We start from the raw sequence: 115,343 nt of genomic DNA, 5'->3' as shown, positions 1-115,343 counted from the left end.
CTGCAAGCGCCAAAGCTTCCAAGGTCTGGTGCTGAAACACGTCACGCGGTTCGATCAAGTATCCGGCGCGCCGGGCGCGGCTCACCATCTGGAGCGAGATGATGGAATCGCCGCCGAGTTCGAAGAAATTGTCGGTGAGGCCCACGGCCGGCCGGCCGAGCAGCTCGGCCCAGATCGCCGCAAAAGCCATCTCTGCAGGCGTGCGTGGCGCCTGATGATCCGCACGGCCATAGGCCATGTCGGGCGCCGGCAGCGCTTGGCGATCAACCTTGCCGCTCGGCATCAAGGGCAGCCGCTCCAGCACGGCAATTCTCGGCGGCACCATGTAATCCGGCAAGACGGCCGACAGCGCGGTCCGTAAGCCTGCCTCCGTCAATTCGCCGCTGCCACTGACATAGCCGACGAGCTGACGGCCCGTGCCGACATCGCGCGCCACCACGACGGCGGAGCGAACGCCGGGCTGCTCGAGCAGCCGCGCCTCGATCTCGCCGAGCTCGATGCGGAAGCCGCGGATCTTGATCTGGTGATCCGCGCGTCCGACATAGTCGATCGCGCCATCGGCGCGCCAGCGCGCCAGGTCTCCCGACCGATAGAGCCGCTCGCCTTTCTCCCCGAAGGGATCGGGAATGAAGCGCTCCGCCGTCAGCTTCTCGCGCCGCCAATAGCCCCGCGCCAAACCGGCCCCGCCGATGAACAACTCGCCGGTCGCGCCTGCCGGAACCATGTTCAGATCGACGTCGAGGATGCGGATCGTCACGCCGGGAATGGGTCGTCCGATCGGCACGCGCGTCCCATCCTCGTCGCGACAGGTCCAATAGGTGGCGTTGATGAGCGCCTCGGTCGGTCCGTAGCGATTGTCGAACCGCACATCGGGGAACGCCGCACGCACACGCGTCATGAGATCGACCGACAGCGCCTCGCCGCCAGCAAACAGGCGCTTGAGCGAGGTGCAGCGCGCCGCGCCGGGCTCGGTCACGAAATGCTCGAGCATCTGCGGCACGAAGTGCAGCGTCGTCACGTCATGGGCGATGACGGCGTCCACCAGGAGTCGCGGCTCGCGGTGCGCGCCTGGAGCCGCGATCGCCAGCCGCGCGCCGGTTGCGAGCGGCCACAATATCTCCCAGACCGAGACGTCGAAGCTGAACGGGGTCTTGTGCAGCAAGGTCTCGCCCGGATAGAGACGATACTCCGCCTGCATCCAGCCGAGCCGGGCCGCGAGTGCGCGATGCGAGCAGGCGACGCCCTTGGGTACGCCGGTCGAGCCGGACGTGTACATCACATAAGCCAGGCTGTCCGGATGAAGCGCCGGGTCGGGATTGCCGGCATGGGCTTCGATCCGAGCTTCACCCTCGCCGTCGATTGTCCAGGCCTCGACGTCCGCATCCGTGATCACAGATGCCAGATGCGGAAGCAGCCGTTCCTGGGTCAGCACCAGCGCTGTTCCGCTATCACGCAGCATGTGGAGCAGGCGCTCGGAGGGATAGTCGGGATCGAGTGGCAGATAGGCGGCGCCGGCCTTCAGCACGGCCAGGACGCCGACGATCAGCTCAACGCTGCGCTCGAGCGCCAAGCCGACCAGCCGGTCGCGACCGATCCCGTGCTCCCGCAGCCGCCATGCCAGGCTATTGGCACGCGCGTTCAGCTCGCCATAGCTGATCTGCCTTTCACCGAAGATCAACGCGATCGACGATGGCGAAGCCGCGGCCCGGGCTTCAATCTGCGTGACGATGCTGTCGCCAAACTTCGGTGCCCGCTCGGCGCTGCCGCCCCAGCCAAGCACTATCTGTTTCTCGTCGGTATCGAGGCTGTCCAGCGCGCCCAGCGGCCGCGAGGCGTCCGCCACGACCCTGGCGAGCAGCTGCGACAGCGAGGCTTGCAGATATCTGATATGATCGTCGTCGAAGCGGCTGCGATCGTAGCGAAAGCCCAGATTGATGCCGTCGGGCTTGGCGAAGACCGCCACCGTTAGCGCATAATTGGTAATCGAGACCTGCTCGACCCGGCCGAACCGGCGTCCGCTTTCGCTCTCACCCCGCAGCGCCTGATCGATCGGATAGTTCTCGAACACGAGGATGTTGTCGAACAGCGCGCGACCGGAGCGGCCGGCAAGACGCTGAATTTCGTAAAGCGGCATCCAGCCGTGATCGCGCATATCCGTGTTGCGCGCCTGGAGATCGCGCAGCCACGCTCCGATCTCGGTTTGCGGGCTTGCCTGATCGACGACGGGCAACGTGTTGATGAACAGGCCGACCATCTCCTCGGCCCCGCTTACTTCGGCCGGTCGGCCGGAGACCGTCGCACCGAAGCAGACCGCGCGCTGGCCGGTGTGACGACGCAGCAGCTGCGCCCAGGCGCCTTGCACCAGCGTGTTCAGCGTGACGCGCTCGCGCCGCGCAAAAGCTTGCAGGCTTGCCGTCAGGTCCGCGGTGAGAAGCTGGTCCAGCGAGCCATGGCCGGAAGCACCGCGGGCTGCAGGTCCTCCCACCGTGTCCGCTAGGAAGCTGGGCTCGTCCAATTCGGCCAAGGCCGATCGCCAGAACGAGGCCGACGCCTCGCGGTCCTGCCTTTGCAGCCATGCGATGTAGTCGCGATAGCGGCCCTTCACTGCTGGCAAGCGTGCGCCGCGTTCGTGCTGCAGGATCTCGGCCATCAGATGCGCGGCGCTCCAGCCGTCGAGCAGGATATGGTGGTGGGTCCAGATCAGCCAGTGGCGCGCGTCGTCGAGCCGGATCAGCCGGACCCGCTGCAATGGCGCCTGAGACAGATCGAATGCCCTGGTACGTTCGGCTTGCGCAATACCCGCGAGCGCAACCCGCAGCTCCTCCTCTTCCATGGCGGCCGCCCGCGAGCGCCAGTCTTCTTCATCGAATGGCAAAGGCGCAGAGCGATAGACCACCTGCTGCGCGGCCCCCGACAGCTCGCGCCACGCAAATCCGGTTCGCAACACGGCGTGGCGCGAACTGATCTCGTGCCAGGCTGCGCGCAGCCTGCCGGCCTCGAGACCACGGATCTCCAGGCCGATCTGGTTGACGTAATTGCCGCTCGCGCCATCACGCAGGGCATGGAACAGCATGCCCTGCTGCATGGGCGACAGCGGATAGATGTCCTCGATCTCGCGGCAGTCGATCGTCGCGACCAGCGCGTCGAGATCAGCCTGCTTGAGGTTCGACAAGGCGAAGTCCGACGGCGTGATGCCGCGGGCGCCGCCCGTGCAATGCGCGACGAGTTCGCGCAGGGCCGCCGCGTAATGCTCGGCGAGACGTTCGATCGTTGCGCGCCGGTAACGCCTGCGGCCATAGCTGAACGACAGGCGCAACTGTCCTTCGCCGACCTGACCGTTGATGCTGACCCAGCGGCCAAGCGGCGCGCTTTCGCTGCGCATCGGCCCCGAACTCTCGGACGCGAGGCGAAACGGGGCACTCTCTCCCATGCTGGAATCGAACTGGCCGAGATAGTTGAAGACGATGCGCGGCTCGGGACGTGCCGCCAGGGCGCTCCGCTGCGCCTCGGTGCCGAGATGAAGCAGGACGCCGTACCCCAAGCCGCGGTTGGGAACGGCCCGAAGCTCCTCCTTGACGGATTTGATCAGCGAGGCATCGTCCCCGGGGCCACCGGGCAGCCGCACCGGATAAGCAGTGGTGAACCAGCCGATGGTGCGGGACACGTCCGCACCGTCAAAGACGTCCTCGCGGCCATGGCCTTCGAGCTCGACGACGACGTTCTCGATCCCGCCCCAGCGCGACGCGGCTCGCGCAAGTGCCGCCAGCAGGAGATCATTGACCTGGGTGCGGTAAGCGGTCGGGGCTTCCTTCAGCAGCCGCGTGGTCAATCCGGCGTCGAACGCCAGCAGGACTTCCTCGCCGTCTGCAACCCGGTCGACCCCGCCATGATCGTCATCGCAGGGAAACGCTGCATGCGATCCTCGCTCCAGCCAATAGTCGAGCTCGGCTGCCAGCTCGTCGGCCGCAGCATAGGCCTGCAATCGCGCGCCCCAGGATGCATAAGAGTCGCTCCTCGCCAGCGCGACTGAAGTTGCGCCCCGGCGGAGCTGATCGTACGCCGCCGCAAAGTCTTCGAGCAGCACCCGCCATGACACGCCATCAACGACGAGATGATGCACCACCACTAGAAGACGCTGGCTACCGTCCGCAAGATCCATACCGACCACACGCAGCAGCGGGCCGGCCAGCGACAGGCTGGTCTGGGCTTGTGAGGCGGCCTTCGTGACTGCGGCGGCATCCTGGAGGTCACCACGAATCCACAGCAGCTCGGATGTTGGCGACGTAGCACCGTAGGTCGCGCGCCAACCGCCGTCGATCTCCTCGAAGCGCAGGCGCAGGGCCGCATGATGCGCGACGAGAGCGGCAAGCGTGAGCTCGACGAGCTTCCAGTCGAGCCGCGACTTCGGCAACAACAGGACGGCCTGATTCCAGTGATGACGGTCCCCTGCATCCTCACCGAGCAACCGCAACTGGATCGGCAGCAGCAGGTGCTCGCGGCCGTCGAGATCGAGCTCAACGGCGACGATCTCCGCTTTGTCTTCACTCCGCGCCACGCGCGCCAGATCCTGCAAGGTCTGATGCCGGAAGACGTCACGCGGCTCGATCAGCAGGCCCGCCTGGCGCGCGCGACCGACCAGCTGCAGCGAGATGATCGAATCACCGCCGAGCTCGAAGAAATTGTCAGTGGCGCCGATGGCGGGCTGGCCGAGCAGCTCGGCCCAGATCGCAGCGAGCACCGTCTCGGCTGCGGAGCGCGGCGCGACATGCGCGGTGGTTGCAGCCGGCATCTCAGGCGCCGGCAGGGCTTCGCGATCGACCTTGCCGTGCGCCGTGAGCGGCAGCTGCTCCAGCCGCATGATGCGGGCCGGCACCATGTAGTCGGGCAGCTCATCCGAGAGCGCCGCGCGCATCGCCGCTTCGTCGAACGGCCCATCGCCGGCGACATAGCCGACCAACTGACGGCTGACGCCGGCTTCACGGGCAACGACCACGGCCGACCGCACGCCGGCCTGCCGCATCAGCCATGCCTCGATCTCGCCGAGCTCGATCCGGAAGCCGCGGATCTTCACCTGATGATCGGACCGGCCCACATACTCGATGACGCCATCGGCACGCCAGCGTGCCAGATCGCCGGTGCGATACAGACGCGCGCCCGGTGCGCCAAACGGATCAGGGACGAAGCGCTCCGCCGTCAGCTCCGCGTGCTGCCAGTAACCGCGCGCCAGCCCCTCGCCGCCGATGAACAGTTCCCCGGTCACGCCGACCGGAACGATGTTGAGATCATTGTCCAGGATGTAGGCCGAGCGGCGGCCCACCGGGCGACCGATCGGGGCATAGTTGCCGTCGATCTCCTCGCTCGCATCGACCTTCCAGACCAGCGGCGTGACCACGGTTTCGGTCGGCCCGTAGCCGTTGATCAATGCCCGCGGCTTGAGCGCGCGCTTGACCTTGTCGAATCCGGCCTTGGGCATCGCCTCGCCGCCGAACGAGTACAGCTCGACTGGCGGCGGATCGCCACGCCACATCGCGAAATCGGCGAGCTGTTGCAGGTAGGCGGGTGGGAACCCGGCATTGGTGACGCGCTGCCGGCGCAGAACCTCGATGGTCTGTTCGGCCGACCACAGGTCGGCATCCCGCATCACAAGCGCGGCGCCGCAGGTCAGTGCGGTCCAGAGCCGCTCATGGGCGCCATCGAAGGTGAAGGACAGGAAGTGCAGCTCGCGCGAGTGCCGATCCATGTCGTAGAGCCCGGCCGTCACCTCGCAGTGCATGGCGAACGGACCGTGTTCGACGGCGACGCCCTTGGGGATGCCGGTGGAGCCGGAGGTGTAGATCACATAGGCAAGGCTGGTTGGCACCACCGCGATCTCCGGATCGCTTTCGCTCTCCTTGGCGAGATCGATCGCGCCGAGCGGAACGACCTCGATGTCAGCCGGCGGCGGCGTCAACGCCGAACCATCCACGTCGACCAGCACGACACGCGCGCCGGCATTGCGGAGGATGCCGACCTGTCGTCTGGCCGGATGCTCGGGATCGAGCGGCAGATAGGCTGCACCCGTCTTCAAGATGGCGAGCAACGCTGCGACGAGGTCGGGCGAACGCCGTGCCGAGACGCCAACGAGATCGTCGCGACCGACGCCGAGACGGATCAGGCGGTGCGCGAGGCGATTGGCGCGACGGTTGAGCTCGGCATAAGTGATTTCATCGTCGCCGAAGACCAGTGCCGGCGCGTCGGGTGTTTCGGCGGCCAGCCGTGCAACCGTCCGATGCACCGGTGTGAACGATGAGCTTGCCGTTTCGTCGTCGACGCGATTCCATTGCCGCAACTGCCCCAGTTCCTGTTCGGACAGCAACGCCACATCGGCGATCCCTTGCGCGTCGTCGGCGACCATGGCCTTCAGGATCGTGGTCCAATGCGCGGCAAGACGCTCGATCGTCGCCGCCTCGAACAGCGCCGTCGCATAGGTGAAGATGGCGCGGATCTCGCCCGACGGACCCTCGTCTGTATCGAGCGCGAGGTCGAACTTGACGGTATCGACCTCTGTATCGATCGTCTCGATCTGGAGACCGGTCCGATCCGGTGGACTAGCCGACGCCCGACGACGCTGGTGATTGTAGAGGACCTGGAACAGCGGATTCTGACTCAGGCTGCGCGTGGGCTGAAGGATCTCGAGCAGACGTTCGAACGGAAGGTCCTGGTTTTCCTGTGCCTCGACAGTGGCAGCATGGACCACCGCAATGAAGTCCGCGATTGCCGCGCGGCCGTCGATCTGCGTGCGAAGCACCTGGGTATTGACGAACAGACCGATCACGCCCCGCGCTTCGTCGCGATGCCTGTTGGCGACGGGCACGCCGATGCTGATGTCGGACTGGCCGGTGTAGCGATGGAGCAGCAGCTTGAAGCTCGCCAGCAGGACGGCGAACAGGGTCGTGCGATGCCGCCGCGCGAGCGCGCGCAAGCCCTCGGCTAGCGCCGGGTCGAGCGGGATGCGATGTGCCGATCCCGCCAGATCCGGGATCGCCGTGCGCGGCCGGTCGATCGGCAGCTGGAGCACGGCCGGATCGGCGAGACGCCTGGTCCAGTAGCCGACCTGCCGTTCGCCATCGACCGCGCTCATCCAGAGCCGCTGCCATTCGGCGTAGTCGGCATAGTCAATATCCGACTCCGGCAGCGCCGGTGCTTCACCGCATGCGAATGCCGCGTACAGCTTCCAGAACTCGTCGACCAGCACGCCCATCGACCAACCGTCGGCCACGATATGATGCAGGCTGACGACGAGGAAGTGATCGCGCTCGTCGAGCGTCAGCAGCGCCGCGCGCATGAGCGGGCCGGCCTCGAGATCGAACGGCAGCGAGACCTGCTGCCGCGCCAGCTCGCGCGCCTGCCGTTCGCGGTCGTCGCCATCGAGGGCCAGGTGCCGCAATGCTGCCGGCTGCGGAACCTGGATGACTTGTTCGGCCTGCTCCCCTTCCTGCCGAAAGACGGTGCGAAGCGCGCTGTGGCGGGCCACGAGCATATCGAACGCCTGTTGCAATGCGCGTGGTTGCAGCTGGCCGCGCACGCGTACCGTCGCCGATATGTTGTAGGCGGCGCTGGACGGATCCATCCGCCACAGGAACCAGAGGCGCGCTTGCGCAAAGGACAGCGGCGCCCGCTTTCGCTCCTGGCGCACGATGGGCAGCATGGCGAGGTTGACGCCCTTCGCCGCGAGCTGCGACAGGAACGCGTGCTGCTTGCCGGAATCGAGCCGCATCAGGCGCCGTGAAATGTCGCGCAGCTGCTGCTTTTGCGTGGTTGCCGTGTCACTCATCGGACAGTTCGACTTCCTTCAACATGTCGAGCATCGCTACGATGTCGTCGCTTCGCTTGTCGGTCTCGCTCTCCAGGCCCAGCGCAGCAGCCATGGTTTCAACGGTTGTCAATTCAAACAGACGATTGAGCGGCAGGTCGTGGCCGAGATCGCGCTTGATGCGGCTGACGAGCTGGACCGCGATCAAGGAATCGCCGCCGAGCTCGAAGAAATTGTCGGTGACGCCGATATTGGGCTGGCGCAGCAGATCGGCCCAGATCGCAGCCAATGCGGCTTCCGCCGGCGTGCGCGGCGCCACATGCTGGGCGGACGCCACAAGCTGATCCGGCGCCGGCAATGCCTTGCGGTCGATCTTGCCGTTCGGCGTCAGCGGCAGGCGCTCCAGCACCACGATCCGTGCCGGGACCATGTAGTCGGGCAGCGCCGAGGACAGCGCTGTTTTGAGCGCCGCGCCATCCAGCGCCTCGCCGCTGACATAGCCGACCAGCTGACGGCCGGCGCCGGCCTCGCGCGCCACCACCACGGCCGCGCGAACGCCCGGCTGTGCCTGCAGCCGCGCCTCGATCTCGCCGAGCTCGATACGGAAGCCGCGGATCTTCACCTGGTAATCGGCCCGGCCGACATAATCGAGCACACCGTCGGACCGCCACCGCGCCACATCGCCGGTGCGGTACAGTCGCGCCCCCGGCGGACCGAAGGGATCGGGGATGAAGCGCTCCGCCGTCAGGCCGCCGCGCCGCCAATAGCCGCGCGCGAGCCCGCTCCCACCGATATAGAGCTCGCCGGCGACGCCGATCGGCGCGAGGTTGAGGTCACCGTCGAGAACATACAGCGTGGTGTTGCCGATCGGGCGGCCCAGCAGCGGACGATCGTCCATCGCATCGAGCCGATGGCGCGCCGACCACACCGTGGTCTCGGTCGGGCCGTACAGGTTCCAGACCTCGCCGGCTTGGGCCACCAGCCGCCGGGCCAGATCCGGCGGCAGCGCCTCGCCGCCGCACAGCACCCGGCAGCTCGCCGGCAGCGCAGGACCGTCGTGATCGAGCAGCATGCGCCAGGTCGATGGCGTGGCCTGGATCACGGACACGCCATGCTGCTTCACGATCGCCTTGAGCTTGGCAGGATCATGCGCGGCCGCGCGATCCGCCAGCACGACGCAGGCGCCGATCGTCAGCGGCAGCCACAGCTCCAGCACTGCGATGTCAAAGGACAGCGAGGTCAGCCCCAGCACGCGGTCGCCGGCCGTCACGCCGGGCTGCTCCGCCATGGTCGCGAGGAAATTGGTCACGGCGTCATGGCGGACCATCACGCCCTTGGGCAGACCGGTCGAGCCCGAAGTGTAGATCACATAGGCAAGGCTCTCGCCGTGAACGGCGACATCGAGATTGCCTGCATCGCCGCCCTCGCCGTCCTGTCCATCGACTAGCCAGGCCTCCGCGCCGGTCTCCGCCAGTATGCCTGCGAACTGATCGTGCAATCTCTCTTGCGTCAGCACCAGCGCCGCGCCGCTGTCGCGCAGCATGTGCGCCAGCCGCTCCGGCGGGTAGTCCGGATCGAGCGGCAGATAGGCCCCGCCCGCCTTCAGCACCGCCAACAGCGCGACCAGCATCTCGACGCCGCGGTCGAGCGCCAGCCCGACCACGACGTCGGTCCCGACGCCGTGATCCCGCAATCGCCGCGCCAGCCGGTTGGCGCGTGCATTCAGCGCGGCATAGCTCAGCTCCGCCTCGCCGAACACCAACGCAATCGCTTGCGGCGACTTCCGGACCTGTGCTTCAAATTGCTCGATCAACGCCTCTCGCCGATCATGCGCCTGCGTCCAATTCCACGTCTCCAGCAACAGTTGGCGCTCGTCGGGGGGCAAAATGTCGAGCTGCCGGACCGGCGCACGCGGCGCATGGTCCAGCGCATCGGCCAATTGGTCGAGCGCTTGCTGCATCAAGGCGCAGATGCGATCAGCCGAGAACGGATCGACGATCTGAGCGGTCAGACCAAGCGCTCGACCATAATCCTCGACGGCCAGCATCAGCGGATAATTGGTGCGCTCCTCGCCACCGAGCCATTCGATGCCGGAGTGTTCTCTGTTGGCAGCCAGATCCGCCGGCATTGCATTGTGCCGATAGTTCAGTATCGCGCTGAACAGAGGCGCGGGTGCCGTGACGCCGCTGCATCGCTGTGCGAGCGCCAGCGAGGCGTGCTCGTGTGCTATCAGCTCGGTCAGCCGACGATGCGCATCACGAACGCCGTCCTCGACCGCCGTGTCGTCGAGATCGAGCCGCAGCGGCAAGGTGTTGATGAACAGGCCCATGGTGCGATCACCGCCGGCGCCAGCCTGCATGCGACCGAACAAAACAGTCCCGAACACCACGTGCTCGCGCCCACTGGTTCGCGCTATCACCTGGCCCCAGGCGAGGTGGCAAAGGCTGGCGAGGCTGACGCCCAACCGCCGCGCCTGCGCACGAAGCCTTGCGTTCAAGCTCTCGGGCAGCATCAGCCGGGCTTCGGCCATGCCGGCACCGTCGCCGTGCACTCGGTCCAGACCAAACGGCGTGGTCGGCTCGTCGATGTCGGCGAGCATGCCGCGAAAAAAACGCTCATGCTCCGCGGTCGCCGCCGATCCGCGCGTCTGTGCCACCAGATTCCGGAACGGATAAGGCGGCGGCAATTCGTGACTCCGCCCGGACAGGATCTTACCGACCTCCTCGTGCATCACTTCGAGCGTGGAGTGGTCGCCGATCAAATGATGCAGCAGAACAAGGAGCAGCCAGCGCTTTCCGCCGGGATCGGCCGCGACTGCAAATCGCAGCAGCGGCGGCCGCCCAAGATCGATCCGATGCAAACGCGGATCGAATCGTCGAGCCAGCTGCTCATCCGCCGGACCTTCGCCATCCAGCACGACCTCGCTGACGACCAAGGGCGCCTGTCGCCAGACCACCTGAGCCGGCGTGGACAGTCCGCTCCACACGACGGACGTTCGCAGAATGTCGTGACGGGCGACCACCTGCCGGACCGCGTCGAGATAGCGATCGAGCAGGTCGCGGTCGGAAAAAGCCATCCGGCCAACCAGCAGATAGGGATCGCCTTCCTTCGACAGCAGGTGATGGAAGAGGATGCCATCCTGAAGTGGCGAGAGGCCGTAGACGTCCTGGATGTTGGCGACGCCGCCGGGAACGTCGGCCACGATGCTGTCGATGTCGGATTGCGTTAGCGTGATCAGCGGCAACAATTCCGGTGTGATCGCCGTCGTCTGCTGGGTGATCCGATTGACCGGAACGTCGGCTTCTACGCCGCCATCGAGGCTGGCGGCAAAGTCCGCCAGCACCGGCTTCGCGAACAGCATGCGCGCATCCACCCTCAGCGCATGCCGCTGCAATCGTTCCAGCATGCGCACTGCGAGTAGCGAGTGGCCGCCGAGCTCGAAGAAGTGGTCACTGCGTCCGATCCGATCGACGCCCAAGAGCTCGGCCCAGATATTTGCGACAATCTGCTCGACCTCGCCTCGCGGCGGTTCGAAACGGCGCCGCGCATATGCATCGTTCTCCGGCGCCGGCAGCGCCTTGCGGTCGACCTTGCCATTCGGCGTGAGCGGGAGTGCATCGAGACTTACGAACGCTGACGGCACCATGTAGTCCGGCAGACACGCACGCAGGTAATCGCGCAACGCGCTGGCAAGCTCTCCGCCATCGCGCCTTACGCCCCCCCTAGCGGCCACATAGGCGACCAGCCGCATATCGCCGCCATGATTGCGCTGCACCAGCACGATTGAATCGGCAACGTCGGCGTGCTCGTTGAGCCGAAACTCGATCTCGCCGAGCTCGACGCGAAAGCCCCGGATCTTGACCTGGTGGTCGTTGCGGCCGAGAAACGCAATATTGCCGTCCGGGAGATAGCGGCCGAGATCGCCGGTGCGGTACATGCGTGCATCGGCATCGCCGCAGAAGGGATCGCGCTCGAAGCGTTCCGCCGTCAGATCGGCGCGATTGAGATAACCGCGCGCGACACCGACCCCTCCGATATGGATTTCACCGACCGCGCCGAGCGGAACGGGCGTACCGAACCGGTCCAGGAGATAGATTCGCGCATTCGGCAGCGGTCGACCGATCGGAGCGGCGGCGCCGTCAAAACCCTGATGCCGCAACCAGCTCGTGGCGCAGACCGTTGCCTCCGTCGGCCCGTAACCGTTGAAGACGGCGATGTCAGCAGGCACTTCCTTGACCAGCTCGGCCCTGGGCAATTCACCGGCAAGAACGAGGACCCGCAACGAGGCGAGCCGATCCAGATCGGTCCGCCCGTGCAGCATCGCCGGCGGCAGGGTCGCATGCGTGATCGCGTTGTCCGCGAGATAGCCGAACAATGCCGCGGTGTCCTGATGCTCGCGCGTGCCGGCCAGAAACAGCGCGGCGCCCGAGCACAGCGCCATGACGATTTCCCAGATGCTGGCATCGAAGCTGAGTGAGGCAAACTGAACGACGCGGCTGCTCGAATTGACGTTGAACAACGCCCGCTGCGCCAACGCCAGATTCACCAGGCCACGGTGCTCGACCATCACCCCCTTCGGCCGACCGGTCGAGCCGGACGTGTAGATGATGTAGGCGAGGCTTCGCGCAGTCAGTCCTTCGAGAAGATCACTCGGATCCGACGTCGCCTGCCCCGCGTCTGCGTCGGGGTCGACCATCTCGCAGGTCCCATCTGGAATGATCGCGCGTCCTGTGCCGTCTGCGATCAGCAGGCGCGGCCTGGCATCGTCGATAATCTGACGTAGCCGCTCCGCAGGATAAGCGGGATCGAGCGGCAGATAGGCACCGCCCGCCTTCAGCACGGCCAGCAGGCTCACCACCATTGCGATGCCCCGCGGCAGGCAGATCGCAACGGGCTGATCCGGCACCACTCCCAAGGTGATCAAGTGCCGCGCAAGCCTGTTCGCTCGCGCATCGAGCTCGCTATAGCTCAGACGAACGTCCTCGTACGCCAGCGCAATGGCGTCCGGCGCCCTTCTCACCTGCTCCGCAAATAGATCGTGAATGCAGCTTTCGGAGGGAAACGGCGTGGCCGTCTCGTTCCACGCGTCGAGAACGCGCCTGCGCTCATCGACACCAATGATATCGATCCGGTCGACCACCTGGTTCGCATCGGAGATCATGGCCCGCAGCACGGTCAACAGATAGCCCCGATAGCGCGTGATCGTCGCTTCGTCGAACAGCGACGTCGCATAATTCAGGGAGCCGACAATGCGCCCGTCCATCTCGCCGAGATTGAGCTCGAGATCGAACTTGACCTGTTGCAGCGGAATATCAGCGACCTCGGCCTTGAGGCCGAGCAACTCGAGGGGTCCCATGTCGCTGCTTTGCCAGGCGAACGCGACCTGGAAGACCGGCGTCTGCGCCGGCCGTCGCAGCGGTTGAACGATCTCGACGACCTGCTCGAACGGCAGATCCTGATGATCCTGCGCCGCGAGCGCCGCCGCGCGCACGCGACGGAGTAGCTCGGTGACGCTCGGCTCGGCCGCGAGATTGACGCGGAGAGCGAGCATGTTGACGAAGAAGCCGATCAGGCCCTCGATCTCGGGCCTGTTTCGGTTGGCGGTCGGCGTCCCGATCACGACCTCCGTCTGACCGGAGAGTCTCGACAGCACGACTGCCCAGGCTGCCAGCACCGTCATGAAGGTGCTGGCGCCATGCGACTGGCTCAGTCGGCGGATGCCGGACGCCAGCTCCGCATCGATCTCGATCGGCAGGGACGCGCCGGCGAGCGACCTGATTGGCGGCCGCGGCCGGTCCGTCGGCAATTCGAGCACAGCCGGAGCGTCCGCGAGTGCTTCTCGCCAATAGTCGACCTGCCGCTGCAAGCGTTCGCCCGACAGCCATTGTCGCTGCCAGGCGGCATAGTCTGGATACTGAATTGCCAATGGCGGCAGAGGATCGTCCTTGCCTGCGGCAAAAGCCGGGTAGAGAGCACCGAGTTCGCGCACCAGAACGCCGATCGACCAGCCATCGGACACAATGTGATGCTGGGTGAGCAGGAAGAGATGGTCGCGCTCTGCCGTCCGGATCAGCCGGCCGCGGATCAACGGTCCTGCGGCGAGATCGAACGGCGTCGCGGCCTCCTCGCGGCAGAGGCGCGCCAGCTCCTGCTCGCGATCGTCCCGGCTACTGAGATCATGTTCGAGCAGCGGCACACGTTCATCCATCGGCAGCAGCACCACGCGGGGCTGTTCGTCCACCATGCGAAAGACGCTGCGCAGCGATTCGTGGCGCGCGAACACACGGTCGATGCTGCGACGCAAGGCTTCGAGATCGAGCTCGCCCGAAAGCCGCAATGCGCCGCGAATGTGATAGCTGGAATTCGCACCATCGAGCTGCGCCAACATCCAGAGCCGCTGCTGCGCAAAGGACATCTCCAATGATCCGCCCCGGGCCACCACCGGAATGGCGCTAGCGCCACTCCTGTCGGCACTCCGGCCACGATCCCTGGCCAGCGCGACGAGCTTTCTCATCTGCTGGGGATCCAGATCGCGTAAGCTCGGCTTTGCCGTGTCAGCCATGCTCACTGCTCCGTTCCCACCAGTTCCTGAAGCTCTTCGGCATCGAATTCTTGCTCGATGAGCCTGATCGACACGACCCGGGCAAATGACGCAAGATCGGGATGAGCGAACAGGTCCGAGACCGCGATCGACACGCCGACCTCCTGTGACACCCGGCTCAGAACCCGCACGGCGAGCAGGGAATGTCCGCCGAGCTCGAAGAAGTGATCGTTGCGTCCGACCTGATCGACGTCGAGCAGCTCCGCCCAGATCCCGGCCAGCGCAAGCTCGATCTCGTCTTCGGGTGCCTCGTAGGTGCGACGCGCCAATGCATCCTCGCCCGGCGCTGGCAGAGCCCGCCGATCGATCTTCCCGTTGGGGGTGAGCGGCAGCTGCCCCAGCACCGTCACCGACGACGGCACCATGTAGTCCGGCAGAACGGCGGACAGCGCCTCGCGCAAGGCGCGGCCGTCGAGCGACGGCTCGCCGCTCGCATAGGCGAACAATTGGCGCCCGGTCCTGCCCTCCCCCGTCACCACGGCCGCCGCACGCACGCCGCGCTGCTCGAGCAGGCGCGATTCGATCTCTCCGAGCTCGATGCGGAAGCCGCGGATCTTCACCTGCTGGTCTGCACGGCCGACATACTCGATCACGCCGTCATCGCGCCAGCGCGCGAGATCGCCAGTGCGATAGAGGCGCGTGCCATCGTCGCTGAACGGATCGGGGACGAACCGCTCCGCGGTCAGTGCAGCCCGGTTCAGATAGCCGCGGGCCTGGCCAACACCACCGATGAACAGCTCGCCGGTGACACCGACGGGAACGATATTGAGGTCGGAATCGAGGATGTGCGCCGACCTCGCACCGACGGGCCGTCCGATCGGTGCGGGCTGGTGGGGTGTCAGCGCGGCGGCGTCGACGATCCACACCGTCGGCGCGATCACTGTCTCGGTCGGGCCGTAGGCGTTGACCAGAAGATCGATATCAGCAGCTTCTCGAAATGCCCTGACCCCGGTATCGGACCAGGCTTCGCCGCCGACGATACAGGCCCTGATCGCCAGCCTGCGCCCGCCCCGCCGCAATGCCGCGCTCAATTGATCCGCATAGGCCGGCGGCAGGAAGATCGAGGTCACCGCATTGCGGGTCATCTCGCTGACGAGATCGTCAATCAGAAGACCGGGCTTCGAAGGCAGGACGAGCGAACCACCCGTCATCAGCGGCACCAGCCATCGCTCGTGGGCGATGTCGAAATTGATCGATGCCGTCTGGAACTCGCGGTCACGCGAGGTCATGCGGTACAGCCGGCCGATGGCTTCGCAATGCATCGCCAGCGGCCCGCGCGCAACCGCCACGCCTTTCGGCGCGCCGGTCGACCCGGACGTGTAGATGACATAGGCCAGGCTGTCCGGATGGATTTCGATGTCGAGGTTCCCGCCGTCCTCGTCGGCGCGCGGCGATGGCTCCTCGATGCAGAGCGCCTCGACCCCGGCTTCGCGCAGCACCGGTGCAAGCGGCTCGAGCAGCGCGCCTTGCGTCAGGACCAGCGCCGCGCCGCCGTCACGCAGCATGTAGGCAAGCCGCTCTGACGGATAATCCGGATCGAGCGGCAGATAGGCGCCGCCGGCCTTCAAAACCGCAAGCAGCGCGATGATCATGTCCGGGCTTCGGCTCAAGGCAATGCCGACCAGCCGATCCGGACCGACGTTCCAGAGGCGAAGGCGTCGTGCGAGCGCGTTCGCACGCGCGTTCAACTCGCCATAGGAGATGCGCTGGTCGCCGCAGACGATGGCAATGGCAGATCGCGCCTGCGCGGCCTGCGCTTCGATATGCATCACGACGTCGGCGCAGGATGATGCGGAGGTCAGCCGCGCTGCGACACTCCATTCGAGAGCTCGTCGCGCGTCCCGCTCGACTGCCGCAGAGAGATCACCGAGCGCACGTTCCGCATTCGCCGCGATCCGTTCCAGCAGGCCGTGGAGAATGTCGCGAAGGCGCAGGATCGCTGCCTCGTCGAACCGGCACCGGTCATAGTTGAACTCAATTTTCAGCCGATCGCCTGCAGCGAACACCGCGACCGCCAGCGCATAGTTCGTCGGCGTCACATGCGCCACACGTCCCAGCCGCGGACCACCTTCCCCGCCTCGCAGCACCCCCTCGTCGATCGGATAGTTTTCGAACACCAGGATGCTGTCGAACAGCGGCTGCCCGGCATGGCCGGCGAGCCGCTGAATGTCGTAGAGCGGCGTCCAACCATGCTCACGCAGCGCCAAATTCTGTTCCTGCAACTGGCGCAGCCAATCGCCCACGGCGGCTTGTGGGCTGGTCGCGTCGACGATGGGAAGCGTGTTGATGAAGAGGCCCACCATCTCCTCCGCGCCGGGCAATTCGGCCGGACGGCCCGATATCGTCACGCCGAAAGAGACCGCGGACTGCCCCGAATGACGCCGCAGCAGCTGCGCCCATGCCCCTTGTATGAGCGTATTGAGCGTCACCCGTTCGCGCTTTGCGAAGGACTTCAGCCGCTCGGTCAACGCCGCGTCCACCGCAAGCCCGACGCTAGCATGGCCTTCGGCCAGGGATGTTTTGGGGGACGCCAGTGTGTTCGCGAGCAATGTGGGCGTTTCGAGCCCTGCCAAAGCCTCGCGCCAGAACGTCTCGGCGCTTTCGCGATCACGGCCCTGCAACCACGCGATGTAGTCGCGATAGCCGCCCTGCACGGCCGGCAGCGGGTGACCGCTCGCCTGCTGCAACACCTCCGCCACTAGCCGGGCCGAGCTCCAACCATCGACGAAGATGTGATGATGGGTCCAGATCAGCCAGTGCCTGTCGTCATCGAGCCGGATCAGACGGATACGCTGAAGCGGCGGCTGCGAAATGTCGAAGCCCATCGCGCGCTCACGCCGGGATATCTCGGTTAGCGCGGCTTGCAGGTCCGCAGGCGCGCTGTCGCGCCAATCCTCCTCGATGAACGGCACCGTCACTTGGCGATGCACCATCTGCTGCGCTGCGCCCGACAGGTTCTGCCAGACAAACCCGGTCCGCAGGGCCGCATGCCGGTCGCTGACCATCTGCCACGCGGCTTTCAGCCTGCCAGCATCGACGCCGAACAGCTCGAGCCCGACCTGATTCACATAGGCGTCGAGGGCACCATCGCGCAGCGCATGAAACAGCATACCCTGCTGCATCGGCGAGAGCGGATAGATGTCCTCAATGCCGCGAATATCCAGGTTCGCAGCCAACCGATCGAGGTCGGCTTGAGCGAGCCCAGACAGCGGGACATCCGATGGCGTGAGGCCGAACGCTCCATTGCAGCAATGGGCGATCAGTTCGCGCAGTGCGTCTTTGTAATGTGCGGCGAGCCGCTCGACCGTCGCGTGCCGGTAACGCTTGCGTCCGTATCCGAGAGACAATTCCAGTCGGCCCTCACGCACGAGGCCTGTAATGTTCAGCCAGCCGCGCATGGGCGCTGTGGCGCTACGCGAAGGACCTGCGCTCTCCGCTGCGAAGGAGAAGCGCTGGTTGGTTCCTATGTTGGCGTCGAAGCGGCCTAGATAATTGAAGACGATCTGCGGCTCCGCCAATTGCGCCAGAGCATGGCGTTGCTGCTCGGAGCCGAGATGGCGCAGCACGCCATAGCCGATCCCGCGGTTCGGAATCGCGCGAAGCGTCTCCTTCACCGCCTTGATCAGCGACGCCTCGTCGCCTGCATCTTTCAGCCGGACCGGGAAGGCCGTCGTGAACCAGCCGACGGTGCGGGACACATCCGCATCCGGGAAGATCTCCTCGCGGCCATGGCCTTCGAGCTCCACGGTGATCTCGTCGTGCTGGCTCCAGCGCGACACCGCGCGCACGAGACCGGCGAGCAGGAGATCGTTGACCTGGGTCCGATAGGCAGCCGGCGCTTGTTCGAGGAGCTGTGACGTCAGGTCGGCATCCAACACCAAGGACACCTCGCCGCCATCACCGACGCGATCGACATCGCCATGGTCGTCGTCGCATGGCAGGCGCGCGCCGGCGCCACAATCCAGCCAATACGGCAATTCGGCCGCGATCTCCGCCGTTCCCGCATAGGCATGCAGCCGCTCGCTCCATGAGGCAAAGGAGTCGCTCTTCGGCGGCAGCGCGACGGGACTGCCACGCTGCAGCTGGTCATAGGCCAACGCCAGGTCTTCCAGCAGGATACGCCAGGACACGCCATCGACGACGAGATGATGGATCGCAAGCAGCAAGCGTTGGCTACCGTCCGCCAGGTCCATGCCGACCGCGCGCAGCAGCGGTCCCGAAGACAGTGAGAGGCTTTCCTGCGCGGCACCGGCGAGCACCGTGACCTCCGTCGCGCCGCCGACGCCCGCATAAAGCCATAACAGTTCGGCTGACCCCGGCGCCGGCCCCTGCTCCGCCCGCCAGGCGCCATCCACCTGCCTGAACCGCAGGCGCAACGCATCGTGATGGTCCGAGATGGCCGCAAGCGCGCGCCGCAGCGTCTCCCAATCCACCTGCATACGGGGCAGCAGCAGAACCGCCTGGTTCCAGTGATCCCGGTTGGCAATGTCCTCGGCGAAGAAGCGCGTCTGAATCGGCATCAGATAGGGCATGCCAGATGCGGTGTCACCGCCGACTGACGTCCTTGCCGCCGGTCTCTCCTTCTTGGTCGTCCCCGCCGATATCACGGCGACCGTCGCCAACCCGGCAATCGTCTGCTGGCTGAAGATCTGCTTCGGAGTCAGCCGGATGCCGCGCTTGCGCAAGCGGGCGATGATCTGCAGGCTCAGAATCGAATCGCCGCCGAGTTCGAAGAAATTGTCATTGCGGCCGACGCGCTCGCGAACGAGCACCTCGCACCAGACCGCCGCGATCGCAATTTCAATATCCCCCGCAGGCGCGGCATAGCCAGCCGACGCCCCCTCTTCGGGCGGTTCGGGCAAGGCGCGACGATCGACCTTTCCATTGGGCGTCAGCGGCAATTGCGCCAACATGACGATGTGTGACGGAACCATATAGTCCGGCACGATTGCAGCCAGCTGTTGCTTGATCGCATCGGCCTGTGGAGCGGCGCCGCTCTCAGCCACGCAATAGGCGATCAGCTCCTGGCGCTCACTTGCACCGATTGGCCGTGAAACGACCACCGCGTCACCGATTCCCTGCAGCGCCTTGATGACGCGCGCGACCTCGCCCAACTCGATGCGATAGCCGCGCAACTTGATCTGGTCATCAGAACGACCCAGGAATATCAGCCGACCCTCGCGGTCGCAGCGGACACGATCCCCGGTTCGGTAGAGGCGCTCGCCCGCGGCGCCGAACGGATCCGGCACGAAGCGCTCCGCGGTCAGGCCCGCCGCGCCGCGATAGCCCCGCGCCAAACCGGCTCCGCCGACATAGAGCTCGCCAACCACGCCGATCGGCACCTCGTTCAAGGCGTCGTCGAGGACATGGACGCGCAGATTGGCAAGAGGCAGACCGATTGGAACCGTACCGTCCCCGCGGCCTGCCGCGCACTCATGCGTCACCGCACCGACGGTCGTTTCCGTGGGCCCGTAATGATTCAGGATTCGGCATTCCGGCCGCAAGCGCCGGACGTCGTCCAGCAGCGCGCCATCGGACGCCTCGCCGCCCAAGACGAGCGCGTCGCGGGGGAGCAGATCGGCCGAGTGCGAGGCCTGAAGCAGCCCTCGCAGATGGCTCGGCACGATCTTGAGAATGTCGACCTCGCCCTCGCGCATCACTTGCGCAAACGCATCCGCATCGAACACGGCCTCCGGTGACAGCAGATGCAACGTGCCGCCGGATGCGAGCGCACCGAACAGGACAGTGTGGCCGAGGTCGGCCGCCACCGTCGAAACCATCGCCATGCTCGCCGACGGGCGCGGCTTCAGGCGCTGCAACAGGGCTTGCACGTAATTGGCCAAGGCCCCGTGCGAGACGCTGACGCCCTTAGGCGCGCCGGTCGATCCGGAGGTATAGATGACGTAAGCGGTCTGCGTTGGATGAATGGTCGTGTCGAGCGGCAGGCTCGACACCTCGGCGCGCACCGCTTCCGCCTCCGCGTCGAGCACCAGGCAGCCCAGCTCGCGCGCATCCGCCAATTTGTCGCCCGCCGCAAGCATGATGTCGATGCCGCCGTCGGTCAGGATACGGCGGACGCGCTCCAACGGCCATTTCGGATCGAGCGGGACATAAGAGCCGCCCGCCTTCAGCACACCGAGCAAGGCGACGACAAAGGCCGGAGAGCGCTCGATCCACAGCGCAACCGGTGTCTCGCGTGCCACGCCCTTGGCGATGAGGGCGTGCGCGATACGGTTTGACCGCTGCTCGAGCGCCGCAAAGGTCAATTGCCCCCGGCCGCATCGAATGGCGATAGCGGTCTGTCGATCCGCGGTCGCCGCGCGATGAAGGCTCACCACATCGGCGAAGCCGAACGCCGCAGCCTCACGAGGCACGGTCTGCTGGTGTCCGTCGTCGATGACGAAGTCCGATATCCGCCGCTCGGCATTGTCGGCAATCTGGCGCAGCATCGAACCGAATTGCGTCGCCAATCGCGCGATAGTCGGACGATCGAACAGATCGGTAGCGTAGTTGAACGTGACCTTCATGCCGACGCCATCGATGACGTCGAGGGCGACATCGAAATGCGAACCAGCGAGATCGACAATGTCGATGTCGGCAGCGAGCCCCTCGACGCCGGAGAAACCGCCCGGCGCCGTCATGTAGTTGAACTTCGCCTGGAACAGGGGATTGTGCCCACCGCTGCGTTCGGGCTTGAGGCCGTCGACCAGCATTTCGAACGGAAGATCCTGGTGCGTCAGCGCCTCGACCACCGACTCCCTGACCTGACGCAACAGGCTGGTGAAGCTCGATTCGGCGGTCATCTCGGCCCGCAGCACCAGCGTGTTGACGAAACATCCGATCAGTCGTTCGAGCTGCGTATGCCGACGCCCGGCGACCGGCACGCCGACACGCAAATCACTCTGCCCGGTGTAGCGATGGAGCAGCGCGTAATATGCGCCGAGCAGCAGCATGAAGACGCTGACGCGCTGCTTGCCGGCGATCCCCCGGAGCCGGGACGCGAGCGCGCCGTCGATGGCCAGTGCGATCGTGGCGCCGGCATGGCTCTGGATCGTCGGGCGCGGCCGATCATGCGGCAGCGCCAGCACCGGGTGAACATCGCCAAGCTTGGCGCGCCAATAGGCGAGCTGCCGATCGCCCTCGCCGCCCGCAAGCCAGCTTCGCTGCCAGGCTGCGAAATCAGCATACTGAATTGCCGGAACCGGCGGCACGCCTGCGCCTTGACCGGTACCGCCTCGATAGAGAGCGGCCAGCTCTTCGAGCAACACATCAAGCGACCTGCCATCGACGATGATGTGATGGGCCAGCAGCAGCAATTCATACGCATCGTCCGCGAATTGAAGCAGCACGGCGCGCAACAATGGCCCGTTCACGAGATCGAACGGCTTGCCGAGCTCGGATCGCCTGACCGTCTCCGCGCGCTCGGAGCGCTCCCGCACAGAATAGGCGCGGAGATCCTCGTGCCGGACGCCGACGCTCATGACATCGTGGATGAGCTGCGTTCCGCGGCCGTCTCTGGCGATGAACGTGGTGCGCAATATCTCGTGACGACGGACGATCTCGCCGAAAGCACGCGAAAGCACTGTACGGTCGAGCCGTCCCTTCAGACCGATTGTGCTCGCAACGGTATAGGCTGTCCCAGCAGGGTCCATGTTCCAGAGGAACCAGAGCCGCTCCTGCGCGTGCGACAGCATCGCGCGATCGGCCGCGACGGCCCATGGGATCGGCGGGAGCGCCCGGCCAGCACCGGTGCCCGCCAAAACATCGATCCGGCCAGCGAAGGCCGCAAGCGCCGGCGCGTCGAAGAAGGTGCGCAGCTCCACTTCCACGTCCAGGCGGTCGCGGATCGCCGCGGCGACTTGGCCAGCCGCGATCGAGTTTCCGCCCAGCACAAAGAAATCGTCCTCGCGATGCACCGCCGCGACGCCAAGTGCGTCGCACCAGATCGAGGCGACGGCGCGCTCGGTATCAGTCGCCGGCACCGTCAGGGATGCAGTGCCGCGGCGACGGCCTCTCTCGAACACCGCGAAGCTGTCGAGCGTGTTGTCGGCGAGACGCGTTGCGCAGGCCGACCGCTGCAGCTTGCCGCTCGTGGTCAACGGCATCGCTTGCGGGTTCAGCAGAACGATCACGGCCGGATACTCATGCGCCTGCTGGAGGACGGCTTCGCCGATCGCATGTGCGAGCGCTTCCGGATTGCTACGCTTGAGCACGGCGCGGCTGAACTCTGCCGCCACTCCGATGGCCTCACGCCCGTCGACCTCGACGGGAAAGGCGGCAACCCGTCCGCTGCGGACGGATTCGACCTCGGCTTCGACCGCCTGCTCAACATCCGTCGGATAGACGTTCTGCCCGCGAACGATCAAGAGGTCCTTGAGACGACCGGCCACCACGAGTGCGCCGTCGCGAAGGAAGCCGATGTCGCCGGTCCGCAGCCAACGCGCGCCATCCCGCTCGACGAAGGCTTGATGCGTGGCCTCGACATTGTTCCAGTAGCCGAGCGCGACACTGGGACCGGCGACCCAGATCTCGCCCACCTCATTCGCCTCGGCCACCGCCGATTCGTCGACACGCATGATGCGCACGGCGTGACCAGCAGCAGTTCGACCACATGCCACGAGGTCCGTGCCTTCGCTGGCGCTCGCGATGCGGCCGGCGGCGAGTTCCGCAGTATCGAGCGTGTAGCTGACGGTCTCGGCGGTGATGTCGCCGGCCGTGACCAGCAGCGTCGCCTCCGCAAGGCCATAGCAGGCCGTCAACGCCCGCCGATTGAAGCCGGCGCGCGCAAACCGGTCGCCAAATTTCTCGAAGGTGGTCCGGCGGACGAACTCCGAGCCCGAGAACGCAAACCTCCACCGGCTGAGGTCGAGCCGACGGATGGTCTCTTCCGAGATGCGGTCGGTACAGAGTGAGTACGCGAAGTCGGGGCCACCGCTCAACGTGCCGCCGTGACGGTCGATGGCCTCGAGCCAGCGCCGTGGCCGCTCCAGGAAGTTCCGCGGCGACATCAGGACGCCGGTAAAGCCCGTGAACAGCGGGTTCAGAAGTCCGCCGATCAGTCCCATGTCGTGATAGAGCGGCAGCCAGCTGACAAAGACGTCGTCCGGCGTTCCGCCACAAACCGCTTCGATGGCATGCTCGTTGGCCGCCAGATTGCCGTGAGAGACGCAAACGCCCTTCGGCTGCGAGGTCGAGCCGGATGTGTACTGGAGGAACGCGATCCCGTCGGCGGCAGGCCTCGTCTCGCACCAGTCCGCCGCGAGATCGGGCGAAATCGTGTCCACCGCAACGATCTCCACGTCGGCGAGCTCGGGCAATGCCGCCTCGATGAGACCGCGCAGCCCCGTCTCCACCAGGATGAAGCGAGGCGCGGCATCCCGCAGGATACCGTTGAGTCGTCCCGCATAGCGCTCGGGGCCGCCCTCAGGCGGATACGCCGGCACGGCGATCACGCCCGAATACAGGCAGGCATAGAATGCGACGGCATAGTTGATCCCGCTCGGAAGCAGAATCACCGCCCGTTCGCCTGCCCCGCCCATCTGTTGCAACCACGCCGCAAGTGCCCTGATCCGAGCGTCGAGCGCGGCGAACGTCAGCTCGTCGGCAACGTCGTCGCCTTCGAGGAACCGCAAAGCCACCTTCTCCGGTCGCAAGGCAGCGTGCTCTCGCAAGCGTTCGACGAGGTTGGATCTGTCCATGTCTCGAATTCCTGTCCGGCCGCGCGCCGGAAATCCCCACCGCCCAAATAAGACGTGCCGCCGATCACCCTTGCCGATCACCCCTGCCGATGAGCTTCAGCCATGGCGACGATCACCTTGCGCGGCCCCTTGAATGGGGCACGCGCGTGCGCCGTGAGCATGTTGTCGAGCATCACGACGTCGCCGGCCTGCCAGGGAAAGCTGATCTTGTGCCTCTCCAGAACGGTCCGGACCGTTGACAGCGTCTCATCCTCGATCGTCGAACCGTCGCCATAGAAGACGTTGCGCGGCAGATCGGCTTCGTCCTCGACCACGTCGAGCAGACTCTCGCGCACCTCCGGCTCGAGATTGGAGACGTGGAACAAATGCGCCTGGTTGAACCAGACCCAGTCACCGGTGATCGGGTGCTGCGCCGTGCCCTGACAGATCTGGCGCGTGCGGAGCTCGCCGTCTTCCTTCCACTCGCATTCGATGTCGTGGCGAGCGCAGTAAGCCTCCACCTCCGATCTGGAGTCGGTGCCGAACACCTGCTGCCAGTCGACGTCGAGCCCGTTGCCGTAGTTCCGCACATACATCACGCCCTTGTCGGCAAACCGCCCGCGAATGGCCGGCGGCATGTCGCGATAGATGGCGCGGCTGTCGGCGATCGGCGTCTCGCCGCCTTCCAGCGCCGGCTGCATGCAGTAGAACCAGATCTTCATCGGCCAATCGCGGGTATAGGCCTGCTCGTTATGCAGCGGGATATGCTGGTGCGGCGGATACTCCGTGGACGTGTAGACGCCCGAGGTCACCTGCGAACGCGGCGTCGACCCGAACTCGTAGGTCAGCAGCGGATGACCGAAATCGGCCGCGAAGGCTCGAAACGCATCGGGACCATCGAGCGAGAAATCGCGAAACACGATGCCGCCGCTGTCGGTCAGGTACCGGTCGATCGTCGTGCGCAGCACGGGAAGGGCTTCGCCGAGCGGCTGCCCGGCCTCACCTGCCCTAAGCAGCATGGGAAGAGTCTTGCCGTCAATGAGTGGCTGGACGGAGAACGCGCTCATGATCCTCGCTCCGATGCGAAGCAATCGATCGCCCCGATTGCCGGACCAGCGCCCAGCCGATCCGGTCGATCAGCTCGGCCTGCTCTGTGTGAATGAAGAAGTGATGCCCCGGCAGGATGTCGAGCGTGAATGACGCCGAGGTCTCCTGCCGCCAGGCCTCGAGCGCTTCGCGGCCGGTCTCGTCGTCCGCTCCGCCAAAAACGTGTACAGGGCACGGCAATCGACGCCGCGGCCGGTAGGCATAGGCCCCGCACATCAGAAAGTCGGCGCGGAGCACCGGCAGCGCGGACCGCATCAGCTCTGCATTCGACAGCGCGTCGTCGGGCGTGCCCTGAAGATTGCGCAGCTCCTGCATCAGCGCTTCGTCGCTCAGGGGATGGCGCCACTTGTTGCCGTCTCGAACCGCCGGCGCTTCCGCACCCGAGGCGAAGAGAATGGCCGGCGCAGGCACTCCGCGATCGAGCAGGCCATGCGCGAGCTCGAACGCGACCACGGCGCCGAGGCTGTGCCCGAACAACGCGTAGGGCCCGTCGAGCTGCGCGGCGAGCTCGCCAGCGAGCTGCGCTGCCAGCACGCGCGGATCGGTCGCCAGCGGCTCGTCCATGCGCGCGCCGCGCCCGGGCCATTCCACTGGCCGAACGTCGATCCACGACGGCAGCAGCCTGCGCCACCGCGCATAGAACATGGCACTTCCGCCGGAATAGGGCAGACAAAGAAGCCGCATCGGACGACCGAACCCCGCTGGCTACGCCGACTGCGGAGGCGCCGCATCGTCCATGAATTTGCGCAAGCTGAGCGGGCGCATGTCGGTCCACACCTGTTCGATGTGGTCGAGACATTCCTTCTTGCTGCCGGACTTGCCCACCGCCTTCCAGCCGGCCGGAATCTCTTTGAACGTCGGCCAGATGGAATATTGCTCTTCGTGATTGACGACGACGGTGAAGGTGACGTCGTCTCTGTCGAACACCATCATGGCGCGATCCCCTCTTCGGAAAGCGAAAGCAGAGACGTTTGACTAGGTCAGAAGGAGACGAGGGTCAAAGCAATATCGACGCGCCTTTTTGTAAGACCTCAAAACTGGCGACGGGCGGATATAATGCAACCTCCGCGCTTGCGCGCCAATACGCGGGAGAATATTGGGATTTCAGGAGGCGTCGCAGATTGCTGCAATTCTAACTGCGCAAGGCGGAACTTTTCCGAGCTACATGAGCGCCGGCTTTGTTGCGGGCGGCGTTCATTATGCCGTCATCGACGGCACTGAAAGGCTCATGCCAAGGCAATGCCGCCGCGGACAACCGCGGCGGCATGACTCCGGCTTCTGGGAAAGCCGCCTAAAAGTTGAAGGTGGTAGACACCAGATAGGTCCGCGGCGCGCCGAGCGTGATGACGCCGCTATAAGCCGAAGCCCAATAGGCCTTATTGGTGACGTTCTCGACGGCGGCGCGGACTACGATCGGTTTGCCGTTCCATGGCGAGGCGAAGGTATACCGGGCGCCGAGATCGACGCGTGTCCACTCAGGTATCGTGAGCGTGTTTGTTACGTTGACGTATTGCGAAGCGGTGTAGATGACTCTTCCGGTGAACGTCAGTCCATGAACAAACGGAGTATCCCACTCGGCTCCGATATTGGCGGTGACCGCGGGAACTCCGATCGCTTTTTTGCCGTCGTTAGTGCCGTTCTCTGTCCTTTCCTGCACACCATCGATAAAGGCAACGCCGCCGAGCAGCCTGATGTCTGGCGTGATCTCACCGAACACATTGATCTCCGCACCACGGTTGCGCTGCCTGCCACTGAGTTCCCGGGTAGGGAAAGGCAGGCCCGGCACTGTGATGATGCTGGGTTGTGTGATGTCGAACAGACTCAGTGTCGTGGTGAATCGGCCGGCATCGAACTTCACTCCGGTCTCGACCTGAGTGGTCTTGCTGGGCGGAAACACGGCGCCAGCGTTTTGGAATAGGCCAGTAACGACCACCGGTGTCTGGAGCCCCTCGATATAGTTTGCGTAGAGCGAGATATTCTCAACCGGCTTGACGACAACCGCATAAGCCGGGGTCCATAAAGTCGTCTCTTGATAGGGCCTGCTCGGATTTGCCGCCGTCGGGATGAAATTTGTCACCCTGCTCCCAGCGGTTTGTTGACGAACACCGACGGTCACCTGAAGGCGTTTGTCAAACATCGACAGGGTATCGGAAACACCGACGCTTTCGATGTTCACGTTGGTATTTAGTCTCAGTGTCGGTACATTTAAGTTCGGACGAGCGACGTTTGTCGGTGGAGTGTAAAGATTCCAGGCAATTAATCCTGCCGAACTCAGAACGCTCTGATCATAGGTTCGATCATTGATCGAATAGTTCGCGTTTAGAGCATGATTGACCGGACCGGTATCGACCACCGCCCGGACGCCCGCTTCTCCTGCAAAGGTCTCGAACGTCTCATGCCCAAGCCCCGGACGCCCCACCAAAGCGCCGGCGGCGCTGGTAATATTGGGCGAAGGATAGGTATAATCGATCTTGCTGTCGTGATAACCAAAAGCGGCATATGCAGTTATCCAGTCAGTAACATCCACTTCGCCTCTTACGGTCGTGAAGAAGTCCTTCGGCTTATAGTAAGCCCAAGGCACCTGGAAATTCGTCCCTGCCTTTGGCGGCGAAGGAATGGAGGTGAGGCCTGGGCCAATCCCGAAGAAGCGTAGTGGAGGAGTCAAATTATCGGCTTGATAACCGACATCGACTGCCACGCGTGCTCTCTCGCCCCGGTAGTCGAGTCCGATCACTGCATTGCCGAATTCATCCGTCTGGCGGTCCCACGGGGTACTTCCGTTCGAATAAGTGCTATTGACCCGAACGCCCCACTCCTTGTGCTCGCCGTAGCGACGGCTGACGTCCATATTGGCGCCAAACTGCGATCTCGATACGTAGGTGCCCGTAATCTGCGTAATGTCGATGTCGGCAGCATGCTTGGTGATGAGATTGATACTGCCGCCAACTGCACCGCCGCTCGCAACGCCGGTGCCCCCCGTCGTCATCCCATTGAGCACGGCGCTCGGGCCTTTCAGAACTTCGACGCGTTCGACGAAATTCGCGCCGCTAGAGTAGTAGGGAGCGATTCCATAGAGGCCGTTCAGCCCATAGTCGCCGCTGTCATAGTAAAAGCCGCGTATGAACACACTGTCGGCGCCACCACCTGCCGCCTGGACGACACGAACCGAGGGATCATTCGCCAAGACATCGCGGATCGTTCTCGCTTGTTGGTTCTGAATCAACTCAGCCGTATAGCTCGTCTGGTTGAACGGCGTGTTCATCACACCGCGATTGCCGAGCAGACCGAGACTCCCGCCGGTTGCGACCTGGCCGCCTGCGTAGGCGGGCGGCACCGTACCGACCGTCCCGGTCGAGGGCACCACATAGGGAACGGGTGCAGCCTGGCGCGGAGCTGCCGCTGCGACGGATCTTTGTCCTCGGGAGGCGCGCGTCGACTGTGATCTCTGGACCGGCTGACGAACTCTCGGCTTGGGAGCATCCACGGTCACGGGCGGCAGATTGGACTGCGCAACCGCATGCTGAAGGTCACCCGAAGATTCCATCGACAGCGCGAGATAACTCACCGCGCCCAACGATAGCGTACGCACGATTTTCCTGGCCGAAAGTTCACGCGTCATTCCTGCGCCCCAATTCCACTTGCAAGCACGTCCCCGTCGCTTCCTAACATACGACGGCGCTGCGAGAAGGAATTGGGACCTAGAAATCATCTAAGGTTGCACGACAAACCGTCGTGGTCGGAGAGCGATTTCCTGTTTCGAATCTCACCGCACAAATTCGAATGCCTCTAGATTTAAATCGTTCTAATCGTCGATCCAACGTGTGACATGCAGGCGGTACGCTGTCACTCCGTCCGGAATTCTCGATTTAGCCAAGCAGGTTGCGTATAGTGCGTATGAATATTCTTGCACCAACTTCTATCAACTGATCCGGAAAGTCGTAGTTCGGCTCATGCAACCCGGGATGCTCTTTGCCGGCTCCCAGGAAAAACATCGCCGACTTCGAACGGGAGCCAAAACGTCCGAAGTCCTCGGAGCCACGCAGTGGAAGGCCCTTCGCCGAATGTCGCACCCCCTCTGCGTCCAGCGCGCTTCTAAGATGGGCAACAGCATCGACGTCGTTTGCGCAATGATTGAAGACGTCGCGATAAGCGATTTCCGTGCTCAGCCCCTCACCGGCCGTCACGCGTCGAACCAAGTCTTCCGCCTCCAGGCGGAGCCGTTCCATCATCACGTCGGTGCATGTTCTCAGTGTCACCCACAACTCGCCGAAGCCCGGCGCGATACCGAACGCAGGCTCCCCAAGTCTTGCGTGGGTGACCGTCAGCATCGAGAAGTCGTCGTCCAGCTCCGTACCGTGCCCAAGCGCGGGAATCTCCAACAAAAGCCTGGCGAGCGCGTCTTTCGGGGAGATACCGAGCTCCGGATTCGACGCGTGCGTGGTTCGTCCCGATAATCTGATCCGCATTCCTTGCGAGGCGCAATTCACCAAGCCCTCGGCAAGGGAGACCTGTCCAAAACCGAGCCCAGGAAGGTTATGCAGCGCGAAGACAAAGTCGGGCCGCACCTGCTCAAACTTCGCGTCAGCCAGAACGGCGGCCGCACCGGACCCGTCCTCCTCGGCCGGCTGAAACAGGAGCGCTACGCGACCTCGGCTTGGACGTTGCTGGCTCAGATTTTGCGCTACGGCCGCCAGAATGGCCATATGACCATCATGACCGCAGAGATGGGCTTTTCCTGGTACCAGTGATCGATGCTTGAGTTCTGATTTTTCCTGGATCGGCAGTGCATCCAGTTCGGCCCGAAGCATGACCGTCGGGCCAGACTCACGTCCATCATAGATTCCAAACACGCCGTGACCACCGAGGCCCGAAACGATCCTGTCGGCACCCGCCGCCTGAAGACGGGCCCGCACGGCTTCCGCGGTTTTTGCCTCTTGCCCCGACAGTTCCGGCACGGCGTGAAGATGGCGTCGCCATGCCACCAATTCATTCAGATCGTTCTCGGTCAGGAACATTGGGCTTCTTTCTCACTCATGACCGGCGGCGAAACACCTGTTGTGGTCGCTGCACTGCTCTCCGATTCGATTTCATGATCGAGCGGGGACCGGCCGCCTGATGTCCGCTTCGGGTCAATAGCGGTCTACGCCACGACAGCTCAGAAGGTCAGCTACGTGCCAAGAGCAGAAGTCAGATCATTCTGACAAACTCGTTACTCTCAACTCTCTGGGACTACTGTTGAAGAAGTAGTCGCCGAGCGATCTTGAGCGCAGCGCGGCTGTCCTACAGCCCAAAGCCTCGGCCAATCTCCCGCACAAGCTTGAGCGCGGCGTCGGTATTTCGGCCGTAAAAGAGCGCCTGATCGACCTGCGAAAGAATGGTCAGCCCAAACAGCGCGATTGCGATGCCTCTAAACATGGTTGTGGACCGGGTTGAACGATGCAGCGAAAGTTCAAAAACGGCCCCAGCCGCAGGTTGGGAGAAACAGCCGGGGCCGACATTCCCATTCCATGTGCCGCAATCAGCGGTAATCGGCACGCTGCCAGCAAGCCAGAAGAAAGCTAATGAAGTGTTTCGAAGGACCCGACTTCGGATGAAAGTGCTTTGGACACCCGGGCTTCGCAGGGCGGCCGGAGCCCGCCGGTACCTAATCCGGACATGAAAGCGCGGCGGCGTCATGCCGAGCGCCAAGGTAGACATCGAACTGAAATTCGGTGCCTTGGCTTTACCCCCGACCTCGCCTAGCATCGTCAAAGGCGTCTCACTGGGATCAAACAAATGCCGTTCCCTGCTGTGCTGCATAGCCGTTACCTGCTTCACTGGAGTCCTCGTTTTCCATTCCTCTGAAGCGAATGCCGTCTTTTGGCGCGGCATCACCGCGCCAACGAACATCGACATTCATGGATGGCCGATCATCAAAGAGCCCCCGCCCAGCTCATGCCAGTGGATCCGCGTGAGCGGTGGCTACTGGGTCCGACAGTGCGTTTATTAGACGTTGCCGAGCTGGGGCGTCACGCAGGATCAGTGAGGCGAAACGTTTTCGCAGCACAGACTCGGTAGCGCAAGCGACGAATGAGGCTCGTTCGTTGTGAGCAGGATGAAACGATCGGAAATGATAGAACGTCGAAAGCTTGAGCGCATTGAAGTTGACGAGGTCGCCTACATCTTCGGCGACGGTGCGAGCTTACGCTGCCGCGTGATCAACATGTCGGATCAAGGCGCAGCAATTGAACTTCCGTCGAGGTCTTACGTGAACCCCACGTTCAAGCTGATGCTCGACAAGGATCGCAGCGTTCGAAGTTGCCGACTGGTCTGGTCGAGCGACAATCTTATCGGGGTGAAGTTCGAATTCTAGTAGGGCTGGCTTCAGCTCGACCTGCCTTTCCAAGACTGTGGGAAAAGTTAGGAACCCGGGCCTCAACTAAGCAGCCTGACAACAGGTTGTTCGGCTACGCGTCCAGTCTGTCCGAGATGGCATTTTGATGCTGCGCAAAGCTCCGTCGGGCCAGCCTGACCGAGGCAAGAAAGAAGTGGCCGGAGATGAAGAGCTTCGCTGGCACGGAGGGGGACCACCTGATGCAATTAAACTCAGGACTTGTCGTGCGCGTACTTCTCCAAAAGCAGCCGATTATATTCATCTCTCACGGCTCTTCGTGAAACATGCCTTTTTCGGTCTTTGGCAATCTTCAGAAGATCAGGATCTGTCGGTGCCCGTGATTTCCGCCTAAATCTCGCAAAGATTCGGGTAGAAGGCGCCGACATCCTTCCAAACAGCCGGTCGAACCATCCCATTGTGTCCTCCCGGACAGACCGCGCTAAAAGACTACCACCATGAATTTGGGGGTCAAAGGGACAGTACTACTGCATCTTTTTGAGAAGGTTGCCGCCACACGGCCGGCGCGATGCAGTTCGAATGTCGGTAAGGGCCGCAATAGAGTTTTCGAAGACCTTGTGCCGGTTGGCCATCTAGGCCGGCACAGGTATAAGTTTCTTTTCTGGCATTGCCGTTCTGACTTTTCACCCTGGCATTTTTCGGAAGCTGTCATGGCAGCGCGTGAACATTGGCAGATGGATGGCAGCGCCCCTGAGGCCTATGAGCGCTATCTCGTCCCCGCCATCACGTCGATTTGGGCCAAGGATCTGCTAGACCGTACCAGACCGACAAAGGGTGAAAGCGTACTCGATGTCGCCTGCGGAACCGGCGTCGTGGCGCGGCTGTTGGATGAGCGGGGGCACGTCGGGAGGTTGGTTGGCATAGACCTCAACACGGCGATGTTGACTGTGGCTCGGACGAAATCGACCAAGGTCGAGTGGATCGAAGGGAGTGCGCTGAACTTGCCATTCGAGGCGCATAGTTTCGATGTCGTGCTCTGCCAACTCGGACTGCAATTCTTCCCTGATCGACCGCTGGCTCTCAGAGAGATGGCCCGGGTTCTCAAGCCGCGAGGTCGCGTCGGGCTCAGCGTTTACAGCGCCATCGAGCAAACGCCAGTCGCGCACGCTTTCGTGCAGGCACTCGACAGTTTTCTCGGAGCTCAGTCCTCACGGACGAAGCGCTCCGAGCATCTTTCCTGCGCTGCCGAGGACCTCGGCGACTGGGTGCGGCAGGCTGGCTTTGATGATGTCAATGTTGCGACCGTATCCAAGCAAATTAGCTTTCCCTCGGCGCTGGATTACGTCCGCTTCCAACTCACGGCGACCCCGATGGCTGCACTCTTGAAGGACCACGATGGTCCCGGGCGTGAACGCAAGATTGCCGCCATCGCACACGACGCCGCTACTCGCCTCGATCCCGCTATGCTGGCAAACGGCCGGCTCACATTCCCGCAGCAATCTTTCGTAGTGACGGCTCGCTCCACTGAGGTCGGCTGGGGGTCAATAGCGCCGGTTTCGGGTACCATGTGACCGACATCCTCGACCAGATGGAGCCGGGCAAACGCCACGTGCCGCGCCGCGACTGATCGGTCGATGACCGGGTAAACCTTCATGCCGGATTCTAACGGGATACAGGAGGCCCTGATACTGAAGCTGCAACAGCGCTGCCCCTGGAATAAGAAGCGCTTTCCTCAGCGGCCGCCCTCAACTGCTTGGGCCGGAGAGCCAACACCCGTCCAAATGCGCGCGCGCCAGACGGTCGCTGCGCGGGCGTGAGGTGCATTTTCGTCCATCCTGACGGCTTGCAGTTATCGTCCCAGGAGAGCCGTGAGCTCTCGAGGCGGCTTGATGCTCCAGAACGAATATGCCGCCAGTTCTTTCGAATGCTCGGCGAACATATCGACCCGTCTGCTTGTAAACTCCGTGATGACGCCGAAAAATTCAGTTGGTGACCTGATCGTCGCAAGTCTCAGGCCGAATTCAAAAGCAAATTGCGCGTTGGCCCCGGCTATCTCAAGAAGCTTCGTTTGATACGCCTGCATGTCTGCCGTCGCTGGAGCAAAGCCTTTCGTTGGATCGCTATCCGTCATTCTCTGACTGAGGTCGTCTACTAAGGCATCGGCCCGACGCTCAATGACAGAAACCTCGTGTTTAGGATCATCATGAGGCTCAGGAGGCGGTTCGATCGAGTCTGCCCCAGCAGAGTGAAGTAAATTCTCTTTCGGGCTTCTAACAATGGCCTGCTTGTTCCGTTGGGCCCGCGCTGCCATTTTCGGATTGCGGGCGCGTTTTGGCGCTGCCGCTGGTTTGCGTTTGCTCATCTGACGCTCCAAGAAAATGGGGGTGCGACCACAACGGTCATTCCTGAAAGGACAACAGGCTTGGTGACGTGGGGTTCCAAGTCCGTGCTGTTGGTCCCGCATGAACTGAGATCAATCGCACGTTCTACGATGTCGACCATGATTTTAGGTAGCAACTCCAACCAACAAACGCTTAACTGGGCGACCCTCCTTGAATGCTTTAGCCGCCGCCGCGCCCGCGCTGGCGGATAGAAACCGGCTTCGGCGACGCCAAATTGATCCGGAAACTCGGCGATGTGCTCGAGGACGACGTGAGCGCCGTGTGAAGCCAGACTACCCACCGAGCGGATGTTCGAGGAAGAAGCGCAGCATTTCCCTGGTCGCATCCGGCCCTTGCGGATCAGTGTAGGATCCGGCGGGGCTGCCGCCTGACCACGCGTGTCCGGCGCCATTGATGTTCCAGTGTTCGGAAATCGCCCGACCGGCCCCGTCGATCAGGACGGTGCGAGTATAGGCATGGCCGTGGGGAACGCGTCCGCGAAGCACCTTCGTCGTCGGGCTTGTTGCCCTGGCAGACTGCTCGATAATCTGATCGCCATTCTTTGGATTCACCGTTGTGTCGCGATCGCCATGGAAAACGATGGTCGGCACAGAAGTGTCCGCAATTGCCTTGGAGCCGCCCCCCTGCCGCATGGCGACGAACGCGGAGGGAAGATCGCTCGCGGCTCCGCACGCAAGGCCCGAATGAATACCGACGGCCGCATACAGGTCGCTATACGTTGCGCCCATGATGGCGGCGGCGGCCCCGCCGGCCGACAGCCCCGCGACGTATACGCGCTTCGGATCGATCACATGGTCCCGCATGATCTGGCGGGTAATGCCGGCGATTATCGAGGGCTCGCCCCCGCCGCGGCGCTGGTCGCTCGTGCGAAACCAGTTCCAGCACTTCGACTGGTTGGCTCCGCTCGGCTGCTCAGGATAGGCCACGAAGCAATTCTGCTCTTCCGCCAGGAAGTTCATCCGGGTGCCGGCCGCGAAATCGTCCGGCGACTGGGTGCAGCCGTGAAGCATGACGATCAGGGGAAGCCGTTGTCCCTGATAGCGGCTTGGGATGAACAGCTTATAGGTCCGGCTTCCCGCGGCGTTACTGAACTTACCGGCGATAAACCGCGTGCCCTCGGGCACGATGTCCGATGGGGACAGAGGAGCGCGTGCGATCGGACTTCGCAGGCGGAGCCCGGAAACATCCCGCATGCCGTCGAGCAGCAAGGAGCGTCTGCGTCCCTGACCAGAGCGGGCCGGCGCAATCTGCGGAGCTCTCCGCTCCTCGACAATGTCGGCGGTGGCGTCGATGGTAAGCGGATCGAGCCGCGGGAGCTGATCCTGAGGGGCGCTGCGGGACTCCGATCTTGGAGCGCTGCCGCCCTGGAGCATGCGCTGCAACAGCGCGGTGGCTTCGACCAGTTGGCCGGCACGCGTGAGGCGGGTTGCTTCGCGAACTATGTCTTGATTCAGCATCATTCACCTCATTCTCTCGGCGAGAGCGGCCTTGACCGCGGGAGTGGCGTGAAGCGCCCCCAGCACCGAGACCGACGCGATTGTGGCGCGAGCCAACTCCGGGGTGACGTCCTGGGCGATGGTGGCCAAGCCCAAAACATTGATCTGCAGCATCTCGCCGGCGCGCCGCGCCGCTTCGAGATCCTCGCGAGTGTAGTTGCGGAGCCCGAGGTCCAGGTTCTTCCGGGCCGTGGACTGTCTGACCACCTCTATGTGTCGCTCGAGCTGGTTGCGGATTGCTGTCCGGATGAAATCAGTCCGGTTCGAATAGAACCCTTCCTGCACCATGAGATCGACATGACCGAGGTCGACATAGCCAAGGTTGATCGTGATCTTTTCTGTGTCGGGGACCTTGGGTCGCAGTTCGTGAACGTTAGCGGGCATAGCGGAACATCCATTCACCATCCGACTGGATGATGTCTGGATGTTATCTGGATGCTCGCGGGCACCTTTCAAGGGGAGCCATTCAAATGATCCTGGACGAGCATCTCGCGTGGGTGGGCCGTCTCACGTCGAGAGCGGTCGCCGCCTCGTGAAGGCCAGACAAATTCCTGGCGAAACTAGCTCCACGCGGCGTTGCGGGACGTCTCTGGCTTCTTCTTGCGGCTAGGAGGCTTTCGAATGGGGTCCGCTTGTCCTCTTTATGTCCTTCTCGGAAGTCGCCGGTATAGGCGGTTATTCTCACGTGAATGAAGCCTCCATGGCAGGGCTCCCTGGACGCGGCCAACAATTTCAAATTAGGACAGCGGTGCGCCTTTGGTCGGATACACGGCCTAACCTTTCCCATGCAGGCGGGTATGTTCGGCGGGCGCGACAGGGCCTTTGTTATTCGCGGTGAACTAACAAAGGAGATCACCGCTTGGCATATCAGAGTGCACGATGAGGTGCACACCGCCGCGGGTGATGACTAAGATGCAGGTCCGATCCTTAGTGGACCGTGTTTCTCTGCCGACAGCGCCGAGTCCTCGCGTGCGTGCCGATTGCAGCACTGACACTTCGCGAAACATCTCGCGGTGCACTTACGGAACAACATTACATCTGGGAAATCGCGGAACGAATCGACTTATCAGTCTTTCTCTGACCTCGGGAGGTGCCCATGACTTCTCAGGCCATAGAAGGCGCATGTGCGTTCGCTTGGCGGAACTACTTGCTGCTCAATAGTGGCATCAGTGAAGACGATAACAGGCGTTCCGCCCTCTTTCGCTACATCACCAATCTTCGCGATACCGGCGAATATGATTTCGACCTCTTGCAAATAGCAGCGGTCGCTTACCTGAAAAAGCTGGACGAACTGCATGACGATCGACGCGCTAGACTCGCGGCAGATCAGGCTTTGGCCGAACGGTCAGCATCACGTGGTGCACAACCTGGCACCTAGCTTTGGGGTTAATCACCGGAGAAGGAGCAAGCCATGGCAGACAACACCACTAACTCAGACCGTCTCGCACGCGACGCCCAAAAGCGCACAACCGCAGCGACAGAAATCGGTATGATTGCCTTGAAGCCAATTATGCACTTTCAGGTCTCAATGCTGAGAATGTGGGCCGACAGCATCGAAAGGTTTGCGGGCAATTACGAAAAGGGGTTCGAAGAAACCGCCACCGCAGTCGAGAAGCAGTCCGACAAGGATCGCGCCGCATAGATCAACGCAATCGTTCGGTGGAGTCGGAGTTAGGTCAAAGGCTGCCCCTGGGAGCTCGCATCACCGTGGTCGGCTCACCTACCGGAAGCGACGACCCGGCGCTCTGAGCCATGGTCGGGCCGTGAAGCTGCGTTGCTGAAGGACGCGCGGCCGCTCCGCGAGTTGTCGCGTCACACCAGGCTTGACTTGCCCCGGCTCAGCACCTCGCCCGCGCCCTTGTCGCCGACGATCTTGCCCTGCTCGTACACCACCCGCCCCCGCGCGATCGTCGTGACGGGCCAGCCGGTAACGTCAAAACCCTCCCACGGCGTATAGTCCGCCCCGTGGTGCAGGTCGGCTTGTTGAATCTTCTTGGTCAGCTTCGGATCCCACAGCACGACATCCGCGTCAAAGCCGACGCCGATCGAGCCCTTGCGTGGATAGAGGCCGTAGATTCGCGCATGGTTGGTCGCGGTCAGCTCGACGAATTTTTGCAGGCTGATACGTCCTTTCGAGACGCCCTCCGAGAACAGGATCGGCAGCCGCGTCTCGACGCCGGGGATGCCGTTCGGCACCCAGCGGAACGAAGTGCGTGCATTCGGCGTCAGCTTGCCCTTGGGATCGTCATAGCGGAACGGGCAATGATCGGATGAGAAAGTCTGGAACACGCCCGTCGTGATGCCCTCCCAGATCGCCTGCTGGCTCTCGGCATCGCGCGGCGGCGGCGAGCAGACATATTTCGCGCCCGTGATGTCCATGTTGAGGCCCTTCATGTCATCGGCCGTCAGCGTGATGTATTGCGGACAGGTCTCCGCATGAACCGGCAGTCCGCGCTGCTGCGCCCAGCGCACCTGCTCCATCGCCTCGCGCCCGGAGACGTGGACGATCATGATGGGAACGCCGATCACCTCGGCATGGCTGATGGCGCGGTGCGTCGCCTCGCGCTCGACCGCCTGCGGTCGCGAGGTGCCGTGATAATAGGGCGCGATGTGGCCTTCGCGCTCCAGTCTGTTGGTAAGGAAGCGGATCGCGTCGTAGCCCTCGCAATGGACCATGACCAGCGCCTCCTCGCGGCGCGCCACCTCGAACACCTCGAGCAGCTGCTTGTCGCTGAGCACGAGGTCGTCATAGGTCATGAACACCTTGAACGAGGTGTAGCCGTCCTTGACCAGGGCCGGCAGTTCCTGCCCGAGCACGACCGCGGTCGGGTCGGAGATGATGAGATGAAACGCCGTGTCGATGTAGCACTCGCCCTCGGCGAGCTTGCGGTAGCTCTCGACGCAGGTGCGGAGCGAAGTCCCCTTCTCCTGGAGCGCGAAGGGTAGCACCATGGTGTTACCGCCAGCGGCGGCCGCGCGCGTTGCCGAGGCAAAATCGTCGGCCATCACCACATCGGGGCCCGAGGGTTGCGAGATGTGAACGTGGCTGTCGATCCCGCCCGGCAGCGCGAGCAGGCCGGTCGCGTCGATCTCGCGGGCCGCGCCCTCGATGCGATCGGCAATGCCGACGATACGGCCGTCGCGAATGCCGATATCGGCGCGAAACTCGTCGCTGGCGGTCACGATGGTGCCGCCGCGAATGGCGAGATCGAGCTGTGTCACAGGAGTCTCCATCACTTGATGACCGCTGATGTCTTGAATATTCGGCCCCACCCTGCAAGAGCCCTGATGTCGCCGCCGGCAAGCTCAAGGGTCCGCCACAGCGTTACCGCGACCGAGTCGAGCACGGCGATGTCCAGCTCCCGCTCCAGCGTGGCCGCCAGCGCCGCGCCGTCGAGATTGGTGCAAAGGATGACGATCGCGTCGGCCCCCTCCGCCGCCACGGCGCGGATCATGCCGGCGATCGTCGCAGGCGCGACCTCGCCGAAGGAAAAATTGTCGCGCAGGCCGAGATGCCGCTCGGCATGCGGGGGGATGCCCTCCTCCGCCCAGACATCGCCGATCCGCCGCTGCACATCATCCGTATAGGGCGAGACGAGACCAACGCGCCTGGCGCCAAGTGCGCGGCCGGCCTCGATGCAGGCGAGCGTCGAGGTCGTCGCGGGCACGCCAGTGCGTTCCGTAATCGCCTCGCAAAGGCTCCTGTCCCTGCCGATGCCAAGCCAGCTCGCGGAGGTGCCGTTCCAGGCGATGGCATCGACCTTGGCGTCCGCCAGTAGATCCGCCGCGGGCAGCATAACCGAGGCGTCGAACTGACTCAACGCGGCCGCGTCGAGTGCAATCTCCGTCACGCGGAAGCGCGAAAAATGCGCAGTAACGTCCGGAGCGCCGGCCAGCATGGCGCTGGTGACGGGCTCGAGCACCGAATTGGAGGACGGCGTGATCATGCCGAGACGCTTGCGCATGCCGAGATCTTACGACGCCTGCGCCAGGCGCGTCGACTCCTCGCGGATCAGCGACAGGATGCGGCGCTTGGCGTCGTTGAACTCGGGGCTGGTGATATCGCGCGGGCGCGGCAGGTCGAAGTTCACAGCCTCGCGAATCCGGCCCGGACGCTTCGTCATCACCACGATCTTGTTGCCGAGCACCAGCGCCTCGTCGACGCTGTGGGTGACAAAGACGATAGTGCAGCGACGCTTCTGCCAGATCGCCACCAGCTCTTCCTGCATCTCCAGCTTGGTCTGGGCGTCCAGCGCCGCGAACGGCTCGTCCATCAGGATGACGCTCGGGTTCATCAGCAGGGCGCGCGCGATGCCGACACGCTGGTTCATGCCGCCGGACATCTCGGACGGATGATGATGCTCGAAACCGCGGAGGCCGACGAGATCGATGAACTCCATCGCACGGTGGTGCCGTTCGGCCTTGGCGACGCCCTTGAGCTTGAGATGGAAGGCGATGTTGTCGATCGCCGTCAGCCACGGCATCAGGGTCGGCTGCTGGAATACCACGCCGCGGTCCGAGCCGGGTTGCTCCACTTGCTTGCCGCCGACCAGTGTCCGCCCTGACGTTGCCTGCTCGAAGCCGGCGATGATGTTCAGGAGGGTCGACTTGCCGCAGCCGGACGGGCCAAGCAGGCAGACGAAATCATTGGTTTCGATGTCGAGATTGATGTTGTCCAGCGTCAGCAGGTCGCGGCCGCGCCGCTTGTCGGAGAACACCTTGACGATGTTGCGAAGCTCGATTGCCGCCATCAGCCAGCCCTGCCCTGCACCGTGGTCGTCTGCTGCCAGCGCAGCGTGCGCGCCATGATCGCCTTGAGGCCGAGGTCGGAGAGATAGCCGAGCAGCCCGATCGAGATCATGGCAGCCAACACGATGTCGTAGCGCAGGAAGTAATAGGAATCCCACAAGACGTAGCCGAGGCCGCTCTTCACCGCGACCATCTCCGCGGTGACCGTCAGCATCCAGGCCGACCCGACCGCGATGCGTAGCCCTGCGAAGATCGAAGGCAGCGCGGCCGGCAGCACGATGTCGGTCAGCATCTGCCGTCCGTTGGCGCCCATCATCGCGCCTGCGCGGACCAGATTATGGTCCACGGTCTTCACCCCGTGAATGCTGTTCATCAGCACCGGAAAGAAGGCGCCGAGAAAGACCAGGAAGATCGCCGGCTTGTCGGCAATACCGAACCAGATGATGGCGAGCGGAATCCAGGACACCGGCGGAATCGGACGCAGCATCTGCAGCGTCGGCTCAAGCGTCTTCTCGAACAGGCGCGACCAGCCGATCGCGACCCCGGCGAGGATTCCGAGCAGGCTTGCCAGCGCAAAGCCGCCGAAGACGCGAAGAGCGCTGGCGAGCGCGTCGCGCAGCCAGTGGCCGGAATAGGTCTGCGTGGTCTCGTCGAAGCCGAACACCCAGTCGCCGAGCGCATGCAGCACCGCACTCGGCGCCGGCAACAGCGCGGGCGGAAGAATGCCGCTCCGGGCAAACGCCTCCCAGCCCGCAATCAGCAGCGCGGGGACGACCAGGCGCTCGAGCCCCTGGAACGCCCGCGTCAGCCGGAACGCTGGCCTCGCCGGCGAGACGTCAGTAACCGAGGTCATTCTTGGCCTTTCCCGTGGCCTTTTCCAGAAACGAATAGTCCATGTTCTTCTCCGCTTCCGCGGCGACGTCCTTCGAGATGTATTTGAGATCACGCATCATCGCTGCGATCGCGAGCGTCTGCGAGCGATGGATCGCGGGATCTGGCGATGCATTCTTCAGCGCTTCGGTCGCCACGTTCTTGTCGAGGCCGGTGAGCTTGTTGATGACCTCGATCCACGGCGCCTTGTCGGCGATCAGCTTGTTGTCGAGCTCGACCACGGCGGTGACGACGCCCTGCACGCCGGCGCGCTGGCTCGCGATCACGTCCGAGCGTGTCACGATCAGATTGGTCAGATTGCCGGCAGCCTGGTCGTAGGGCAGCACAAAATGCTTGCCGGCACCGGCAAGACGGATCTGCGAGGCGAACGGCTCGACCGAGCAGATCATGTCGACCTCGCCGCGCTGCAAGGCGGCGAGATGATCGGACGGGTTGGGGATGTTGATGAACTGGATGTCCTTGTTGGGATCGACGCCCTGCTTCAGGAACGCGCCGCGCATGTGGATGTCCTGCGCGTTGCCACGGGACGCCGCGACCTTCAGCGGCTGGCTGTCGTTTTTCGCCTTGGCGACCGTCGCTTTGAACGTGGCCCAATCGTCGGGCGGAAGATTCAGCTTCGCCGAGGAGAGGCATTCCGAGCCGCCATTGATCTGGCCGGACACGGCGACGACATCAAAACCTTTGTCGAGCGCAGTGATGTAGTGGAGGTAAGTGACCTGCGCGACATCGATGCTCTTCGAGATCAGCGCCGTCAGCACGTCATTGCCCGAGTTGAACCCGGTGGCCTCGACCTCGACGCCCTTCGCAATGCCCGGAATCAGCGACATCGGCAGGCAGTGCGCGCATTTGGCATAGCCGAGCTTGATCTTCGGGGCTTGCGCGATGGCGAAATCGCCTCCGCCGAACATCGCCGCCATCACCACGAGGCCCAGTCGCAAACTCGTCCGCATCGCTTACTCCGTTTTGAAGGCGCGAGATCCCGCGCGTCTTGCTGAGATCATCGGTCGGCCTTCGCCGCAGCGCAATCCGGTTTTTGCATGCTGCATACAATTTGCGCGGTATGCCATTGTTTTCAGCGAGATGCGTCGATATTTTGAGCAAGTCAAAGGGCCAAAAACGGCTAGGATGAACTGAAGCAACGAGGCGCGCGTGCAGCAGAAGTCGGAAACCCCGAAGGGCCGAAAGTCGCCCAAACTCAAAAGGATGGGCCTGCACGAGCGCGCCGCCGCGCGGATGCGGACGATGATCATTCGCGGCGAGCTGCCGCCGGGATCGCAGACCCAGGAGACAAAGCTGTCGAAGGAGCTTGGCGTATCGCGCACGCCGCTGCGCGAGGCGATGAAGGTGCTCGCCGCCGAAGGATTGATCGAGCTCCGCCCCAACCGCAGTCCGCGCATCGCCGACATCGCGATCGAGGGCATCTCGGAATTGTTCGAGGCCCTCGCCGGCATCGAGCGGCTGGCCGCGGAGCTTGCAGCGGAGCGCGCCACCGAGCGCGACCTCGCACGCCTGCGCACGCTTCAGACCCGCATGGAGGACCATCACCGCAACGGCAAGCTCGACGAGTATTTTGCCATCAATGGCGAGATCCACAACGCCATCGTCCGCATGGCCCGCAATACGCCGCTGCGCGAGGCGCACGAGACGCTGATCTCCCGCGCCGAACGCGCGCGTTACCTCGCGCTCGGCGCCGACCGGCGCTGGAGCAATTCGGTCGACGAGCACGCCGGCATCCTCGCCGCCCTCGAGGCGCGCGACAGCGAGGCCGCGGGACGCCTGCTCGGCGCCCATGTCCGCCAGACCGGCACCGCGCTGCTCGAGACGCTCGCCCTCTCGAAGCCCAAGCTGACCGCGGCATGACCATGAAGCTGCTGCTGCTCAACCCGAACACCAGCACCGCCGTCACCCAGTTGATGACGGAAGTCGGCCAACGCGCCGCCGCGTCCGGCACCGAGCTGGTCCCCTGCACCGCCTCGCGCGGCGTGCCCTATATCTCCACGCGCACCGAAGCGCAGATCGGTGGCGCCATCGCGCTGGAGATGCTGGCCGAGCAGCACGGGAAGGTCGATGCGGCGATCATCGCAGCCTTCGGCGATCCCGGCCTGTTCGCCGCGCGCGAGACGTTCGATATTCCCATGGTCGGCATGGCCGAGGCGGCCATGCTGACCGCCTGCATGGCCGGACGCCGCTTCGCCATCGTCACCTTCGCCCAGGCGCTTGGGCCCTGGTACGAAGAATGCGTCCGCGACCACGGGCTGCGCGAGCGCTGCGCCGGCATCCGGATGCTCGATACGCCATTCAAGGCGATCTCCGATGTCGGCACCGAGAAGGAGGATCTGCTCGTTGAGCTCGCCCAACGTGCCGTCATCGAGGACGGGGCCGATGTCCTGATCTTTGCGGGCGCACCGCTTTCGGGGCTGGCCGAGCGCGTCGCCGACAGGATCCCTGTCCCCGTCGTCGATCAGGTCGTCGCCGCCGTGAAACAGGCCGAAGCGCTGGTGGCACTACGGCTGCGCAAGGCAAAAGCGGGCACGTTCCGACGGCCCGCCGCCAAGCCCACCATTGGTCTTGCCGACGCGCTCGCCGCCCGGCTCGAGCATCGCGATTGCTGATCAGAGAGGCGGCCGGCGATGCGAAAAACCCAGTTCGTTCTCGATCATACGGCCGAAGGCAAACAAGCGGGATTCGCTTCCCGGCGGCGCGATGATCTGGATACCGAACGGCAGCTCATTGACGTTGCGGCGCGCCGGCAAGGTCAGGACCGGAAAACCGACCAGCGACACGATGAAGGTGACGGCGAGATAGTCGATCGGCGTTTCCAACTGCATGCCGTCGATGGACATGACGTCACTGATCTCGTTCGGCCAAGGGAAGACGGAAGCGGCCGGCGCGACCAGGAAATCGGCACGGCCGAACAATGCGCGAAAGCTGCGATAGATGGCCGTGCGGCGGCGCTCTGCGTGGAGATAGTCATCCGCGGACAGGTTTGCGCCGGCCTCGATATTCCAGATCACCGTCGGCGTGAGCTCGGCACGCCGGGTCCTCAGCAACTCGCCATAGCTGCTCGCGATATGCGCGGCGCGCAAAGTGCGAAAGGTCTCGATCGCCCCGCCGCAATCGGGCGAGGCCTCCGCCACATCGACAACCCGCGCGAGCGCCTTGCAAGCTTCGCCGAAGCGCGCACGAACATCGGGCGCAACCGGCGCGACACCGAAATCGGGCGTGACTGCGATCCGCGGACGGCCGGCAAGCGGCCGATCATCACTGACGACGCCAGCAGAGAGCGGATCGCAAGCATCAGGTCCCGCACAGACCGACAACGCCAGTTCGAGATCGTCGACGCCGCGGGCGAGAAAGCCATGGCTGGCCAGCATGTCCCAGCCGAGCGGCCGGCCCGGCGAGGGGATGCGGCCGGGCGTCGGCCGGATCGAAGCGACATCGCAAAAGCTCGCGGGCGTGCGCACCGAGCCGCCGAAATCGGTGCCATGGGCCAGCGGCACCATGCCGGCCGCGACCGCGACGGCAGAGCCGCCGGACGATCCACCGGAGGTGAGCGCGGGATCGAACGGATTGCGCGTCGGCCCGCACAATTTATTGGTGCAGACCGCACCGAAGCCGAATTCCGGCGTGTTGGTCTTGCCCAGAATGATCGCGCCGGCGCGCCGCAGCCGCGCCACCACGAGATCGTCCTCGGCCGGGACGTGGTCGCGAAACAGCACCGATCCGTAAGTTGTCGCAAGCCCCGCGGTGTCGGTGAGGTCCTTGATCGCTACAGGCACGCCATGCAGCGGCCCGATCAACGCGGGTGCGGCATCGCAGATTTGCGCGGCGCGGCGAGCGCCCTCGGCATCCACGGTCACGAACGCCGCCAATTGCGGATCGTGTTCCTCGATCCGCCCGAGATGCGCCTCGACCGCCTCACACGAGGACAGGTCGCCCTTCGCAATGGCGCGCGCAAGGTTTGCAGCGGTGAGGTCGCAGATCGATGGCTTGGGTGTCATCGCACCACCATGCCAAACCTCGCATCGAAAGGCGAGCGCGGCGGGCACGAGACTTGCTTTCTCCTCCGGGGCAACGGGAGGCAACACCATGGTTGAAGCGCAAGGCGGACGTTCGCTCGTCGTCGACGCCGTCACCCACCGGTACCCGAGTGGCGCGCTCGCAGTCGAGAACATCAATCTCGACATCAAGGGTGGCGAGATCATCGCGCTGCTTGGACCCTCCGGCTGCGGCAAGACAACGCTCTTGCGCATCATCGCCGGCTTCATCGCGCAAAGCCAGGGACGTATCATCATCGGCGACGACATCGTCGATGCGCTGCCGCCGAACAGGCGCGCAGTCGGCATCGTGTTCCAGAACTACGCGCTGTTTCCGCACCTGTCGATCAGCGAGAACGTCGGATACGGCCTCGCCGCCCGCGGCATCGACAAGGCGACGCGCCAGCGCGAGGCGCAGCGCCTGCTCGAGCTGGTGCAATTGCCGGCGATGGCCGAGCGGCTGCCGCGCCAGCTCTCCGGCGGCCAGCAGCAGCGCGTCGCGCTCGCCCGCGCGCTCGCGATCAAGCCCTCGATCCTGCTGCTCGACGAGCCCTTTGCGGCGCTGGACAAGAATCTGCGGCTCGACATGCAGATCGAAATCAAGCGGCTGCAACGCGTCTCCGGCATCACCACGCTGATCGTGACCCACGACCAGGAGGAGGCGCTGTCGATGGCCGACCGCGTCGCCGTGCTCAGCCACGGCAAGCTCGAGCAATTCGGGACGCCGTCCGACATCTATGACCGACCGCAGACGCTGTTCGTGAACACCTTCGTCGGCTCGACCAACCGCATGCCCGGTGTCGTGGTCTCGGCCGATCGCACCGCTGCAAAGGTGCGGCTCGATGCCGGCGCCGAGATTATCGCACGGCCGGCGGCGGCCAGCCTCGCGGAGGGCGGCCGCGTCACCGTCTGCATCCGGCCCGAGCATCTGCAATTCGTCGCCGACGAGACCGGCTTTGCCGGCGTCGTCGGCATGTCGCTGCCACTGGGGGCCACCGTCGTGCACGAGATCACGACCGCCGACGGCTCCGGCGTCAAGATTTCCCAGGCGCGCATCGGTGCAACGCACGCACTGGAGAGCGGCGCTGCGGTGCGCCTCGCCCCGCTCGCCCCATCGCTCGCCAACGCCTTTCCCGCAACGCTTTAGATCCAGTCCAGAGGGAGTTCGACCATGATCATGAACCGCCGAAGCCTGATGACCACCGCACTGACACTCGGCGCCATGAAGGCGTTTCCGGGATTGAGTTTTGCCCAGGCTCGTCCGCTGGTGTTTGCGACCTTCACCGGAAGCTGGGAGGAAGCGCACAAGGCCGTGCTGGTGCCGGCCTTCCGGAAAGCGAACGCCGATGCGGCGATCGTGCTCGACCCCATGCTCTCGGTCGACCAGATCGCGAAGGTCAATGCCGCCAAGGCCAACCCACCGATCGACGTCATGCTGCATGATCCCGGTCCTGCGCTCGTCGCGATCGGCCAGGATCTGGTCGAGCCCTACCCGGTCGAAAAGAGCGTCTATTACAAGGACCTGATCAGCGAGGCGCAGGAGCAGACGGGCCCTGCCCCGTTCTTCCAGGTCGTCGGTCTCACCTACAATCCCGAAGCGATCAAGACCCCGCCGACCTCCTGGGCCGACCTCTGGAAGCCCGAGTTCAAGGGCCGCGTCGGCATCACCAACCTGAACTCGACGCTCGGCACCGGCTGGCTGGTCGAGATCGCCAAGATGCGCGGCGGCTCGGAGGCCAATGTCGATCCCGCCTTCAAGGCGCTGGAAGAGCTGAAGCCCAATCTAGCCGCGGTCGCCGCCAATCCCGGCGCGCTCGCGACCCTGTTCCAGCAAGGCCAGATCGACATCTCGCCCGGCAATTTCAACGCCATCCAGATCCTGAAAGCGCGCGGCGTGCCGGTCGAGTTCGTGGCGCCGAAGGAAGGCGCCATCGCCTTCAAGACCACTATCCACATCGTCAAGAACTCGCCGAACCGCGAGCTCGCCTTCAAGCTGATCGAGGCCGCGCTGACGGCTGAGGTGCAGACCACGCTGATGAAGCCGCCCTATCTGATCGTGCCGACCAATTCCAAGGTCGCGATGAGCGGCGAGATCGCGCGCGTGCTCGCCAAGGACACCGCCGAGCTGAAGCAGAAATTCGTATTCCAGGACTGGAAGAAGATCAACGAGCAGCGCTCGGCCTGGATCGAACGTTTCAATCGCGAGATCAAGATCTAAAGCATGATGAGATTAGATTCGACTGCCGTAACGAGGGAGGTGTGCTCCCTCCCCCGCTTGCGGGGAAGGGCTGGGGAGAGGGTATCTCCGCAATCGAGAACCCCCAAGAGGAGAGAACCCTCACCCGGCGCGTTGCGCCGACCTCTCCCGCAAGCGGGAGAGGTGCACCGAGTCCGCGGCCGATTGATTCAACTTAAGACCATTTCATCCTAGAACATTCGAGGAATGGCGATGGGCGCGGCGCCTGCATCACGCGACGTGACGTCTTACGGGATGGGATTGGCGGCGCCTCTGGCGCTGTTCTTCCTGATCTTCTTCGTGGCGCCGCTGCTTCAGCTGCTCTGGCTCTCGCTGCACAACGACGCGGCCGGGCTCCATTGGGGGCTCGGCCAATACCTGCACTTTCTCACCGATCCCTTCAGCCTCAGTGTGCTCGGCTCGACGCTGCTGCTGGGGGCCGAGGTGACGGCCGTCTGCCTCGTGCTCGGCTTTCCCATCGCCTGGCTCTACCAGCGGGTCGGACCAAAGCTCCAGACCATCATCATCCTGATCGTGCTGCTGCCGCTGCTCACCAGCGTCGTGGTGCGTACCTTCGCCTGGATCGTCATCCTGGGCCGGCAGGGCATCATCAACGCGACACTGCAATCCCTTGGGATCATCGATACGCCCCTGAAGCTGCTCTACACCCAGTTCGGCGTCGTGATCGCGCTGGCGCAAGTGCAGATGCCGCTGATGACATTGCCGCTGATCACCGCGCTCGGTAGGATCGACCCCAATCTCGACGATGCCTCCTGCTCGCTCGGCGCCGGAAGCTGGCGCACGTTCTTCCGGATCGTGCTGCCGCTGTCGCTGCCCGGCGTCATCGCCGGCTGCACGCTGACCTATGCCGCCGCGATCACGGCCTTCATCACCCAATCGCTGATCGGCGGTGGGCAGATGCTGTTCATGCCGATGTATCTCTATCAACAGGCCTCCACGTTGCAGAACTGGCCGTTTGCATCGGCGATCTCGATCATTTTCCTGCTCGCCGTGCTCGCGGTCGTCTCCGTCTTCACCACGCTCGGCCGCCTGTCGCGCGGCTATGGAGGCGCGTGATGGCTGGCCGCAAGCGCACGCTGGAATCGTTCAGTTTCGAACTGGTGATGACGGTGATCGCGCTGATCGCTCTGGTCATCATCATTTCGCCCTCGCTCGTGGTCCTTATCGTCTCCTTCACCAGCGGGTTCTCGCTGCGCTTCCCGCCGCCCGGCTATTCGCTACGCTGGTACGCCGAGCTCTGGGATGCCTGGCAGTTGCATTTCGCGGCGAAGAACAGCCTCATCGTCGCGCTTTGGGCAACCGGCCTGTCCGTCGTGCTCGGCGTTGCCGCCGCGCTGGCGATCTCGCGCTCGCCGACGCTGTCGGCGCGGCTGCTCGATTCCTTGTTCATGTCGCCGCTGGTGCTGCCGGCGCTGGCTTTTGGTTTGGCCGCGCTGATGCTGTTCTCGCTGGTCGGCCTGCCGGTCTCGCCGCTGACGCTCGTGATCGGCCACACGGTGGTCTGCGTGCCCTATGTCGTGCGCAACACGGTCGCCGCGCTCGCCCAGCTGGAGCCGACCCTGCTGGAGAGCTCGGCGGTGCTTGGCGCCAGCCGCCTCTACACCTTCCGGCGCATCGTGCTGCCGCTGATCCGGCCGGGCATCATCGCCGGCGCCTTCATCGCCTTCATGTCGTCCTTCGACAACGTGCCGGTCTCGCTGTTTCTGCGCGATGCCGCGACCGACATGCTGCCGATCCGGATGTGGCAGGACCTCGAAGGCAAGCTCGACGTCACAATCGCAGCGCTGTCGGGCGTGCTGATCATCGCGACGGTCGCGCTGGTTGCGGTCATGGAACGCGTCACGGGCCTGTCGCGGCGGCTGACCAATTGATCAGGCGCCGCGGAACAGCGAATAACCCCATCGCGTGAATTTCAGCGGCAGATGAAAATGCTCGTCAACGTTCTCGATGCGAAAGCGGAACGGCGTCACGGTCAGGAAGCCGTCGCTGCCGCCGAAGAACTCGCCGAGATGAAACCTCACCTCGTACTCGCCTGCCGTCACGCCCGCGCCTTGCGCGACGGCATGATCGAGCACGCCGTTGGCGCCGAGCCTCCCGTCGGCGATGCGCGCGGAGTCCGGATCGATCCGCCATATCTCGACGCGCAGCCCCTTTGCCGGGCGCCCGCTCGCCACATCGACCGCGTGAATGGAAATGCCGCCTGCCACGTTGTTCCTCCCATGAGCAAGCCGCCATGGTAGACGGAAACGCGGCCGTTCGGCCAGCACCCGCATTGCTGCCGGCCCTTGGCGCGATGACCTTGCTGCAGGCCCTCGTTGCGCTTGCCTTGTTCGCGCCTGGCGTGGTCGCGCCGCGCGCCCATATCGAGGTCTGGCAGCTCTCGATGTTCTCCTGCGCTGTGTTCGCCGTCGGCATCCCGGCCTCGTTCTGGGGCGGCGGCTTCATCGCGCGGGCCGGCTCGCTGCGGATCGCGAGCCTGTGCGCGGCGGCCATCGTCGTCGCCATGGCGCTGGCCGCGCTTGGATCGACCGCCGCCCTGCTGGCCGCAGGCATCTGCCTCGGCCTTGCGATGGGGCCAGAGACACCGGCAAGCGCGGCGCTGCTGGCGCGGCTCGTGACCGCCGAGCGGCGCACCTTCGTGTTCTCGGTGCGCCAGACCGGCAACCAGATTGGCGCCGTCTGCGGCTCGCTGGCCCTGCCCGCGATCGCCATCGCGTTCGGGCCAGCCTGGTGCTATGCGGTGGTGGGCCTCTGCGCGCTGCTGGCGATCGTTCTGTTTGAATGGTTGCGACCGGCCTACGCCGTCAAGCTCGTCCCGCCCCCGAAGCTCGATCTCCGCGCGCGGCTGGCGCTGATGACGGCGGACCGGCGCATCGCGATGCTGGCGCTGGCCTCGATGCCGTTCAGCGCGATGCAGGTGTCGCTCAACACGGTGTTCGTCACGCTTGGCACCCGCGAGCTCGGCCTCAGCCATATCGAGGCCGGGATGGCGCTCGCCTGCGCGCAAGCCGGCGGCCTCGTCGGTCGGCTCGGCTGGGGATTTGTGGCGATGCGGCTCGATGCCTCGCGGACGGTGCTCATCGTCATCGGTGTCGGCATGGCCTTCTGCGCCGCGCTGCTCGGCCTCGACGGCGGATCGCTCAGTCGCAGCTGGCAGTTCGCGATTGCGGCGCTGTTCGGCTTGACCGCCTCGGGCTGGAACGGCGTCTTCATTGCCGAGATCGCCCGCCTCGCTCCGCAAGACCGGATCGGCGAAACCACCGGCGCGGTGCTGACGGCGTCGTATGCCGGCCTATTGGCGGCGCCGGCGCTGGTGTCGATCCTGGATGGTGTGGCCGGCCTCGGCGCGGCATTCTTTGCCTTGGCGTGCCTTGCCCTCTGCGGCACGGTGGCGCTGTTCTGGGGAGGCCGTGACAATGCCGGCGTATAGTGCCCGCGAGATCGCGGCCGATGTCGCAGCCGGGCGGACCAGCGCCGTCGAAGCCGCACAGGCCGCGCTCGCCCGCATCGAGGCAGCCAAGGCGTTGAACGCAGTGGTCACGATCGATCCCCCGCGCACATTGGCCGACGCGGCGGCGGTCGACGCGCGTCTGCACGCCGGCGAGACGATGCCGCTGGCCGGCGTGCCCATCGTCGTCAAGGACAACATCTGGGCCCGCGGCTGGCGCGTGACGCAGGGCTCACGCCTGTTCGCCGATTTCATCGCACCGCGCGACGCCATCGCGATCGAGCGCCTGCGCAAGGCCGGAGCGGTCGTCGTCGGTATCGGCGCAACATCCGAGTTCGCCTGCAAGGGCGTCACGACCTCGCAGCTTTACGGGCCCACACGCCATCCGCGCGATCCAACGCTGACGCCCGGCGGCTCATCCGGCGGTCCGGCCGTCGCCGTCGCGGCCGGGCTCGTACCGCTTGCGATCGGCACCGATGCGGGCGGCTCCAGCCGCAGGCCGCCCGCCCATGTCGGCGTCGCCGGCTTCAAGCCGTCTTATGGCGCGATCCCCTATGGGCCCGGCTTCGCCGAACCGTTCTTCGGCCTCTCCGTGATCGCGCCGATCGCCACTGAGGTTGCCGATGTCGCGCTGGCGTTCGAGGCCATGGCCGTTGCCGATCCGCGCGATCCGGACTCCGCGCACATCGCGCAAGATGCCGATGATATCGCCGGCTTGCGCATCGCGTTCTCGCCGCGCCTCGGACTCGATGTCGCGGTCGACGATGTCGTCGCGAACGGACTGGTTTCGGCCGTTGAACGCATCTCCGCCGGAGGCTTGCAGATCATGCAACGCGACCCGGTCTGGCCGGCGGGTGCGACGGAAGAGACCATCATGCCGCTCCAGCATGCGGGCCTTGCCGCCCTCTATGGCGACGCCTTCCGCAGGGACCCAACTGTCTTCGATCCCGATATCGCCAAGCAGATCGAGCGCGGCCTGTCCTGGTCGGGCGCCGAAATCGCCCTCGCGCTCGGCGCGAGCGCCGCGATCGCCAGCGCGTTTGCGGCATTCTTCAGCGAGGTCGATCTGTTGCTGGCGCCAACCGTTCCATGCGTCGCGTGGCCACTGACACGGCTCGGCCCGGACATGATTGGCGGGAAGCCAGCGAGCCCGCGGTCGCACGCGGTGTTCACGCCCTTCGTCAATCACGCTCGCCTGCCGGCGATTTCGATTCCGTGCGGGTCGGATCGGAGCGGATGTCCGTTCGGCCTCCAGATCATTGCCGCACGCGGACAGGACCGCACCCTGCTTGGAGCAGCGCAGCAGATCGAGGCCCTGCTGCGAACATAGATCCTGTGGCCGGATGCTTCTTCAGAAAGTCTGCTCCGGTTAGCTGGTTAGCTGGGGTGAGCCGGATTCACGATCTCGGTTATCCGCGTATCGTCAACTTCAATAGCTCGTCCCGCGACGCGCATTGGCCTCAGTTCAGGCTGCGCGTCAGCAGCTGCAGCACGATTGCAAACAATTCGCTCTGCGAGGAGATGCCGAGCCGCTGATAGGCGCGCTTGCGATAGGTCAGCGTCGAATGCAGGCTGATGCCGAGCGCCTGCGAGATCGCTTCCGAGCCGAAGCCCGCGAGGATGCGCCGGCAGACCTCCTGCTCGCGCGGCGTTAGGCCGGCGAGCGGCGCGCGGGTCGCAAACAATGCGGCGAGAGACTGCTCGGGCGCCGCCTTCTCCTGAAAATGGCGGGCGACGCTCGCGCCGATCGCCGGTGCGATCGCCTGAAGCCGTTCGCGCTGCGGAGCAGCGAAGCGGCCCTGGGCTGCGATGCGATAGAAGTTGACGTAGAAGCAGGTGTCGCCGGCCCAGATCGCGGTGGCGCATTTGTCGACGATGCCGGAATCGTGGAAGAAGATCTTTCGGTAGCGCGTCCCGTACATGCGCGGCGCGAACGCGGGCAACATAATCGGTCCACCGCCCTCGCCTGCGAACAGCGCATCGCGATTGGGGTCGGATTCGTGGAACTGGCCGGCATAGGCGGCGCCGAGATCGCCGCCGATCGGAATGTTGCCGGCGTCGAGCAGGCAGTGTGCGGCACCCGCGCGATTCAGCGCGAACACCATGCAATGGCCGACACCGGCGTGGCGGCGCAGCGTGTCGATCAGGATGTCCGGGAAGTCGGGGCGACCGATGGCGAGCACTGCGGCCGTAACATCGCCCGCCACTGGAGTTGAGGCCGCGTGGGGCCGCATGGGTATCCTCCGCAAGTCTCTTTTTGCGGAGGATACCAGCAAGGTGAGTTGGCGGAAAGTCGGCGAGATTGGCGTATGCCGCGCCATGGGTCCCGGCTCTGCGCAGCAACGCTACGCGTTGCGGCGCGTCCGGGACACGTGCCTCACGATGGATCGTGCCCCGGACGCAGCGCAGCACCTTAGTGATGCGCTGCTGAGCCGGGGCCCATGCCGGATGCAGAGCTCCCTACCCCGCCGCCGCCTTCACTGGGGCCACATTGATGGCGAGCTTGCCGTAGCGGTCGGTGAAGGCCTGGGTGTCGATCTCTTCCAGCTCGATCTCACCGCTCATCACGCCTCGTTTCCATTCGGCCTGCGCCGGATCGTTCTGGAACTCCGGCATCACCTCGCGGCCGAACAGCTCGAGCGATTCGCAGATATGCTCATGGCTGTTCTTGCCGGCCTGGTTGAGCAGGATGACCTGGTCGATGTGCGAGGACTGGAAGCGTTTCAGTTTCCTGCGGATCGTCTCCGGCGAGCCGATCAGGCCGCCGCGCAACGCCGCCTCCTGCGCCTCGGGATTGTCGCGCTTCCACTTGTTGTACTCGTCCCACATGTTGACGGTGTAGGGCGCGGGACGCTGGCGGTTCTGCGCGGCGCCGTAGAAGCGCAGCGCGAACTGGAAGAAGGTGGCACCGTCGGCACGCGCCCGCGCCTCCTCGTCGGTCTTGGCGCACATGAAGAACGAGACCAACGCCATGTTCGGGTTGATCTCGTAGTCGGCGAGCTTGTGCAGCCGCTTGGTCATGGCGTTGTAATAGGCGTGCACCCAGGCGTGCGCGGCGTCGGCGCTGACGAACTGAAAGCCGAGCGCGCCAAAGCCGTGGCGGCCGGCGCGCTCGATGGTCGGCAGCTGCGAGCAGGCCATCCACAGCGGCGGATGCGGCTTCTGCACCGGCTTGGGCACGACGTTGCGCAGGGGGATGTCGAAATACTTGCCGTGATGCTCCCTGCCAGCGTCCTTGAACATCGGAAAGATCGCGGCAACCGCCTCCTCGAACACCTCCTTCTTGGTCTCCATGTCGCGGCCGAACGGCGTCAGCTCGGTGATGGACGCACTCTCGCCCATGCCGAACTCGCAGCGGCCGTTCGAGAGCAGATCAAGCACGGCCACGCGCTCGGCGATGCGCGCCGGATGGTTGGTGGTGAGCTGGAGGATGCCGTGGCCGAGCCGGATGTTCCTGGTGCGCTGGCTCGCCGCGGCGAGGAAGGATTCCGGCGAGGGCGAGTGGGAATATTCCTCGAGGAAGTGATGCTCGACCACCCAGGCGTGGTCGTAGCCGAGCCTGTCGGCGAGCTCCATCTGCGTCAGCGCGTCCTGATAAAGCCTGAGCTCGTCACCGGCCACCCAGGGCCGCGGCAATTGCAGCTCGTAGAAGATGCCGAACTTCATGGCGTCGCTCTCCCGCTACTGTCTTGTTGTTGCGGGCATTGTATTGAGCGAGGCGATCCTGTCCACCACGCCGTCAATTCCACGGCGTGGAAGAACAGGGATCGCGAGCCGGAGCGCGGCCTCAGATCACGTGCAGATGCTCGGTGCCGCACTTGCGCTGGCCGAGCAGAGCCGCGAGCGCCGCGATCGCATCCTGGTGCGGCTCCGGCGTTGCCGCGACCGTCCTGAAGTATTCGCCGCAGAAATCGGTCCAGGCCTCGATGTTGCTGCGGGGAACGCCGATCACGAGGCTCCTGCCGGACTCGATGCAATGGGCAATCAGGTCGCGCAGGCCGCCGCCTTCCGCCTCGGCTTTGCCGAACTTGTTGAGAAAGACGATCTCGGCGTCGGCGAGCTGGGCTTCGACCAATTGCGCCGCTTCGAGCAGGCGCGGCGTGGAGAGACGGCAGGAGGTCGCGCCCGCGCCGAGATCCTCCGAGATCGAGATCGACCGGCCGGTGGCGAGCTCGTGCAGAACCATGTCGCAGCGTGTGCGTCCCGGCTGGGGCACGTCCTCCTGGATCAGGCCGGCCAGGCTCTTGCCCGAGCGGCGAAGCTCGGCGACGAGACCGGCGACCCACCGGTTCACGGCGGGGCCCGAGTCATAGACCAGGGCAACGCTGAGCGCGGCGGAAGGCCTTGCCGCGCCGTCCGCGGTGTCGCGGGATTGCTGAAGCATGTCCATCACCTCGCCGCCTTCGCCTTGGCGACGTCGGCATCCTGCAGGAAGTCGATCATCCGCTGCATGGGGCTGACCTCGTCGATATGGTCGAGCATGTCGCGATATCCCTCCTGTGCCTTGGGCGGCAGCTTATGCGCGATGCCCTGATGGCAATCGATGCAGGTCTTGCCTTGCGCGAACGCGGTCTGGTGCAGCTTGGAGGCGCGCGGCTCCTGCACCGCATATTCCATGTGGTCGAACTTGTGGCAGTTGCGGCACTCGCGCGAGTCGGTGGTCTTCATGGCGCGCCAGACGTTCTTGGCGAGGTCGATACGGTGCGCGTTGAACTTGTCAGGCGTGTCGATGGTGCCGAGGATCTTGTGCAGCACCTCGTTCGAGGCCTGGATCTTGCGGACCACCTTGTGGCTCCACTCCTTCGGCACGTGGCAGTCAGGGCAGCTGGCGCGGACACCGGTACGGTTGGAATAGTGAACCGTGTTGCGATATTCGAAATAGACGTTCTCCTTCATCTCGTGGCAGGAGATGCAGAACTGCTCGTTGTTCGTCATCTCCATCGCCCAGTTGAAGCCGCCCCAGAACAAGACGCCGCCGGCGAATGCGACGATGACGATCAGCCCCCAGGCATAGCGCGCGGTCGGCGAGAAGAACCACCGCCACAATCGTTTCAGGAGGCCCGGCCGCGCGGCTGCGACGGCGGCAGAAGTGCTGGTGTCCTGCATGTCAGCCTCACTTCGCCTGCGTCGCGTTCTTGAAGATGTTGCCGACCAGCGGCTTCGCATCGGCCTGCGGTACGTGGCATTGCTGGCAGAAATAGCGCGTGCCGGCGACCTTATCGAGCCGCACGCCCTGGCGGTCGACGTAATGCGTCTCGGAGATCTTCGGCGCATTCACGCGCGTGTTGCCGGGCCAGTCGTGGCAGCCCATGCACGCGTTGTTCTCCGTGGTGATCTGGTAGCCGTCGACCTTGTGAGGGATCAGCGGCGGCTGCTGGCGATAGGCGCGCTCGAAGCCGCTCGCCGGCACCGACTGCTTGGTCACCTCGGGCGGCGGCGACATCTCGGTCAACGGAGCTTCGCGCAGCGCCTTGTGCTGCCTGGCCTCCTGTGCGAGCGGCCCCGGCGCCGCGAACGGAATGACAAGCGCGACGGTCACGGCCGCCGCCGCAATCAACGGGATCAGTCGAACAAACGTCATGAGAGGTCCCTTTCAAGGACGGTCGGCTGGGAAGAGACGACACGTGCCACTGGCGATGGCGCGGTCATGGAGGGGTCAGGACGCACCGCATTGCGGCCGCGCAGACCGAGATGGAAGACCTGCTTGGAGCAGACGTCGATACAGGCACCGCAGACCGTGCAGTCGCCCGCGGTGATCACAGGCGTGGCGCCGCTCCGCTCCCCCCTCAGCGCGGGGCTGATGACGTGCGGCTCCGGACAGACTGCGAAGCAGTCCATGCAGTCGTTGCAGGCGGCCCGGTTGTCGGCGGTGACGCGAAGCAGCGCGACCCTGCCGATCTGGCCGTAGAACGCGCCGACCGGACAGAGATGACCGCACCAGCCGTGCCTGGCGACCAGGAGGTCGAACACGAAGATCGCCGCGGTGCTGCCGGCGCCGAACCAGAGGCCGAACACCAGCGCGCGATGCAGCGCCGTCACCGGGTTGATCAGCTCCCAGGCGATCGACCCTGACAGCACTGATGCCGCGAGCACCGCGCCGACGAAATAGAGCCTGAGCTCCGGGCGGATCTTGGCAGTGAAGGTGATGTTAAGCCGCCGCCGCAGCCAGGCGGCAAGATCGGCCGCCGGATTGACGGGGCAGACCCACGAGCAATAGGTCCGGCCGCCGAACAGGAGATAGGCGGCGAGCACGATGGCCGCGCCGATCACCGACAGACCCTCGGGCCAATGGCGCGCCGCGAGCGACTGCAGGAGGACGAAAGGATCGGTCAGCGGCAGCGTGCCGAGGGTCATGGACGAAGCCAGCGTGCCCTTGGCGATCCAGATGCCCAGAAGCGGCCCCGACAGGAACAGCGCGAGGAAGAGCAGCTGGCTGGTCCGGCGCAGCACCAGAAACCGCGAGGCGGCCCAAAGCCCCTTCTGCGCCCGCGCTTCGACATAGGGCCTGACGTTCGCCGTCATGGCGCGCCTCCCTCGGGTCTGCGCACCGGCAGCTTGAGCGGCGCATCGATCAGGGCTCCGCCGGCCTTGCTCTTCTCTTCCCAGCCGCGCTTGTAATGTTCGTCCTGCTTCAGCGCCGCGACCTCGATCGGCAGCACCTTGATCGCGGACTCGGTCAGCACGCAGGACTTCTCGCACTTGCCGCAACCGGTGCAGTACTCGGCGTGGACGACGGGCTCAAAGATCGCATGCTTGGTCGTGCGCGTATTGTGCGAGACCTCGAGCGTGATCGCCTTGTCGATGACCGGACAGACCCGATAGCAGACGTCGCAGCGCAGCCCCTGCAGATTGAGGCAGGTCTCGCGGCTGGTGATCACCGCGACGCCCATCTTGGCCTTGGCGATGTCGGTCAGCGCATGCTGGAGGGCACCGGTCGGGCAGGCCTTGACGCAGGGAATGGTGTCGCACATCTCGCAGGGAACATTGCGCGCCTGAAAGAACGGCGTGCCCAGAGCGGGGCCGTCGGCCCAATCCGCAAGCTTCAATGTGTCGTAGGGGCAGTCGCGGACGCAAAGGCCGCAACGGACGCAGGCCGCCAGGAAATCCTTCTCGGGCAGCGCGCCCGGAGGCCGCAGCGCCTGCGCGGGCTTGGCCCGCGAGGACACGCCGAACGCAGTCAGCATCGTTGCGGCGACGGCTGCGCCGCCGCCGAAACGCGTCATATCCTGCAGCGCCTTGCGGCGGCGCGGATCGCGCGGGATGCCTGAACTGGAATCCGACATGGCTCGTCCATCGAGGGGTTTAGGCCGACGTCACGCGGCAGGCGCACTTCTTGAAGTCGGTCTCCTTCGAGATCGGACAGGTCGCATCGAGCGTGAGCTGGTTGGCGAGCTGGCTTTCGTCGAAGAACGGGAAGTAGACGAGGCCGCGCGGCGGCTTGTTGCGGCCCTTGGTCTCGACCCGCGTCACCACCTCGCCGCGGCGGGTCTGGATCTTCACCGGCTGTCCGCGCAGCAGCTTGCGCTCGGCGGCGTCATCCGGATGCATAAACAGCGTCGCGGCCGGCACGGCGCGGTGCAGCTCGGGCACGCGGCGCGTCATCGAGCCGGAATGCCAGTGCTCCAGCACGCGGCCGGTGCACAGCCACAGATCGAACTCCTTGTCGGGCGTTTCGGCCGCCGGCTCGAACGGACAGAAGATGATGCGCGCCTTCTTGTCCGGCTTGCCGTAGAACGACACGCCTTCGCCCGGCTTGACGTAGGGATCATAGCCCTCGCGGAAGCGCCAGAGCGTCTCCTTGTTGTTGACGACCGGCCAGCGCAGGCCGCGCGCCTGGTGATATTGCTCGAAGTCCGCCAGGTCGTGGCCGCGGCCGAACTTCGCATATTCCTCGAACAGGCCCTTCTGCACGTAGAAGCCGAACGCCGCGCTCTCGGAATTGTCGAAGCCCTTCTGGCATTCGGTGATCGCAAACTTGTTCACCTCGCCGTTGGCATAGAGCACGTCGAACAGGGTCTTGCCGCGCAGCTCGGGCTTCTTGGCAATCAACTCCTCCGGCCAGACCTCCTCGATCTTGAAGTGCTTGGCGAACTCCATCAGCTGCCAGAGGTCCGAGCGCGCCTCGCCGGGCGCCTTGACCTGCTGCCGCCAGAACTGGGTACGCCGCTCGGCATTGCCATAGGCGCCCTCCTTCTCCATCCACATCGCCGTCGGCAGGATGAGGTCCGCGGCCAGCGTCGTCACGGTCGGATAGGGATCGGAGACGACGACGAAGGCAGCCGGATTGCGATAACCGGGATAGCCCTCCTCGTTCATGTTCGGAGCCGTCTGCATGTTGTTGTTGCACTGGACCCAATAGGCGTTCAGCTTGCCGTCCTTCAGCATCCGGTTCTGCATCACCGCATGGTAGCCGACGTTGCCGGGGATGGTGCCTTCGGGCACCTGCCACAGCTTCTCGGTCGCTTCGCGATGCTTCGGGTTGGTGACGACCATGTCGGCCGGCAGGCGATGGGAGAACGTGCCGACCTCGCGGGCGGTGCCGCAGGCTGAGGGTTGGCCGGTCAGCGAGAACGGGCCGTTGCCCGGCTCGGAGATCTTACCCGTCAAGAGGTGCACGTTGTAGATCATGTTGTTGACCCACGTGCCGCGTGCGTGCTGGTTGAAGCCCATCGTCCAGTAGGAGATGATCTTCTTCTTGGGATCGGCGTAGAGCCTGGCGAGCCGCTCGAGATTCTCCTTCGGCACGCCGGATGCCTTGTGGGCGTATTCGAGCGTGTAGGGCTCGAGCAGCTTCTTGTATTCCTCGAAGCCGATCTTGTCCTTGAAGCCGGCCGGATCGAGCGCGCCGTCCTTGCCGGCCTTGTGCGAGGCGTTGACCGCCTTCACCTCGAGCGCATGCGTCGGCCGCAAGCCGTAGCCGATGTCGGTCACGGTCGAGGCGAACTCGACGTGCTTCTCGACGAAGTCCTTGTTCATCGCGCCGGAATTGACGATGTAGTTCTGGATGTAGTTGAGGATCGCCATATCGCTCTGCGGCGTGAATACCAGCGGATTGTCGGCGAGCTCGAACGAGCGGTGCTCGAAGGTGGAGAGCACGTGGACTTCGCAGCCCTCATGCGTCAGGCGGCGGTCGGTGAGGCGCGACCACAGGATCGGATGCATCTCCGCCATGTTCGAGCCCCACAGCACGAACGCGTCGGTCTGCTCGATGTCGTCGTAGCAGCCCATCGGCTCGTCGATGCCGAAGGTGCGCATGAAGCCCGCGACCGCCGATGCCATGCAGTGACGCGCGTTCGGATCGAGGTTGTTGCTGCGGAAGCCGGCCTTGAAGAGCTTGGCGGCGGCGTAGCCTTCCCAGATGGTCCACTGTCCTGAGCCGAACATGCCGACGGTCGACGGCCCGCCCGCCTTCAGCGCCGCCTTCCATTTCTCGGCCATGAGCTTGAAGGCATCGTCCCAGGAAATCGGCGCGAACTCGCCGTTCTTGTCGAACTTGCCGTTCTTCATGCGCAGCATCGGCTGGGTCAGCCGGTCCTCGCCGTACATGATCTTGGACAGGAAATAGCCCTTGATGCAATTGAGGCCGCGATTGACCGGCGCATCGGGGTCGCCCTGCGTCGCCACGACCTTGCCGTTCTTGGTGCCGACGATCACGCCGCAACCGGTGCCGCAGAAGCGACACACGCCCTTGTCCCAGCGGATGCCGTCGGTCTTGCCCGCCTGCGCGCTCGCCGCTTCCGGCAGCGTCACGCCGATGGTCGAGGCGGCAGCAACCGCCGCAGCCGCCTTCAGCGCGTCGCGGCGCGTCGCCGTGGCTTCATTCCCGTTCGTCAGTTTCGTAACCATCGTCGGTCTCTCCGGCTCAACGAATCTCAGATTGCGGAAGCGCGCGCATGCGCGCCGGAATTCTGGCAGACGCCGCCGCAGCACGCGGCCGGCTCGGTCTCGGCGGCGCTCTCGTCGTCGTGCGTATCGAATGCGTGAAAGATCAGCGAGGCGCTGACGACGCCGGGCAGGCGATGCATGGCGGCGATCTGGTCGATCGCCAGCGAGGCCGACGTATCGATGACGGTCAGCGCAAGCCTGTTGCCGCCGGACGCGGCCTCCAGCTCGACGCCGGGCAGCGCCAGGATCCGCTCGGTCAGATCGCGCTCCGCATCCGGTGCGAGATAGACGGCAACGCCGCAGATATTGGTGGCTTCAGCCATTGTGCACGACCAGGTTTGCAAGTTCGGATACGAGCGCGATGCGGTCCCGCTGCGCGAGCGCGATGGCTTCGACCGGGCAGACCGGGATGCAATCGCCGCAGCCGGTGCAGGCCGCAGCATCGATCACGGCGCCCAGCTTCTCGCGCGCGAGAATGCGGATGGCGGAATGCTCACAGGCTTCGACGCAACGGCGACAGACCACACCATGCCGTTCGACGCAGGCGCTGGTGCTGGAGACGGTCGCCACCTGTTCGGGACGCGTCTCTTCCAGACGCGGCGCATGCGCGTCGCGGCCGGATGCGAAAGGCAGAACGGCAGAAAATAGTGAGCGTCGTGACATTGGCCTCGGCATATCCGAATCCCCGCGGCAGAGCCGTGTTCAGGAATTGTCCAGGAGAATGCGCCCCATCGGGCACATCTCGGTCGACGCCATTGTCACCGCTTCGGACCATAGGTTCCGGCGGTCCAGATCGCATTGCGCTAGATCAAGCAGCCAGGCGGTCACCCGCAAGCGACGATTAACCCGCGCGGCCGTCGTGGCGTGAAATGCGCCAATCGACCAAGGCGTTCACCCGGCCTTCACGTTTGAGCCGACGAAGCCGGCTCACGCGGGTGAGAAATCAGCCGACAGGAGGGGTTGGCGGCCTCGATCTCCGGTGCCGCATCCGCCTTGAATGGACGGGTTGAATGGTTACTTTGGAGGGCTGCGAATCGCCGCGCGTCGCCCTTTCTCAAGACAACAATGCCAACTTTCACTCCGCATCAGGACGCCGCGCTCAAAGCCGTCGGCGACTGGCTCAAAGCAAAACCCGGCCGTAGCGGCACGCCGCAGGTATTCCGCCTGTTCGGCTTCGCCGGGACCGGCAAGACGACGCTGGCCCGGCACATCGCCGACGGCGTCGACGGCGATGTGAAGTTCGCCGCCTTTACCGGCAAGGCCGCCCTCGTCATGCGCAACAAGGGTTGCGACGACGCTTCCACCATCCACTCGCTGATCTACCGCGCCCGCGAATCCGGCGAGGAGCAGCCGAGCTTCGAATTGTGGGACGACGCGCCCGCCTCGAAGGCGAAGCTGATCGTGATCGACGAATGCTCGATGGTCGACGCCGAATTGGGGCGCGACCTGATGTCGTTCGACTGCCCGCTGCTGGTGCTGGGCGATCCCGCGCAGCTGCCGCCGATCCAGGGCGGCGGCTTCTTCACCAACACCTCACCGGATGCAATGCTGACCGAGGTGCACCGCCAGGCGCAGGACGATCCGATCGTGCGGATGTCGATGGACGTGCGCGAAGGCCGCGAGCTCGACATCGGCCGCTATGGCGAGAGCGAGGTGGTCTCGCGCAAGGAGCTCGACCCCGACAGGGTCATGGGCGCCGACCAGGTCCTGGTCGGCCGCAACAACACCCGCCGCGCCTACAACATGCGGGTGCGGCAGCGCCAGAACATCGAGGACGTCTTTCCGGTCGCCGGCGACAAGCTGGTGTGCCTGCGCAACAACCGCAAGAAGGGCCTGTTCAACGGCGGCCTGTGGCGGGTGAAGTCGCGCAACACCTCGCGCTCGAAGTCGCGCATTCTCTCGATGCGGCTGTCGCCGGACGAGGATTTCGGCCACAAGGTGACGAAGGTCTCAGTGCGCGCCGATTGCTTCGAGGGCGGCGTCGAGCAGATCGCCTGGGAGCAGCGCAAGCCCTACGACGAGTTCGACTACGGCTATGTGCTCACCGTGCACAAGTCGCAGGGCTCGCAATGGGACGACGTCGTGCTGTTCGACGAGAGCTTTGCGTTTCAGGAGAGCCGCGCCAGGTGGCTGTACACTGGAATCACGCGGGCGGCGAAGCGGCTGAGTATCGTTGTTTAGAGTTCGCTCCCGTAGGCGGGAAAAGGCGCAACGCGCCGTGCCCACGCTGTCTCTCTGCAAGCAAAGGATCGTGGGCACGCTTCGCTTTGCCCGCCCTGCAGCACTGAGCATCGTGGTGTGAGGCCGTGGTCCACACTGCCCGGATGCATTCACCAAGCGCTAGGCTTTGAGATGTATCACCACGCTGTCGGCAGGAGGACACGCATGGCTGAACGTTTGGGAAGACCCGATTACCTCGATCCGCGCGATGATACCTTCGGCGCGAGCCGTCGCGGGTTTCTGAAGTCGGCAGGCATCGCGGCCGGCACGTTCGCCGCATCGATCGCGGCACCGAGACTTGCGCACTCCGCTCCGCCGCGTGCCGCGCATGCGCGGCCGGACAAGCCGGTACGGGTCTCGAAGCAACGCCTCAACGCGCTGGCGGCGCAGTTCTATGCCGTGTTCAACGAACACGACGTCCTGCCCAAAGACTTCTCCGGGAAGCATGAAGCGCGCTACGACGTCGAGCTGCGGCGTATCACCACCATGACGCGCGTGCCCGAGACGGGAGAGCGCGTGAAGGTCAGCGCGCTCGTTGCGCTCCCCGTCGGCGCGCGCGGGGCATTGCCGGTGTTGTCCTGGCAACACGGCACGATCCTGTCGTTCGATCAGGTTCCTTCGAACCTGCTGCGACTTGGCGACGAAGGCTACCAGCTTCGCGACAACATTGATTCGCTGGAGACGCTGTTCAACATCCAGCGCTTCGCCGGCAACGGCTATGCCGTCATCGCCGCCGACTACATCGGCAAGGGCCCGCTTCGCAACGGTCGTGGCGAGGCCTATGCGGTGAAAGGCGCCACGGTGCAATGCTGCCTCGACGTGCTCGATGCCGGCCTCCTCGAGTTGAAGACGCTCGGCCTTCGCCAATCCGCGCTGTTTCTGAACGGCTGGTCGCAAGGCGCGCTGAACACGCAATGGCTCAAGCAGGAGATGCAACGGCGCGGCATCAAGGTGACGGCAAGTGCGACCCAGAGCCCGTTCAACAATCTCGCCGAGAGCTTCCATTATTGGGTCAACCCGACCTCCTATATTCCGTCCACCGAGACGTCCTACCCGATGCCGCCGGCCTGGATCACGCCCTGCCTGGTCGTGCTGCTCGGAAGCTATCGCCAGTATTACGGGCTGAGCGATCTGTTCAAGACCGCCATCAAGCCGCAACACCAGGCGTTCGCGGAGACATACTGGGCCGACTACAGCCTGGCAGGCGACACCGCCAAGACTGTTCCGCCGGCTGCAGACCTCCTGGTGGACGGGTTTTTCGACCGTTTCACCCAGGACACCAACAGCAGGTTGCTGCGCCAGCTCGGTCGCAACGGCGCGACTTTCTGGGACTACGATTCCCCGATCCGGTTCTATTACGGATTGGCCGACGAGGCGCTGCATCCGCGACTGGTCAAGCCGGCGATTGCCGCGGGTGGACGTTTCGCGGCCGGCGTACCGGTTGCCGGTGCAAGCCATCGCGTCACGTTTCTGGCAAGCCTCTATGGCGACGGCACCGTCCTGAACGGGCAATCGACCGCATTGGACTGGTTCAACTCGCTGATGTGAAAGCGCACGGCAACGCCGGCCTTCACTTGCCCGCGACGAAATAGAAGTCTTCCCGTCCCGGCGGCGAGCCGTAGGTGAACGGCTGCTGCCCGTGCTTGGTCGCGGCCCAGACGTCGTCGCGGATGATGTCGAACAGTTTTCTGATCTCGACGCGGGGCTGCTTGATCTCGCGGGCGAGAGCGGTGGCGAACGGGCTGTTGGGGCTGCCGTCGCCGTCCATCGCGGTCTCGCCGTGCTTGGCGGCGTAAACCACCATGAAGCCGGCGCCGGGCTCGATGTTGGAAAAGCCCTTGTCGACCAGCTTCAGCGACAGCGTGCGCTGCATGGTCGGCGCGAATGGATTGTCGCGGCAGGCATCCAGGACCACGAGACGCATTTTTCGCGCGGCACCGACCGCGGCGATGACCTGCTCGAGGGCGACCGCCTGCGTCTCGGCGTCCTTGTCGGCGGCGAGCTTGGCATCGACGGGAACGAGATAGTTCACCCCGCCGATCTCGAAGCCGTGGCCGGCGTAATAGACCACGGCCCAGTCGGCCTTCTCCGCTTCCTCCGCGAAGGCCGTCAACGCGTCAAAGAACTTGTCGCGGGTAAGGTCGTTGACGGAGATCACGGACTGGAAGCCGACCTCGCGCAGCACGCTCGCGATCAGCTTGGAATCGCGCGGCGGATTGGGCAAGGCATGGACGTTCTTGTAGGCGCCGTTGCCGATCACCAGCGCCACGCGGCGGCCGGTGGGTGCGCTCCCTGGCGACTGCGGCATGAGCGCGGCGAGCCGCTCCTGCGCGATGGCACGGGCGCGCGCGACCTCGGTGTCGTCGAACTTCGTCAGCGAATAGGCCGCGGCGCGATAATCGGCGCGGGCTTGCGCCAGATCCTTCCGGCGCTCGTAGATCTGGCCGCGGCCGGAATGGGCGCGGACGTTGTTCGGGTTGATCTGGATCGCCGTGTTGTAGTCCTTCAGGGCGGCGTCGAAGTCGCCCTTTATCATGCTGACGTCGGCGCGATTGTTGATCGCGAACACGTTCTTCGGCTGTTTCTCGATCAGGCGGTTGCAATCGGCAAAGGCCTGGTCGAATTGTCTCATCATGCCGTAAGTGATGCAGCGGTTGCCGGCGATCTGCGGTGCGGCCGGATCGATCTTCTCGGCCTCCGCAAATCGGCGAGCGCACCGTCGAAATCCTTCAGCAGCGTGCGCGCGCGGGCACGATTGGTCCAGGCAAGCAGGAATTTCGGCGTGTACTTGATCGACAGGGTGAAATCGTCGATCGCGCTTTGCAGCGCGCCGCGGCGGGCGTGAATGACGCCCCGGTTGTTGTAGGGAACGCCATAGGCCGGGCGCTTCTGGAGCGCGAGGTTGTAGTCCGCCATGGCGAGGTCTTCCTGGCCCTTGCGCTCATAGGCGAGGCCGCGCAGGTTGAGGGCAACGACGTAGTCAGGATCCAGATCGATCGCGATCGACAGGGTCTCGATCGCGTGGTCGTAATCCCGCTTGTTGATCAGCGTGCTGCCGCGCACGGAGAGCGCGATCGCCTTGTCCTTGCCGCCGAGTTGGTCGGCCTTCAGCAGATTGTCGCAGGCGCTCGCGCGGGCCTGGGCTTCGGCCTGGCGGTCACGGCAGATGGCGAGGTCGTCGGCTTGCGGGTCGGCCGCCGCGCTCGACGCGCCTGCGGCCAGGATGACGAGGGTCAGGGAAACGACGCGCAACATGTTGTCAGGCCTGCTCCAGCCAGCAAGTTCTTCGTGAGTCGATGATCGATCGCCCGGGTTCATCTAGCGCGGAGTTCCGGGTCTCGCCAAGGCGCGCGCTCGCCGGGCCGTCCCGTGCGGCTCATTTCACGGACTCGTGTCCGTCGCGTCGTAACAATCGGCGGCAGCGTCCGTACCTCGGATGATGCGAAAAGGCCGCCGGACAACTGTTCGTCCGGCCCTGAACGCCCTAGACTGTCAGACCTTGCGAAAGAGGACACGCCATGCGCCGACCTACCCTCGCTTCCCTGCTCGCCGCAACCGCCGCCCTGACGCTGGCCTTTGCCATGCCGTCCCGGGCAGCGGAGAATGCGGTCGTGATCCCGGCTCCCGCCATGGATGTAGCGCCCGCGAGCGGGATCCAGACCGCCGTCGTCGCCGGCGGCTGCTTCTGGGGCGTGCAAGGCGTCTTCCAGCACACCGCCGGCGTCATCAACGCGGTCTCCGGCTATGCTGGCGGCACCAAGGCGACAGCTGACTACCAGACCGTCTCGAGCGGCCGGACCAGCCACGCCGAGTCCGTCGAGATCAAGTACGACCCGAAGAAGATCTCCTACGGCAAGCTCCTCCAGATCTACTTCTCGGTGGTGCACGACCCGACCCAGCTCAACCGCCAGGGCCCCGATGTCGGCCCGCAATATCGCTCGGCGATCTTCACCATCTCGGACGAGCAGAAGAAGGTGGCGGAGGCCTATATCGCCCAGCTCAACAGCGCCAAGGTGTTCAGCAAGCCAATCGTGACCAAGGTCGGCGCGCTGGAGGCGTTCTACCCGGCGGAGGCCTACCACCAGGACTATCTGACCCTGCACCCGAACCAGCCCTATATCGCCTATAACGACCTGCCCAAGGTCGAGAACCTGAAAAAGCTGTTCGCGGATAATTACATTGAAAAGCCGACGCTGGTGAGTGCCAGCAAGGCCACCAACTGATCGCAAGATCATCTCAAGAACGGGAGACCCATGCCCGACACCAAGACGAAAACCACCGACGACAAGGTCATCAAGAGCGAAGAGCAGTGGCGGCGCGAATTGTCGCCGATGCAGTATGCAGTGTTGCGTGAGAAGGCGACCGAGCGTCCCTTCTCGGGCGAATATGAGCACGACCACCGCGCCGGCACTTATGTCTGCGCCGGCTGCGGCAACGTGCTGTTCTCGTCGGACGCCAAGTTTGATTCCGGCTGCGGCTGGCCGAGCTTCACCCAGCCCGCGGTCGAGAGCCATATCGACGAGGAGCGGGACGTCAGCCACGGCATGATCCGCACCGAGGTGCTCTGCTCCAAATGCAGCGGTCATCTCGGCCACGTCTTCCTCGACGGCCCCGGGCCGACCGGCTTGCGCTATTGCATCAATTCCGCGGCGCTGAAGCTGAAGCCCAAATAATCGTCCTGTGCGGTCGAGTTCCTTCATGGAACCCGACCGCACGATGTGCTTTTCTTCTTTGGCGGTGCGGCCGATCATCGCATTTGGCGGCAGCGAGGGAGGAAGCCATGCTCGGGACCATTCTGATCGTCCTGGTGATCATTTATCTGCTCGGGGGCCTGTCCGGCCGCCTGGGCGGTTACGGCTATGGCCTCGGCCATTCCGGCATGGGGATCGGCGGCGTCGTGCTGGTGGTGCTGGTCGTCCTGCTGCTTCTGGGCAAGCTGTAAACCATTCAACATGTTGAAATTATTATACTTATTGCAGCTGCGGGGCTGCCATGCGCGGATTCATCATCTCTCATCGCAGGGGTCGCATTTTTGTCAGATCGGCTTATATTAGGGAGCGAAAATGGCATGTGCGGCGGGCCCGCTCGATTGCGGCCCCTGCCCTCCCAAACCCCACGCGCTTAAAGCCCCAGAGAAGATCACGAGGTCTTTGACCATGCGTCCATTGCGTCCGTTCAACTTCAACACCTCCGCCGAACTCTTCCCCGCCGCGATCCGGAAGAAGAAGCGTGCGGGCTTCACCTATCGCCGGTTCGGCACCGCGGCCGAAGCCGTGCAGTTCGCGATGGAGCAGTTGCCGACGGATTCGCTGAATGGCGCCTATCTCCAGGTCGAGGAAGCGCGCTTCGACCAGAACGGCATCCGCTCGCTCTATGAGAGCGAGGCCTTCCCGCTGCCCCGCCGTCCCAAGCCGGCGCCGGCCGCCGAGACCGACGCCGACGCGGCGTAAGTTTTCGCTGAGCCTTACGATGTGCGCGGAAAGCGCGATGACCGAAAGGTCGTCGCGCTTTTTGCGTTCCGGGCCTTCCGTCTTCTCCCTCGCCCCGCTTGCGGGGATAGGCAAAGGAAGAAGCGCGCTTACATCCGCGGCTGCTTGTCGAGCCAGCGGCGGAGCAGCCGCACATTGCGCATGTTGGCGCGGAACATGACGTCGAAAGCGTCGCCCGCGAACGGCACCAAGCCGACGACGCCGTCGAGCGCGACATTGCCGAGCATGCGCGCGGTGACGTACCAGGGCGCGCCTAGCGCGCGGGCCTCGCGCACCAGCCACAGCGAGATCGCCGTGGTGATGATGTCGCCGACCACGGGGATCAGACCGATCAGCCCGTCGATACCGTAGCGGATGTTGGTGCCGGGCAGGATGAAAGCGATGTCGAGCAGCTTTGCGATCGCCTCCAGTCGCGCGATCCGCTGCTCCCGCGTCAGGTTGCCGAACGGGCTCCCCGAGAACGGATTGTCCTTGCCAAACTCGACGCGGAACTCGCGAAACCCCTGCTCCAGCGTTTCGGGGCGGATTTCGCGGCCGTCCTGGTCGATGATCGGCCCGCGGGCCTCGGTGCCCGAAAAGGGCGCGCGCGAGCCGCTCCCCGAACGGGGCCTGCGCGGAGCGAGAATATCGTCGTCGGACATTGTCATGGTCTCGAGGGAACGCGCCGGCACGGCGGAAGTTCTGCGCCGCGCCCGAACGTCGCGCACTCAGGTCGGCGCCGCCACAGCCTGCGGCTCCTTGACGTATCTATGCACGAGCCAGGACGAAATCACCGCCGGCACGAAGCCGACGAGGCCGTACAGGATGAATTGCACCGCGCCGGAATCCGGCCCGCGCGAGCTGTAGGTGAGCGAGGCCAGCACGAAGGCGCACAGGCCGACCAGCAGCATCCGCAAGCCCGGGCCGACCCGCCTGATGTGGACCAGGATGTCGTCGACCGCACCGATCATCAGCGCGGGCAGCAAGCCGAACAGATAGCTGTATTGCAGGGTCTTGAAGAACACCGCGAACAGCTTGCCGACCTCGCCGAGACTGGTCTGGGCCCAATAGCCGGACTGATAGGTCGTCGTCAGCAGCAGCAGAAACCCGCCAACGAACGGGCCAACCAGCGCAAACACCAGATAGCGTTTCATCAAACACCCTCACACTTCCCGGCGGTTATAGCAGCGCCGCGGGAACCTTGAATAGCGGGGCGGGCTCCGCCTTTGGGGGAACAAGTGAGAGGGCGACGAGTTCAGACAGAACCTGAATGATCCCTGGCAGCTTGGAGTCGCCGATGGCCCGCAAATTTCTCCTGGCGACAATCGCGCTGGCGGCCCTGACCGGCCTGCAGGACGCACCCGCTCTTGCGCAAGGCCATATGGGCACGCCGCAGGAGCAGCAGGCCTGCTCGCGGGACGCATCGCGGTTCTGTCGCAAGGACCTCGGCAACGACGGCGCGGTGCAGAGCTGCCTGCAAGCCAACCGGGCCAAGCTGTCGAAGCCGTGCAGCAAGGTATTTCAGAGCCACGGCATGTGACGATCGGGGATCGTTCCCGCAGATGGAGAGTGAAGTCATGTTGCACGAGGAAGAACTCTCAATCCTGCGGGACATCAGCCAATCCGTTGCCTTCGCCGACGACCGGCAAGGCAAGATGGGCCAATTGATCGCCGACGGCTACGTGATGAAGGACGGTGACCTGTTCGAGCTCACCGCCAAAGGCGTCACCGCCGTCGAGGAACACGCCGCCGCGCTTGGCGCGAGCGATGTGGAACAAGCGAGCGCCGATCGGCTGATCTGATCGCACGCGACGTGACTCGCGTGCAACAATTGCGAATTCCTTTGCGCCGACCATTGCAGGCTCGCGACAATGGCGCATACTTCGCTCGGGCGGCGCAGCACTTTTCGATTCGGACAATCAAGAAATCGAGCGACCACATCCGGGCCAAATTCCCGGCGTGAAGGCTGTGACATGCGGCAGATCAAGTCGCGTGCGGCGCCCCAAGAACCAAGTGGCTCAAGCCTAAGGATTCGGGGATCCATTCTGCATGACACGCTATCAGACCATCGCTTCGCTGCTCAAGACCACCGCTTCGCTGTTGGCCGTCGCAACCGCAGCCATCGCACTCCAGACCTCGCCCGGCATCGCCTTCTCGTCCGAAGCACAGCAGATGTGCACCGGCGATGCGATGCGGCTGTGCTCCAGTGAAATCCCCGACATTCCGCGGGTCAGGGCCTGTATGGTCCGGAACAAGGCGCAGGTCAGCCCGGGCTGCCGTGCCGTGATGGACCGCGAGGCGGTTGCCTCGCGCAAGCGGGAAGCGGCGGCGCAGTAATCATCCATCCAGGATGTCATTCCGGGGCGGTGCGCAGCACCGAACGCGGAACCCATTTGCCGACATCACCCGCTGCACGATGGATTTCCGGGCTCGCGCTCCGCGCGCCCCGGAATGACGAAGGACTATAGAAAGCCTGCTAATCGCCCCACTGCGCGAAGGCGTCGTTGAAGGCGCGCTCGCCGGGGGCGCCCTTCTCGATGGCGATGATGGCGCGGCGCTGGTTGGCGTAGACCAGCGGCACGTCGAACCACGAACGCTCCTTCAGGAGCTGGACGTTGCGGGAGCGGTCGGCATCGACGTTGGACAGGCCGACCAGGAAGAAGCCGTCGGTGACCTTGACCGCCAGCCCTGCGAGCGGCGTGCCGCGCGCCTGCTCGTTCGACTTCATCAGGATGCCCGGCACGTTGGAGACGCTGCCGCCCGGAAAATCCGGCGGCAGGATGAAGGTCAGCTCCGCCGTGTGGCTCGCCGGCAGCGAGGAGTCGGTGTTGCGGCGGAACGACATCGTCATCTTGAACTTGCGGTCGGGAATCTCGATGTCGGCTCGCACGGCGACGTCGGCCTTCTGGTTGCCGGAGGCCTTGATCGGCTCCAGCCGCCACACCACCGAGCCGACATATTGCTTGCCCTTCGGATCGGACGGATCCTCGTCATAGAGCACGACCTTCTGCGCCACCGGCGCGACCGGCTGGTCGCTCGCCGAGGGCTGGCCGACGCGATCGGGTATCTTCGGCTTGGTCTGCGGCTGCGAGGCAGTGTTCGGCGTCTCCACCACCTGGGTCGGCGAGGACTTGAACAGATTGGTCGCGATCTGGAGCAGCGGCTTGCCCCAGAGGATGCCGGCACCGACCAGGATCAGGACGATGCCGACGGCGATCGCGCTCTTGAACGGGAAGGCCGAGCCGGTGCGGACGCGCTTCTTGGCCTCGCGCTCGGGCGCGATGCGCGGACGCGGCGAAGGCGGCTGCGGCGCGTAGCGCTCGGCCTCCTCGATCGACTCGTCGTAGGAGTAGGGCGCGTCCTGCTCGCCGGCGCGGTTTTCCAGGCTGGGCTCGAGCCGGTCGAATTCCGGCGAGGGCGAGGGCACGTTGGCGTAGGTGCGGCGCGCGGCGCGGCTGGCCTGCGCGGCCGCACCGCCGAGATCATTGGCATCGGCCGTGATGTCGCGGAAGCCGCGCACGCCCGGTGCCGGCGGCAGCGACGGTGGTCCGAGATCTGGCTGACGGCGGGCGCCGGCGCGATCGCGTCCAGCCGCCGGCGGCTCCGGCGGCGGCGCGGCCGGTCCGGCTTGGCGCGGGGCGTCGAAACGGGGAGCGCGCGGCGGGCGCTGGGCATCGCCCTGGTCGTCGAGGTTGACGGACGGACGGTCGGCCCGCGGCGGCGGCGGAGCCGGACGCGTCCGCGGCGGAGCCGGCGAGGCCGCAGCCGCGTTGCCTTCAGCGGCTCTGGTGCTGGCGCGGCGAAAGGCATCCCCGCTGCCGCCGCTGCGCCCGCCGCCACCGGGGCGCGAGGCCTCGCGGGCACGCTGGGCCGCCTCCGATTCGACCTTGCGGACGGCCTCTTCCAGCGACAACCTTTCGCGGGTGATCTCGGATTCGGAGAGCGGCGGCTGCACGCTGCGCAGCTGCGCGATCAGGGCCGTGCGCGCCCGCTCATAGAGCGCGCGACGGCTTTCGCCGGGAGCGTTGGGGTCCAGGGCGGCAATAGCGCGGGCGATCAGCGGATAGTAATCAGCCATTTCTACTCAATTATACGCGCGTCCTGGTAAGAGATCGTTAAGCCTCAAACGGGTTTTGCACGAGGATAGTATCTTCGCGTTCGGGGCTGGTGGAAAGCAGTGCGACCGGACACCCCACCAATTCCTCGATCCGCCGGACGTATTTGATGGCCTGGGCCGGCAGGTCGGCCCAGGACCGCGCACTCGCGGTCGGCTCCTTCCAGCCCTCGATGGTCTCATAGATCGGCTCGACCCGGGCCTGGGCGCCCTCGCCGGCCGGGAAATGGTCGATCTCCTTGCCGTCGAGCCTGTAGCCGGTGCAGACCTCGATCGTGTCGAAGCCGTCGAGGATGTCGAGCTTGGTCAGCGCGAGGCCGTTGATGCCGCAGGTCCGGACCGCCTGACGGACCAGCACGGCGTCGAACCAGCCGCAGCGGCGCGGACGGCCGGTATTGGTGCCGAACTCGCGGCCACGCTCGCCGATCTTGCGGCCGGTCTCGTTGTCCTGCTCCGTCGGGAACGGGCCCTGGCCGACGCGGGTCGTATAGGCCTTGCACAGGCCGAGCACGTAGCCGACCGCGCCCGGCCCGACGCCGGCACCGGTCGCGGCCTGCGCCGCCACCGTGTTGGACGAGGTGACGTACGGGTAGGTGCCGTGGTCGACGTCGAGCAGCGCGCCTTGCGCGCCCTCGAACAGCATGCGCTTGCCTTCGCGGCGCTTGATGTCGAGCAGCCGCCACACCGTCTCGGCGTAGGGCAGCAATTGCGGCGCCAGCGCGCTCAATTCCTTCAGGATCTGCTTGCCGTCGAACTCCGGCAGATTGAGGCCACGGCGGAGCGCATTGTGGTGGGCCAGCAGCCGGTCGATCTTGTGCGGGAGCGTGTCGAGGTCGGCGAGGTCCATCAGACGGATGGCGCGGCGGCCGACCTTGTCCTCATAGGCCGGGCCGATGCCGCGGCGGGTGGTGCCGATCGCGGTCGCCGCATTGGCGGATTCGCGGTGCGCGTCGAGCTCGCGGTGCAGCGGCAGGATCAGCGTGACGTTCTCGGCCACCCGCAGATTGTCCGGAGAGACCGCGACGCCTTGCGAGCGGAGCTTGGTGACCTCGTCGAGGAAGGCGGCGGGGTCGAACACCACGCCATTGCCGATCACCGACAGCTTGCCCTCGCGCAGCACGCCCGAGGGCAAGAGCGCGAGCTTGTAGGTCTTGCCGTTGATGACCAGCGTGTGGCCGGCGTTATGGCCGCCCTGGAAGCGAACGACGATGTCCGCCTGCTCAGACAACCAGTCGACGATCTTGCCCTTCCCTTCGTCGCCCCACTGGGCGCCGACGACGACAACATTGGCCATTCGCGGGTAATCCTTCGAAGATTTTAGATGCGCCAGCCAAGCTGACGGCCGGGAGCCGCTCGCACGCAAGGCAGCCAACCGGATAAAGGAAGCAGCCGCTCTAGGCAAGCAAGAACGAGGCTTTTTCGGGGCTCAAGAGACACTTTAAGCCTTTGATATCCCCGGAAAATCCAGACACCTTCCAGGGCTGCTCGGCAAGCTTCGACCAAAGCGTGAGACCGATCTCGGCCGCTGCATGGTCGCGATGCGTCCGCCCCCTGTTGATGCAGCCCCGATTTCCGTGTCTTTGGACAGCGCCGGGCGATCAGCCGGCCCGGATCCCGCCGGGCCGGGCCCCGGTGCATGACGCGGGGGCCCTACCCATCACAATGTCCGCCACCGGTCAGAGCACGAGCGCGGAAAGATCCGGTCACAGCTGGATCGCCAACCAGCCTTACCTGCTGCTCAGCATTACCGCGCTGTGCTGGGCCGGCAATGCCATCGTCGGACGGCTCGCCGCCGGCCACATCCCGCCGGTCACGCTGTCGTTCCTGCGCTGGTTCTTCGCCTTCCTGCTGGTGCTGCCCTTCGCCTGGAAGCATCTTGCCCAGGACTGGCCGGCGATCCGCGGCAAGCTCGGCCTGATGGTCACACTCTCGATCACCGGCATCGGCGCCTTCAACACCCTGCAATATTGGGCGCTGGAGCATACCCAGGCCCTCAACACGCTGCTGCTGCAGTCAGCCGCGCCGCTGCTCGTGGCGCTGTGGTCGCTGGCCATCCTCGGCATCCGGCTCACCGCGGCGCAGGCCTTCGGTGTGCTGCTGTCGATGTGCGGCGTCCTGACCATCCTGCTGCATGGCGATTTCACCACGCTGTCGAACATCGACTTCAACAAGGGCGACCTGATCTTCCTCCTCGCGCTCCTGATCTTCGCGCTCTATTCGGTGCTGACGCTGAAGCGGCCGCCGATGCACGGCCTCTCGTTCCTCGCCTTCACCTTCGGCTGCGGCGCCGCCTGTCTCATTCCGCTGGAGATCTGGGAACTGTCCGCACGCCCGGTCATGAAGCTCGACGGGCCGAACCTGCTGACCCTGTTCTACGTCGCGGTGTTCCCCTCGACGCTCGCCTATCTCTGCTTCAATCGCGGCGTGCGCCTGATCGGCGCCAACCGTGCCGCGCCGTTCTTCCACGTCGTGCCGGTGTTCGGCTCGATCATGGCGTTAGTCTTCCTCGGTGAGCATCCGCAAGCGTTCCACTTCATCGGATTTGCGCTGGTGCTGTCGGGCGTGTTCGTGGCGTCACGGAAGCAGGCGAGCTAATTTCTTCCCTTTCCCCTTGTGGGAGAGGGGAAGGCGCGTGCCGCGCGACGGACAGTCCTACTTCACCTTGAACTTGCTGTAGGCCTCGCTTGTCGCGATGATGACGTGCTCGGCGCAGCCGTTGAGGCGGTGCGGATCGGCCTCGCGCTCGTAGGCCTCCGACGTCATCATGTCCAGGAAAGCCGCAACGGTCGGATAATAGACCAGCGCGACGAAATCCCAGTCGTTGCCGGCGTGCGGTCCGAGTGCGATCGCCTTGGCCTCGCCCGTCCAGAGCAAGGTGCCGCCGCGCGCCTTGATCATCGGCACCGTGATAGCGCTGTAGCGCAAATAAGCGTCCCAGCCGGATCCGTCGCCGTCGCGCGAGCGCACGTGGAAACTCATCAGGTTCAGCATCACCACCGGCGCCTGTGGATCGAGCCGCTCCAGGCCCTCGATGTTCAACATATTAACCGCCAATGGCACCTCCCCGGATCATGGTTGCATTGTAGCATTGCGGCCCTGTGACTTGTGCCACGACGCCGATCCGGCGCAAGCTCGTATGCAAACCAATGACGATCGCTTCGCCCGCGCCAAAGGTCTCCAATCCGGCCAGTTGGCTCAACAACCAGCCTTATCTGCTGCTCAGCCTGAGCTCGCTGTTCTGGGCCGGCAACATCGTGCTCGCGCGTCATGTCGGGGCGCATGTGCCGCCGCTGACGGTAACCACGATCCGCTGGTTCGGCGTGTTCCTGATCCTGCTGCCGTTCGCCTGGCCGCATCTGAAGCGGGACTGGCCTGCGTTGCGGAGCAGCCTGCCCTTGATGCTGTTCCTGTCGCTGGTCGGCTTTGCCTTCAACAACGCGATCTCGTACTGGGCGATGCAGTACACGGAGGCGCTGAACGCGCTGCTGATCCAATCGGCGGGTCCGCTGTTCGTGGCGCTGTGGTCGCTGGTGCTGTTCGGCGTGCGGCTGACGGGTGCGCAATTCGCCGGCATCGCGATTTCGCTCGTCGGCGTACTGATCATCATCCTGCGCGGCGATCTCGCTGCGCTGGCCGGCATCAGCTTCAACAGGGGCGACATCATGTTCGCCTCGTCGCTGGTGGCGTTCGGGCTCTATTCCGCCTTCATCCCGCGCCGGCCAAAGATCCATCAGCTGTCCTTCCTCTCCTTCACCACCTGCTGCGGCGCGACGATGCTGCTGCCGACGGCGATCTGGGAGGCGGCCAGCGGCCGCGTCCTGCAATTCGACGGGATCACGCTGGCGACGCTGGGCTACATCCTGATCTTTCCGTCGACGCTGGCCTATCTGTTCTTCAACCGCGGCGTGGCGCTGATCGGGCCGAACCGCGCCGCGCCGTTCTTCCATCTGGTGCCGGTATTCGGCTCGGCGATGGCGATCCTGCTGCTCGGCGAAAAGCTGCAGCCGTTCCACCTGATCGGCTACGCCCTGGTGCTCGCCGGCGTCGTGATCGCCTCGCGGCAAGGTTCGGCCGGCAAGTAATTCCGCGTGACGGACGTGAGCGCTCTCGCGTCCCGGGCAAGCGAAGCGCAGACCCGGGACCCAGTTCGCCGCAGCATGGGCCCCGGCTCTGCAGCGCATCACTTCGTGCTGCGCAGCGTCCGGGGCATGAGACAAACTCTCGCCTTCCGATTTCAACGTAGAGACGCTAGGTTCCCCGCCAACCAAAAAGAGGGAACGTCTCAAGATGATTTCAGGGCTGATTCGAAACTTGCGTGCCGTGGCTACGGCCGCATTGTGCTTCGCCGCCGCATCCTCGGCCCAGGCCGACAATTATCCGAGCCGCAACATCACGCTGGTGCTGCCGTTCGCGGCCGGCAGCGGCACGGACACCACCACACGGCTGATCTCGCAGCATCTGTCGCAGGCGCTCGGCGTCGGCATCGTGATCGAGAACAAGGCGGGCGCCAACGGCATGCTCGCCGCAACCTATGTCGCGAAGGCCGCCCCCGACGGCTACACGCTGCTGGTGACCACCAACACCACGCATTCCGCCAATCCCTATCTGCTCAAGAGCCTCACTTACGATCCGGTCAAGGACTTCACGCCGATCGCGCGCACCGGCGATTTGCCGTTCATGCTGGTGGTCAATCCGGAGGTGCCGGCCAAGACCGTCGCCGAGCTCGTCGCCTACGGCAAGGCCAATCCGGGCAAGCTGAGCTACGCCTCGGGATCGTCCTCGGCGATCGTCTCGGGTGCGACCTTTGCGCACAATGCCGGGCTCGACCTCCTGCACGTGCCCTACAAGAGCTCGCCGCCGGCGCTCAACGACGTCATGGGCGGGCGCGTCTCGATGATGTTCGTCGACATCCTGACCGGCCTGCCGCACGTCAACGGCAACGCGCTGCGCGCGCTCGCCGTCACCACCAAGGACCGCTCGCCGCTGGTGCCGCATCTGCCCTCGATGCAGGAGGCCGGCGTGCCCGACTTCGACATCTCGTCCTGGCAGGGCTATTTCGGCCCGGCCGGCCTGCCCAAGGAGATCGTGGCGCGGCTCAACGCGGAAATCAGGAAGATCATCGAGAATCCGGAGATCAAGGCCAAGCTCGCCACGCTCGGCATGGACGCCTTCTCGGGCACGCCGGAGCAGCTCGGGACGTTCGTGAAGGATCAGCTCGTGCTGTGGGACAAGCTGATCACGAACGCGAAGATCGAGAAGCAGTAGGTCGGTCTCGTAGGGTGGGCAAAGCGAAGCGTGCCCACCATTTCCCGCGACTAAAAAATGAGGTGGGCACGACGCTTCGCGTCTTTGCCCACCCTACGAATTCAGAGCAAGAAATTTACGCCGCGCGCACCTTGGCGAGGAAGCCGTCCACCGCGCTGCGCAGGGCGCCGGACTGGGTGTCCAGCTCGCGGGCATTGGTGAGCACGTCGCCTGCCGCCGTGCCGGTCGCTTCCGCGGCCGAGGTGACGCTGCCGATATGAGCGTTGATCTCGCTCGATCCGGCCGCGACCGACTGGATGTTGCGGGCGATCTCGCGAGTGGCCTCGCCCTGCTGCTCGATCGAGGCGGAAATGCCCGCGGTGATCTCGCTCATCTCCGCGATCGTCTGCGTGATGCCGCCGATCGCCGCAACCGCATCGCTGGTCGAGGTCTGCATCGCCGCAACCTGGGCCGAGATTTCCTCGGTGGCCTTGGCGGTCTGGTTGGCGAGCGCCTTGACCTCGGAGGCGACCACGGCGAAGCCGCGGCCGGACTCGCCGGCGCGTGCCGCCTCGATGGTGGCGTTGAGCGCGAGCAGGTTGGTCTGCGCCGCGATCGAGTGAATGAGCTTGACCACCTCGCCGATCTTCTCGGCGCCGGTGGAGAGCTCCTGCACCGTGGCGTTGGTGCGCTCGGCGTCGCTGACGGCGCGGCTCGCAACCTCGGTCGAGCGCGTCACCTGGCGCGAGATCTCCGCAACCGAGCTCGACAGCTCTTCGGCGGCGGCCGCGACCGTGCCGACATTGCCGGAGGCCTTTTGCGAGGCGGCGCCGACCGTTGCCGCACGCGAGGAGGCGTCGCTGGCGGTCGCGGTCATCGACTGCGCCGTCGTCTGCATGCCGGCCGCAGCCGAGGAGACCGAGCGGACGATGCCGTTGACGCTGCGTTCGAAGTCGTTGGCGATCTCTTCCATCGCGCTGCGACGTTCCGCAGCGGCGCGCTCCTGGGCATCGGCCTCGGTCTTCTCAAGGGCACGGATGCGAACCGCGTTGTCCTTGAAGATCTGCACGGTCGAGGCCATCGCGCCGACCTCGTCGCCGCGGCCTACGCCCGGAATGTCGCCCTCGAGCTTGCCGTCGGCGAGGTCCTTCATGCGGGCGCCGAGCAGTGTCAGCGGGCGGCTGATGCCGCGACCGATCAGCCAGGCGACGCCGCCGGCAACGATGACGATGCCGAGCATTGCAATGCCGAGCATCCAGTAGACCGGCCCCATCTTGGCATCGATGTCGTCGAGATAGGCGCCGGTGCCGAGATACATGTCGAGACCGGGCACCGCGACCGCGTAACCGATCTTGCGGATCGGCTTCTCCTGACCGGGCTTCATATATTCATAATGCAGCAGGATCGACCCGTTGGCCTTGACGCCGTCCATCAGCTCGAGGGACAGCTTGCGGCCGTTGGTCATGACGTCCATGCGGTTCGCGCCGATCACCTTCGGATCGGGTGCGAGCTGGGTGATGCCGTCGTATGAGGTGCCGAACAGGTAGCCGGCGCCGTTGTCATAGGTCATCGCGTTGCCGTAGCGCCGGAGCTCGGCCATCGCCGCGTCCTTCGTCATCTCGCCGGCGTCGACACGCTTCTTGAGCGCGGCAGCGTAGTTGCGCGCCATCTCCACGATCGCCTTGGCTTGGTCGATGCGTGCGGTCACCATCTCCTGCTTCATCAGGTAGCCGGCGAGGACGCCGGAGATGCAGAGACCCAACAGCGTGACGCCGACGAGAATGCCGAGCTTCGGGGCGATCTTCAGATTGCTCAATTTCACGGGATGGCTCCGGCAATAAAGGATACGGGCACGCGACGAGATCGCTCGAAATCGAATCAAGCTTTAGGGGGAAGCCCTTAGCAAGTTACTTACGGAGCTCCGTAGAAGCCCGGACCGAACGTCGAAAACTGGCAACATACCTCACCTCAACAACCTGGAATTGTACGCGCAAGCTGCGATTTCGCGTAAAAGACGCAAAGGCTCGCCACGAAGGCGGGTCGCAACAAGAAACCAAATCGGGAGCAGGACATGCCGAAATACAGGGTGGTGACGCCGAAGGGTGCGAGCTTCACCGTCGCGGGCAGCGATTATTCCTTTGAGCGGGAGGCGCTCGATCCGATCGATGCCGAGATCGTCGAGGCGCCCGCCGACGAGGCCGGGTTCATCGCCGCCGCGAAGAATGCCGACGCGATCTATGCCAAGCGAATTCCCATCACCAAGTCGATCATCGACGCGCTGGACAATTGCAAGGTCATCACGCTCGGCTCGGTCGGCGTCGACAGCGTCGACGTCAAGGCCGCCACCGCCCGTGGAATCCCGGTGACCAACATTCCCGACACCTTCATCGAGGAGGTCGCCGACCACGCCATGATGCTGCTGCTAGCCGGCTTCCGCCGCCTGGTCGAGCAGGACCGCATGGTGCGCGACGGCCGCTGGGCCGAAGGCCGGCCGGCGTTGCTCAAGATCCCGCGCCTGATGGGCCAGACGCTCGGCTTCGTCTCGTTCGGGCGCGTCGCGCGTGCAGTCGCGAGGCGCGCGGCACCGTTCGGCCTGCGCATGATGGCCTACGATCCCTTCATCCAGGAAACGCTGATGTACGACCACGGCGTGATCCCCGCCACGTTGAACGAGGTGCTGTCGCAATCCGACTTCGTCTCGATGCATGCTCCGGCACGGCCCGAGGTGCATCACATGCTGACCGAGAAGCACTTCCGGCAGATGAAGAAAGGCTCGATCTTCATCAACACCGGGCGCGGCGCCACGGTGGACGAGGAGAGCCTGATCAAGGCGCTGCAGGAGGGCTGGATCGCGCACGCCGCGCTCGACGTGCTGGAGAAGGAACCGCCCTCGCACAACAATCCCCTGCTCGGCATGGAGAACGTGACCCTGACCGCCCACGTCGCCTCGGCCTCGGCACGGTTTGACGAGGCGCGCAAGCGCCGGGTGGGCTACGAATTGTCACTGGTGCTGCAGGGCATGTGGCCGGTAAGCTGTGTCAATCCGTCGGTGCTGCAGAACACCGCGCTCCGTCGCTGGCAGCCCGTCAGCATGGACCGGGGACCGAACAGCTAGGCGGGCGGCGTAGAACGCGCCGAGGCCGAAACGACCCTTCACCGGCGGTCAACGCCGGGAAGGGAAAACATATAGGGAGGTACTGATGAGGAACGACATCACCCGTCGTGATGCCTTGGCGCTGGGCCTATCCGCTGCAACCTTCGCCGCCACTGGTGCTGCAGCGCAAACATCCACTATCAAGGCTGCCGACGTTCCGGCACCCAAGCGCGAGATCGAGAAGGGCGCATCCTTGCGCATGCTGCGCCCGGTGCGTTTCGTCCAGGCCGACGAGGATGTGTTCCGCGCCAATGCGGCGAAGTTCACCAAGGAGACCGGCGTCGAGGTCAAGGTCGACTTCGTCGGCTGGGAGGACATCAACCAGCAGACCGCGGTGACGTCGAATTCCGGCGCCGGCCCCGACATCATCATCGGCTTCTCTGATGCCCCCCACATCTACATCGACAAGCTGATCGAGCTGACCGACGTCGCCGACTATCTCGGCAAGCGCTATGGCGGCTGGCTGCCGCTGGCGCAGCGCTACGGCAAGAAGAACAAGAGCGACGCCTGGATTGGCTTGCCGTTCGGCGCCACCGCGGGGCCCCTGATCTACCGCAAGTCGATCCTGCAGTCGGTCGGCTTCGACAAGGTACCGGAGGACCATGCTGGAATCGTCGATCTTTGCCAGAAGCTGCACAAGGCCGGCAAGCCGGCCGGCTTCGCGCTCGGCAACGCCAAGGGCGACGGCAACGGCTTCGCAAACTGGGCGCTATGGTCACACAACGGCGCCCTGCTCGACGAGGAAGGCAACGTCGTCATCAACAGCAAGGAGACCATTGCGGCGCTGAACTGGGTCAAGCAGCTCTACCCGACCTTCATCGCCGGCACGACGTCATGGAACGACGTCAGCAACAATCGGGCCTATTCCTCGCAGGAGATCTCGCTGACGGCCAATGGCGTTTCGCTGTACTTCTCGCTGAAGAACGATCCGGCGACCAAGGCGATCGCCGACGACAGCGAGCATCAGCTGCTGCCGAAGGGCGTGGCCAAGGTCTCCCCGATGGCGGGCCTGACGCTGAACGCGATGGTATTCAAGCACAGCCAGTACCCCAACGCGGCGAAGGCCTTCCTGCAATTCATGCTGGAGAACGATCAGTACGAGCCCTGGCTCAATGCCAATTCCGGCTATTGGTCGCAGCCGCTCGCCGCCTATGCCGACGCAGCCGTCTGGAAAGGCGACCCCAAGGTCTCGATCTTCAAGGACACGATGAAGAGCACATATTATGACGGCTACAAGGGCCCGATCTCCACGGCGACGGGTGCAGTCAGTGCCGACTACGTGCTGATTCAGATGTTCTCGGCGGTTGCGACCGGCGCGGCCACCCCGGAGGTCGCGGCCGCGGAAGCCGAACAGCGCTGCAAGCGGTACTTTCGGCGGCAGAAGTAGCGGCCGCCATTGCGCGCGAAGCGAAGCAATCCAGTCCGTCCCCGCGGCTACAGCCTGGATTGCTTCGTCGCTACAGCGCAAAATTGCTACGCAATTTCGTCGCGAGCTCCTCGCAATGACGGTAGCGTAACTTACACAGACGGGACAACGACCTGATGTCCGTGACGACGCTTTCCTCCTCCGCCCTGGCGCAGCGGCAGCCGAACTGGCTGGTCCGGCTGTTCGACTACAAGCCGTTCCTGATCGTGATGTGCCTTGCCCCCGCGATCGGGCTGCTCACGGTGTTCCTGACCTATCCGCTCGGCCTCGGCATCTGGCTCGCCTTCACCGACACCACGATCGGCCGACGCGGTGACTATGTCGGCCTCGAAAACTTCCAGTATCTGCTCACCGATCCGCTGTGGTGGAATGCCGTGTTCTACAGCGTGGTCTACACGGGGATCGCGACGTTCGGGAAGTTCGCACTCGGCTTCTGGCTCGCGCTGCTGCTCAACAACCATTTTCCGTTCAAGAGCCTCTTGCGCGCGATCATCCTGCTGCCATGGATCGTGCCGACGGTGCTGTCGGCGCTGGCGTTCTGGTGGATCTACGATCCGCAATTCTCGATCATCTCCTACCTGCTCGTTGACGTGCTGCACTGGCGGTCGAGCAATATCGACTTCCTCGGCTCGCCCTGGCCGGCCCGCTTCTCGCTGATCGCCGCCAACATCTGGCGCGGCATTCCCTTCGTCGCGATCTCGCTGCTGGCGGGGCTGCAGACCATTTCGCCTTCGCTCTACGAGGCCGCGATGCTCGACGGGGCCAGCGCCTGGCAGCGCTTCCGCTACATCACCTTCCCGATGATGATGCCGATCCTCGCCATCGTCATGACCTTCTCGATCATCTTCACCTTCACCGACTTCCAGCTGGTCTACGCCATCACCCGCGGCGGGCCCGGCAACTCGACGCATCTGCTGGCGACGCTGGCCTTCCAGCGCGGCATCGCCGGCGGCGAGCTCGGCGAAGGTGCGGCGATCGCGGTGTCGATGATCCCGTTCCTGGTGTTCGCGACGCTGTTCTCCTATTTCGGCCTGGCGCGCCGCAAATGGCAGCAGGGAGAGGACAATGATTGATACCGTCGCGCAAACCGGCGTCGCTGACGCCAAAGCCGCGCCCGACACCATGGCGTGGGATTCCGGCCTGCGGCGGCTGATGATGATCTATTTGCCGCTCGGCTGCTTCGTGCTGATCCTGCTGTTCCCGTTCTACTGGATGGCGATCACCTCGTTCAAGCCGAACGCGGAACTGATGAACTACAAGGCGCACAATCCGTTCTGGATCTCCTCGCCGACGCTCGCCCACATCAAGCATCTTTTGTTCGACACCGCCTATCCGCGCTGGTTGACGACGACGATGCTGGTCGCGATCGGCTCGACCACGCTGTCCTTGATCGCATCGACGCTCGCCGCCTATGCCATCGAACGACTGCGCTTCCGCGGCAGCCCCTATGTCGGGCTCGGGATCTATCTCGCTTATCTGGTGCCGCCGTCGATCCTGTTCATTCCGCTCGCCACCGTCGTGGTGCAATTCGGCCTGTTCGACAGTCCTCTTGCGCTGATCCTGGTCTATCCGACCTTCCTGGTGCCGTTCTGCACCTGGCTCCTGATCGGCTATTTCAAATCGATCCCCTACGAGCTCGAGGAATGCGCGCTGGTCGATGGCGCGACGCGGCTACAGATCCTGCGCCGGATCACGCTGCCGCTCGCGGTGCCCGGGCTTATCTCGGCCGGCATCTTCTCCTTCACGCTGTCCTGGAACGAGTTCATCTATGCGCTCGCCTTCATCCAGAGCGGCGCCAACAAGACCGTGCCCGTCGCGATCCTGACCGAGCTCGTCACCGGCGACGTCTATCAGTGGGGCGCACTGATGGCGGGATCGCTGCTCGGCTCGCTGCCGGTTGCGGTATTCTACTCGCTGTTCGTGGATTACTACGTCTCGTCGCTGACCGGCGCGGTGAAGGAGTAGATCGCGCCTGCGGCGTTTGGCCCGGCTTCACAAAACTGCAACGTGCCGTCCGCATAAGGCGTGCGTCCGCCAACAGGAGACGCACATGCGCGCGACTTTTCTCAGCACCGTCGCAACGATCGTTCTCACCGCGAGCACAGCGCTCGCGCAGAGCGAAGGTGAATTCCCGGCCAAGCTCGCCGGCCACGTGGTGATGCCGGCCGAGTCGTTCATCGACGCGCCGGCTGACGCCCCCGCCGATCTCAAGACCCCTGGCAAATATACCACCGGCAAGCGGGTCGACGCGCTTGGTACCGTGATGGGCAAGTCCTACGAGCGTCCCACCGGCGTGTCGCTGCCGTTCAAGGGCCAGCCGCTCCAGGGGCATTCGGGCATCAAGACCATGGCCGACGGCAGCTTCTGGGTCATCACCGACAACGGCATGGGCGCGCGCGCCAACTCGCCGGACTCGATGCTGTATCTGAATCGTTACAAGATGGATTGGGCCAGCGGCAAGATCGAGCGACAGGAGACCATCTTCCTGCACGATCCCGACAAGAAGGTGCCCTTCCGCATCGTGCATGAGGATAGCCAGAAGCGCTATCTCACCGGCTCCGATTTCGACACCGAAGGCTTCCAGATCGTCGGCGACACCTTCTGGATCGGCGACGAGTTCGGCCCCTATATCCTGAAGGCTGACAAGTCGGGCAAGATACTCGGCGTGTTCGACACGGTTGCCGACGGCAAGCCGGTGCGCTCGCCGGACAATTGGGCCGTCGCGACGCCGGGTGCGCCGGGCGCGACCTACACCAACGTCAACCTCCGCCGCTCCAAGGGCTATGAGGGCTTCGCCTCGTCGAAAGACGGCAAGTTCCTCTATGGCCTGCTCGAGGGACCGCTGTGGGATGCCGAGAAGAAGGACTGGGAGAAGGTCGACGGCAAGGAAGCCGCCCGCATTCTCGAATTCGACGTCGCCGCGGAGAAGTTCACCGGTCGCTCCTGGCAGTATGTGTTCGAGCAGAACGGCAACGCCATCGGCGACTTCAACATGATCGATCAGGCCTCCGGCCTCATCATCGAGCGCGACAACGGCGAAGGCACCGCCGACAAGGCCTGCCCGCAAGGCACCCGCGGCGAGAACTGCTTCCCCGACCTCGCCAAGTTCAAGCGCGTCTACAAGATCGAGCTCTCCGACGCCAATGTCGGCAAGCCCGTGCGCAAGATCGGCTATATCGACCTGATGAAGATCAAGGATCCCGACAAGAAGGCGCGGAAGCCGCTCAACGACGGCGTTTACACCTTCCCGTTCTTCACCATCGAGAACGTCGATCGCGTCGACGACAGCCACATCATCGTCGGCAACGACAACAACCTGCCGTTCTCCTCCAGCCGCGATCCCAACAAAGCCGACGACAACGAGTTCATGCTGCTCGAAGTCGCGGATTTCCTGAAGGCGAAGTAGGACGAGTTCTCTCCTCTCCCTCTCCCCACCTGCGGGGAGAGGGTTGGGCCTCATCCCCGTCATTGCGAGCGCAGCGAAGCAATCCAGGATCTTTCCGCGGAGACAGTCTGGATTGCTTCGCTGCGCTCGCAATGACGGGGACAGAACTTCAGTCCTACACTCTCAATGAGGTCGCGGAGACAACCCCTCGCACCCTTTACACGTCAGACCGTGAATGGGTGTGAGCGAGCATCCTCACCTCACCGTAAACTCCACCGGAATCGTAAAGCTCATCGAGCCGGACTTGATCTCGTCCGGCACCGGCGGAAACGGCGAGGCCTGGCGGACCATCGCCGTGGCCTGGGTGTCGAAGGCAGCGACGCCGGATGAGCCGGCAAGGCGGCTGGACGTGACCTGCCCGCTGCGGCTGACGGTGAAGCTCAGCCTGGCGACGCCGCGCTGGCCTCCGCCGCCGGCAGGATAGGAGTGAAAGCGCATCAGATGGGCGCGGACTCGTTGATTGTAGGATGCGATCACGGAGGCCAGCGCGCCGGCGCTCTGGACCGACGCCATCGGCGCCTCGCGCTCGGCGCGCGGGGCTGCGCTGGTGCGCGGCGCGGGCGTCGCCTCCGACGGCTTCCTGGCTTCGCGGCGAACCACCTTGGGCTTTGCGGGTGCGGGTTTTTCGTGCGGTACGATCTTCACAGGCTCCGGCCTGGCCGGCGTCGGCTCCAACTTCTGCTCCGGAGGGGCCACGACATCAGGCTTGTCCTGCGGCGGCGTCGGCGCGATGGTCTCCTCGACGGCCTGCTGCTGCACTGGCTCCGGCGGCGAGGCGTCGGCTTCCTGCATCACCGGCCCCGGTGCGACGTCATCCTGCGTCGATTGCGGCGCCGAGGTCAGCGGCGCCATATCGACCATGATCGCCGGCAGGCTGACGCCCTGCTCCGGTTGCGACCTCTGCCAATTCATCGCAAGCAGCGCGGCAGCCACATGCAACATCACGATCGCTGCCGCCGAGAGGCTCCAGCGCGCCGTTTCATGCTCGCCGAGCGGCTCGTGCAGGGCAAAGGCGTTGGCGGCCATCAGCTGCGTCCGTCGAGGCCGACCAGCGCGACCTTGAGATAGCCGGCATTGCGCAAGGCGTTCATCACCTCCATCAGGTCGCCATAGGAGACGGCCTTGTCGGCGCGCAGATAGATGCGCTCGTCCTTGCGGCCTTTGGTGGCGGCATCGAGCGAGGTGCTGAGCGCCTCGCGGGCGACGACATCTTCGCCGACCGCAACGGACAGGTCCGGCTTGACGGTGACGAAGACCGGCTTGTCCGGCCGCGGCGCCGGCTCGGCCGCGGTGGCCGGCAGATCGACCCCGATGTCGACGGTGGCAAGCGGAGCGGCCACCATGAAGATGATGAGGAGCACCAGCATCACGTCGATGAACGGCGTGACGTTGATTTCATGGGTAACGTCGAGATCGTCAAGGTCGCCGCGCTTGCGCGGCGATCCGGAGTGCGTACCGAGCTTCGCGGCCATGGCTCTACTCCGCCGCCCGCGTCAACCGGAATTCCCTTTGGTCGCGTTGGCGGCTGACCAGCAGCATGAGCTGAGCCGAGGCGTCGCCGAGCAGGGCCCGGTAATTGGCGACGCCGCGGACGAGATGATTGTAGATCACGACCGCCGGGATCGCCGCGACGAGGCCGAGCGCGGTGGCGAGCAGCGCCTCCGCGATGCCAGGCGCGACCACTGCGAGGCTGGTGGTGTGGCTCTCGGAAATGCCGATGAAGGAGTTCATGATACCCCAGACCGTGCCGAACAGGCCGACGAAGGGCGCGACGGCACCGATGGTTGCGAGCACGCCGGTGCCGCGCGCGATCTGCCGTGACATCGCCGCCTCGACCCGTTCGAGCCGCAGCGCGACACGTTCCTGAAGGCCGTCGTCGAGCACGCCGCCGGAGAGCTCGGCCTCCCTGGCGCAGGACTGGATCAGCTGGACGACGGCGTCGTTCGCGTCACCGGCACGTGCGGATGCCTCGGCCAGGGTCAGATTGCCTTCGAGCGCGCGCGTCCGCTGCAGCGCGAGCGCGCCCTTGCGGCGCAGCTCGATAATCTTGGCGAGCCACACCGTCCAGGTCACCAGCGAGGCGACGGCGAGCCCGACCATCACCGTCTTCACCACCACGTCGGCGCCGAGGAACATGCCCCACGGCGACAGGTTGCGCGGCAACAAGGCCTGGTCGATCGCGAGGGCCGGTGTCGGCGCGAGCGCCAGCGCGACGGTTAGGATCACGTGCCGAAGCCCAAAATTGCTCTGCATCCCGGTCTCCCGACAGGTTGAAGCGAACTAGCGCGCTGGTGCGATTCGGTCCGCAAGCTGGCGGAACCGCGCCAGTTGATCCGCCCGCAGCGCCCTTGTCTCGTCGCGGCCGACGAATACCTTGAACATGATGCCGCCGTCGGCGTTCACGAACGCGACGAAGGCCGAGGTCTTGCCCATGAACGGTCGCTCGACGAAGGCAATTGCCGCGCAACGCTCGTGGCGGAGATGGCCGTGCAGGCCCTTCGGCTGCATCAGGTTGAAATAGCCGCGACCGATCTCACCGGCAGGAATGGCGCCGGTGAATTCGAAGATCGCATCATCCGTGTGCACGATCAGCGTGACCTCGCCCCACGCCGCGATGTCGTGCATGACGGCGGCAAAGTGCTCGCCGCCACCGATGCGCACCATGGATGACGGCAGCGCCTCGACCACCGCGCGCGGGGGGACGTTGCGCTCACGCGCCACGTCCTCGATCACCGCGCCGGGATTGTCGGCCATATAGGCCCTGAGATCGGCGAGACCCGTGCTCAACATGTCCGGCTCCTCTGGTGCGCCACTGCCTCAGGCCGCCGCTGCCTTGCGCTCACTCTGGATCACCTCGAAGCCCTCGAACTTGGGGTGACCGAGATACAGGCTCTCGCCGGTCCTGTTGTCGGCACGGGCATGGGCGCGGCGGAATTCCTCGGAGCGCGTCCAGGCCTCGAACGCGGCCTTGTCGACCCAGCTGGTGTGCGACGAATAGAGCGTGTGGTCCTCGGCCTCCGGTCCCTTCAACAGATGAAACTCGACGAAGCCCGGCATGCTGCCGAGATAGGATTCGCGCGTAGCCCAGACGGTCTCGAACGCGGTCTCCGCGCCCTTCTTCACCTGGAAACGATTCATAGCGATGAACATGAAAGTCTCTCCTTCTGATCAAAACGAAACGCACCGAGGCCGCGCTGGAGCATCAGCGCGGCCCGACGGATGTTTGTGGTGTTGCGACGCGCCGTCCCTTACGCACCTCCAAAGTGGATCTTCATGCCGGCCTTGTAGACCCTGCCCGGTCCCGGGCTCGACCACAGCACGTCGTTCTGCGTGGTGCCGTCGGTCGAGCTGCCGGGAATGGCGTAAGGCCGGTAATACTGGTTCAGGAGATTGTCGATCGAGGCCGTGAACACGATGTCCCTGGTCGCATTGTAGGTCAGGTACAGGTTGACCAGTTCGTAGCCGGTTGCAGGCAGATAGCCGGCGGGGACGTCGTTGTTGGCCCCGAATGAGGCCCACTGCGCCGACAGGATCAGGGTGCGATCGAGCAGGCGGACACCGCCGGTCGTGACGACCTTGCGCGGGGTGATGGTTGCAAGCCCGATATTGGTGGCGACGTTCTTGCCGTGGATGTAATGACCGGCGACGCCGATGAACCAATTGCCGGCATCGTACATCGTCTCCGCCTCGAAGCCCTGGATACGGGCGTTGGCGATGTTCTGGTACTGATAGTACTGGCTGAACGAGCCGAACCCGGTCGGCACCGGCGTCGAGGCGACGAGGTCGATGTAGTCGCTGACATCGTTGCGGAACAGATTGATCTTGCCGCGGAATGAGTCATTGGCGCTGAAGATGTTGTCGTATTTCAGGTTGATGCCGACTTCCTTGTTCCTGCCGACCTCAGGACGCAGGTTCGCGTTGGGCAGGAAGCAGAACAGGCCGGCGGTGCCGCCTGGACAGGGGAAGAGAGCCGGCCCGCCGCCGGTCGCGTGCGCGCCCGAGATCACCGTCTCGGTGATCGACGGCGCGCGATAGCCTTCGGCATAGCTGACATAGGGCTGGAAGCCCGGGACCGGCGTGACGCCGAGGGTGATCTTCGGCGAGAAGCGGTCGCCGCCGGCATGCGTCTTGCCGGAATCGAGGTCATAGCGGTCATAGCGGATCGCGCTCACCGCCTCGAACCAGGTGCTGTAGTTCTGCTTCAGCTGAAGGAAACCGCCCGACACGGTGCGGATGCCGCTCGGCGTCGTGATGTTGGAATTGCCGCGGCTGTCGGTCGTGATCACGTCGTCCTGGAAGGCGTCGATACCCCAGGTGACGGCGTTGCGCCAATCGCCCACGTTGAAGCGCGTGGTGTTGTTGACGTCGATGCCGTAGGTATTGAGGACATAGCCGCGCTGGTCGCCGACGCAGCCCGAGACGTTGTTGCCGAACCCGCCGTTGCAATAGGCCGACGGCATCGTGCCGTAATGGTAGGTCTTGGTCTGGTCGTTATCGGTGCGATTGCCATAGACCGACATGTGCCAGTCGAACAGATTGTCGCTCGGGAGCGAATAATTCCAGGTCACGGTGCCGGTGTAGTTCTTGGTATCGGACGCATAGACCGACGAGCCGCGATTCAGGGCAATCAGCGCTGGGGTGGTGGTCGGACCGCGATTGAACTGGCCGATATCGTATTGGTAATCTTGGAAGACGGCGCCGAACTTGACCTCGTGACCGAGCGCGGGACGCACGGTGAGCTTCATCAACCCGCTCTCGACCTGATTGCCGGTGTTGCCGATCTCGGTGCCGTTGCCGTCCTTGTAGTTGCCTTGCGTGCGATAGACCGCGCCGCCGAAGATATCGACGTCGGGTGTGGCGCGGACGCCGCCGAACACCGAGCCGAGACCGCGATTGTTGTTGGACCCGTAAGAGCCGGAGAGATCGACGCCCCAGCGCTCGCCGGGACGCAGCACGTCATTGATGTCCTTGGTGCGGAACGAGACCAGGCCGCCGATCGCGCCGGAGCCGTAGATGTTGGCGGTCGGCCCGCGTACGACATCGACGCCGCCGATCAATTCAGGGTCGAGGAAGAAGGAGCCGTTGGCATTGTGGCCGGTGCGCTGGTAGTTCTGCCGGGCGCCATCGACGACGACAGCGACGCGGCCGAAATCCTGCAGGCCGCGGATGTTGATGACCGTTGCGGGATCGTCGCCGCGCTCCTGGAACGACACGCCAGGTACCGCATAGAAGATGCCCGACAGCCGGTTCGGCTGGATCCCCTGGATCTGGTCGAGCGAAATCGAGCTGACCGGCGCGAGCGCATCGATCGCGCGCTCCTTGGTCTTGGTTGCAGCGACCGTAATGGTGTCCAGCACCTGCACCGGCGCCGTGCTGCCGGCCTGGGCGCGAGCGTTCAGGATTTCAGGCGTTGCCTGCTGCGCGACTTGCGGCTTTGACGGCTTGCGTTTGGCCTGTTTCGGCCGTTCCGTGGACGCGTTTTCGGCCTGCGGCGATGCAGTCTGCGCGAGACCGCTCTCCGTCATCACTGCCGCAAATGAAACCACCGACGCGCCCAAAATCAGGGCGCGCGAATACCTAGCCCCGTCAGCCATATCAGCCCCAGCCTGCACTTCACTTCAAAATTTGGAATCTTCTGGCTGGCGTGCGTTCGCAACGCGAACGGCTGGCTGGCTGACTTCTCAGGTCGCGCGGGCAAGTTCCCCGCCGCCATAATTGGTTACGTGGCAACACCCTGACGGTCAATGACATCAGGTTGCAGTTTATATCGATTGTAAATTGCAGCCGTTGGAATGCGCTCGGTGCCGCCTATACAAACAAGCAGCACTCCAAGGTTTCGAAGGCGCATCACACTTCACATGTCAGCAACGTCCGCAGACAACGACGGCGACGCGGCGGGGGCAGCAGGAAGCTCTTCTGCGACAACGAGAACCCTGACCATGCGGGGCGGCCAGATCGACAGCCGCGAGCTGTTCGCGGCCGCCCGCGAGATCATCATTGCGCATGGCGAAGACAGCTATCGGCTTCGGCTGACCTCGCAGAACAAGCTGATCCTGACGAAGTAATCCGCAATGGTATTTTGCCGCACCATCGCCAGCCTCCTGCTCTCCAGCGGAATCGCGCTCACGCCGGCCGCGCACGCCGCCGGCATCACCGTACATGACGCGCGCAATCGCGAGATCGCCGTGACCGATTCCGCGCGCACGGTCTCGATCGGCGGCGCCATCACCGAGATCCTCTATGCGCTCGGGCTCGAGAGCCGGCTGGTCGGCGTCGACACCACCAGCCTTTATCCGGCGGCGGCGCTGCAGGACAAACCCAATGTCGGCTACATGCGCCAGATCTCCGCCGAGGGCGTGCTGGGCCTCAATCCGACCCTGATCCTGGCGATCCAGGGCTCGGGTCCGCGCGAGACCATGGACATCCTGGAAACCGCGAAAGTGCCGTTGGTGCTGGTGCCCGACACCTTCACCGAGGCCGGCCTGATCGAGAAGATCAAGCTGGTCGGTCACGCCATGGGCGTCGACGCGCGCGCCGCGTGCCTGAGCGCCGCGGTCAGCGCCGATTTTGCGCAGCTCCGCGCCCTGCGTGCCAAGGTGACCAGGCCGGTGCGCGTGATGTTCGTGATGTCGCTGCAGAACGGGAGAGCGCTGGTAGCCGGCCGCAAGACTGCGGCCGAGGAGATCATCCAGCTCGCCGGCGCCGCCAATGCCATCGACGATTTCGACGGCTACAAGATCATCGGCGACGAGGCGATCGCGGTGGCAAGACCCGACGTCGCGCTGTCGATCGAACGCGGCAAGGACCCGGTCCAGGCCGAGGCGATCTATGCCCATCCCGGGTTTGCGCTGACGCCGGTCGCAGCCAACAAGAGTTTCATCGCCATGGACGGGCTCTATTTGCTCGGCTTCGGACCCCGGACGGCGGCAGCGGCCCGCGATCTTTCCACAAGACTCTATCCAGCGTTGGCCGAACGGGGCGACGGATTCACGTCGGCGCTGTCGGCGGCGAATTGCCGGCAATGAGCGTGGCAGTCGAGACTGGAGCGCGCAGCCCGGAACGACACGCCGGCGCGAGGCGGCCGTCTGCATCATTAGCGATCCTGCTCCTGATCGCGGTGCTCGCGGTCACCGCGATCGTCGCGCTGACGCTCGGCGCCGCCGGCATCCCCCTCTCCCGCCTGCCTGCCGCACTCGGACTGTCAGGCGAAAGCACGGCGATGACCGCCCGCGACCAGCTCGTGCTATGGACGATCCGCGTCCCCCGGATCGCGGCGGCCGCGATGATCGGCGGCCTGCTCGCCGCGGCCGGCGCGATCATGCAAGGACTGTTTCGTAACCCGCTCGCCGATCCTGCGCTGGTCGGCGTCTCCAGTGGCGGCGCGCTCGCAGCCGCAAGCGCGATCGTCTTCACCGATTCGCGCTTTGGCGAGACGCTGCGCTTCCTTCAGGCCGAGCTGCTGCCGCTCGCTGCATTCGCGGGATCCTTGGCCACGACCGCAATCCTCTACGGCATCTCGAGCCGTTCGGGGCGCACCTCGATCGCGATTTTCCTGCTCGCCGGCGTCGCCATCACCGCCATCGCCAATGCCGGCATCGGGCTTCTGGTCTTCGTCGCCGACGATCGCCAGCTCCGCGACATCACGTTCTGGATGCTGGGCTCGATAAGCGGCGTGACTTGGACCAAAGCCGCCGTGCTCGCACCGATCCTCGTCATCGGGCTCGGCGCCTGCACCTTCATCGCGCGCGGCCTCGATCTCCTGGTGCTCGGCGAGGCCGACGCTTTTCACGGCGGGGTCGATGTCGAGCGTCTGAAGCGGATCTCGATCGTCATGGTCTCCGCCATGACCGGCGTCGCCGTGTCGATCAGCGGCGTCATCGGCTTCGTCGGCATCGTCGTGCCGCATCTGCTCCGCCTCGTCATCGGACCCGCGCATCGGCTGCTGCTGCCGGCCTCGGTGCTGCTCGGCGCGATCCTGATGGTCGGCGCCGACACCCTGGCGCGCACGATCGTTGCGCCGGCGGAGATGCCGATCGGCATCCTGACCGCGGCGGTCGGCGCGCCGGTCTTCCTCTTCATCCTGCTGCGGCAGCGCGGGCTCGCCTCGCTATGAGTGCCGTGATCGAGGCGCGATCCCTCAGCAAGCGCGCCGGCCGCGCGACGCTGCTCGATGGCGTCGGCCTGACGGTTGCGGCCGGCGAGATGGTCGCCGTCATCGGTCCGAACGGCGCAGGCAAATCGACCTTGCTGCGGCTGCTCTCCGGCGATCTGCGGCCGAGCGCAGGCGAGGTGCGCCTGAAGCAGCGCGACATCGGCAGCTTCACGCCGCGCGAGCTCGCCGCCCGCCGCGCGATGCTGTCCCAGCACATCAGCGTCTCCTTTCCCTTCACCGTCGCGGAGATCGTGCGGATGGGCGTGAACGATCGCAGCGCGCGTGACGCGGGCCCGCTCGTCGATGCCGCCCTCGAGGAGGTCGGCCTTGCGCATTTCCGCGAACGGCAATTGCCGACCCTGTCAGGCGGCGAGCAGCAGCGCGCCCATTTCGCCCGCGTGCTGGTGCAGCTCGCCTGCGGCGAAGCCGAGCAGGGCCCGGGGCTTCTGCTGCTGGACGAGCCGACCTCGAGCCTCGATCTGCGTCACCAGATCGACCTCGTCGAAGCGGCGCGCCGCCGCGCCGGCAGCGGCACGGCGGTGATCGCGATCCTGCACGACCTCAACCTGGCCATCCGCTTTGCCGACCGGCTGATCGTGCTGGCTGGCGGCAAGCTTGCCGCAGACGGCTCGCGCGCAGACATCGTCACGCGCGAGATCATCCGTGACATTTTCGAGATCGAGGCCGTGGTTCATCGGGATGACGACGGCGTGCCGTACGTGCTGCCGCAGTCGATGCGCGCGCCGCCGACACCGCGGTGAAGGTGTCCTCCCTCGCCCCGCTTGCGGGGGGCTGGAGTGAGGGGGAGCCTCCGCGGGGACGGTGAGAGTTGGACTCGCGGAGAGTCCCCCTCACCCGGATTGCATCTTCGATGCAATCCGACCTCTCCCCGCAAGCGGGGCGAGGTGGAAGGCGCAACCTACCCCGCCGGCACGATCACCATGCTCTTGTCCTTCGGCCAGCGGATGCGCCAGGCGAAGTTGATGTCGCGGACTTCGCCGGGCTTGGCGTCGAACGACCATTCCAGCACGCCGCGCTTGTCGCGGATGTTGCTCGCGGTCGGCGTCGTGGTCGACGGCAGCATCTCGACGACGATGTCCTCGCTCTCGCTGACCGGCAACTGATCCTCGATGGCAACGCGAAGCGGGAAATCATGACCGTTGCGGATGGTGGTCTTGAACGCACGCTCGTCGGTCTTGGACGTCGTGACCAGCAGGCCGGCCGAACCTTCATTGCGCTTGAGCACGGCGCGCTCGATCCTGACCTTATCGTCGGCGCCGAAGCCGAGCCGGACAATGTCGTCCTTGGCCGACGCCGAGATCTTGCCGCGACCGACAAAGACGCCGTCGCGATAGATCGCGACCTTGCCAGGCAGCAGGGCCGTGTCGTCGGTCTGCTTGAAGCTGGCTTCGAGGAAGGCGGTCGGGTCCAGCACCGGCGCGGCACGGACGGCGAGTTCGGCGGGCACCGTCATGGCCGCGATGCGCATGCTCTTGGCTCCTTCCGCGGCGCCGAGGCTGACGCGGCCGGGAATCTTGAACGTCGCCTGGAAGCCGCCGATCTCGGCCACCGCCTGCTGCTCGTCGGCGCGCTCGGTCGCCTCTGCGACCTTGGACATGGGCTCGAACTGCGCCGAACGCTGGCGGGCGGTCGGCGCAGGCCGCGCCAGGTCCGAGGCGGTGCCGAGCGCCAGCGGCTTGGGCGGCTGCGGATATTGCGCCACCAGCGAGCCGAGCTCCGGCGCACTGCCGCCACGCCCGATACGCACCGTGGAGACACCGAGCGCGACATTCGACCAGTCCTCGCCGGTCGACTGCGTGATCTCGGCGCGACGAACGAGTTCGAGCTGCGGCTTGCGATCCTTGGCGCCGGTGTCCAGCCGGGCGTCGTAGAGCGGCACCCAGCGTGCGTTGCGCACGGCGTAAGTCACCCGCAGCGTCGCCTTGGTCGCGGCGGCCGAGGCGACGTCGATTCGCACCTCCAGCTTGCTCGGCGGCTTGGCCGAGCGCTCGGCCTCGAGCTGCGCGATCTGGCGGTCGATCTCACGCTGCTTTCGCGTGGCGTCGCGGATCGTCGTGTCGGCGGTCGCGGTCTCCTCGGCGACCGCGGCAAAGGCCGCGCGCCATTCGGTGATCGGCCGGGCCTCGCCCTTGTCGCCGAGGCCGGCGGGCGAGGCTTCGGCAAAGCGCTGGGCAAAGCTGCGCCTTGCGTTTGCCGAGTCGATCGCACCTTGCAGGTCGGCGCGCTGATCCTTCAGCGCTTCGATGCGCTTGTCGAGCTCGGACAGGTTGACGGGCGGCGTGGCCCGCGGCGGCCGGGCATCGATCGTGCCGATGGTGAGCTTGGCGCCCGCCTCGCCTTCGACACGAAGGGAGGACGGATCGAGCGAGAGCGGAAAATCCCTGGCGACCAGTGTCGAATCGCCGGAGGCGAGGTCCAGCGCGATGATGCGGGTGACGGTGGCGCCATCGGGATAGACCGTCACGGTGTCGATCGCCGAATTGGCATCCAATTCGGCGGCCCATGACGGCACCGCGAGGACCGTGGTCACCAGGACCAGGCTCGTGGTTGCCAGACATTTTGCGGTGATGCGCATGAAATTCCTCCCTGCCGATATCGACGCGTCACCAGCCGGACGCGCGAAAGATGCCTTGCCAAGATGATTGGACGCGGCAGGGAAGGAACCGGTTCGATTGGGGTTTCCGTTGGGCACCGCTGCGGCGGCACCAAGGCTGCGGAACGTATGGCAATCCCGCGGGTCTTAAGCCTGGGTCGGCGAGCCCTGGCCGAAGATGCGTCGGAGCAGATCGGTCACGTTCTTGGCCCCGGCCTTCTTCAGGATGCCGGCGCGGTAACCTTCGACCGTCCGCGCACTCAGATGCATGCGGCGGGCGATCTCCTTGTTGGTCAGGCCGGCGGCGAGGTGCTCGAGCACGTCGGCTTCGCGCGCTGTCAGCGGCTCGCAGCCGGGCAGCCAGCCCTGCCGGCTCGTGCGGGGCTGCGCGAATTCATCGATGGCGGCATCGATCCGGCCGACGATGTCATGGGTGCGGAACGGCTTTTCGATGAAGTCCGCTGCGCCGCTCTTGATGGCGTCGACCGCCATGGCGATGCTACCGTTCGCCGAGGTCACCAGCACCGGTGCCATGCAGTTTTCCTGGCGCAGCCGCCTGAGCATGTCGAGGCCGGAGCGATCGGGCGGCAGCTCCATCAGCACGCAGGCCGGCATCCGCGCCTTTGCCTCGGACAACAGAGACGCACCGTCAGCGAAGCAGATCACGTTATAGGCGCTCTGTTGGAGCGCGGCTGAAAGTTGTTCGCGGGAGGCCGCGTCAGTCTCGATGACGAATACCTCACCCTTGGAAAGCGTGTTTCCCGGCATAAACCCGATCCAGCAATGTCTTGGTCAAATGGTCCGAGACGGAAAGCAGGCCCCATCGCCACGCCGCGCCGTCATGAGCACGGCATTCACGCCAGTGCCTCGGTTTCCCTTATGTATGTTCCGCCCGGTTCCTGGATTTGACGGACCGAGACAGAAACTTTACATTTCGGGACATCTGCGGGAATGGCTGGCAGGAACGGTTCGCATGACCGACCTCGTTCGCAGCGCAGGCTTGAGCTATTACCCGGAAGTTGCCCGGTCGGTGGGGCTCGATCCCAGACAGATGATGCGCAAGGCCGGGCTGCCGCTGGCCTGTCTCGACCAGCCCGACACTCCCATTGCCGTCGCCGGGCTGCGCCGTCTGCTCGAATTGTCGGCAGCGGCGTCCGGCGCCGAAGATTTCGGCTTGCGTCTCGCCGAGCGCGGTGGCCTGACCAATTTCGGCGCTGTCGGCCTGATCGTGCGCGAGCAGGCGACCGTGGGCGAAGCGATCGAAGCGTTCTCGCGCTTCATCCATATCCATCATGACGGCATGCGGCTGGATGTGACGCGCGGCAGGCAGACCGTGACCGTCACGCTGCATCTGCGCGGCCGGCAGCCGAGCCCGCCGCACCAGTCGATCGACATGGCGCTCGGCAGCGTCCACCGCATCATCCAATCGCTGTTCGGCCATGACTGGCGGCCGCAGGAAGTGCATCTGCATTATCCGCCGCCGAAGGACCGCAAGCGCTATCGCGACTTCTTCGGCTGCCGCGTGACGTTCAACGCCGAGGGCGATGCGATCCTGCTGTCGGCGCACGACATGGAGCGCCGGATCCCGGGCGCGCATCCCCTGATCGCGACTTATCTGCGCAAGCGGATCGAGGCAATCGAGACCCGGCCGGCAAGTTGGGAAGGAAAGGTCGACGAGGTCGTGCGGACCCTGCTCGCGACCGGCGACTGCACCGTCGAGCGCGTCGCCGAGCATCTTGCCTGCACCCGCCGCACCATCCACCGCCACCTCGCCGCATCGGGCACCAGCTTCTCGGCAATCCTGGATGCGCAACGCGCCGATCTCGTCACTCAGCTGATCGACGACCCAGGGCGGCCGCTGGGCGACATCGCGGTGCAGCTTGGCTTCTCCGCGCAGAGTGCCATGGCACGCTGGTTCCGCGGCCGCTTCGGCTGCACCATCACCGACTGGCGCAAGGGCGTGAGGCCAACGGCACCGCCGGCCGATGCGCCCTCGGCGAGCGCTGCTTGAGTTCAGCGCGCCGGAGCCGGCACACCCATGATGGCGAGGGCGCGGCGCCGGCTGCCGGCAAGGAGCGGGCCGAACGCGACGGCAAATCCGAGGAACGCGACGAGCCAGCCGCAGGCGGCGATGTGCAACAACACATAGCTGTGCGCGGGAAACATCACGGCCGCGACCCGGGCCAGTGCCGCGATGATGATCGCGGCATAGATTCCCTGGATCGCCGGCGAAGCCGTCAACGCCTGTCCGGTATGGCCGAGACTCGCGCGGGTCATCACCGCGAGCGTCATGGTTCCCGCCGCGCCGGTCATCCAGGCGTGGATGCCTGCACTCGCCGGCAGCGCTCCGAACACCGCAATGGCGTGCAGGATGAAGCCGAACGGCACGAACACGTAACCGACATGCAGGATCACCAGCAGTCGCTCGCGAAAAGTGCGATCGCCGGCCCAGCGCGCAAGCCGCACCAGATGCAGCCCGCCGACCAGCGCCATCAGCACGCCGGTGACGGCATTCAGCGGCGCCGCGATCCAGGAGATGAGCGCGAGCGCGCTGCATCCGATCACTGCGCCGTCGAAGCGCCCGAACGGGACCGGCAGACGGCCGGGATTGAACTTGACCAGCCAGTTGCGGGTGAAGCTCGGAATGATGCGGCCGCCGATCAGCGCGATCAGCAGCACGACCACACCGGTGCCGACGCGGATGCTGACATCGGCCGCGCCCTGGTAATGCGCCTCGAGATGGAAAGCGACGTTGCCGGCGAGCAGAACGGACACCAGTCCCACCACCGGCAGGTTGCGCCAGTTGCCGCCTGCGATGATCTCCCGCGCCGCGGCGGCGACGACCAGCGCCAGGAAGGCGGCGTCGACGGCCAACGCGAACGCCCAACCGGTATCGGCCGACAGCGTCACCGCGACCCGCCCGGCAAGCCAGACCATCACCAGCGCCCCGAGCGAGGTGCCCTGGATCGGCAGCCGGCCGGTCCAGTTCGGAATGGCCGTGAACAGGAACCCGGTGATCACCGCCGGCAGGAAGCCGTAGAGCATTTCGTGGACGTGCCAGTCGCGCGGCGCGAATGCGGAACTCACCGACAATTCGCCATAGAACATCGGCAGCCAGGCCAGGATCGACAATCCGGCCTGGATCGCGGCGAGCAGGAAGAAAGGCCGAAAACTGTGCGCAAACAGCGGCCAGCCCTCATAGTTGCGGGATCGGGCGCCAGCCATAGGGTCAACTCCAATGAACTTCAGTCCGTTGCCTGGAAAAATACTGCCAACCGATCGTCCCGTTTTGCGCTATCGCAAACTATCGAACGATTGCAGGTGCCATCACACTCCCGACGCCAAGGAGGCAGAATGGCCAAGGTCGACACATCGCTGGTTGCGCATTTGCCGCTGTTTGCCGGGCTCACGCCAGAAGCTCTGGACGAGATCCTGCGTGAGGCCCGTTCGGCGCGATATCCCAAGAACAGTGCCATCTTCGAGCAGGGCGCGGACGCGCAGTCCTTTTTCCTGCTGCTGCACGGCCACGTCCGCGCGGCCAAGACCACGCCGACCGGCGAGCAGATCGTGGTGCGCTACGTCGCGCCCGGCGAAACGTTCGGGCTTGCCATGGCGATCGGCGCCGCGCGATACCCGGCGACCGCGACCGCAGCCGACGACAGCGTGGTGCTGATCTGGCCGACCTCGGCCTGGCCGCGGCTGGTCGAGCGATTTCCCTCGCTTGCCGCCAACACGCTCCAGACCGTCGGCACGCGCCTCCAGGAGAGCCACACCCGCATCCTGGAAATGTCGACCCAGCAGGTCGAGCAGCGCGTCGCGCATGCGCTGCTGCGCCTCGCCAAGCAGTCCGGCAAGAAGCTCGACTACGGCATCGAGATCGACTTCCCGATCAGCCGCCAGGACATCGCGCAGATGACCGGCACCACGCTGCACACCGTCAGCCGCATCCTCAGCGGCTGGGAGAGCCAAGGCCTCGTCGAAAGCGGCCGTCAGCGCATCATCCTGCGCGATCCGCACGGGATCGTCGTGTTGGCGGAGCGGAGCGCAGACAGCGGGGCAGCGTGACGGCTGCACCAAGGCGCCTCCGTCCAAGATAGGGGTGGGGGCTTCCGCTTACGGCGAAAGCCGCCCCTCACCCAAGAATCCACGCGCGCCCGCGCGAATTCCAGACCGTTTCACGCCGGCACGCGATCGACCAGCGCGGCGAGGAATTTTTCGCGGTCGATGCCATGCTCGCGGCAGGCATCATCCACCGTGTGGAAGGTTGCGATCGGGCAACCGACACAGGCCATTCTGAAGGCAAGGAACACGCGGATGGTGTGCGGCGCCGTACGCATGATGTCATCGACCAGATCGTCGGATCCAAAGGACATGGACAACTCCGTTCGGAGATGACGATAACGGCGGGGGTGGTGCTTTCTTTGTTGGAGCGCAAGTAGTTGCCGGTTCCCTCAGCTCGTCATTCCGGGGCGCGCCGTTTGGCGCGAACCCGGAATCCATCGGGCGTCGGATGACGTACAGAAATGGATTCCGGGCTCGCGCTGCGCGCGCCCCGGAATGACGAATTACACCGCCCGGCTGTGCAGCTGCTTTGCCGGGTTGAGATGCGCGTCGAACGCGGCAGCGACGCTGCGGACCAGGAAGCGCGAGTCTTTTGCGACTGCGAGGCGATTGCCCTCCAGCCTCACGACGCCGTCGGAGATCAGCGGCCTCAAACGCGCCGCCGAGCGCAACATCGCCGTGGCCTCGGCGCCATGGCGGGCGCAGATGTCGCCGAGATCGGCGCTGAACTCGCACATGATGCGTTCGATGATGTCGGCGCGCAGCCGGTCGTCGTCGGTGAGCCGATAGCCCTTCGCGGTAGCGGGACGGCCGGCGGCGACGCTCTGCGCATAGGCGCCGATCTGCACCTCGTTCTGGACGTAACCCTGCGGCAAATGCCCGATCGCGCTGGCGCCGAAGCCGAGTAGGACCTCACCCTTGTCGGTGGTGTAGCCCTGAAAATTGCGCCGCACCGTCCCCTCCTCGAACGCCACCGCCATGGCATCGCCCGGCCGGGCGAAATGATCGAGCCCGATCTGCACGTAACCGGCCTCCTTCAGCGCATTGGCGATCGCGCAAGCCTGGTCATGCCGCGCGAGGCCGTCTGGCAGCACGGCTTCGTTGAGCATGCGCTGGTGCTTCTTGAACTGCGGCACATGGGCGTAGCCGAACACGGAGAGGCGGTCGGGCGCGAGGGTGAGGCTGCGCCGAACCGTATCCAGGCACGATGCGACGGTCTGGTGCGGCAACCCGTAGATCAGGTCGAAATTGATTCCCGCGACACCGGCGCGCCTGAGCATGTCGACCACGGAGGCCGTCTGCTCGAAGCTCTGCACGCGATTGATCGCCCGCTGCACCACGGGATCGAAGCTCTGCACGCCAAGGCTCGCGCGGTTGACGCCGGAGAGCCGCATCGCCTCGACCATGTCGGCGGTCAAGGTGCGGGGATCGATCTCGACCGCGATCTCGGCCGAGGGCAGCACGAAGAACTTCTGGCGCATCGTCGCCATCAACTCGACGAAAGCCTCCGGCGCCATGATCGTCGGCGTACCGCCGCCGAAATGGATGTGCTCCACCTTGATGCGGCGGCCGATGGTTTCGGCGATCTGCGCGATCTCGCTGCGCAGCGTCCGCTGATAGCCGGCGATGAGCTCGTCACGGCGGGCGATCTGGGTATGACAGCCGCAATACCAGCACATCTCGCGGCAGAACGGCACGTGGAGATAGAGGGACGCGCTGGCGCCCGCGGGCAGTTCCGCCAGCCAACGGGCGTAGGTGTCCGGGCCGACCGCCGTCGAGAAATGGGGCGCGGTCGGATAGCTCGTGTAGCGTGGCAATCGCTCTTCGCCGTAGCTTGCCGCCAGATCAGCTCTCATATCTTACCCATTCGTAAATTTCGGCCGTGTGCAGACATCACGGCAAATCACGGAATGAGTTCAATTAACCCGGATGCGCCGAAGGGACTTTGCGCTCGCGCAAAGCCCGGCAGCCGGTTCCCGGCCATGATCAGAAACATTCGTGCGGCCATCCGGAGCGTTGCCATGAGGCTTCTCGCACTCGAACTGATCCTTTCCCTGCTCGACGTCCGCGGCCATATCCCGCGTTTCGACGACTTCCGCCCGACCCCGGTCGTACCGGCCCCGGCCGGCGCCGCGCGCGCTCTGGCCGCCGTCCTCGCCGTGCTGTCGCTGGCGATCTGGGCAACGGTCTGGCTTGCCACGGAGCTGTTCTAGTCGCGTCTTCTCCAAGGCCGCAGCCGCCGAACGCGTCGGCAATGATCCGTGGCGCGTCAGAAATGTCGGTACCGCCGTGCGGCCGCTGGTCGCTCGGCCGCGACATCCGCATCACGCCATCGGATGCGGTTAATGTGGCGCGCCGATCCTGCTCCGTTGAGACACCTAGGCGCTGGTGCGTAGCTGAATCCGGCAAAACCTTGTTGCAGCGCAAACACCATCGCCGAGATCGGAGCACACTGCATTCCGTCATCAAAAACTTTTCAGATGAAGGATGCTTCCGATGTTCACCCGCAGAGCCGCATTGATCAGCGCCGCCGCGACCGCTTTGATGCTGGCGACCCCGGCTTTCGCCGCCAGCGATCTCAAGCTGCCGCGTCAGAAGGTCGAGCTGGTCGCTCCGCCCTTCGTGCACGCGCACGAGCAGGCCACGACCCAGGGCCCCAAGATCGTCGAGTTTACAATGACGGTCGAGGAAAAGAAGGTCGTCATCGACGACAAGGGCACCACCTTCCAGGCAATGACGTTCAACGGTTCGATGCCGGGACCGCTCATGGTCGTACATGAGGGCGATTACGTCGAGCTGACGCTGGTCAATCCCGCGACCAACACCATGCCGCACAACATCGACTTCCATTCCGCGACCGGCGCGCTCGGCGGCGGCGAACTGACGCTGATCAACCCCGGCGAGCAGGTCGTGCTGCGCTGGAAGGCGACCAAGACCGGCGTGTTCGTCTATCACTGCGCACCCGGTGGTCCGATGATCCCCTGGCACGTCGTCTCCGGCATGAACGGCGCCGTGATGGTGCTGCCGCGCGACGGACTGAACGACGGCAAGGGCCACGCTCTGAAGTACGACAAGGTCTACTATATCGGCGAGCAGGACATGTACGTGCCGCGCGACGCGAAGGGCAATTTCAAGTCCTACGAATCGCCCGGCGAAGCCTTTACCGAGACCGAGGAGGTGATGAACAAGCTGATCCCCACCCATGTCGTCTTCAACGGCAAGGTCGGCGCGCTCACCGGCAAGAACGCGCTCACCGCCAAGGTCGGGGAGAACGTGCTGATCCTGCATTCGCAGGCCAATCGCGACAGCCGTCCGCATCTGATCGGCGGCCATGGCGACTATGTCTGGGAGACCGGCAAGTTCGGCAATGCACCTGAAGTCGGGCTCGAGACCTGGTTCATCCGCGGCGGCTCGGCGGGAGCTGCGCTGTACAAATTCCAGCAGCCCGGCATCTACGCCTATGTCACGCACAATTTGATCGAGGCGGCCAATCTCGGCGCGACCGCGCACTTCAAGGTCGAAGGCAAGTGGAACGACGATCTGATGACCCAGGTGAAGGCACCTGCCGAAATACCGGCTCCCAAGACCAACTAAACGCGAAAAGGGGCCGGTTATCACCGGCCCCTTCTTTCTTCGGGGAATGACCATGCTGATCGCATTCAAGCTCAAACTGGCACTCGCCTGCGCCGCCGGGCTCGCAGGGCCGATCGCGATGGCACCCCTGGTTTCGACCATGGCGGTCCGCGGCACGGCGACGGAGCCTGCGATCGTCAGGGTCGCGCCGGGCAGCCTGTCCTATCGCGAGGCCGGCGATTTCACACGCGGCGGGCAGCAGGCGGAAGCGCCGCTGCGCGCGATGCGCGTCGACCGGCCGCTGCACATCATGCGAAACCAGGTCTCGTCATCCGACTATCAGCTTTGCGTGCAGGACGGCGCCTGCCGCGCCCTCGATCGCGACGTGGCGGTCGCCCCCGATCGCCCTGCGGTGCAGGTGAACTGGCACGACGCCGAGGCCTATGCGGGCTGGCTGTCGCGCAAGACGGGCCACCATTACCGTCTGCCGAGCGATGAGGAATGGGCCTTTGCCGCCGGCTCCAGATTCAAGGACGACAGTGTCGCGGTCGATGCGAACGATCCTTCAAAGCGCTGGATCAGCCGCTATGAGCGCGAATCCGAACGCGACCTCTCCGACACCAAGACCTATCCGTTCGGCAAGTTCGGCCCGAACGAACACGGCATCGAAGATCTTGCCGGCAATGTCTGGGAGTGGACGTCGACCTGCTTCGTGCGCTCGCGCGTCGACGCTTCAGGCAATGCCGGCCGCCCGACCGTGAACTGCGGCGTGCGCGTCGCCGAGGGCGCGCACCGCGCCTATGTCACCGATTTCATCCGCGACGCCCGCGCCGGCGGCTGCGCCCAGGGCGTGCCGCCCGCCAATCTCGGCTTCCGCCTGGTACGCGAGGAGACGTCCTGGGTGGCGAGCGTATCGGCGCGCTGGAGCAAGGTGTGGGCGGCAAGATCATAATTTTAGCGGCGCGCATACGTTTTCCCGTCAACGTCTCCGTTGATTAGAATCGATCTAAAGCAATAAATATTGGAATCGCTCTAAGTCGTGCTCCTCGCGACATCGGGTCGCTGACGTTGTCGCACCGCCTGCGCTACTCAATCTGGCGTCAATCGCCCCTTGGAGCAGCCCTTATGATCAATCTTCGCGTCCTCGCCGCCTCCGCGGCGGTGTTGAGCCTGACCTTATCCTTCGCGTCGAAAGCAGCCGCCAATGGCGAGGTCAACGTCTATACCTATCGCGAGACCAAGCTGATCCAACCGCTGTTCGACGCCTTCAGCAAGGATACGGGCATCAAGGTCAATGTCGTCTCCGCAAGCTCAGGTCTGGAGCAGCGCATGAAGGCGGAAGGCGCCAACGGTCCGGCCGACGTGCTGCTGACGGTGGACATCGGCCGCATCGACGAGGCCGTGCAGGCGGGCGTCACCCAGCCGATCAAGTCGGAGGTGGTCGATAAGGTCGTGCCTGCGCAGTATCGCGATCCGGACGGACACTGGGCCGGCATCTCCATGCGCGCGCGCGTGATCTACGCCTCGAAGGATCGCGTCAAGCAGGACAAGATTACCTATGAGGAGCTCGCCGATCCCAAGTGGAAGGGCAAGATCTGCATTCGCTCGGGCCAGCACATCTACAACAACGCCCTGTTCGCGGCCTATACGGCCAAGTACGGCGAGGCCAAGGCCGAGGAATGGCTACGCGGCGTGAAGGCCAATCTCGCGCAGAAGCCGTCGGGCGGCGATCGCGAAGCCGCGCGTGACGTTGCCGCCGGCAAGTGCGATATTGGCATCGGCAACACCTATTACTGGGCGCTGATGATGAACAACGATCCCGAGAAGAAGCCGTGGGCGGAGGCGACCCGCGTCATCCTGCCGACCTTCGAGGGCGGCGGCACCCACGTCAACCTTTCCGGCGTGCTGCTCGCCAAGCACGCACCCAACAAGGCCAACGGCATCAAGCTGATCGAGTGGCTCGTTAGCGAGCAGGCGCAGCAGATGTATGCCGACCAGAACTACGAATATCCGGTTCGGAGCGGCGTCCCCATCAACTCTACCATCGCGGGCTACGGCAAGCTCGGCCCAGATTCGTTGCCGATCGCTAAGATCGCTGCCAACCGCAAGGCTGCGGCCTCGCTGGTGGACAAGGTCGGCTTTGACAACTGATCTCTGGCGGCCCTCGTCACTCAAGCTGGCAGAAGATACGGGCGCACGGCCTCGTTTGAGAGGCCGCGCCCACGCCGGGCGCGCCGCGACCGCAATCGCGATCGCAACCGCGATCCTGGTCGCGGCGCCCGTGATCTCGATCGTTTCGCTGGCTTTGCAGCCGGCGCCCGATGTGTGGCACGACCTGATCAACTACGTGCTGCCGGCCGCCCTCCTGGACACAGCCCTCCTGCTCGTCGGGGTCGGCGCGCTCACACTTCTGATCGGCGCCGGCACTGCATGGGTGATATCGCGCCACGATTTTTCCGGCCGGGGCATTCTGCTGTGGCTGATGCCGCTGCCGCTGGCGATTCCCACCTATCTTGCGGCTTACGTCTATGCCGACCTGTTCGAACCGCTCGGCCTGGTGCATCGCACTTTGGCGATCTGGCTTCCGCTGCGCGATGCCCTCGGCCATCTGCCCAACCTGCGCTCGCTGCCCGGCGCCATCTTCGTGATCGGGCTCGTGCTCTATCCTTACGTCTATCTGTCGGCGCGCGCGACGTTTCAGGTTCAGTCTGCCGAATTCGCCGAGGCGGCTACGACGCTGGGGGCCGGCCGATGGACTGTTTTCTGGCGCGTTTCACTGCCGATGGCGCGGCCGGCGCTCGCGGTCGGCGTGGCGCTGGTCGCGCTGGAAACGCTCAACGACATCGGCGCCAGCGAGTATCTCGGCATCCGCACGCTGACGGTCTCGATCTTCACCACCTGGCTCAACCGCGGCAGCCTTGCCGGTGCGGCGCAACTCGCATGCCTGATGCTTGCGATCGTCGCCGGCCTGATCGCGATGGAGCGTTACGGCCGTCGCAACGCCAACGCCGAATTCTCGGCCGAAAGCCCGCATGTGAGGCAGCGAACCCCGCTTTCGGGCACAAGAGCATGGATCGCGTTCGCGGTCTGCGTGCTGCCGGTGCTGATCGGCTTCGTCGTGCCGCTGTTCTATCTGGCGCATCAGGCTCTCGGTCGCGGACTGCTTGCAAATTTCGACCCGCTCCTGTGGCGCCACACCTTCCATTCGTTTGCCTATGCAGCGCTCGCGACGCTCATCGCGCTGATGCTTGCGCTCGCCACGACGATCGCGCACCGCTTTCGGCCGGACCCTCTGCGATATCTGGCGATGAGCATCGCGCAGACCGGCTACGCGCTGCCGGGTCTCGTGATTGCCCTTGGTCTGCTGACCCCCGTACTGGCGGTCGACAACGCGCTGAGTGCGGTCGCTACCTGGACGGGACGTTCGCTACCCGGGCTGATCCTGGTCGGCTCGGGGACGGCCGTCGTCATCGCCTACACGATTCGTTTTCTGGCCGTGCCGGTCGGCATGATCAAGGCCGGGTTCGACAGCATTCCGCGCGACTATGACGAGAGCGCGCGCTCGGTTGGCGCGGGCCAGGCGATCATGTTGAGCCAGATCTATCTGCCGTTGCTCCGGCCCGCGATGCTTGGCGCCGTCATCATCATGTTCGTCGACTGCCTGAAGGAGCTCCCGGCAACGCTGCTCTTGCGGCCTCTCAACGTCGAAACGCTAGCGACGTCGGTCTACCAGTTCGCAAGCCGCGGCAATTTCGAGGACGGCGCGCTCGCGGCCCTCCTGATCATCGCCGCCAGCATCGGTCCGGTGGTCTGGTTGACCCGGTTCTCCGAGGTGCCGAGCGGCCCCGCTTGAAGGCATGCCCGTCGGGGGAGGCCGTGCGAGCTGGCTGTCGCGCAAGAGCGGCAAGACCTACCGCCCGCCGAGGGACGAATTGGAGCAGGGCGCCGCTGCAGCACACGCCGTCATTGCGAGCGCAGCGAAGCAATCCAGAACCTTTCCGCGGAGGGAGTCTGGATTGCTTCGCTGCGCTCGCAATGACGCTGTTGAGAGAGCTGCGCTCTACAAACTCAACCGCCATCACCGACTTGATCGGGCGATCGCTTACGTGTTCGTCAGCGCCACGCGGAATTCGGCTTCGGTCTTGGCCTTGACCTCGTCGAGCGAGACGCCGTCGGCGAGCTCGATCAGCGCCATGCCGCCATTGCCGTGCTTGTCGATGGTGAAGACGGCGAGATCCGTGACGACCATGTCGACCACGCGCTCGCCGGTCAGCGGCAAATTGCACTTCTTCAGCAGCTTCGGGCCGTCCTTGGCCGAATGCTCCATCACCACGACGACGCGCTTGACTCCGGCGACGAGGTCCATCGCCCCGCCCATGCCCTTGACCATCTTGCCGGGGATCATCCAGTTGGCGAGATCGCCGTTCTGGGCCACCTGCATGGCGCCGAGGATCGACAGGTCCATGTGGCCGCCGCGGATCATGCCGAAGGAATCCGCGCTCGAGAAATACGAGGTCGACGGCAGCTCGCTCACCGTCTGCTTGCCGGCGTTGATGAGATCGGCATCCACCTCGTCCTCATAGGGGAACGGTCCCATGCCGAGCATGCCGTTCTCGCTCTGCAGGCTGACGTCGACGCCATCCGGAATGTAGTTCGAGACCAGCGTCGGGATGCCGATGCCGAGATTGACGTAATAGCCGTCGCGCAATTCCTTCGCGGCGCGCGCGGCCATCTGTTCACGGGTCCAGGCCATGTGAGTCTCCTGATACGCCTAGGCGGCGGTGCGCGGGCGGGTGTTGCGGAATTCGATGCGCTTCTTGGCCGTGCCGACCTCGACGATGCGCTTCACGAAGATGCCGGGCGTGTGGATGTGGTCGGGATTGAGTTCACCGGCCGGAACCAGATGCTCGACCTCGGCCACCGTGATCTTGGCGGCGGTCGCCATCATCGGGTTAAAGTTGCGCGCGGTCTTGCGGTAGATGAGATTGCCGGCGGTGTCGCCCTTCCAGGCATGCACGATGGCGAGGTCGGCGAACAGGCCGCGTTCCATCAGATATTTCTCGCCGTCGAACTCCTTCACTTCCTTGCCTTCGGCGATCAGCGTGCCGACGCCGGTCTTGGTGTAGAAGGCCGGAATGCCGGCGCCGCCGGCGCGGATGCGCTCGGCGAGCGTGCCTTGCGGATTGAATTCGAGTTCCAGCTCGCCGGCGAGGAATTGCTGGGCGAACAGCTTGTTCTCGCCGACATAGGACGAGATCATCTTCTTGATCTGGCGCGTTTCCAGCAGGCGGCTCAGCCCGATGCCGTCGACGCCGGCATTGTTGGAGACCACCGTCAGGCCCTTGACGCCGGACTCGCGGATCGCATCCGACAGCTCCTCGGCGATGCCACAGAGGCCGAAACCTCCCGACATGATCATCATGTTGTCTTTTAAGATGCCGTCGAGAGCCGACTTGGCGTCGGGATAGACCTTGTTCATACAAATTACCTTCGACTGAACCTTCGGTTTGGAGGCGACGCGCCGTATTGGCGGCGATTATTAGGCGAAATCCTCCAAAGCCGTCAATGATACGGGGTTCTCCGCACCGCGTCCGGGTGATAGAAGCTGCCCACGCCGTGGGCAGAACCGTCCACGGCCTTGAAAGCGACAAGAAAACCCATCAAGTTGCGGGACTTAACATAATAGGGCTTGGGCGCGGCCACGCAGGTTTCCCGACCGCCCTTCCGGCTCCAACGACCAACCCGATCAGGACACGCCATTGACCATGGCCCAAGGAATGAAGCGCCTCGGGACGCCGATCGCGGCGCTGCTCGGCGTGGCGCTGATCGCCCTGATCGCGACCTCCTGGCTCATCAACCGCGACGCGCTGCGCAAGGCGGTCGAAGCGCAGATCCGCGACGTCACCGGGCTCGAGCTCAACGTCGCGGGCAGCATCGACATCTCGGTGCTGCCTGCGAGCTACATTTCCTTCCACGACGTCGGCCTCAAGGGCGGCGGCACCAGCGATTCCGCGCTCCATGTCGACGTGCTCACCGCCAATCTGCGGCTGCTGCCGCTCCTGCTGCGGCGGTTCGAGATCGCCGACCTGACGCTGCTGCGGCCGCGCATCCATGTCAGCCTGAAGCCGGACGGTGAGAGCAACTGGACGCCCTTCATCCAGACCATCGCACGCACCATGAAGCCCGGGGCCGAGAATCAGGTCTCGTTCTCCGAAATCCGGATCCAGGATGGCGTGCTCGACTACGAGGACGCAGCCACCCGCGCCACCGAGCAGCTCGGCGACATCGACCTGTCGCTGGCCTGGCCCTCGATCTCGCGCTCCTTCGCCGCGACGGGACAGTTCGACTGGCGCGGCGAGCGCGTCGACGGCTCGATCAGCTTTTCCGATTTCGTCGCCGCCCTCTCCGGCGAGCGATCGGGTCTGAAGGCGCGGATCGCCAGCGCGCCGCTCAAGCTCGCCTTCGACGGCAGCGTCGCCAACCGCACCAGCCCGATGATGGAGGGTACGCTGACGATCGACAGCCCCTCCTTGCGCAACGCGTTGCGCTGGACCGGGCAGCCGCAGCCCGCCAGCGGCGGTTTCGGCCGCTTCGCGCTGAAGGCGCGCGCCAACGTCGTCGGCGCCTCGATCGCGCTCACCAATGTCAATGTCGAGCTCGACGGCAACGCCGCCGAGGGCGTCATGACCTACGCCAACAACGGCCGGCAGACGCTGCAGGCGACGCTTGCCGCCGACGCGCTCGACTTCACACCCTATATCTCCACCTTCCGCCTGCTGGCGAGCGGGGCGCGCGACTGGAACAGGCAGCTGTTCGATCTCCAGGGATTGTCGACCACCGACCTCGACATGCGCCTGTCGGCGGCAAGGCTGACGGTCGGGCCGACCAAGCTCGGCCGCACCGCGATCGGCGCCAATTTGCGCAACGGCACGCTGGCGCTCTCGGTCGGCGAGGCGCAGGTCTATGGCGGGATCGCGAAGGGCTCGTTCGGCATCGCGCGGTCCGATACGGTCGCCGACATCAAGGCACAATTCCAGTTCACGGATGTGGATTTGCAGGCTTGCGCAACGGAGCTGTTCGGCCTCAACAAGCTATCCGGCCGCGGCAACATCAACGTCTCGCTGTTCGCCTCCGGCTCGAGCCCGTTCGGCCTCGTGCAGTCGCTCGACGGCAGCGCCACCATCACCGGGCATGACGGCGCGATCTCGGGCTTCAATGCCGAGCAGCTCCTGAAGCGCCTGGAACGGCGGCCGCTGTCGGGCGGCGGCAATTTCCGCAACGGTTCGACGCCGTATAACAATCTCACCATCGCGGTGAAATTCTCCGACGGGATCGCCACCGCCGAGGACATCCGAATCGAAGGGCCGGCGGCGAAGATCACGCTGACCGGCACCGCCTCGGTGCCGACGCGCGAATACGACATGAAGGGCGTGGCGAGCCTCAATACGACGTCCGGCTTTCAATTGCCCTTCATGGTGCAGGGCCCCTGGGACGATCCGCTGATCTTCCCCGACCCCGAAAGCCTGATCCGGCAGTCGCCCGCGGCGTCCCCCTTCCTCGATCTCCTGAAGCAGCGCATCACCGGGGGCGGCAAGCGCCCCGCGCAGGACGGATCGCCGACGGCGGACAATGCCAAGGAGAATGCGAAGTCCAACTGAGGATCGCGCGATTCTCTGCCGCTGTTCGACCGTCGCGAATTGATCGGGGCGAATTGATGCGGCGATTGGATCGATGCACGCGTTAAGCACCTCCACCAGCCTCTGTTCTCACGACCTAGGTCTGACAACATGCCGCTAGATCGGATTACCGCCATGCGCTAGTGTTTTATACGACCGGTTAAAAACACCGGCCGTTTGAGGGAGAAAAACGTGAAATCCAAGGTTATTGGCGCAATATCACTGGCGGTCGCTGCGGTTGGGCTGTTTGCCGCCACTGCACCCGCATTTGCGCAACAGAAGACGATCACGGTCTGGTGGGTCAAAGGCTTTTACAAGTCCGAGGACGAAGCGCTCGCCGAGACGATCAAGAAGTTTGAAGCCAAGACCGGCATCAAGGTCGAATTGTCGCAGTACGCGATCCAGGACATGATTCCGAAGACCGTCGCAGCGCTCGATGCCGGCACCGTGCCCGACGTCGCCTATTCCGACAGCTACGACGTGCAAGTGCAGGGCAAGTGGGCCTATGAGGGCAAGCTCGAGGACCTCACCGACGTCATGGACCCGATCAAGGGCCGGTTCGTGCAGAACACGCTGGACGCCTCGATCCTGTACAACGACGTCGCCAAGAAGAAGGCTTATTACGGCTTCCCGCTGAAGCAGCAGAGCATGCACGTCCAGATCTGGAACGACATGCTGGAGAAAGCCGGCTTCAAGCAGAGTGACATCCCGAACGACTGGACCGGCTACTGGAGCTTCTGGTGCGACAAGGTGCAGCCGGCGATCCGTAAGGCCACAGGCCAGCGGATCTATGCCGTCGGCCAGCCAATGGGCGTGGAATCCACCGACTCCTTCCAATCGTTCTACACCTTCATGGACGCCTACCACGTCAAGCTGGTCGACGACGACGGCAAGCTGCTGGTCGACGACCCCAAGGTCCGCGACGGCCTGATCAAGGCGCTGAAGGACTACACCGACACCTACATCAAGGGCTGCGCTCCGCCCTCCGCGACCACCTGGAAGGACCCGGACAACAACGTCGCCTTCCACAACAAGACGATCGTGATGACTCACAACTTCACGATCTCGATCGCGGCGAAGTGGTACGAGGAGTCACAGAATCAGAACCTCACCCCGGAACAGCGCGAGGCCGGCAAGAAGGCTTATGAGCAGGACATCGTCACGGCGTCCTTCCCCAAGGCTCCCGATGGTTCGACCATCAAGTATCGCTCCGACGTCAAGACGGGTCTGATCTTCACCGCGGCCAAGAACAAGGCCGAGGGCAAGCAGTTCCTCAGCTTCCTGCTGCAGGAAGAGAACATCCGCCCCTACATCGAGGGCGCGCTCGGCCGCTGGTTCCCGGTGACGAAGGAAAGCCAGGAAAGCCCGTTCTGGCAGGCTGACAAGCACCGCAAGGCCGTCTACACGCAGTTCAAGGGTGGCACCTCTCAGTTCGACTTTACCAGGAACTGGAAGTTCACCATTCTGAACAACGAGAACGTGTGGGCGAAGGCGATGAACCGCGTCGTCAGCGAGAAGATTCCGGTCGACAAGGCCGTCGACGAGCTGATCGCCCGCATCAAGCAGGTCGCGGGCTAAGTCGTCCGCCCCTTCTCTCCGCGTTGAGGCGGAGAGTGCAACAACACACCGGCCGCGTCTCGCGGCCGGCTTCTCTTTGAAGAGTCCGAAAGAATGGCGATCACGCTCTCTGGCGATCAGGCAATACCCGGCCCGCCCCTGTCGTCGCGGCTGACCCCGGCGCAGGTCTGGGGCATCCTCCTGCTAACACCCTATCTGCTCGTCTTCCTTGCCTTCGTCGTCTATCCCGTCTGCTACGGGCTCTGGCTGGCTCGCGATCCGGCGAACTACGTGGCGCTGTATCACGACCCGATCTTCGCGCGCGCTGCAATCAACACGCTGATCTTCCTGGTCGTCGGCATCAACATCAAGATGATGATTGCGCTGTTCCTGTCCGGCTTCTTCGCCCAGCAGCGCACCTGGATCAGATGGCTCTCGGTGATCTTCATCCTGCCCTGGGCGGTGCCGTCGATCCCGACCATCCTGTCGGTGCGCTTCATGCTCAATCCCGAATGGGGCATGGTCAACCATTTCATCTTCTCGTTGACCGGCGATGACGGCCCGAACTGGCTGAACGATCCGACCGTCGCGCTCTGCATGGCAATCGCCGTGCACATCTGGAAGTCGCTGCCGTTCTGGACGCTGATCCTGATCACCGGGCGCCTTGCGATCTCGCACGATCTGTTCGAGGCCGCGGAGGTCGACGGCGCCAGCTGGTGGCAGAAATTCCGCTACATCACCTGGCCCTCGATGCAGACGCTCTACGTCACTTGCACGCTGCTTTCGATGATCTGGACGCTGGGCGATTTCAACAGCGTCTACCTGCTCACCGGCGGCGGACCTGCCGACCTCACGCACGTCCTGGCGACGCTCGGTATTCGCTATCTCCGGCTCGACCAGCTCTCGCTCGCGATGGCATCCATCGTCTGCGCGATGCCGTTCGTGCTGCCGCTCGTTTACTTCATGATGAAACGGTTGTCGCGATGAAGCTTCCTTCTCTCCGTGACGTCGCGACGGAAGCGCGGCTGCTGCTGATCGGCATTCCCGTCTTCCTGTGGACGATGATCCCGATCTACCACATGTTCCTGTTCGCGATCTCTCCGAAGGAGGACGCGTTCTCGGGCAAGCTGTGGCCGGACCATCCGACGCTGCACAACTTCGAGATCGTGTTCAAGCAGCAGCACTATTTCCTGCGCGACTTCTACGCCCAGTTCTGGAATTCGGTGGTGATCGCGGCATCCGTCGGCGTGCTGACGCTGTTCATCGCGACTGCGGCGGCGTTTTCGATCTCGCGGCTGAAGGTGCCGGGCGGCCGGGTGGTGCTGAACCTCGCGCTCTTCACCTATTTCATTCCGGCCGCGTTCCTCGCCGTGCCGATGTACCGGACCATGGGCAATTACGGCCTGCTCAACAATCACTGGTCGCTGATCCTGGCGATGGTGACGATCGCCTCGCCTTACGCGATCTGGGTGCTCAAGCAGGCCTCCGACAAGCTGCCGGTCGAGCTCGACGAGGCCGCGGTGATGGACGGCGCGACGACGCTGCAGATCTTCCGCCTGGTCTATTTGCCGCTGATGATGCCCTCGCTGGTCGCGATCGGCACCTATGCGGTGCTGCTGGCCTGGAACGAATATCTCTACGCGTTCCTGCTGCTCTCCAACGACCGCGAGATCACCCTGCCCGTCGCGCTCGGCAATTTCCTCGCCGCCGACGATTCGCCTTGGGAGCTGCTGATGACCACCGGCTTCATCTATGCACTACCGCCGGCCGCGGTGTACTACGCCTTCCGCCGCTACATGGTGGGCGGACTGACGGCGGGTGCGGTGAAGTCGTAAGCCCCCTTCGTCATTGCGAGCGCAGCGAAGCAATCCAGGATCTTTCTGCGGAGAGACTCTGGATTGCTTCGTCGCAAGGGCTCCTCGCAATGACAGCCCGATCCTACAGCGGCGCTGCGCTCTCGCCCCG

At 64.7% G+C, this 115,343-nt stretch carries 94 protein-coding genes and 1 pseudogene (2 of these 95 only partly in view); 45 read left to right on the top strand and 50 right to left on the bottom strand.

The window, feature by feature from the left end; translation table 11 throughout:
* From D6B98_RS21380 to D6B98_RS21340, 9 genes are all read right to left on the bottom strand, one after another.
* Window positions 1-7,813, bottom strand: partial view of a non-ribosomal peptide synthase/polyketide synthase gene (locus D6B98_RS21380; protein WP_126258899.1) — the beginning only. It extends 8,621 nt beyond the left edge of the window; only the first 7,813 of its 16,434 coding nucleotides appear in the window; its start codon is at window positions 7,811-7,813; its stop codon lies beyond the left edge, outside the window.
* On the bottom strand, window positions 7,806-14,354 hold the full coding sequence (locus D6B98_RS21375) for a non-ribosomal peptide synthetase (RefSeq protein ID WP_126258898.1): 6,549 nt from the start codon (window positions 14,352-14,354) through the stop codon (window positions 7,806-7,808). Before D6B98_RS21375 ends, D6B98_RS21380 begins: the two co-directional genes overlap by 8 nt.
* A 2-nt stretch (window positions 14,355-14,356) precedes the next feature.
* Window positions 14,357-24,091, bottom strand: a complete 9,735-nt coding sequence (locus D6B98_RS21370) for a non-ribosomal peptide synthetase (protein ID WP_126258897.1) — start codon at window positions 24,089-24,091, stop codon at window positions 14,357-14,359.
* A gap of 77 nt (window positions 24,092-24,168) precedes the next feature.
* On the bottom strand, window positions 24,169-25,137 hold the full coding sequence (locus tag D6B98_RS21365; protein ID WP_126258896.1) for a TauD/TfdA family dioxygenase: 969 nt from the start codon (window positions 25,135-25,137) through the stop codon (window positions 24,169-24,171).
* On the bottom strand, window positions 25,106-25,861 hold the full coding sequence (locus tag D6B98_RS21360) for a thioesterase II family protein (protein WP_126258895.1): 756 nt from the start codon (window positions 25,859-25,861) through the stop codon (window positions 25,106-25,108). The genes D6B98_RS21365 and D6B98_RS21360 overlap by 32 nt, the downstream gene beginning before the upstream one ends.
* 21 nt (window positions 25,862-25,882) lie before the next feature.
* Window positions 25,883-26,110, bottom strand: a complete 228-nt coding sequence (locus D6B98_RS21355) for an MbtH family protein (RefSeq protein WP_126258894.1) — start codon at window positions 26,108-26,110, stop codon at window positions 25,883-25,885.
* Window positions 26,111-26,468: 358 nt separating this feature from the next.
* Window positions 26,469-28,796: a TonB-dependent receptor gene (locus D6B98_RS21350; RefSeq protein ID WP_126258893.1), complete on the bottom strand. Its 2,328-nt coding sequence runs from the start codon at window positions 28,794-28,796 to the stop codon at window positions 26,469-26,471.
* 247 nt (window positions 28,797-29,043) lie between these two features.
* Window positions 29,044-30,192: an amidohydrolase gene (locus D6B98_RS21345; RefSeq protein WP_126258892.1), complete on the bottom strand. Its 1,149-nt coding sequence runs from the start codon at window positions 30,190-30,192 to the stop codon at window positions 29,044-29,046.
* Between the two features lie 265 nt (window positions 30,193-30,457).
* Complete coding sequence (locus D6B98_RS21340; RefSeq protein ID WP_164718742.1) at window positions 30,458-31,072, bottom strand: hypothetical protein; 615 nt, start codon at window positions 31,070-31,072, stop codon at window positions 30,458-30,460.
* A 199-nt stretch (window positions 31,073-31,271) separates the two neighbouring features.
* Here D6B98_RS21340 and D6B98_RS21330 point away from each other — a divergent pair, with 199 nt between their 5' ends.
* The 3 genes from D6B98_RS21330 (at window position 31,272) to D6B98_RS21320 (ending at window position 33,079) form a co-directional block, all read left to right on the top strand.
* On the top strand, window positions 31,272-31,529 hold the full coding sequence (locus tag D6B98_RS21330) for a PilZ domain-containing protein (protein ID WP_245481430.1): 258 nt from the start codon (window positions 31,272-31,274) through the stop codon (window positions 31,527-31,529).
* Between the two features lie 127 nt (window positions 31,530-31,656).
* Window positions 31,657-31,902, top strand: a complete 246-nt coding sequence (locus D6B98_RS21325; protein ID WP_126258889.1) for a hypothetical protein — start codon at window positions 31,657-31,659, stop codon at window positions 31,900-31,902.
* A 316-nt stretch (window positions 31,903-32,218) separates the two neighbouring features.
* A complete protein-coding gene (locus D6B98_RS21320; RefSeq protein ID WP_126258888.1) occupies window positions 32,219-33,079 on the top strand; it encodes a class I SAM-dependent methyltransferase in 861 nt (286 codons plus the stop codon).
* A 278-nt stretch (window positions 33,080-33,357) separates the two neighbouring features.
* On the opposite strand, the gene D6B98_RS21315 is transcribed toward D6B98_RS21320, so the two are convergent.
* The 3 genes from D6B98_RS21315 to D6B98_RS21305 form a co-directional block, all read right to left on the bottom strand.
* The gene (locus D6B98_RS21315) at window positions 33,358-33,870 is read right to left on the bottom strand and encodes a Phasin protein (protein ID WP_164718761.1); all 513 of its coding nucleotides are present in this window, start codon (window positions 33,868-33,870) and stop codon (window positions 33,358-33,360) included.
* 312 nt (window positions 33,871-34,182) lie between these two features.
* Window positions 34,183-35,367: an extracellular catalytic domain type 1 short-chain-length polyhydroxyalkanoate depolymerase gene (locus D6B98_RS21310; protein ID WP_126258886.1), complete on the bottom strand. Its 1,185-nt coding sequence runs from the start codon at window positions 35,365-35,367 to the stop codon at window positions 34,183-34,185.
* Window positions 35,368-35,370: 3 nt separating this feature from the next.
* Complete coding sequence (locus tag D6B98_RS21305; protein ID WP_126258885.1) at window positions 35,371-35,790, bottom strand: ribbon-helix-helix domain-containing protein; 420 nt, start codon at window positions 35,788-35,790, stop codon at window positions 35,371-35,373.
* A 712-nt stretch (window positions 35,791-36,502) separates the two neighbouring features.
* Here D6B98_RS21305 and D6B98_RS21300 point away from each other — a divergent pair.
* The gene (locus tag D6B98_RS21300; protein WP_126258884.1) at window positions 36,503-36,784 is read left to right on the top strand and encodes a hypothetical protein; all 282 of its coding nucleotides are present in this window, start codon (window positions 36,503-36,505) and stop codon (window positions 36,782-36,784) included.
* A gap of 33 nt (window positions 36,785-36,817) precedes the next feature.
* Window positions 36,818-37,048 (top strand): hypothetical protein, encoded by a 231-nt coding sequence (locus D6B98_RS21295; RefSeq protein WP_126258883.1) that lies wholly within the window; start codon window positions 36,818-36,820, stop codon window positions 37,046-37,048.
* A gap of 170 nt (window positions 37,049-37,218) precedes the next feature.
* On the opposite strand, the gene hydA is transcribed toward D6B98_RS21295, so the two are convergent.
* The 5 genes from hydA to D6B98_RS21270 are packed head-to-tail and all read right to left on the bottom strand — an operon-like array spanning window position 37,219 to window position 41,996.
* The gene (gene hydA / locus D6B98_RS21290; RefSeq protein WP_205680508.1) at window positions 37,219-38,640 is read right to left on the bottom strand and encodes a dihydropyrimidinase; all 1,422 of its coding nucleotides are present in this window, start codon (window positions 38,638-38,640) and stop codon (window positions 37,219-37,221) included.
* Complete coding sequence (locus tag D6B98_RS21285; RefSeq protein ID WP_126258881.1) at window positions 38,640-39,371, bottom strand: maleate cis-trans isomerase family protein; 732 nt, start codon at window positions 39,369-39,371, stop codon at window positions 38,640-38,642. Before D6B98_RS21285 ends, hydA begins: the two co-directional genes overlap by 1 nt.
* A gap of 9 nt (window positions 39,372-39,380) precedes the next feature.
* The gene (locus D6B98_RS21280) at window positions 39,381-40,157 is read right to left on the bottom strand and encodes an ABC transporter ATP-binding protein (RefSeq protein WP_126258880.1); all 777 of its coding nucleotides are present in this window, start codon (window positions 40,155-40,157) and stop codon (window positions 39,381-39,383) included.
* A complete protein-coding gene (locus D6B98_RS21275; RefSeq protein ID WP_126258879.1) occupies window positions 40,157-41,008 on the bottom strand; it encodes an ABC transporter permease in 852 nt (283 codons plus the stop codon). The genes D6B98_RS21280 and D6B98_RS21275 overlap by 1 nt, the downstream gene beginning before the upstream one ends.
* Complete coding sequence (locus D6B98_RS21270) at window positions 40,992-41,996, bottom strand: ABC transporter substrate-binding protein (protein ID WP_126258878.1); 1,005 nt, start codon at window positions 41,994-41,996, stop codon at window positions 40,992-40,994. Before D6B98_RS21270 ends, D6B98_RS21275 begins: the two co-directional genes overlap by 17 nt.
* Window positions 41,997-42,195: 199 nt before the next feature.
* On the opposite strand from D6B98_RS21270, the gene D6B98_RS21265 reads away from it, so the two are divergent.
* Window positions 42,196-42,906, top strand: coding sequence for a GntR family transcriptional regulator (locus tag D6B98_RS21265; RefSeq protein ID WP_126258877.1), 711 nt, complete (start codon window positions 42,196-42,198; stop codon window positions 42,904-42,906).
* A gap of 2 nt (window positions 42,907-42,908) precedes the next feature.
* Window positions 42,909-43,658, top strand: coding sequence for an aspartate/glutamate racemase family protein (locus D6B98_RS21260; RefSeq protein ID WP_164718774.1), 750 nt, complete (start codon window positions 42,909-42,911; stop codon window positions 43,656-43,658).
* On the opposite strand, the gene D6B98_RS21255 is transcribed toward D6B98_RS21260, so the two are convergent.
* A complete protein-coding gene (locus D6B98_RS21255; protein ID WP_126258875.1) occupies window positions 43,659-45,047 on the bottom strand; it encodes an amidase in 1,389 nt (462 codons plus the stop codon).
* Between the two features lie 88 nt (window positions 45,048-45,135).
* Here D6B98_RS21255 and D6B98_RS21250 point away from each other — a divergent pair, with 88 nt between their 5' ends.
* The 4 genes from D6B98_RS21250 to D6B98_RS21235 all read left to right on the top strand — a co-directional run bounded on the left by D6B98_RS21250 (window position 45,136) and on the right by D6B98_RS21235 (window position 49,211).
* Window positions 45,136-46,230, top strand: coding sequence for an ABC transporter ATP-binding protein (locus D6B98_RS21250; RefSeq protein WP_126258874.1), 1,095 nt, complete (start codon window positions 45,136-45,138; stop codon window positions 46,228-46,230).
* Window positions 46,231-46,254: 24 nt separating this feature from the next.
* Entirely contained in the window at window positions 46,255-47,301 is a 1,047-nt protein-coding gene (locus D6B98_RS21245) for an ABC transporter substrate-binding protein (RefSeq protein ID WP_126258873.1), read from the top strand.
* 231 nt (window positions 47,302-47,532) lie between these two features.
* Window positions 47,533-48,396, top strand: coding sequence for an ABC transporter permease (locus D6B98_RS21240; RefSeq protein ID WP_126258872.1), 864 nt, complete (start codon window positions 47,533-47,535; stop codon window positions 48,394-48,396).
* The gene (locus tag D6B98_RS21235) at window positions 48,396-49,211 is read left to right on the top strand and encodes an ABC transporter permease (protein ID WP_164718759.1); all 816 of its coding nucleotides are present in this window, start codon (window positions 48,396-48,398) and stop codon (window positions 49,209-49,211) included. Before D6B98_RS21240 ends, D6B98_RS21235 begins: the two co-directional genes overlap by 1 nt.
* Here the strand turns inward: D6B98_RS21235 and D6B98_RS21230 are convergent, their stop codons facing one another.
* Window positions 49,212-49,547, bottom strand: coding sequence for a hydroxyisourate hydrolase (locus tag D6B98_RS21230; protein ID WP_164718758.1), 336 nt, complete (start codon window positions 49,545-49,547; stop codon window positions 49,212-49,214). It lies immediately after the preceding gene.
* 26 nt (window positions 49,548-49,573) lie between these two features.
* On the opposite strand from D6B98_RS21230, the gene D6B98_RS21225 reads away from it, so the two are divergent.
* Both D6B98_RS21225 and D6B98_RS21220 read left to right on the top strand, forming a co-directional pair.
* The gene (locus tag D6B98_RS21225) at window positions 49,574-50,770 is read left to right on the top strand and encodes an MFS transporter (protein ID WP_126258870.1); all 1,197 of its coding nucleotides are present in this window, start codon (window positions 49,574-49,576) and stop codon (window positions 50,768-50,770) included.
* The gene (locus D6B98_RS21220) at window positions 50,757-52,118 is read left to right on the top strand and encodes an amidase (RefSeq protein WP_164718757.1); all 1,362 of its coding nucleotides are present in this window, start codon (window positions 50,757-50,759) and stop codon (window positions 52,116-52,118) included. The genes D6B98_RS21225 and D6B98_RS21220 overlap by 14 nt, the downstream gene beginning before the upstream one ends.
* Before the next feature lie 130 nt (window positions 52,119-52,248).
* On the opposite strand, the gene D6B98_RS21215 is transcribed toward D6B98_RS21220, so the two are convergent.
* The 10 genes from D6B98_RS21215 to D6B98_RS21170 all read right to left on the bottom strand — a co-directional run bounded on the left by D6B98_RS21215 (window position 52,249) and on the right by D6B98_RS21170 (window position 61,336).
* Complete coding sequence (locus tag D6B98_RS21215; RefSeq protein ID WP_126258868.1) at window positions 52,249-53,022, bottom strand: helix-turn-helix transcriptional regulator; 774 nt, start codon at window positions 53,020-53,022, stop codon at window positions 52,249-52,251.
* Between the two features lie 226 nt (window positions 53,023-53,248).
* Complete coding sequence (locus D6B98_RS21210) at window positions 53,249-54,454, bottom strand: LLM class flavin-dependent oxidoreductase (protein WP_126258867.1); 1,206 nt, start codon at window positions 54,452-54,454, stop codon at window positions 53,249-53,251.
* A 121-nt stretch (window positions 54,455-54,575) separates the two neighbouring features.
* Window positions 54,576-55,172 carry a DUF2478 domain-containing protein gene (locus tag D6B98_RS21205; protein ID WP_164718756.1) on the bottom strand — a complete coding sequence of 199 codons (597 nt, stop codon included), beginning with the start codon at window positions 55,170-55,172 and terminating at the stop codon, window positions 54,576-54,578.
* Between the two features lie 5 nt (window positions 55,173-55,177).
* On the bottom strand, window positions 55,178-55,894 hold the full coding sequence (locus D6B98_RS21200) for a NapC/NirT family cytochrome c (RefSeq protein WP_126258865.1): 717 nt from the start codon (window positions 55,892-55,894) through the stop codon (window positions 55,178-55,180).
* Between the two features lie 7 nt (window positions 55,895-55,901).
* Window positions 55,902-56,369 (bottom strand): nitrate reductase cytochrome c-type subunit, encoded by a 468-nt coding sequence (locus D6B98_RS21195; RefSeq protein WP_126258864.1) that lies wholly within the window; start codon window positions 56,367-56,369, stop codon window positions 55,902-55,904.
* A complete protein-coding gene (gene napH / locus D6B98_RS21190; protein ID WP_126258863.1) occupies window positions 56,366-57,310 on the bottom strand; it encodes a quinol dehydrogenase ferredoxin subunit NapH in 945 nt (314 codons plus the stop codon). Before napH ends, D6B98_RS21195 begins: the two co-directional genes overlap by 4 nt.
* Window positions 57,307-58,071, bottom strand: a complete 765-nt coding sequence (napG, locus tag D6B98_RS21185) for a ferredoxin-type protein NapG (RefSeq protein ID WP_126258862.1) — start codon at window positions 58,069-58,071, stop codon at window positions 57,307-57,309. The genes napH and napG overlap by 4 nt, the downstream gene beginning before the upstream one ends.
* Before the next feature lie 19 nt (window positions 58,072-58,090).
* Window positions 58,091-60,634 (bottom strand): nitrate reductase catalytic subunit NapA, encoded by a 2,544-nt coding sequence (napA, locus tag D6B98_RS21180; RefSeq protein ID WP_126258861.1) that lies wholly within the window; start codon window positions 60,632-60,634, stop codon window positions 58,091-58,093.
* Between the two features lie 26 nt (window positions 60,635-60,660).
* The gene (locus tag D6B98_RS21175) at window positions 60,661-60,996 is read right to left on the bottom strand and encodes a chaperone NapD (protein ID WP_164718755.1); all 336 of its coding nucleotides are present in this window, start codon (window positions 60,994-60,996) and stop codon (window positions 60,661-60,663) included.
* Window positions 60,989-61,336 (bottom strand): 4Fe-4S dicluster domain-containing protein, encoded by a 348-nt coding sequence (locus D6B98_RS21170; protein WP_164718754.1) that lies wholly within the window; start codon window positions 61,334-61,336, stop codon window positions 60,989-60,991. Before D6B98_RS21170 ends, D6B98_RS21175 begins: the two co-directional genes overlap by 8 nt.
* A gap of 402 nt (window positions 61,337-61,738) precedes the next feature.
* Here D6B98_RS21170 and D6B98_RS21165 point away from each other — a divergent pair, with 402 nt between their 5' ends.
* On the top strand, window positions 61,739-62,854 hold the full coding sequence (locus tag D6B98_RS21165; protein WP_126258858.1) for an ATP-dependent DNA helicase: 1,116 nt from the start codon (window positions 61,739-61,741) through the stop codon (window positions 62,852-62,854).
* 204 nt (window positions 62,855-63,058) lie between these two features.
* Entirely contained in the window at window positions 63,059-64,441 is a 1,383-nt protein-coding gene (locus tag D6B98_RS21160; RefSeq protein ID WP_205680501.1) for a lysophospholipase, read from the top strand.
* Between the two features lie 22 nt (window positions 64,442-64,463).
* On the opposite strand, the pseudogene D6B98_RS21155 reads toward D6B98_RS21160, so the two are convergent.
* Window positions 64,464-66,148 (bottom strand): annotated as a pseudogene (locus D6B98_RS21155) (tetratricopeptide repeat protein).
* A gap of 263 nt (window positions 66,149-66,411) precedes the next feature.
* On the opposite strand from D6B98_RS21155, the gene msrA reads away from it, so the two are divergent.
* From msrA to D6B98_RS21135, 4 genes are all read left to right on the top strand, one after another.
* Complete coding sequence (gene msrA / locus D6B98_RS21150; RefSeq protein WP_126258857.1) at window positions 66,412-67,116, top strand: peptide-methionine (S)-S-oxide reductase MsrA; 705 nt, start codon at window positions 66,412-66,414, stop codon at window positions 67,114-67,116.
* A gap of 30 nt (window positions 67,117-67,146) precedes the next feature.
* Window positions 67,147-67,566 (top strand): peptide-methionine (R)-S-oxide reductase MsrB, encoded by a 420-nt coding sequence (gene msrB / locus D6B98_RS21145; protein WP_126258856.1) that lies wholly within the window; start codon window positions 67,147-67,149, stop codon window positions 67,564-67,566.
* A gap of 107 nt (window positions 67,567-67,673) precedes the next feature.
* Window positions 67,674-67,835, top strand: coding sequence for a DUF3309 family protein (locus D6B98_RS21140; RefSeq protein WP_126258855.1), 162 nt, complete (start codon window positions 67,674-67,676; stop codon window positions 67,833-67,835).
* A gap of 214 nt (window positions 67,836-68,049) precedes the next feature.
* Window positions 68,050-68,343, top strand: coding sequence for a hypothetical protein (locus D6B98_RS21135; protein ID WP_027560969.1), 294 nt, complete (start codon window positions 68,050-68,052; stop codon window positions 68,341-68,343).
* A gap of 128 nt (window positions 68,344-68,471) precedes the next feature.
* Here the strand turns inward: D6B98_RS21135 and D6B98_RS21130 are convergent, their stop codons facing one another.
* On the bottom strand, window positions 68,472-69,029 hold the full coding sequence (locus tag D6B98_RS21130; protein WP_126259018.1) for a DUF4112 domain-containing protein: 558 nt from the start codon (window positions 69,027-69,029) through the stop codon (window positions 68,472-68,474).
* Window positions 69,030-69,089: 60 nt separating this feature from the next.
* Window positions 69,090-69,515 carry a DUF5413 family protein gene (locus D6B98_RS21125; protein ID WP_126258854.1) on the bottom strand — a complete coding sequence of 142 codons (426 nt, stop codon included), beginning with the start codon at window positions 69,513-69,515 and terminating at the stop codon, window positions 69,090-69,092.
* Window positions 69,516-69,658: 143 nt separating this feature from the next.
* Between D6B98_RS21125 and D6B98_RS21120 the strand changes: the two genes are divergently transcribed.
* From D6B98_RS21120 to D6B98_RS21110, 3 genes are all read left to right on the top strand, one after another.
* Window positions 69,659-69,901, top strand: coding sequence for a hypothetical protein (locus D6B98_RS21120; protein ID WP_164718753.1), 243 nt, complete (start codon window positions 69,659-69,661; stop codon window positions 69,899-69,901).
* Between the two features lie 37 nt (window positions 69,902-69,938).
* Window positions 69,939-70,163, top strand: coding sequence for a hypothetical protein (locus D6B98_RS21115; RefSeq protein ID WP_126258852.1), 225 nt, complete (start codon window positions 69,939-69,941; stop codon window positions 70,161-70,163).
* A gap of 247 nt (window positions 70,164-70,410) precedes the next feature.
* Window positions 70,411-70,698 carry a hypothetical protein gene (locus tag D6B98_RS21110; protein ID WP_164718752.1) on the top strand — a complete coding sequence of 96 codons (288 nt, stop codon included), beginning with the start codon at window positions 70,411-70,413 and terminating at the stop codon, window positions 70,696-70,698.
* 139 nt (window positions 70,699-70,837) lie between these two features.
* Here the strand turns inward: D6B98_RS21110 and D6B98_RS21105 are convergent, their stop codons facing one another.
* Window positions 70,838-72,439, bottom strand: coding sequence for a hypothetical protein (locus D6B98_RS21105; protein WP_126258851.1), 1,602 nt, complete (start codon window positions 72,437-72,439; stop codon window positions 70,838-70,840).
* A 37-nt stretch (window positions 72,440-72,476) separates the two neighbouring features.
* Window positions 72,477-73,769 (bottom strand): adenylosuccinate synthase, encoded by a 1,293-nt coding sequence (locus D6B98_RS21100; RefSeq protein ID WP_126258850.1) that lies wholly within the window; start codon window positions 73,767-73,769, stop codon window positions 72,477-72,479.
* A gap of 368 nt (window positions 73,770-74,137) precedes the next feature.
* Between D6B98_RS21100 and D6B98_RS21095 the strand changes: the two genes are divergently transcribed.
* On the top strand, window positions 74,138-75,070 hold the full coding sequence (locus tag D6B98_RS21095) for a DMT family transporter (protein WP_126258849.1): 933 nt from the start codon (window positions 74,138-74,140) through the stop codon (window positions 75,068-75,070).
* Between the two features lie 57 nt (window positions 75,071-75,127).
* On the opposite strand, the gene D6B98_RS21090 is transcribed toward D6B98_RS21095, so the two are convergent.
* A complete protein-coding gene (locus D6B98_RS21090) occupies window positions 75,128-75,517 on the bottom strand; it encodes a DUF1330 domain-containing protein (RefSeq protein ID WP_205680500.1) in 390 nt (129 codons plus the stop codon).
* 104 nt (window positions 75,518-75,621) lie between these two features.
* Between D6B98_RS21090 and D6B98_RS21085 the strand changes: the two genes are divergently transcribed.
* Together D6B98_RS21085 and D6B98_RS21080 are read left to right on the top strand one after the other, a co-directional pair.
* Complete coding sequence (locus tag D6B98_RS21085) at window positions 75,622-76,557, top strand: DMT family transporter (protein ID WP_126258847.1); 936 nt, start codon at window positions 75,622-75,624, stop codon at window positions 76,555-76,557.
* Window positions 76,558-76,762: 205 nt separating this feature from the next.
* Window positions 76,763-77,740: a Bug family tripartite tricarboxylate transporter substrate binding protein gene (locus tag D6B98_RS21080; RefSeq protein ID WP_126258846.1), complete on the top strand. Its 978-nt coding sequence runs from the start codon at window positions 76,763-76,765 to the stop codon at window positions 77,738-77,740.
* A gap of 115 nt (window positions 77,741-77,855) precedes the next feature.
* Here the strand turns inward: D6B98_RS21080 and D6B98_RS21075 are convergent, their stop codons facing one another.
* Window positions 77,856-79,541: a methyl-accepting chemotaxis protein gene (locus tag D6B98_RS21075; protein WP_126258845.1), complete on the bottom strand. Its 1,686-nt coding sequence runs from the start codon at window positions 79,539-79,541 to the stop codon at window positions 77,856-77,858.
* A 249-nt stretch (window positions 79,542-79,790) separates the two neighbouring features.
* Here D6B98_RS21075 and D6B98_RS21070 point away from each other — a divergent pair, with 249 nt between their 5' ends.
* From D6B98_RS21070 to D6B98_RS21050, 5 genes are all read left to right on the top strand, one after another.
* Window positions 79,791-80,834, top strand: coding sequence for a C-terminal binding protein (locus D6B98_RS21070; RefSeq protein WP_126258844.1), 1,044 nt, complete (start codon window positions 79,791-79,793; stop codon window positions 80,832-80,834).
* A gap of 85 nt (window positions 80,835-80,919) precedes the next feature.
* Window positions 80,920-82,260: an ABC transporter substrate-binding protein gene (locus D6B98_RS21065; RefSeq protein ID WP_126258843.1), complete on the top strand. Its 1,341-nt coding sequence runs from the start codon at window positions 80,920-80,922 to the stop codon at window positions 82,258-82,260.
* 155 nt (window positions 82,261-82,415) lie between these two features.
* The gene (locus D6B98_RS21060; RefSeq protein WP_126258842.1) at window positions 82,416-83,372 is read left to right on the top strand and encodes a carbohydrate ABC transporter permease; all 957 of its coding nucleotides are present in this window, start codon (window positions 82,416-82,418) and stop codon (window positions 83,370-83,372) included.
* On the top strand, window positions 83,365-84,264 hold the full coding sequence (locus D6B98_RS21055) for a carbohydrate ABC transporter permease (RefSeq protein WP_126258841.1): 900 nt from the start codon (window positions 83,365-83,367) through the stop codon (window positions 84,262-84,264). The genes D6B98_RS21060 and D6B98_RS21055 overlap by 8 nt, the downstream gene beginning before the upstream one ends.
* Before the next feature lie 85 nt (window positions 84,265-84,349).
* On the top strand, window positions 84,350-85,705 hold the full coding sequence (locus tag D6B98_RS21050; protein ID WP_126258840.1) for an esterase-like activity of phytase family protein: 1,356 nt from the start codon (window positions 84,350-84,352) through the stop codon (window positions 85,703-85,705).
* Window positions 85,706-85,939: 234 nt separating this feature from the next.
* Here the strand turns inward: D6B98_RS21050 and D6B98_RS21045 are convergent, their stop codons facing one another.
* The 6 genes from D6B98_RS21045 to D6B98_RS21020 all read right to left on the bottom strand — a co-directional run bounded on the left by D6B98_RS21045 (window position 85,940) and on the right by D6B98_RS21020 (window position 91,338).
* Entirely contained in the window at window positions 85,940-86,770 is an 831-nt protein-coding gene (locus tag D6B98_RS21045; RefSeq protein WP_126258839.1) for an energy transducer TonB, read from the bottom strand.
* Complete coding sequence (gene exbD / locus D6B98_RS21040; RefSeq protein WP_126258838.1) at window positions 86,770-87,216, bottom strand: TonB system transport protein ExbD; 447 nt, start codon at window positions 87,214-87,216, stop codon at window positions 86,770-86,772. The genes D6B98_RS21045 and exbD overlap by 1 nt, the downstream gene beginning before the upstream one ends.
* A gap of 4 nt (window positions 87,217-87,220) precedes the next feature.
* Window positions 87,221-87,997 (bottom strand): tonB-system energizer ExbB, encoded by a 777-nt coding sequence (gene exbB / locus D6B98_RS21035; RefSeq protein ID WP_126258837.1) that lies wholly within the window; start codon window positions 87,995-87,997, stop codon window positions 87,221-87,223.
* A gap of 27 nt (window positions 87,998-88,024) precedes the next feature.
* Window positions 88,025-88,534 carry a heme utilization cystosolic carrier protein HutX gene (gene hutX, locus D6B98_RS21030; RefSeq protein WP_126258836.1) on the bottom strand — a complete coding sequence of 170 codons (510 nt, stop codon included), beginning with the start codon at window positions 88,532-88,534 and terminating at the stop codon, window positions 88,025-88,027.
* Window positions 88,535-88,561: 27 nt separating this feature from the next.
* Window positions 88,562-88,894 (bottom strand): heme-degrading protein HmuQ, encoded by a 333-nt coding sequence (hmuQ, locus tag D6B98_RS21025; protein WP_027573166.1) that lies wholly within the window; start codon window positions 88,892-88,894, stop codon window positions 88,562-88,564.
* 98 nt (window positions 88,895-88,992) lie between these two features.
* Complete coding sequence (locus tag D6B98_RS21020; RefSeq protein WP_205680499.1) at window positions 88,993-91,338, bottom strand: TonB-dependent hemoglobin/transferrin/lactoferrin family receptor; 2,346 nt, start codon at window positions 91,336-91,338, stop codon at window positions 88,993-88,995.
* A gap of 264 nt (window positions 91,339-91,602) precedes the next feature.
* Here D6B98_RS21020 and D6B98_RS40900 point away from each other — a divergent pair, with 264 nt between their 5' ends.
* From D6B98_RS40900 to D6B98_RS21000, 4 genes are read left to right on the top strand one after another with little or no spacing between them, the layout of a single operon-like run.
* Window positions 91,603-91,809 (top strand): hemin uptake protein HemP, encoded by a 207-nt coding sequence (locus D6B98_RS40900; RefSeq protein WP_164718750.1) that lies wholly within the window; start codon window positions 91,603-91,605, stop codon window positions 91,807-91,809.
* 6 nt (window positions 91,810-91,815) lie between these two features.
* On the top strand, window positions 91,816-92,769 hold the full coding sequence (locus D6B98_RS21010) for a heme/hemin ABC transporter substrate-binding protein (protein ID WP_126258833.1): 954 nt from the start codon (window positions 91,816-91,818) through the stop codon (window positions 92,767-92,769).
* Window positions 92,766-93,857: a FecCD family ABC transporter permease gene (locus D6B98_RS21005; RefSeq protein WP_126258832.1), complete on the top strand. Its 1,092-nt coding sequence runs from the start codon at window positions 92,766-92,768 to the stop codon at window positions 93,855-93,857. Before D6B98_RS21010 ends, D6B98_RS21005 begins: the two co-directional genes overlap by 4 nt.
* Window positions 93,854-94,657, top strand: a complete 804-nt coding sequence (locus D6B98_RS21000; protein ID WP_126258831.1) for a heme ABC transporter ATP-binding protein — start codon at window positions 93,854-93,856, stop codon at window positions 94,655-94,657. The genes D6B98_RS21005 and D6B98_RS21000 overlap by 4 nt, the downstream gene beginning before the upstream one ends.
* A gap of 158 nt (window positions 94,658-94,815) precedes the next feature.
* On the opposite strand, the gene D6B98_RS20990 is transcribed toward D6B98_RS21000, so the two are convergent.
* Together D6B98_RS20990 and D6B98_RS20985 are read right to left on the bottom strand one after the other, a co-directional pair.
* Complete coding sequence (locus tag D6B98_RS20990; RefSeq protein ID WP_126258829.1) at window positions 94,816-96,492, bottom strand: mucoidy inhibitor MuiA family protein; 1,677 nt, start codon at window positions 96,490-96,492, stop codon at window positions 94,816-94,818.
* A 165-nt stretch (window positions 96,493-96,657) separates the two neighbouring features.
* The gene (locus tag D6B98_RS20985; protein ID WP_126258828.1) at window positions 96,658-97,278 is read right to left on the bottom strand and encodes a response regulator transcription factor; all 621 of its coding nucleotides are present in this window, start codon (window positions 97,276-97,278) and stop codon (window positions 96,658-96,660) included.
* Between the two features lie 205 nt (window positions 97,279-97,483).
* On the opposite strand from D6B98_RS20985, the gene D6B98_RS20980 reads away from it, so the two are divergent.
* Window positions 97,484-98,521, top strand: a complete 1,038-nt coding sequence (locus D6B98_RS20980; RefSeq protein WP_126258827.1) for an AraC family transcriptional regulator — start codon at window positions 97,484-97,486, stop codon at window positions 98,519-98,521.
* A gap of 2 nt (window positions 98,522-98,523) precedes the next feature.
* Here the strand turns inward: D6B98_RS20980 and D6B98_RS20975 are convergent, their stop codons facing one another.
* On the bottom strand, window positions 98,524-99,735 hold the full coding sequence (locus D6B98_RS20975) for an NnrS family protein (protein WP_126258826.1): 1,212 nt from the start codon (window positions 99,733-99,735) through the stop codon (window positions 98,524-98,526).
* Window positions 99,736-99,864: 129 nt separating this feature from the next.
* On the opposite strand from D6B98_RS20975, the gene D6B98_RS20970 reads away from it, so the two are divergent.
* Window positions 99,865-100,575, top strand: coding sequence for a Crp/Fnr family transcriptional regulator (locus D6B98_RS20970; RefSeq protein ID WP_126258825.1), 711 nt, complete (start codon window positions 99,865-99,867; stop codon window positions 100,573-100,575).
* Window positions 100,576-100,685: 110 nt separating this feature from the next.
* Here the strand turns inward: D6B98_RS20970 and D6B98_RS20965 are convergent, their stop codons facing one another.
* Both D6B98_RS20965 and hemN read right to left on the bottom strand, forming a co-directional pair.
* The gene (locus D6B98_RS20965; RefSeq protein ID WP_126258824.1) at window positions 100,686-100,883 is read right to left on the bottom strand and encodes a DUF1858 domain-containing protein; all 198 of its coding nucleotides are present in this window, start codon (window positions 100,881-100,883) and stop codon (window positions 100,686-100,688) included.
* A 192-nt stretch (window positions 100,884-101,075) separates the two neighbouring features.
* Window positions 101,076-102,428 (bottom strand): oxygen-independent coproporphyrinogen III oxidase, encoded by a 1,353-nt coding sequence (hemN, locus tag D6B98_RS20960; protein WP_126258823.1) that lies wholly within the window; start codon window positions 102,426-102,428, stop codon window positions 101,076-101,078.
* A 165-nt stretch (window positions 102,429-102,593) separates the two neighbouring features.
* Between hemN and D6B98_RS20955 the strand changes: the two genes are divergently transcribed.
* The 5 genes from D6B98_RS20955 (at window position 102,594) to D6B98_RS20935 (ending at window position 107,998) form a co-directional block, all read left to right on the top strand.
* Entirely contained in the window at window positions 102,594-102,785 is a 192-nt protein-coding gene (locus D6B98_RS20955; RefSeq protein ID WP_126258822.1) for a hypothetical protein, read from the top strand.
* Window positions 102,786-103,068: 283 nt separating this feature from the next.
* Complete coding sequence (gene nirK, locus D6B98_RS20950; RefSeq protein ID WP_164718749.1) at window positions 103,069-104,166, top strand: copper-containing nitrite reductase; 1,098 nt, start codon at window positions 103,069-103,071, stop codon at window positions 104,164-104,166.
* A 52-nt stretch (window positions 104,167-104,218) separates the two neighbouring features.
* Window positions 104,219-105,097: a formylglycine-generating enzyme family protein gene (locus D6B98_RS20945; protein WP_126258820.1), complete on the top strand. Its 879-nt coding sequence runs from the start codon at window positions 104,219-104,221 to the stop codon at window positions 105,095-105,097.
* A gap of 173 nt (window positions 105,098-105,270) precedes the next feature.
* A complete protein-coding gene (locus D6B98_RS20940; protein ID WP_126258819.1) occupies window positions 105,271-106,296 on the top strand; it encodes a Fe(3+) ABC transporter substrate-binding protein in 1,026 nt (341 codons plus the stop codon).
* Window positions 106,297-106,351: 55 nt separating this feature from the next.
* Window positions 106,352-107,998, top strand: a complete 1,647-nt coding sequence (locus D6B98_RS20935) for an ABC transporter permease (protein WP_126258818.1) — start codon at window positions 106,352-106,354, stop codon at window positions 107,996-107,998.
* Window positions 107,999-108,247: 249 nt separating this feature from the next.
* On the opposite strand, the gene D6B98_RS20930 is transcribed toward D6B98_RS20935, so the two are convergent.
* Window positions 108,248-108,898 (bottom strand): 3-oxoacid CoA-transferase subunit B, encoded by a 651-nt coding sequence (locus tag D6B98_RS20930; protein WP_126258817.1) that lies wholly within the window; start codon window positions 108,896-108,898, stop codon window positions 108,248-108,250.
* An 18-nt stretch (window positions 108,899-108,916) separates the two neighbouring features.
* On the bottom strand, window positions 108,917-109,624 hold the full coding sequence (locus D6B98_RS20925) for a CoA transferase subunit A (protein ID WP_011089830.1): 708 nt from the start codon (window positions 109,622-109,624) through the stop codon (window positions 108,917-108,919).
* Between the two features lie 286 nt (window positions 109,625-109,910).
* Between D6B98_RS20925 and D6B98_RS20920 the strand changes: the two genes are divergently transcribed.
* The 4 genes from D6B98_RS20920 to D6B98_RS20905 all read left to right on the top strand — a co-directional run bounded on the left by D6B98_RS20920 (window position 109,911) and on the right by D6B98_RS20905 (window position 115,213).
* The gene (locus D6B98_RS20920; RefSeq protein WP_126259017.1) at window positions 109,911-111,803 is read left to right on the top strand and encodes an AsmA family protein; all 1,893 of its coding nucleotides are present in this window, start codon (window positions 109,911-109,913) and stop codon (window positions 111,801-111,803) included.
* Window positions 111,804-112,013: 210 nt separating this feature from the next.
* Window positions 112,014-113,399 carry an ABC transporter substrate-binding protein gene (locus tag D6B98_RS20915; protein ID WP_126258816.1) on the top strand — a complete coding sequence of 462 codons (1,386 nt, stop codon included), beginning with the start codon at window positions 112,014-112,016 and terminating at the stop codon, window positions 113,397-113,399.
* A 93-nt stretch (window positions 113,400-113,492) separates the two neighbouring features.
* Entirely contained in the window at window positions 113,493-114,365 is an 873-nt protein-coding gene (locus tag D6B98_RS20910; protein ID WP_035998764.1) for a carbohydrate ABC transporter permease, read from the top strand.
* Window positions 114,362-115,213, top strand: a complete 852-nt coding sequence (locus tag D6B98_RS20905; RefSeq protein WP_126258815.1) for a carbohydrate ABC transporter permease — start codon at window positions 114,362-114,364, stop codon at window positions 115,211-115,213. The genes D6B98_RS20910 and D6B98_RS20905 overlap by 4 nt, the downstream gene beginning before the upstream one ends.
* Window positions 115,214-115,316: 103 nt before the next feature.
* Here the strand turns inward: D6B98_RS20905 and D6B98_RS20900 are convergent, their stop codons facing one another.
* On the bottom strand, window positions 115,317-115,343 hold the end of the coding sequence (locus D6B98_RS20900; protein WP_126259016.1) for an ABC transporter permease. Its footprint extends 786 nt past the window's final position; the window shows 27 of its 813 coding nt (coding positions 787-813); the start codon falls outside the window, past its right edge — the gene reads right to left on this strand; the stop codon is at window positions 115,317-115,319.

This window comes from Bradyrhizobium sp. LVM 105, assembly GCF_003957705.1.
GTDB lineage: Bacteria > Pseudomonadota > Alphaproteobacteria > Rhizobiales > Xanthobacteraceae > Bradyrhizobium > Bradyrhizobium frederickii.
This window is presented reverse-complemented; position numbering and strand designations above follow the sequence as displayed.

What these genes read in the sequence shown, in the direction of transcription:
- D6B98_RS21375 (WP_126258898.1), bottom strand. Translation starts at nt 14,354, where the DNA reads ATGGCTGACACGGCAAAGCCGAGCTTACGCGATCTGGATCCCCAGCAG.
- D6B98_RS21370 (WP_126258897.1), bottom strand. Translation starts at nt 24,091, where the DNA reads ATGGACAGATCCAACCTCGTCGAACGCTTGCGAGAGCACGCTGCCTTG.
- D6B98_RS21365 (WP_126258896.1), bottom strand. Translation starts at nt 25,137, where the DNA reads ATGAGCGCGTTCTCCGTCCAGCCACTCATTGACGGCAAGACTCTTCCC.
- D6B98_RS21360 (WP_126258895.1), bottom strand. Translation starts at nt 25,861, where the DNA reads ATGCGGCTTCTTTGTCTGCCCTATTCCGGCGGAAGTGCCATGTTCTAT.
- D6B98_RS21355 (WP_126258894.1), bottom strand. Translation starts at nt 26,110, where the DNA reads ATGATGGTGTTCGACAGAGACGACGTCACCTTCACCGTCGTCGTCAAT.
- D6B98_RS21350 (WP_126258893.1), bottom strand. Translation starts at nt 28,796, where the DNA reads ATGACGCGTGAACTTTCGGCCAGGAAAATCGTGCGTACGCTATCGTTG.
- D6B98_RS21345 (WP_126258892.1), bottom strand. Translation starts at nt 30,192, where the DNA reads ATGTTCCTGACCGAGAACGATCTGAATGAATTGGTGGCATGGCGACGC.
- D6B98_RS21340 (WP_164718742.1), bottom strand. Translation starts at nt 31,072, where the DNA reads ATGTCGATGTTCGTTGGCGCGGTGATGCCGCGCCAAAAGACGGCATTC.
- D6B98_RS21330 (WP_245481430.1), top strand. Translation starts at nt 31,272, where the DNA reads ATGAAACGATCGGAAATGATAGAACGTCGAAAGCTTGAGCGCATTGAA.
- D6B98_RS21325 (WP_126258889.1), top strand. Translation starts at nt 31,657, where the DNA reads ATGCTGCGCAAAGCTCCGTCGGGCCAGCCTGACCGAGGCAAGAAAGAA.
- D6B98_RS21320 (WP_126258888.1), top strand. Translation starts at nt 32,219, where the DNA reads ATGGCAGCGCGTGAACATTGGCAGATGGATGGCAGCGCCCCTGAGGCC.
- D6B98_RS21315 (WP_164718761.1), bottom strand. Translation starts at nt 33,870, where the DNA reads ATGAGCAAACGCAAACCAGCGGCAGCGCCAAAACGCGCCCGCAATCCG.
- D6B98_RS21310 (WP_126258886.1), bottom strand. Translation starts at nt 35,367, where the DNA reads ATGCTGAATCAAGACATAGTTCGCGAAGCAACCCGCCTCACGCGTGCC.
- D6B98_RS21305 (WP_126258885.1), bottom strand. Translation starts at nt 35,790, where the DNA reads ATGCCCGCTAACGTTCACGAACTGCGACCCAAGGTCCCCGACACAGAA.
- D6B98_RS21300 (WP_126258884.1), top strand. Translation starts at nt 36,503, where the DNA reads ATGACTTCTCAGGCCATAGAAGGCGCATGTGCGTTCGCTTGGCGGAAC.
- D6B98_RS21295 (WP_126258883.1), top strand. Translation starts at nt 36,818, where the DNA reads ATGGCAGACAACACCACTAACTCAGACCGTCTCGCACGCGACGCCCAA.
- hydA (WP_205680508.1), bottom strand. Translation starts at nt 38,640, where the DNA reads ATGGAGACTCCTGTGACACAGCTCGATCTCGCCATTCGCGGCGGCACC.
- D6B98_RS21285 (WP_126258881.1), bottom strand. Translation starts at nt 39,371, where the DNA reads ATGCGCAAGCGTCTCGGCATGATCACGCCGTCCTCCAATTCGGTGCTC.
- D6B98_RS21280 (WP_126258880.1), bottom strand. Translation starts at nt 40,157, where the DNA reads ATGGCGGCAATCGAGCTTCGCAACATCGTCAAGGTGTTCTCCGACAAG.
- D6B98_RS21275 (WP_126258879.1), bottom strand. Translation starts at nt 41,008, where the DNA reads ATGACCTCGGTTACTGACGTCTCGCCGGCGAGGCCAGCGTTCCGGCTG.
- D6B98_RS21270 (WP_126258878.1), bottom strand. Translation starts at nt 41,996, where the DNA reads ATGCGGACGAGTTTGCGACTGGGCCTCGTGGTGATGGCGGCGATGTTC.
- D6B98_RS21260 (WP_164718774.1), top strand. Translation starts at nt 42,909, where the DNA reads ATGAAGCTGCTGCTGCTCAACCCGAACACCAGCACCGCCGTCACCCAG.
- D6B98_RS21255 (WP_126258875.1), bottom strand. Translation starts at nt 45,047, where the DNA reads ATGACACCCAAGCCATCGATCTGCGACCTCACCGCTGCAAACCTTGCG.
- D6B98_RS21250 (WP_126258874.1), top strand. Translation starts at nt 45,136, where the DNA reads ATGGTTGAAGCGCAAGGCGGACGTTCGCTCGTCGTCGACGCCGTCACC.
- D6B98_RS21245 (WP_126258873.1), top strand. Translation starts at nt 46,255, where the DNA reads ATGATCATGAACCGCCGAAGCCTGATGACCACCGCACTGACACTCGGC.
- D6B98_RS21240 (WP_126258872.1), top strand. Translation starts at nt 47,533, where the DNA reads ATGGGCGCGGCGCCTGCATCACGCGACGTGACGTCTTACGGGATGGGA.
- D6B98_RS21235 (WP_164718759.1), top strand. Translation starts at nt 48,396, where the DNA reads ATGGCTGGCCGCAAGCGCACGCTGGAATCGTTCAGTTTCGAACTGGTG.
- D6B98_RS21225 (WP_126258870.1), top strand. Translation starts at nt 49,574, where the DNA reads ATGGTAGACGGAAACGCGGCCGTTCGGCCAGCACCCGCATTGCTGCCG.
- D6B98_RS21220 (WP_164718757.1), top strand. Translation starts at nt 50,757, where the DNA reads ATGCCGGCGTATAGTGCCCGCGAGATCGCGGCCGATGTCGCAGCCGGG.
- D6B98_RS21215 (WP_126258868.1), bottom strand. Translation starts at nt 53,022, where the DNA reads ATGCGGCCCCACGCGGCCTCAACTCCAGTGGCGGGCGATGTTACGGCC.
- D6B98_RS21210 (WP_126258867.1), bottom strand. Translation starts at nt 54,454, where the DNA reads ATGAAGTTCGGCATCTTCTACGAGCTGCAATTGCCGCGGCCCTGGGTG.
- D6B98_RS21205 (WP_164718756.1), bottom strand. Translation starts at nt 55,172, where the DNA reads ATGCTTCAGCAATCCCGCGACACCGCGGACGGCGCGGCAAGGCCTTCC.
- D6B98_RS21200 (WP_126258865.1), bottom strand. Translation starts at nt 55,894, where the DNA reads ATGCAGGACACCAGCACTTCTGCCGCCGTCGCAGCCGCGCGGCCGGGC.
- D6B98_RS21195 (WP_126258864.1), bottom strand. Translation starts at nt 56,369, where the DNA reads ATGACGTTTGTTCGACTGATCCCGTTGATTGCGGCGGCGGCCGTGACC.
- napH (WP_126258863.1), bottom strand. Translation starts at nt 57,310, where the DNA reads ATGACGGCGAACGTCAGGCCCTATGTCGAAGCGCGGGCGCAGAAGGGG.
- napG (WP_126258862.1), bottom strand. Translation starts at nt 58,071, where the DNA reads ATGTCGGATTCCAGTTCAGGCATCCCGCGCGATCCGCGCCGCCGCAAG.
- napA (WP_126258861.1), bottom strand. Translation starts at nt 60,634, where the DNA reads ATGGTTACGAAACTGACGAACGGGAATGAAGCCACGGCGACGCGCCGC.
- D6B98_RS21175 (WP_164718755.1), bottom strand. Translation starts at nt 60,996, where the DNA reads ATGGCTGAAGCCACCAATATCTGCGGCGTTGCCGTCTATCTCGCACCG.
- D6B98_RS21170 (WP_164718754.1), bottom strand. Translation starts at nt 61,336, where the DNA reads ATGTCACGACGCTCACTATTTTCTGCCGTTCTGCCTTTCGCATCCGGC.
- D6B98_RS21165 (WP_126258858.1), top strand. Translation starts at nt 61,739, where the DNA reads ATGCCAACTTTCACTCCGCATCAGGACGCCGCGCTCAAAGCCGTCGGC.
- D6B98_RS21160 (WP_205680501.1), top strand. Translation starts at nt 63,059, where the DNA reads ATGGCTGAACGTTTGGGAAGACCCGATTACCTCGATCCGCGCGATGAT.
- msrA (WP_126258857.1), top strand. Translation starts at nt 66,412, where the DNA reads ATGCGCCGACCTACCCTCGCTTCCCTGCTCGCCGCAACCGCCGCCCTG.
- msrB (WP_126258856.1), top strand. Translation starts at nt 67,147, where the DNA reads ATGCCCGACACCAAGACGAAAACCACCGACGACAAGGTCATCAAGAGC.
- D6B98_RS21140 (WP_126258855.1), top strand. Translation starts at nt 67,674, where the DNA reads ATGCTCGGGACCATTCTGATCGTCCTGGTGATCATTTATCTGCTCGGG.
- D6B98_RS21135 (WP_027560969.1), top strand. Translation starts at nt 68,050, where the DNA reads ATGCGTCCATTGCGTCCGTTCAACTTCAACACCTCCGCCGAACTCTTC.
- D6B98_RS21130 (WP_126259018.1), bottom strand. Translation starts at nt 69,029, where the DNA reads ATGACAATGTCCGACGACGATATTCTCGCTCCGCGCAGGCCCCGTTCG.
- D6B98_RS21125 (WP_126258854.1), bottom strand. Translation starts at nt 69,515, where the DNA reads ATGAAACGCTATCTGGTGTTTGCGCTGGTTGGCCCGTTCGTTGGCGGG.
- D6B98_RS21120 (WP_164718753.1), top strand. Translation starts at nt 69,659, where the DNA reads ATGGCCCGCAAATTTCTCCTGGCGACAATCGCGCTGGCGGCCCTGACC.
- D6B98_RS21115 (WP_126258852.1), top strand. Translation starts at nt 69,939, where the DNA reads ATGTTGCACGAGGAAGAACTCTCAATCCTGCGGGACATCAGCCAATCC.
- D6B98_RS21110 (WP_164718752.1), top strand. Translation starts at nt 70,411, where the DNA reads ATGACACGCTATCAGACCATCGCTTCGCTGCTCAAGACCACCGCTTCG.
- D6B98_RS21105 (WP_126258851.1), bottom strand. Translation starts at nt 72,439, where the DNA reads ATGGCTGATTACTATCCGCTGATCGCCCGCGCTATTGCCGCCCTGGAC.
- D6B98_RS21100 (WP_126258850.1), bottom strand. Translation starts at nt 73,769, where the DNA reads ATGGCCAATGTTGTCGTCGTCGGCGCCCAGTGGGGCGACGAAGGGAAG.
- D6B98_RS21095 (WP_126258849.1), top strand. Translation starts at nt 74,138, where the DNA reads ATGTCCGCCACCGGTCAGAGCACGAGCGCGGAAAGATCCGGTCACAGC.
- D6B98_RS21090 (WP_205680500.1), bottom strand. Translation starts at nt 75,517, where the DNA reads ATGTTGAACATCGAGGGCCTGGAGCGGCTCGATCCACAGGCGCCGGTG.
- D6B98_RS21085 (WP_126258847.1), top strand. Translation starts at nt 75,622, where the DNA reads ATGACGATCGCTTCGCCCGCGCCAAAGGTCTCCAATCCGGCCAGTTGG.
- D6B98_RS21080 (WP_126258846.1), top strand. Translation starts at nt 76,763, where the DNA reads ATGATTTCAGGGCTGATTCGAAACTTGCGTGCCGTGGCTACGGCCGCA.
- D6B98_RS21070 (WP_126258844.1), top strand. Translation starts at nt 79,791, where the DNA reads ATGCCGAAATACAGGGTGGTGACGCCGAAGGGTGCGAGCTTCACCGTC.
- D6B98_RS21065 (WP_126258843.1), top strand. Translation starts at nt 80,920, where the DNA reads ATGAGGAACGACATCACCCGTCGTGATGCCTTGGCGCTGGGCCTATCC.
- D6B98_RS21060 (WP_126258842.1), top strand. Translation starts at nt 82,416, where the DNA reads ATGTCCGTGACGACGCTTTCCTCCTCCGCCCTGGCGCAGCGGCAGCCG.
- D6B98_RS21055 (WP_126258841.1), top strand. Translation starts at nt 83,365, where the DNA reads ATGATTGATACCGTCGCGCAAACCGGCGTCGCTGACGCCAAAGCCGCG.
- D6B98_RS21050 (WP_126258840.1), top strand. Translation starts at nt 84,350, where the DNA reads ATGCGCGCGACTTTTCTCAGCACCGTCGCAACGATCGTTCTCACCGCG.
- D6B98_RS21045 (WP_126258839.1), bottom strand. Translation starts at nt 86,770, where the DNA reads ATGGCCGCCAACGCCTTTGCCCTGCACGAGCCGCTCGGCGAGCATGAA.
- exbD (WP_126258838.1), bottom strand. Translation starts at nt 87,216, where the DNA reads ATGGCCGCGAAGCTCGGTACGCACTCCGGATCGCCGCGCAAGCGCGGC.
- exbB (WP_126258837.1), bottom strand. Translation starts at nt 87,997, where the DNA reads ATGCAGAGCAATTTTGGGCTTCGGCACGTGATCCTAACCGTCGCGCTG.
- hutX (WP_126258836.1), bottom strand. Translation starts at nt 88,534, where the DNA reads ATGTTGAGCACGGGTCTCGCCGATCTCAGGGCCTATATGGCCGACAAT.
- hmuQ (WP_027573166.1), bottom strand. Translation starts at nt 88,894, where the DNA reads ATGTTCATCGCTATGAATCGTTTCCAGGTGAAGAAGGGCGCGGAGACC.
- D6B98_RS21020 (WP_205680499.1), bottom strand. Translation starts at nt 91,338, where the DNA reads ATGGCTGACGGGGCTAGGTATTCGCGCGCCCTGATTTTGGGCGCGTCG.
- D6B98_RS40900 (WP_164718750.1), top strand. Translation starts at nt 91,603, where the DNA reads ATGTCAGCAACGTCCGCAGACAACGACGGCGACGCGGCGGGGGCAGCA.
- D6B98_RS21010 (WP_126258833.1), top strand. Translation starts at nt 91,816, where the DNA reads ATGGTATTTTGCCGCACCATCGCCAGCCTCCTGCTCTCCAGCGGAATC.
- D6B98_RS21005 (WP_126258832.1), top strand. Translation starts at nt 92,766, where the DNA reads ATGAGCGTGGCAGTCGAGACTGGAGCGCGCAGCCCGGAACGACACGCC.
- D6B98_RS21000 (WP_126258831.1), top strand. Translation starts at nt 93,854, where the DNA reads ATGAGTGCCGTGATCGAGGCGCGATCCCTCAGCAAGCGCGCCGGCCGC.
- D6B98_RS20990 (WP_126258829.1), bottom strand. Translation starts at nt 96,492, where the DNA reads ATGCGCATCACCGCAAAATGTCTGGCAACCACGAGCCTGGTCCTGGTG.
- D6B98_RS20985 (WP_126258828.1), bottom strand. Translation starts at nt 97,278, where the DNA reads ATGCCGGGAAACACGCTTTCCAAGGGTGAGGTATTCGTCATCGAGACT.
- D6B98_RS20980 (WP_126258827.1), top strand. Translation starts at nt 97,484, where the DNA reads ATGACCGACCTCGTTCGCAGCGCAGGCTTGAGCTATTACCCGGAAGTT.
- D6B98_RS20975 (WP_126258826.1), bottom strand. Translation starts at nt 99,735, where the DNA reads ATGGCTGGCGCCCGATCCCGCAACTATGAGGGCTGGCCGCTGTTTGCG.
- D6B98_RS20970 (WP_126258825.1), top strand. Translation starts at nt 99,865, where the DNA reads ATGGCCAAGGTCGACACATCGCTGGTTGCGCATTTGCCGCTGTTTGCC.
- D6B98_RS20965 (WP_126258824.1), bottom strand. Translation starts at nt 100,883, where the DNA reads ATGTCCTTTGGATCCGACGATCTGGTCGATGACATCATGCGTACGGCG.
- hemN (WP_126258823.1), bottom strand. Translation starts at nt 102,428, where the DNA reads ATGAGAGCTGATCTGGCGGCAAGCTACGGCGAAGAGCGATTGCCACGC.
- D6B98_RS20955 (WP_126258822.1), top strand. Translation starts at nt 102,594, where the DNA reads ATGAGGCTTCTCGCACTCGAACTGATCCTTTCCCTGCTCGACGTCCGC.
- nirK (WP_164718749.1), top strand. Translation starts at nt 103,069, where the DNA reads ATGTTCACCCGCAGAGCCGCATTGATCAGCGCCGCCGCGACCGCTTTG.
- D6B98_RS20945 (WP_126258820.1), top strand. Translation starts at nt 104,219, where the DNA reads ATGCTGATCGCATTCAAGCTCAAACTGGCACTCGCCTGCGCCGCCGGG.
- D6B98_RS20940 (WP_126258819.1), top strand. Translation starts at nt 105,271, where the DNA reads ATGATCAATCTTCGCGTCCTCGCCGCCTCCGCGGCGGTGTTGAGCCTG.
- D6B98_RS20930 (WP_126258817.1), bottom strand. Translation starts at nt 108,898, where the DNA reads ATGGCCTGGACCCGTGAACAGATGGCCGCGCGCGCCGCGAAGGAATTG.
- D6B98_RS20925 (WP_011089830.1), bottom strand. Translation starts at nt 109,624, where the DNA reads ATGAACAAGGTCTATCCCGACGCCAAGTCGGCTCTCGACGGCATCTTA.
- D6B98_RS20920 (WP_126259017.1), top strand. Translation starts at nt 109,911, where the DNA reads ATGGCCCAAGGAATGAAGCGCCTCGGGACGCCGATCGCGGCGCTGCTC.
- D6B98_RS20910 (WP_035998764.1), top strand. Translation starts at nt 113,493, where the DNA reads ATGGCGATCACGCTCTCTGGCGATCAGGCAATACCCGGCCCGCCCCTG.
- D6B98_RS20905 (WP_126258815.1), top strand. Translation starts at nt 114,362, where the DNA reads ATGAAGCTTCCTTCTCTCCGTGACGTCGCGACGGAAGCGCGGCTGCTG.